The organism is Mesorhizobium sp. M0296 (genome assembly GCF_040321675.1).
GTDB lineage: Bacteria > Pseudomonadota > Alphaproteobacteria > Rhizobiales > Rhizobiaceae > Mesorhizobium.
Genome location: NZ_JAMYRZ010000008.1, coordinates 1 through 113839, shown reverse-complemented (window position 1 = coordinate 113839; position 113839 = coordinate 1). Strand labels below are relative to the sequence as shown.

At 63.1% G+C, this 113839-nt stretch carries 104 protein-coding genes, 2 tRNA genes and 1 pseudogene (1 of these 107 cut by a window edge); 44 read left to right on the top strand and 63 right to left on the bottom strand.

The window, feature by feature from the left end; all coding sequences use genetic code 11:
- On the bottom strand, positions 1 to 955 hold the 5' portion of the coding sequence (locus NKI97_RS10615) for a COX15/CtaA family protein (RefSeq protein ID WP_352745893.1). The gene continues 140 nt to the left of window position 1, outside the view; only the first 955 of its 1095 coding nucleotides appear in the window; it begins with the start codon at positions 953 to 955; its stop codon lies off the left edge, out of view.
- Between the two features lie 151 nt (positions 956 to 1106).
- On the opposite strand from NKI97_RS10615, the gene NKI97_RS10610 reads away from it, so the two are divergent.
- Positions 1107 to 1334, top strand: a complete 228-nt coding sequence (locus NKI97_RS10610) for a DUF2842 domain-containing protein (RefSeq protein WP_023674629.1) — start codon at positions 1107 to 1109, stop codon at positions 1332 to 1334.
- Here the strand turns inward: NKI97_RS10610 and NKI97_RS10605 are convergent.
- Positions 1331 to 2389 carry a polysaccharide deacetylase family protein gene (locus NKI97_RS10605; protein WP_352833933.1) on the bottom strand — a complete coding sequence of 353 codons (1059 nt, stop codon included), beginning with the start codon at positions 2387 to 2389 and terminating at the stop codon, positions 1331 to 1333. The genes NKI97_RS10610 and NKI97_RS10605 overlap by 4 nt on opposite strands.
- Before the next feature lie 90 nt (positions 2390 to 2479).
- Here NKI97_RS10605 and NKI97_RS10600 point away from each other — a divergent pair, with 90 nt between their 5' ends.
- The gene (locus NKI97_RS10600) at positions 2480 to 3709 is read left to right on the top strand and encodes a GNAT family N-acetyltransferase (protein ID WP_352833930.1); all 1230 of its coding nucleotides are present in this window, start codon (positions 2480 to 2482) and stop codon (positions 3707 to 3709) included.
- Positions 3710 to 3732: 23 nt separating this feature from the next.
- On the opposite strand, the gene NKI97_RS10595 is transcribed toward NKI97_RS10600, so the two are convergent.
- Complete coding sequence (locus NKI97_RS10595) at positions 3733 to 5982, bottom strand: GumC family protein (protein WP_352833927.1); 2250 nt, start codon at positions 5980 to 5982, stop codon at positions 3733 to 3735.
- A gap of 255 nt (positions 5983 to 6237) precedes the next feature.
- Between NKI97_RS10595 and NKI97_RS10590 the strand changes: the two genes are divergently transcribed.
- The 7 genes from NKI97_RS10590 to NKI97_RS10560 all read left to right on the top strand — a co-directional run bounded on the left by NKI97_RS10590 (position 6238) and on the right by NKI97_RS10560 (position 12350).
- A complete protein-coding gene (locus tag NKI97_RS10590) occupies positions 6238 to 6801 on the top strand; it encodes a polysaccharide biosynthesis/export family protein (protein ID WP_023674625.1) in 564 nt (187 codons plus the stop codon).
- A 12-nt stretch (positions 6802 to 6813) separates the two neighbouring features.
- Positions 6814 to 7938 (top strand): glycosyltransferase family 4 protein, encoded by a 1125-nt coding sequence (locus NKI97_RS10585; RefSeq protein WP_352745899.1) that lies wholly within the window; start codon positions 6814 to 6816, stop codon positions 7936 to 7938.
- A gap of 116 nt (positions 7939 to 8054) precedes the next feature.
- On the top strand, positions 8055 to 9590 hold the full coding sequence (locus NKI97_RS10580; RefSeq protein ID WP_352702579.1) for an undecaprenyl-phosphate glucose phosphotransferase: 1536 nt from the start codon (positions 8055 to 8057) through the stop codon (positions 9588 to 9590).
- Complete coding sequence (locus NKI97_RS10575) at positions 9587 to 10876, top strand: O-antigen ligase family protein (RefSeq protein WP_352833924.1); 1290 nt, start codon at positions 9587 to 9589, stop codon at positions 10874 to 10876. Before NKI97_RS10580 ends, NKI97_RS10575 begins: the two co-directional genes overlap by 4 nt.
- Positions 10877 to 10912: 36 nt before the next feature.
- Positions 10913 to 10989 (top strand) — tRNA-Pro (locus tag NKI97_RS10570).
- 785 nt (positions 10990 to 11774) lie between these two features.
- Positions 11775 to 12008, top strand: a complete 234-nt coding sequence (locus NKI97_RS10565) for a hypothetical protein (RefSeq protein ID WP_352456595.1) — start codon at positions 11775 to 11777, stop codon at positions 12006 to 12008.
- A gap of 147 nt (positions 12009 to 12155) precedes the next feature.
- On the top strand, positions 12156 to 12350 hold the full coding sequence (locus tag NKI97_RS10560) for a hypothetical protein (RefSeq protein ID WP_023674517.1): 195 nt from the start codon (positions 12156 to 12158) through the stop codon (positions 12348 to 12350).
- A 38-nt stretch (positions 12351 to 12388) separates the two neighbouring features.
- On the opposite strand, the gene NKI97_RS10555 is transcribed toward NKI97_RS10560, so the two are convergent.
- Positions 12389 to 12847, bottom strand: a complete 459-nt coding sequence (locus NKI97_RS10555) for a YbaK/EbsC family protein (protein ID WP_352449319.1) — start codon at positions 12845 to 12847, stop codon at positions 12389 to 12391.
- Positions 12848 to 12966: 119 nt separating this feature from the next.
- Positions 12967 to 13245 carry a helix-turn-helix domain-containing protein gene (locus NKI97_RS10550; RefSeq protein ID WP_352449318.1) on the bottom strand — a complete coding sequence of 93 codons (279 nt, stop codon included), beginning with the start codon at positions 13243 to 13245 and terminating at the stop codon, positions 12967 to 12969.
- Positions 13246 to 13562: 317 nt separating this feature from the next.
- Between NKI97_RS10550 and NKI97_RS10545 the strand changes: the two genes are divergently transcribed.
- On the top strand, positions 13563 to 13754 hold the full coding sequence (locus NKI97_RS10545) for a hypothetical protein (RefSeq protein ID WP_023674514.1): 192 nt from the start codon (positions 13563 to 13565) through the stop codon (positions 13752 to 13754).
- A 126-nt stretch (positions 13755 to 13880) separates the two neighbouring features.
- Here the strand turns inward: NKI97_RS10545 and NKI97_RS10540 are convergent, their stop codons facing one another.
- The 7 genes from NKI97_RS10540 to NKI97_RS10510 all read right to left on the bottom strand — a co-directional run bounded on the left by NKI97_RS10540 (position 13881) and on the right by NKI97_RS10510 (position 18817).
- Positions 13881 to 14222 (bottom strand): hypothetical protein, encoded by a 342-nt coding sequence (locus NKI97_RS10540; protein ID WP_023674512.1) that lies wholly within the window; start codon positions 14220 to 14222, stop codon positions 13881 to 13883.
- 74 nt (positions 14223 to 14296) lie between these two features.
- Complete coding sequence (locus NKI97_RS10535) at positions 14297 to 14839, bottom strand: MerR family transcriptional regulator (protein WP_023674511.1); 543 nt, start codon at positions 14837 to 14839, stop codon at positions 14297 to 14299.
- A 245-nt stretch (positions 14840 to 15084) separates the two neighbouring features.
- Positions 15085 to 15408, bottom strand: a complete 324-nt coding sequence (locus tag NKI97_RS10530; RefSeq protein ID WP_023717292.1) for an integration host factor subunit alpha — start codon at positions 15406 to 15408, stop codon at positions 15085 to 15087.
- A gap of 105 nt (positions 15409 to 15513) precedes the next feature.
- A complete protein-coding gene (locus NKI97_RS10525; RefSeq protein WP_023674509.1) occupies positions 15514 to 16485 on the bottom strand; it encodes a beta-ketoacyl-ACP synthase III in 972 nt (323 codons plus the stop codon).
- Positions 16486 to 16494: 9 nt separating this feature from the next.
- Entirely contained in the window at positions 16495 to 17565 is a 1071-nt protein-coding gene (plsX, locus tag NKI97_RS10520) for a phosphate acyltransferase PlsX (RefSeq protein ID WP_352449317.1), read from the bottom strand.
- A 123-nt stretch (positions 17566 to 17688) separates the two neighbouring features.
- Positions 17689 to 18237: a YceD family protein gene (locus NKI97_RS10515; protein WP_352449316.1), complete on the bottom strand. Its 549-nt coding sequence runs from the start codon at positions 18235 to 18237 to the stop codon at positions 17689 to 17691.
- Between the two features lie 40 nt (positions 18238 to 18277).
- Entirely contained in the window at positions 18278 to 18817 is a 540-nt protein-coding gene (locus tag NKI97_RS10510; RefSeq protein ID WP_023674506.1) for a ubiquinol-cytochrome C chaperone family protein, read from the bottom strand.
- Positions 18818 to 18931: 114 nt separating this feature from the next.
- Here NKI97_RS10510 and NKI97_RS10505 point away from each other — a divergent pair, with 114 nt between their 5' ends.
- The gene (locus tag NKI97_RS10505) at positions 18932 to 19465 is read left to right on the top strand and encodes an outer membrane protein assembly factor BamE (protein WP_352449315.1); all 534 of its coding nucleotides are present in this window, start codon (positions 18932 to 18934) and stop codon (positions 19463 to 19465) included.
- 124 nt (positions 19466 to 19589) lie between these two features.
- On the opposite strand, the gene NKI97_RS10500 is transcribed toward NKI97_RS10505, so the two are convergent.
- Positions 19590 to 21731 carry a sodium-translocating pyrophosphatase gene (locus tag NKI97_RS10500; protein ID WP_352449314.1) on the bottom strand — a complete coding sequence of 714 codons (2142 nt, stop codon included), beginning with the start codon at positions 21729 to 21731 and terminating at the stop codon, positions 19590 to 19592.
- A 251-nt stretch (positions 21732 to 21982) separates the two neighbouring features.
- On the bottom strand, positions 21983 to 22483 hold the full coding sequence (locus tag NKI97_RS10495; protein WP_352449313.1) for a DUF2165 family protein: 501 nt from the start codon (positions 22481 to 22483) through the stop codon (positions 21983 to 21985).
- Between the two features lie 79 nt (positions 22484 to 22562).
- Here NKI97_RS10495 and NKI97_RS10490 point away from each other — a divergent pair, with 79 nt between their 5' ends.
- Positions 22563 to 22796, top strand: a complete 234-nt coding sequence (locus tag NKI97_RS10490) for a hypothetical protein (RefSeq protein WP_352449312.1) — start codon at positions 22563 to 22565, stop codon at positions 22794 to 22796.
- A gap of 25 nt (positions 22797 to 22821) precedes the next feature.
- Here NKI97_RS10490 and NKI97_RS10485 read toward each other — a convergent pair whose 3' ends face one another.
- The 13 genes from NKI97_RS10485 to NKI97_RS10425 all read right to left on the bottom strand — a co-directional run bounded on the left by NKI97_RS10485 (position 22822) and on the right by NKI97_RS10425 (position 35303).
- Complete coding sequence (locus tag NKI97_RS10485) at positions 22822 to 23571, bottom strand: ABC transporter permease (protein WP_352449311.1); 750 nt, start codon at positions 23569 to 23571, stop codon at positions 22822 to 22824.
- Entirely contained in the window at positions 23568 to 24506 is a 939-nt protein-coding gene (locus NKI97_RS10480; protein ID WP_352449310.1) for an ABC transporter ATP-binding protein, read from the bottom strand. Before NKI97_RS10480 ends, NKI97_RS10485 begins: the two co-directional genes overlap by 4 nt.
- Positions 24503 to 25678, bottom strand: a complete 1176-nt coding sequence (locus NKI97_RS10475; protein WP_352745919.1) for an ABC transporter permease — start codon at positions 25676 to 25678, stop codon at positions 24503 to 24505. The genes NKI97_RS10480 and NKI97_RS10475 overlap by 4 nt, the downstream gene beginning before the upstream one ends.
- 43 nt (positions 25679 to 25721) lie before the next feature.
- Complete coding sequence (gene osmF / locus NKI97_RS10470) at positions 25722 to 26633, bottom strand: glycine betaine ABC transporter substrate-binding protein OsmF (RefSeq protein ID WP_352449308.1); 912 nt, start codon at positions 26631 to 26633, stop codon at positions 25722 to 25724.
- Between the two features lie 159 nt (positions 26634 to 26792).
- Complete coding sequence (locus tag NKI97_RS10465) at positions 26793 to 28010, bottom strand: MFS transporter (RefSeq protein WP_352833920.1); 1218 nt, start codon at positions 28008 to 28010, stop codon at positions 26793 to 26795.
- Entirely contained in the window at positions 28007 to 28507 is a 501-nt protein-coding gene (nusB, locus tag NKI97_RS10460) for a transcription antitermination factor NusB (RefSeq protein WP_352449306.1), read from the bottom strand. Before nusB ends, NKI97_RS10465 begins: the two co-directional genes overlap by 4 nt.
- Positions 28504 to 28998 (bottom strand): 6,7-dimethyl-8-ribityllumazine synthase, encoded by a 495-nt coding sequence (ribH, locus tag NKI97_RS10455; RefSeq protein ID WP_352449305.1) that lies wholly within the window; start codon positions 28996 to 28998, stop codon positions 28504 to 28506. Before ribH ends, nusB begins: the two co-directional genes overlap by 4 nt.
- A gap of 130 nt (positions 28999 to 29128) precedes the next feature.
- Positions 29129 to 29746, bottom strand: a complete 618-nt coding sequence (locus NKI97_RS10450; protein WP_352449304.1) for a riboflavin synthase — start codon at positions 29744 to 29746, stop codon at positions 29129 to 29131.
- Positions 29747 to 29776: 30 nt separating this feature from the next.
- Positions 29777 to 30907 carry a bifunctional diaminohydroxyphosphoribosylaminopyrimidine deaminase/5-amino-6-(5-phosphoribosylamino)uracil reductase RibD gene (gene ribD / locus NKI97_RS10445; protein WP_352449303.1) on the bottom strand — a complete coding sequence of 377 codons (1131 nt, stop codon included), beginning with the start codon at positions 30905 to 30907 and terminating at the stop codon, positions 29777 to 29779.
- 2 nt (positions 30908 to 30909) lie between these two features.
- Positions 30910 to 31419 (bottom strand): transcriptional regulator NrdR, encoded by a 510-nt coding sequence (nrdR, locus tag NKI97_RS10440; RefSeq protein ID WP_023674492.1) that lies wholly within the window; start codon positions 31417 to 31419, stop codon positions 30910 to 30912.
- Positions 31420 to 31571: 152 nt separating this feature from the next.
- A complete protein-coding gene (locus tag NKI97_RS10435; RefSeq protein WP_502898579.1) occupies positions 31572 to 32150 on the bottom strand; it encodes an invasion associated locus B family protein in 579 nt (192 codons plus the stop codon).
- A 76-nt stretch (positions 32151 to 32226) separates the two neighbouring features.
- On the bottom strand, positions 32227 to 33540 hold the full coding sequence (gene glyA / locus NKI97_RS10430; RefSeq protein WP_352833916.1) for a serine hydroxymethyltransferase: 1314 nt from the start codon (positions 33538 to 33540) through the stop codon (positions 32227 to 32229).
- Positions 33541 to 33656: 116 nt separating this feature from the next.
- A complete protein-coding gene (locus tag NKI97_RS10425; protein ID WP_352449300.1) occupies positions 33657 to 35303 on the bottom strand; it encodes a Na+/H+ antiporter in 1647 nt (548 codons plus the stop codon).
- Here NKI97_RS10425 and NKI97_RS10420 point away from each other — a divergent pair.
- On the top strand, positions 35298 to 35435 hold the full coding sequence (locus NKI97_RS10420; protein WP_352449299.1) for a hypothetical protein: 138 nt from the start codon (positions 35298 to 35300) through the stop codon (positions 35433 to 35435). The genes NKI97_RS10425 and NKI97_RS10420 overlap by 6 nt on opposite strands.
- Here NKI97_RS10420 and NKI97_RS10415 read toward each other — a convergent pair.
- From NKI97_RS10415 to NKI97_RS10400, 4 genes are all read right to left on the bottom strand, one after another.
- Complete coding sequence (locus NKI97_RS10415; RefSeq protein WP_352449298.1) at positions 35432 to 36685, bottom strand: L,D-transpeptidase family protein; 1254 nt, start codon at positions 36683 to 36685, stop codon at positions 35432 to 35434. The two genes, NKI97_RS10420 and NKI97_RS10415, sit on opposite strands and share 4 nt — an antisense overlap.
- A gap of 337 nt (positions 36686 to 37022) precedes the next feature.
- Entirely contained in the window at positions 37023 to 37538 is a 516-nt protein-coding gene (gene ldtR, locus NKI97_RS10410) for a transcriptional regulator LdtR (protein ID WP_023674486.1), read from the bottom strand.
- 202 nt (positions 37539 to 37740) lie between these two features.
- Entirely contained in the window at positions 37741 to 38163 is a 423-nt protein-coding gene (locus NKI97_RS10405; protein ID WP_023674485.1) for a DUF6163 family protein, read from the bottom strand.
- A complete protein-coding gene (locus NKI97_RS10400; RefSeq protein WP_352833913.1) occupies positions 38160 to 39203 on the bottom strand; it encodes an enoyl-CoA hydratase/isomerase family protein in 1044 nt (347 codons plus the stop codon). Before NKI97_RS10400 ends, NKI97_RS10405 begins: the two co-directional genes overlap by 4 nt.
- A gap of 146 nt (positions 39204 to 39349) precedes the next feature.
- On the opposite strand from NKI97_RS10400, the gene NKI97_RS10395 reads away from it, so the two are divergent.
- The 3 genes from NKI97_RS10395 to NKI97_RS10385 all read left to right on the top strand — a co-directional run bounded on the left by NKI97_RS10395 (position 39350) and on the right by NKI97_RS10385 (position 42333).
- The gene (locus NKI97_RS10395) at positions 39350 to 40174 is read left to right on the top strand and encodes a DUF8605 domain-containing protein (RefSeq protein ID WP_352681650.1); all 825 of its coding nucleotides are present in this window, start codon (positions 39350 to 39352) and stop codon (positions 40172 to 40174) included.
- Between the two features lie 87 nt (positions 40175 to 40261).
- Positions 40262 to 41293 (top strand): porphobilinogen synthase, encoded by a 1032-nt coding sequence (gene hemB / locus NKI97_RS10390; RefSeq protein ID WP_352449294.1) that lies wholly within the window; start codon positions 40262 to 40264, stop codon positions 41291 to 41293.
- Positions 41294 to 41685: 392 nt separating this feature from the next.
- The gene (locus NKI97_RS10385) at positions 41686 to 42333 is read left to right on the top strand and encodes a dihydrofolate reductase family protein (protein WP_352449293.1); all 648 of its coding nucleotides are present in this window, start codon (positions 41686 to 41688) and stop codon (positions 42331 to 42333) included.
- 49 nt (positions 42334 to 42382) lie between these two features.
- Here the strand turns inward: NKI97_RS10385 and ppk2 are convergent.
- Positions 42383 to 43302: pseudogene (gene ppk2 / locus NKI97_RS10380) on the bottom strand (polyphosphate kinase 2).
- 280 nt (positions 43303 to 43582) lie between these two features.
- Here ppk2 and NKI97_RS10375 point away from each other — a divergent pair.
- Together NKI97_RS10375 and NKI97_RS10370 are read left to right on the top strand one after the other, a co-directional pair.
- On the top strand, positions 43583 to 44626 hold the full coding sequence (locus tag NKI97_RS10375) for an aldo/keto reductase (protein WP_352449292.1): 1044 nt from the start codon (positions 43583 to 43585) through the stop codon (positions 44624 to 44626).
- Positions 44627 to 44739: 113 nt separating this feature from the next.
- Positions 44740 to 44898, top strand: coding sequence for a hypothetical protein (locus tag NKI97_RS10370; protein WP_352449291.1), 159 nt, complete (start codon positions 44740 to 44742; stop codon positions 44896 to 44898).
- 51 nt (positions 44899 to 44949) lie between these two features.
- Here the strand turns inward: NKI97_RS10370 and NKI97_RS10365 are convergent, their stop codons facing one another.
- Positions 44950 to 45207, bottom strand: a complete 258-nt coding sequence (locus tag NKI97_RS10365; RefSeq protein ID WP_023674477.1) for a DUF982 domain-containing protein — start codon at positions 45205 to 45207, stop codon at positions 44950 to 44952.
- 96 nt (positions 45208 to 45303) lie between these two features.
- On the bottom strand, positions 45304 to 45966 hold the full coding sequence (locus NKI97_RS10360; RefSeq protein WP_352702620.1) for a GntR family transcriptional regulator: 663 nt from the start codon (positions 45964 to 45966) through the stop codon (positions 45304 to 45306).
- 197 nt (positions 45967 to 46163) lie between these two features.
- On the opposite strand from NKI97_RS10360, the gene NKI97_RS10355 reads away from it, so the two are divergent.
- Entirely contained in the window at positions 46164 to 47423 is a 1260-nt protein-coding gene (locus tag NKI97_RS10355; RefSeq protein WP_352833910.1) for a multidrug efflux MFS transporter, read from the top strand.
- 53 nt (positions 47424 to 47476) lie between these two features.
- On the top strand, positions 47477 to 47845 hold the full coding sequence (locus NKI97_RS10350) for a DUF423 domain-containing protein (protein ID WP_352472028.1): 369 nt from the start codon (positions 47477 to 47479) through the stop codon (positions 47843 to 47845).
- Between the two features lie 26 nt (positions 47846 to 47871).
- Here the strand turns inward: NKI97_RS10350 and NKI97_RS10345 are convergent, their stop codons facing one another.
- The gene (locus NKI97_RS10345; protein ID WP_352472029.1) at positions 47872 to 48015 is read right to left on the bottom strand and encodes a hypothetical protein; all 144 of its coding nucleotides are present in this window, start codon (positions 48013 to 48015) and stop codon (positions 47872 to 47874) included.
- 57 nt (positions 48016 to 48072) lie between these two features.
- Positions 48073 to 48216 (bottom strand): hypothetical protein, encoded by a 144-nt coding sequence (locus tag NKI97_RS10340; RefSeq protein WP_352472030.1) that lies wholly within the window; start codon positions 48214 to 48216, stop codon positions 48073 to 48075.
- Positions 48217 to 48380: 164 nt separating this feature from the next.
- Here NKI97_RS10340 and NKI97_RS10335 point away from each other — a divergent pair, with 164 nt between their 5' ends.
- Positions 48381 to 49460, top strand: a complete 1080-nt coding sequence (locus tag NKI97_RS10335; RefSeq protein ID WP_352833907.1) for a LacI family DNA-binding transcriptional regulator — start codon at positions 48381 to 48383, stop codon at positions 49458 to 49460.
- A gap of 22 nt (positions 49461 to 49482) precedes the next feature.
- On the opposite strand, the gene NKI97_RS10330 is transcribed toward NKI97_RS10335, so the two are convergent.
- Complete coding sequence (locus NKI97_RS10330) at positions 49483 to 50658, bottom strand: OpgC family protein (protein ID WP_352702630.1); 1176 nt, start codon at positions 50656 to 50658, stop codon at positions 49483 to 49485.
- 216 nt (positions 50659 to 50874) lie between these two features.
- Here NKI97_RS10330 and NKI97_RS10325 point away from each other — a divergent pair, with 216 nt between their 5' ends.
- On the top strand, positions 50875 to 51531 hold the full coding sequence (locus NKI97_RS10325) for an alpha/beta hydrolase (protein ID WP_352833904.1): 657 nt from the start codon (positions 50875 to 50877) through the stop codon (positions 51529 to 51531).
- A 46-nt stretch (positions 51532 to 51577) separates the two neighbouring features.
- Here the strand turns inward: NKI97_RS10325 and NKI97_RS10320 are convergent, their stop codons facing one another.
- The 3 genes from NKI97_RS10320 to sthA form a co-directional block, all read right to left on the bottom strand.
- Positions 51578 to 51955 (bottom strand): VOC family protein, encoded by a 378-nt coding sequence (locus tag NKI97_RS10320; RefSeq protein ID WP_352833902.1) that lies wholly within the window; start codon positions 51953 to 51955, stop codon positions 51578 to 51580.
- Between the two features lie 72 nt (positions 51956 to 52027).
- Positions 52028 to 53236: an MFS transporter gene (locus NKI97_RS10315; RefSeq protein ID WP_352833899.1), complete on the bottom strand. Its 1209-nt coding sequence runs from the start codon at positions 53234 to 53236 to the stop codon at positions 52028 to 52030.
- Between the two features lie 149 nt (positions 53237 to 53385).
- The gene (gene sthA / locus NKI97_RS10310) at positions 53386 to 54774 is read right to left on the bottom strand and encodes a Si-specific NAD(P)(+) transhydrogenase (protein WP_352833896.1); all 1389 of its coding nucleotides are present in this window, start codon (positions 54772 to 54774) and stop codon (positions 53386 to 53388) included.
- A gap of 211 nt (positions 54775 to 54985) precedes the next feature.
- On the opposite strand from sthA, the gene NKI97_RS10305 reads away from it, so the two are divergent.
- From NKI97_RS10305 to NKI97_RS10295, 3 genes are all read left to right on the top strand, one after another.
- The gene (locus tag NKI97_RS10305; protein WP_352833893.1) at positions 54986 to 55456 is read left to right on the top strand and encodes an RDD family protein; all 471 of its coding nucleotides are present in this window, start codon (positions 54986 to 54988) and stop codon (positions 55454 to 55456) included.
- Positions 55457 to 55594: 138 nt separating this feature from the next.
- Positions 55595 to 56359, top strand: a complete 765-nt coding sequence (locus tag NKI97_RS10300) for an arginyltransferase (protein WP_023717252.1) — start codon at positions 55595 to 55597, stop codon at positions 56357 to 56359.
- Positions 56360 to 56480: 121 nt separating this feature from the next.
- Positions 56481 to 57377 carry a DMT family transporter gene (locus NKI97_RS10295; protein WP_023674463.1) on the top strand — a complete coding sequence of 299 codons (897 nt, stop codon included), beginning with the start codon at positions 56481 to 56483 and terminating at the stop codon, positions 57375 to 57377.
- Here the strand turns inward: NKI97_RS10295 and NKI97_RS10290 are convergent.
- Together NKI97_RS10290 and parC are read right to left on the bottom strand one after the other, a co-directional pair.
- On the bottom strand, positions 57365 to 58585 hold the full coding sequence (locus NKI97_RS10290) for an AI-2E family transporter (protein WP_352621043.1): 1221 nt from the start codon (positions 58583 to 58585) through the stop codon (positions 57365 to 57367). The genes NKI97_RS10295 and NKI97_RS10290 overlap by 13 nt on opposite strands.
- Positions 58586 to 58835: 250 nt before the next feature.
- Positions 58836 to 61088: a DNA topoisomerase IV subunit A gene (parC, locus tag NKI97_RS10285; protein WP_352833891.1), complete on the bottom strand. Its 2253-nt coding sequence runs from the start codon at positions 61086 to 61088 to the stop codon at positions 58836 to 58838.
- Between the two features lie 371 nt (positions 61089 to 61459).
- Here parC and NKI97_RS10280 point away from each other — a divergent pair, with 371 nt between their 5' ends.
- Positions 61460 to 62674 (top strand): aq_1923 C-terminal domain, encoded by a 1215-nt coding sequence (locus NKI97_RS10280; protein ID WP_352449278.1) that lies wholly within the window; start codon positions 61460 to 61462, stop codon positions 62672 to 62674.
- Positions 62675 to 62754: 80 nt separating this feature from the next.
- Here the strand turns inward: NKI97_RS10280 and aspS are convergent, their stop codons facing one another.
- The 4 genes from aspS to NKI97_RS10260 form a co-directional block, all read right to left on the bottom strand.
- Positions 62755 to 64545, bottom strand: a complete 1791-nt coding sequence (gene aspS, locus NKI97_RS10275) for an aspartate--tRNA ligase (RefSeq protein ID WP_352449434.1) — start codon at positions 64543 to 64545, stop codon at positions 62755 to 62757.
- Between the two features lie 193 nt (positions 64546 to 64738).
- The gene (locus tag NKI97_RS10270) at positions 64739 to 65563 is read right to left on the bottom strand and encodes a carbohydrate ABC transporter permease (protein WP_352834026.1); all 825 of its coding nucleotides are present in this window, start codon (positions 65561 to 65563) and stop codon (positions 64739 to 64741) included.
- Between the two features lie 19 nt (positions 65564 to 65582).
- On the bottom strand, positions 65583 to 66455 hold the full coding sequence (locus NKI97_RS10265; protein WP_352449432.1) for a carbohydrate ABC transporter permease: 873 nt from the start codon (positions 66453 to 66455) through the stop codon (positions 65583 to 65585).
- 68 nt (positions 66456 to 66523) lie between these two features.
- Positions 66524 to 67792 carry an ABC transporter substrate-binding protein gene (locus NKI97_RS10260; RefSeq protein ID WP_352833890.1) on the bottom strand — a complete coding sequence of 423 codons (1269 nt, stop codon included), beginning with the start codon at positions 67790 to 67792 and terminating at the stop codon, positions 66524 to 66526.
- A gap of 257 nt (positions 67793 to 68049) precedes the next feature.
- On the opposite strand from NKI97_RS10260, the gene NKI97_RS10255 reads away from it, so the two are divergent.
- Positions 68050 to 69297, top strand: coding sequence for an MFS transporter (locus NKI97_RS10255; RefSeq protein WP_023674455.1), 1248 nt, complete (start codon positions 68050 to 68052; stop codon positions 69295 to 69297).
- Between the two features lie 73 nt (positions 69298 to 69370).
- Positions 69371 to 70522 carry a ribonuclease D gene (rnd, locus tag NKI97_RS10250; RefSeq protein ID WP_023674454.1) on the top strand — a complete coding sequence of 384 codons (1152 nt, stop codon included), beginning with the start codon at positions 69371 to 69373 and terminating at the stop codon, positions 70520 to 70522.
- An 11-nt stretch (positions 70523 to 70533) separates the two neighbouring features.
- Here the strand turns inward: rnd and NKI97_RS10245 are convergent, their stop codons facing one another.
- The 3 genes from NKI97_RS10245 to guaB are packed head-to-tail and all read right to left on the bottom strand — an operon-like array spanning position 70534 to position 73055.
- On the bottom strand, positions 70534 to 70953 hold the full coding sequence (locus tag NKI97_RS10245; protein ID WP_352833887.1) for an MAPEG family protein: 420 nt from the start codon (positions 70951 to 70953) through the stop codon (positions 70534 to 70536).
- 28 nt (positions 70954 to 70981) lie between these two features.
- Positions 70982 to 71521 carry a hypothetical protein gene (locus NKI97_RS10240; protein ID WP_352692526.1) on the bottom strand — a complete coding sequence of 180 codons (540 nt, stop codon included), beginning with the start codon at positions 71519 to 71521 and terminating at the stop codon, positions 70982 to 70984.
- A gap of 31 nt (positions 71522 to 71552) precedes the next feature.
- Positions 71553 to 73055, bottom strand: coding sequence for an IMP dehydrogenase (gene guaB / locus NKI97_RS10235; RefSeq protein WP_352458563.1), 1503 nt, complete (start codon positions 73053 to 73055; stop codon positions 71553 to 71555).
- 295 nt (positions 73056 to 73350) lie between these two features.
- Between guaB and NKI97_RS10230 the strand changes: the two genes are divergently transcribed.
- The gene (locus tag NKI97_RS10230; RefSeq protein ID WP_352746288.1) at positions 73351 to 74772 is read left to right on the top strand and encodes an MFS transporter; all 1422 of its coding nucleotides are present in this window, start codon (positions 73351 to 73353) and stop codon (positions 74770 to 74772) included.
- A gap of 181 nt (positions 74773 to 74953) precedes the next feature.
- Here NKI97_RS10230 and NKI97_RS10225 read toward each other — a convergent pair whose 3' ends face one another.
- Complete coding sequence (locus NKI97_RS10225) at positions 74954 to 75649, bottom strand: RlmE family RNA methyltransferase (RefSeq protein ID WP_352746285.1); 696 nt, start codon at positions 75647 to 75649, stop codon at positions 74954 to 74956.
- Positions 75646 to 77046 carry a Ppx/GppA phosphatase family protein gene (locus NKI97_RS10220; RefSeq protein ID WP_352833884.1) on the bottom strand — a complete coding sequence of 467 codons (1401 nt, stop codon included), beginning with the start codon at positions 77044 to 77046 and terminating at the stop codon, positions 75646 to 75648. Before NKI97_RS10220 ends, NKI97_RS10225 begins: the two co-directional genes overlap by 4 nt.
- A gap of 321 nt (positions 77047 to 77367) precedes the next feature.
- On the opposite strand from NKI97_RS10220, the gene NKI97_RS10215 reads away from it, so the two are divergent.
- Together NKI97_RS10215 and NKI97_RS10210 are read left to right on the top strand one after the other, a co-directional pair.
- Complete coding sequence (locus NKI97_RS10215; protein ID WP_352833881.1) at positions 77368 to 78300, top strand: lysylphosphatidylglycerol synthase domain-containing protein; 933 nt, start codon at positions 77368 to 77370, stop codon at positions 78298 to 78300.
- Between the two features lie 537 nt (positions 78301 to 78837).
- A tRNA-Gln gene (locus NKI97_RS10210) sits at positions 78838 to 78911 on the top strand.
- Between the two features lie 338 nt (positions 78912 to 79249).
- Here the strand turns inward: NKI97_RS10210 and NKI97_RS10205 are convergent.
- Positions 79250 to 79681 carry a YybH family protein gene (locus NKI97_RS10205; protein WP_352745968.1) on the bottom strand — a complete coding sequence of 144 codons (432 nt, stop codon included), beginning with the start codon at positions 79679 to 79681 and terminating at the stop codon, positions 79250 to 79252.
- Between the two features lie 241 nt (positions 79682 to 79922).
- Between NKI97_RS10205 and NKI97_RS10200 the strand changes: the two genes are divergently transcribed.
- The 3 genes from NKI97_RS10200 to NKI97_RS10190 are packed head-to-tail and all read left to right on the top strand — an operon-like array spanning position 79923 to position 82662.
- A complete protein-coding gene (locus NKI97_RS10200) occupies positions 79923 to 80570 on the top strand; it encodes a cysteine hydrolase family protein (protein ID WP_352745971.1) in 648 nt (215 codons plus the stop codon).
- The gene (locus NKI97_RS10195) at positions 80567 to 81886 is read left to right on the top strand and encodes a type I glutamate--ammonia ligase (protein ID WP_352833878.1); all 1320 of its coding nucleotides are present in this window, start codon (positions 80567 to 80569) and stop codon (positions 81884 to 81886) included. Before NKI97_RS10200 ends, NKI97_RS10195 begins: the two co-directional genes overlap by 4 nt.
- Positions 81886 to 82662, top strand: a complete 777-nt coding sequence (locus NKI97_RS10190) for an N-formylglutamate amidohydrolase (RefSeq protein WP_352449250.1) — start codon at positions 81886 to 81888, stop codon at positions 82660 to 82662. The genes NKI97_RS10195 and NKI97_RS10190 overlap by 1 nt, the downstream gene beginning before the upstream one ends.
- Before the next feature lie 63 nt (positions 82663 to 82725).
- On the opposite strand, the gene NKI97_RS10185 is transcribed toward NKI97_RS10190, so the two are convergent.
- Together NKI97_RS10185 and NKI97_RS10180 are read right to left on the bottom strand one after the other, a co-directional pair.
- Positions 82726 to 83355 carry a hypothetical protein gene (locus NKI97_RS10185; RefSeq protein WP_352833875.1) on the bottom strand — a complete coding sequence of 210 codons (630 nt, stop codon included), beginning with the start codon at positions 83353 to 83355 and terminating at the stop codon, positions 82726 to 82728.
- A gap of 195 nt (positions 83356 to 83550) precedes the next feature.
- On the bottom strand, positions 83551 to 84306 hold the full coding sequence (locus NKI97_RS10180) for a hypothetical protein (protein WP_352833873.1): 756 nt from the start codon (positions 84304 to 84306) through the stop codon (positions 83551 to 83553).
- A gap of 160 nt (positions 84307 to 84466) precedes the next feature.
- On the opposite strand from NKI97_RS10180, the gene NKI97_RS10175 reads away from it, so the two are divergent.
- Genes NKI97_RS10175 through NKI97_RS10145 form a run of 7 tightly spaced genes read left to right on the top strand, consistent with a single transcriptional unit; the run spans position 84467 to position 90713 of the window.
- On the top strand, positions 84467 to 85093 hold the full coding sequence (locus NKI97_RS10175) for a DUF4129 domain-containing protein (RefSeq protein WP_352458749.1): 627 nt from the start codon (positions 84467 to 84469) through the stop codon (positions 85091 to 85093).
- On the top strand, positions 85090 to 86289 hold the full coding sequence (locus tag NKI97_RS10170; RefSeq protein ID WP_352833871.1) for a DUF4350 domain-containing protein: 1200 nt from the start codon (positions 85090 to 85092) through the stop codon (positions 86287 to 86289). Before NKI97_RS10175 ends, NKI97_RS10170 begins: the two co-directional genes overlap by 4 nt.
- Positions 86276 to 87232 carry an AAA family ATPase gene (locus tag NKI97_RS10165; RefSeq protein ID WP_352449246.1) on the top strand — a complete coding sequence of 319 codons (957 nt, stop codon included), beginning with the start codon at positions 86276 to 86278 and terminating at the stop codon, positions 87230 to 87232. Before NKI97_RS10170 ends, NKI97_RS10165 begins: the two co-directional genes overlap by 14 nt.
- Positions 87229 to 88536, top strand: a complete 1308-nt coding sequence (locus tag NKI97_RS10160) for a DUF58 domain-containing protein (protein WP_352833868.1) — start codon at positions 87229 to 87231, stop codon at positions 88534 to 88536. Before NKI97_RS10165 ends, NKI97_RS10160 begins: the two co-directional genes overlap by 4 nt.
- Positions 88533 to 89564 carry a stage II sporulation protein M gene (locus tag NKI97_RS10155; protein ID WP_352833867.1) on the top strand — a complete coding sequence of 344 codons (1032 nt, stop codon included), beginning with the start codon at positions 88533 to 88535 and terminating at the stop codon, positions 89562 to 89564. Before NKI97_RS10160 ends, NKI97_RS10155 begins: the two co-directional genes overlap by 4 nt.
- Positions 89551 to 90417, top strand: coding sequence for an RDD family protein (locus tag NKI97_RS10150; RefSeq protein ID WP_352833865.1), 867 nt, complete (start codon positions 89551 to 89553; stop codon positions 90415 to 90417). The genes NKI97_RS10155 and NKI97_RS10150 overlap by 14 nt, the downstream gene beginning before the upstream one ends.
- 20 nt (positions 90418 to 90437) lie before the next feature.
- On the top strand, positions 90438 to 90713 hold the full coding sequence (locus tag NKI97_RS10145; protein ID WP_352449242.1) for a hypothetical protein: 276 nt from the start codon (positions 90438 to 90440) through the stop codon (positions 90711 to 90713).
- 41 nt (positions 90714 to 90754) lie between these two features.
- Here NKI97_RS10145 and NKI97_RS10140 read toward each other — a convergent pair whose 3' ends face one another.
- A complete protein-coding gene (locus NKI97_RS10140; protein ID WP_352750459.1) occupies positions 90755 to 91441 on the bottom strand; it encodes a D-lyxose/D-mannose family sugar isomerase in 687 nt (228 codons plus the stop codon).
- A gap of 246 nt (positions 91442 to 91687) precedes the next feature.
- Between NKI97_RS10140 and NKI97_RS10135 the strand changes: the two genes are divergently transcribed.
- The gene (locus NKI97_RS10135; protein ID WP_352750466.1) at positions 91688 to 92746 is read left to right on the top strand and encodes a D-TA family PLP-dependent enzyme; all 1059 of its coding nucleotides are present in this window, start codon (positions 91688 to 91690) and stop codon (positions 92744 to 92746) included.
- Positions 92747 to 92980: 234 nt separating this feature from the next.
- Here the strand turns inward: NKI97_RS10135 and NKI97_RS10130 are convergent, their stop codons facing one another.
- The 8 genes from NKI97_RS10130 to hutI form a co-directional block, all read right to left on the bottom strand.
- Entirely contained in the window at positions 92981 to 93733 is a 753-nt protein-coding gene (locus tag NKI97_RS10130; protein WP_352833863.1) for a heme ABC transporter permease, read from the bottom strand.
- A gap of 263 nt (positions 93734 to 93996) precedes the next feature.
- Positions 93997 to 95766: a glucan ABC transporter ATP-binding protein/ permease gene (locus NKI97_RS10125; protein ID WP_023674425.1), complete on the bottom strand. Its 1770-nt coding sequence runs from the start codon at positions 95764 to 95766 to the stop codon at positions 93997 to 93999.
- A 362-nt stretch (positions 95767 to 96128) separates the two neighbouring features.
- Entirely contained in the window at positions 96129 to 104699 is an 8571-nt protein-coding gene (locus tag NKI97_RS10120) for a glycoside hydrolase family 94 protein (RefSeq protein WP_352833861.1), read from the bottom strand.
- A gap of 267 nt (positions 104700 to 104966) precedes the next feature.
- Positions 104967 to 105554 (bottom strand): HutD/Ves family protein, encoded by a 588-nt coding sequence (locus tag NKI97_RS10115; protein ID WP_352833858.1) that lies wholly within the window; start codon positions 105552 to 105554, stop codon positions 104967 to 104969.
- 8 nt (positions 105555 to 105562) lie between these two features.
- The gene (gene hutU, locus NKI97_RS10110) at positions 105563 to 107233 is read right to left on the bottom strand and encodes a urocanate hydratase (RefSeq protein WP_352457143.1); all 1671 of its coding nucleotides are present in this window, start codon (positions 107231 to 107233) and stop codon (positions 105563 to 105565) included.
- Between the two features lie 32 nt (positions 107234 to 107265).
- Complete coding sequence (gene hutG, locus NKI97_RS10105; RefSeq protein WP_352449234.1) at positions 107266 to 108084, bottom strand: N-formylglutamate deformylase; 819 nt, start codon at positions 108082 to 108084, stop codon at positions 107266 to 107268.
- A gap of 568 nt (positions 108085 to 108652) precedes the next feature.
- Positions 108653 to 110188: a histidine ammonia-lyase gene (hutH, locus tag NKI97_RS10100; protein WP_352449233.1), complete on the bottom strand. Its 1536-nt coding sequence runs from the start codon at positions 110186 to 110188 to the stop codon at positions 108653 to 108655.
- Positions 110185 to 111420, bottom strand: coding sequence for an imidazolonepropionase (gene hutI, locus NKI97_RS10095; RefSeq protein WP_352449232.1), 1236 nt, complete (start codon positions 111418 to 111420; stop codon positions 110185 to 110187). The genes hutH and hutI overlap by 4 nt, the downstream gene beginning before the upstream one ends.
- Before the next feature lie 98 nt (positions 111421 to 111518).
- On the opposite strand from hutI, the gene NKI97_RS10090 reads away from it, so the two are divergent.
- Entirely contained in the window at positions 111519 to 112871 is a 1353-nt protein-coding gene (locus tag NKI97_RS10090; protein ID WP_352833855.1) for a formimidoylglutamate deiminase, read from the top strand.
- Complete coding sequence (gene hutC, locus NKI97_RS10085; protein ID WP_352449230.1) at positions 112868 to 113629, top strand: histidine utilization transcriptional repressor HutC; 762 nt, start codon at positions 112868 to 112870, stop codon at positions 113627 to 113629. The genes NKI97_RS10090 and hutC overlap by 4 nt, the downstream gene beginning before the upstream one ends.
- Positions 113630 to 113839: the final 210 nt, after the last annotated feature.

Here is a 113839-nt window from a genome sequence, read left to right as displayed (position 1 = left end):
TGCCGATGCCGATCGACGCCTGCACCACGACAATCAGGAACAGCAGCGTCGCGCGTCGGGCATGCGTCGTGCCCGGCAGGCGCTGGCGTGTCGCAATCATGTGCCAGAGCGCGACCGCGAAGATCGTGTAGGCGCCGACCCGGTGGACGAATTGCACCGTCTTCGGGTTTTCGAAGAAATTGCGCCATGCCGGCTCCAGCAGCAGCAGGTCGCCGGGAACCAGCTTGCCGTCCATCAGCGGCCAGGTGTTGTAGCTCAAGCCGGCGTCTAGCCCTGCGACCAGCCCGCCGAGATAGATCTGGACCAGCGCCAGCAGCACCAGGAAGCCGGCCAGACGTTGCGTCGAGCGGTCGGCAGCAGGTTCCGAGTGCGGCGCCAGCCCACGCGCGACCACCATGGTCGCCGTGAAGATCAGCGCCGCCAGCGTCAGATGCGTCGCCAGCCGGTATTGGCTGACCGAAACCCGGTCAACCAACCCGGACGCCACCATCCACCAGCCTATCGCGCCCTGCAAGGCGCCGAGAAGGAGGATGCCCGACAACTTCGTGCCGAGGCCCCGCTCGATGCGGCGCGTCGCCCAGAAGAGCAGCAGCGGCAGGGCGAAGACCACGCCGACACTACGCGCCAGGATGCGGTGCACCCATTCCCACCAGAAGATCGACTTGAACGCCTCGATGCTCATGCCGTTGTTGAGTTCGGCATATTGCGGGGTCTGCTGGTAGCGCAGGAACTCCTCCTGCCACTCGGCATCATTGAGCGGCGGTATGACGCCGTGTATCGGCTGCCATTCGGTGATCGACAGGCCGGAATTGGTGAGCCTTGTAGCGCCGCCGACCAGTACCAGCGCAAACAGCACCAGGAGCACGACATAGAGCCAACCGCGTACCAGCGCGCGGTTGCGAAGGTCGCGATCGCGGGCGGCGAAAGGCGCGGCATCGGATATGGCAGCAGCCATGGATTTGTCCCGGCGGTTGAAGTCGCGGATTGGTGAACCATCGCAACCCGGCTTGCAAGACCGGACAGCGCGGCACGCCGTCGCGCCGTTTCTGGCGGGTTGCGCGTATTGGCTGTTCGGCCTAAGCGATAGCGATCAACGAGGTCGCGCCATGCCCATTCGCCTGAAAAAGCTGATCGGAAGCTTCCTGCTGGTAGTGCTGGTCATAGTCTATGCGCTGGTCGCCTCGATTGTGGCGGTCGCCCAATTGTCGCAGTCCGGGCCGCTGGCGCACTTCATCTTCTTCCTGCTCAGCGGGCTTTTGTGGGTGCTGCCGGCGATGGGCATCATCAAATGGCTGATCCTGGAGCCGCGGCCGAAGGGGCGAGGCAACAGTTAGATCGTCACCACCGTCTTGCCGGCATTGGCCAGCGGCGTCGTCACGCCCGACAACATTGTTCGGATGTGGGCGACGCTCTGGTAGCGGCCATTGACCGAAATGCGCGGCAGGGCGTGCAGGAAGCCGGCATGCTCGGCGCGGAGTATGCCGTGGCGGGTCGTCACCGCCGAGGCGTAGCCGGCATCGCGGACTAGGCCTACTTCGCGGCGGCCGACGGCACTGGCATAACCGTAGGGATAGGCGAAATGGCGCGGCTCCTCGCCGAGTTTGGCCTGCAATATGCGCTTGACATCGCCGATCTCATGTCGCGCATCGCTCTCGGAAAGCCGCTTCAGATTGCAGTGATTGACGCTATGTGCGCCGATCGTCACCAGCGGGTGCCCGGCCATGGTGCGGATCTCGTCCCAGTTCATCAGCGTGCTCGGGCGCGGACCACCCAACTCGATGCCGTTCGAGCGCGCCAGATCCCGCAACACCGCACGCTGGTCCTGCTCGCGCACCTTCAGCGTCAGATGAGCGTGCAGGCGCGCATTGGCCTGGACCTTTTCTCCCGGACTCGAGCAGTCGATTGTCACCGGGCCATCCGGCGTCGTCAGCGTCAGGCGATCGCGCGCATTGACGATGTCCTCGACCACGTCCCACCACAAATCGGCAGCGCCGTCGATCAGCCCCGGCGCGACGTAGATGGTGATCGGCGCGCCGTGTTTCTCCAGCACCGGCAGCGCCTCGGTCATGTTGTCTCGATAGGCGTCGTCGGCGGTGATTGTCGCAAACTGGCCGTCCTTGTCGCCAGCCTTGATGCGCTCGATCGCCTCGTCAAGCGTGACGAAACTGTAGCCGTTCGCCTTCATGTCGGCGATCACGGTGTCGAGGAACCCGGGCGCGATGTTCAAGTGGCGGTTGACGCCGTTCGGCTTTTCCGGCGTCGCGGTAACCCGATGCAGCATCAGGATGGCGCCAAGGCCGCCGATAAACGGCTTGGCCAGCGGCGCGAGACCGGAATAGCGGGCGATATTGAGCGCCAGTTTGCGGATTGCCTCGCCCCCGTCGATCATTCATTCACCTTTTGCGCCTAAGCTCATCAAGCATGGAATGCGCCTGCGCGGGACCCCCAATCGCGACGAATACGCCCTAAGGATTGAGGTATGGTTGACGCCACCGCGTCATTTGACGGCAATCGGCTGGCAAGCAGCGAGGCGTCGCCGTGTGCCTTGCCGGCCGGCAAAGCCGGCCTGTCAACCTCGGTCGCCGATAGTGCGGCGTTGGCGGCGTACGCAGAATTCTGCCATTCGGCGCTTTTTGCCCCTGCGCAAAGCGCAGGCTGGATCCTGAACTGGGCCGCACATACCGACGCCGACGTTGTCGTTGCGACGCTGCGCGCCGAGGACAGGCCGGTTTTCTCACTGGCGCTGGAGGTCACTCGCAGTGGAGCGTTCCGCGTCGCCCGGTTCATGGGCGGCCGCCATGCAAACGGCAATTTTGCCGCCGCCGACCCGCAATGGCTGGCGAATGCCGATAGCGCGGCGATCCGCTCGATGCTGGCTGCGATTGCCAAGGCGCGGCGCGACATCGATCTTGTTGCGCTGGAGCGGTTGCTGCCCGATCTCGACGGCGTTGCCAACCCGCTCTCCGCCTTGCCGCATTTTTCGAGCCCCAATCTGTCGCTGGCCGCCGGTCTTGTGGGAGGATTTGACGCACTGCTCACCCGCGTGAGCGGCAAGCGCAGGCGCAAGAAGCATCGCTCGCAGGCGCGCAAGTTCGAGGCCGTTGGCAGCTATCGTCGCATCGAGGCGAGAACTGCGGACGAGGTGCACATGCTGCTCGATGCCTTTTTCGAGATGAAGGAATTCCGCTTCCGCAAGATGGGCATCGCCAATGTTTTCGGTGAGGCGGAGGTGCGCGCTTTTTTCCGCTCGCTGTTTGCCGACGCGCTTCAAGAGGAAGATCCGTCCTTCGTCCTGCATGGGCTGGAAGTCGCCGGCAAACTTCGTGCAGTCACCGGGTCGAGCCGCTCGGGCAAGCGGCTGATCTGCGAATTCGGGGCGATTGCCGAGGACGACCTCGCACACACCAGCCCGGGCGACTTCCTGTTCTTCGAGAACATCCAGGAAGCCTGCGAGGCGGGTTTCGAAATCTATGATTTCTCGGTCGGCGACGAACCCTACAAGCGATTGTGGTGCGATGTCGAAACGCAGCATTTCGAGGTGCTGGTTCCGCTGACGCCGAAAGGTCGTGCGCTGGCGCTTGCGCTCAGGCACGGCGCAAGCCTGAAGGCATTCATCAAGCACAGCCCAATGGTCTGGAAGCTGACCAAGCTGCTGCGCCGTAAAGCCGTGGGGCGGACAGCACCGGCCGCAGGCGAAGACGACAGCTGATTTCGATTTGAGAGAAAACTGCCTCAGGCGGCCGAGCGCCGTCCCGGCATTGGGCCCGGCGCCACATGGCCGATGGGCGTGACCAGCGTCAGGTCGGGATAGCCACTCTCGATGAGCGCGACCGCGGCCTGCGTCACCTCGTCGTCCGGCTCAAGCATGGAGAGCAAGACCTCGGTCCCCTCGCCCACCAGGCGGCTGATGCCTTGCGCGTCGGCCGGTCCGCATTCGACCACGACCAAATCATAGGCGGTGGTCAGCGACTGCATGATGATCGGCAGCCGGTCGGCGGCGCGCATGGCGCGGACCGGATCGGCTGTGCCGACGGGAATAACGTGGCAGTCCGAATAGAGATCGGGGTGGATCACATCGCTGAACTGCGCTTGCGAGGCGAGCAGATCGGTGATGCCCGGAAACAGCCCGCTGTCCAGCATCGGCCGCGAGGCGGCACCCGAAGCGGTGAGATCAAGCAGCAGCACGCGAAGCCCGGCGTCGGAGACTGCGCGCGCCACCAGCACTGCCGAGGCAGCCGCCTCGTCGCCTTCTGGCGACACGAATATGGCGCGGGCGGCACCGGTGGCGATCAGTTTTTCCGCGGCCTTGTCGATGTCGACCTCGCCGAGGATAGAACGTGCCGGTTCAATGTCTCCAGCGGCCATTTCAGAGTACTCCGGTTCGATTTTCTCGGCAGCCGCTTCCGCCACCGCGACGGGTTCCGGCTCCACTTTGCTTTCAATGATATTGTCGTCGTCGGCCTCATCGATCTCGACGACTGCCGGTTCGGACCGGCCAACCGACGGGTCGGGCTCGGCCATCACGCGTTCGGCCTGGACAGCCGGCATCGCAACCTGCTCGATGCGCTCGAAATGGGCACCGGCGGCCGGACGCATGGCGCGGCCGGAAAACAGTTCCTGCAGCAGCGTGACGATCGCCATGATGAGCAACGAGCCGACAAAGGCCGCACTGACAATCGGACCAATCTTGGGGAAATAAGGTTCGGCCGGCACCTGGGCGTCCGAAAATACGCGAGCGTCGACGGGCAGATAGTTGCGATCCTTGCGTGCGGCCGCCTGGAGATAGCTGGATGAATAGAGATCGAGCTGCTGACGCTTGGTCGCGGCATCACGCTGCAGCGCATCGAGTTCCACCTGCTCTTCGCCGGCGCGGGCGGACGCCGCCTTCAGCGTGTTGACGTCTGCCACGAGTTGAGCCACTCGCGCCTTCGCCGTCTCGGCCTGCGCCATCAGACCTTTCATGATCTTTTCCGCTTCGTTGCGGATCTGGCGGTCGAGATCCGCGAGCTGCGACTTCAGCGCGCGGATGCGCGGATGGTTGTCGAGCAAGGTGGTGGAAAGGTCGGCGATGTTGTTCTTGAGTTCGACTTGCCGCTCGCGCAGGCGCTGGATCAGTTCGGAAGACAACACCTCCGGAACGGCATCCAGCGAGCCGCCATTGCGCAACGCCCTGCGCACGCTGTCAGCGGTCGCTTCCGCCGAAGCGCGATTGGCGCGCACGCGTGACAGTTCGCTCGACAACTCGGACAGCTGCTGGGTGGCAAGCACCGAATTGTTGCCGCCCATCAAAAGATCGGACTGCGCACGGAATGCGGCAACCTTGGCTTCCGCCTCCTTCACCCGGTTCTGCAGATCCGCGATTTCCGGCGCCAGAAAGTCGGTGGCGGCGGAATTCGATTCGAGCTTGGCATTGCCCTTGGAGGCGATATAGGCGTTTGCAATGGCGTTCGGGATCGCGGCGGCAAGCTTTGGATCCTCTGACGAGAACTCGATTGCGATCGCGCGGGTTTTTTCAACGCCATAGACGTTGAGCTTCTCATGCATTGCGTCCAGCACGCGCTCTTCCAGCGGAATCTCGAACGGATCGCTTTTCAAGCCAACAAGGACAAGGGCGCGGCTCAGCGCCGACATCTTCAGCGCCTCGTCGAATTCGGGCAATTTCGCCAGGTTGAGCTTCGCCGCCACCTGCTTGAGGATGTCGGGGGACGAGATGATCTGGACCTCGGTGGCCACAGCCTCTTCGTCGGGAATCGACCGCTCGTTGCTGTTGGCCCCGGCTGGCCGCGTGAACTCCGATTCTCGAGGCCCGATCTCCAGCTTGGCTGCCGCCTTGTATTCGGGCGTTGCAAGCCAGGCGAGCGCAAAGGCCAGGCCGGTTACAACCAGTGCGACGACAAGGATGCGCAGCCAGTTTCGCGCCAGGCTGGCGAAAAGCTGCCTGAGATCGACGTCGACATCTGCGGCCGCGGATTGAACGGACATGCATCCCTGCTCCGGTACTGAGTCAGCATGCACCGTAAACAACTATGGTAACTCAGCCGTTAATATCGCGGTAAGAACCTGTCAGGCTCTATTAATAAGCCGCAAACAAGAGGCTGAAAACCATCTGCATTCGTCGATCCGGCCCGCATCGGCCGCGCGCCTTTACCGGCCATTAACCCTAACAGGATGATAACCGAGCTCGATCGTTAAGGTTTGCCGCAGAGTCGCCGGCTATTCAAAGGTACGTGTCCGCTCATGAAAAGCACTGCTCCCCTTTTCCGCGCGCTGCTTGCCGTATCGATGCTTTCGGGCTGCTCCAGCTACCGGCCGACGCCGGCCGCATTCCATGAAGTTCTCGACCAGCCCTATCGCCTCGGCGCCGGCGACCGCGTCCGCGTAACCGTGTTCGAGCAGGAAGGACTGACCAATACCTACAGCGTCGACCAGTCCGGCTATCTCTCGCTGCCGCTCGTCGGCAACGTGCCGGCGCGCGGCCACACCGCCCAACAGCTTGAAAGCGAGATCGCCGAGAAACTGCGCCAGGGTTATTTGCGGGATCCCGATGTTTCGGTCGAAATCGATCGCTACCGGCCGATCTTCGTCATGGGTGAAGTGGGTGCGGCGGGGCAGTATTCCTACGTTCCAGGCCTGACCGTGCAGAAAGCCGTCGCCATCGCCGGCGGGTTCACGCCACGCGCCAACCAGGAAAGCGTCGACATTACCCGCGACATCAACGGCAAGGTGATAACCGGACGCGTGGTGACCTCCGACCCGCTACTGCCCGGCGATACAGTCTATGTTCGCGAACGCCTGTTTTGATGTGCTGACAAAGTGGCGGACACACTCAGGATCGTCCACTGCTTTCGCTCACCGGTCGGAGGCATCTTCCGGCATGTGCGCGACCTGACCGAGGCTCAGGTCGAGGCCGGCCATGCCGTCGGCATCGTCTGCGATTCGACGACGGGCGGCGATTTCGAGGAACGGCTGTTCGAACAGATGAAAGGCAGCCTGGCGCTCGGCATTCACCGCACCCCGATGCAGCGGCATGTCGGGCCAGGCGATCTCGCCTCGGCCCGGCGCACCTATAGGATCATAAAAGAATTGCGGCCGGACGTGCTGCACGGGCATGGCGCCAAAGGTGGCGCCTATGCCCGTCTGTTCGGCTCATTGTTGCGGGTATCCAGGTCTCGCGTAGCCCGCCTTTATTCGCCGCATGGCGGCTCGCTTCACTATGACGAGACCACCGCCATGGGGAAGCTGTTCTTCGCGCTCGAGCGCTTCATGGCTCGCTTCACCGATTGCCTGCTGTTTGTTTCCGATTATGAGCGGCGGACCTATCGCAGGAAGGTCGGCGAGCCGCCCATTCCGAACGCTCTCGTCCACAACGGCCTGCGCGCCGCCGAGTTCGAGCCGGTGCGGACCGAGCACAATGCGGTTGACCTCCTCTATATCGGCATGATGCGCGATCTCAAGGGCCCGGACATCTTCATCGATGCGCTGGGGCTAGCCGCGACACGGCTCGGCCGCCCATTGAAAGCGCTGATGGTCGGCGACGGCGACGACCTGGCGCGCTATCGCGCCCAGGTGAATCAGCTCGGCCTCGAGGTCAGCTTCCTGGCGCCGATGCCGGCCAGGCTCGCCTTCAGGCTGGCCGAACTGGTCGTCGTTCCCTCGCGCGCGGAAGCCATGCCCTATATAGTTCTGGAAGCGCTCGCCGCCGGCAAGCCGATCATCGCGACGGCGGTCGGCGGCATACCGGAAATCTTCGACACCGGCTCACCTGTCCTGATCCGGCCCGACCCGCGCGAACTTGGCGACAAGATAAGCGCCGCATTGGCCGATCTCGACACCTACAAAGGCCTGATGCCCGGCCTCGCCGACCTCAAGGCACGCTTCGGCGCCGATGTAATGGCCGCCGAAATCGAAAAGGCCTATTTCGCCGCGCTCAAAAAATAGAGCAACGGGTTTCCACCGGGCTGCTCCTGGTGAAAGCGTCTCCAAAGCCATCTGTTGTTTCAAGGGTTTCTTAGCTCTCTTTTGCTATTCACCTGAGGGAAACCTGCGGACGCCCCATGAACGAAATCGACCCAGCGCGCCGTTTTTCGCTAGACGCGGTGCGCAAATTCGACGCCCCTGCCGAGAACAATACGGCCGGCGGCATGAACGATGTTGCCCGCCAGGTCGCCTCGCAATACCGGCGCGATACGATGTCGCCGATCATGGTGAGCGGCGTCCTGCGCATGGTGGAATTCGCGCTGCTGTTGGTCTCAGGTCTTGCCGTCTATTTCTATTATGTCGGCTTTTTCAACTATCTTGCCTGGCAATACTCACTGACGATCGCCGCCACCTCGTTCCTCGCGGTCGTTCTGTTCGACGTCACCGACCGCTACCAGATCGTCGCGCTGATGCGGCCGATCGCCAATTTCGGCCGTCTCCTGCTGGTCTGGGCCGGAACATTCGCCTTGATGGCGCTCACCGCCTTCACCATGAAAATGTCGGAAGACTATTCGCGCCTGCTCTTCGGCACGTGGTTCGTCGTCGGTTTCGTGTTGATCCTGGGTCTCCGCCTGGTGATCTCGAAGCTGATCCGGCGCTGGGCGCGCGACGGGCGGATGGAGCGCCGCGCCGTCATCGTGGGCGGCGGCAAGGCCGCGGAGGTATTGATCCGCTCGGTCGAAAGGCAGCCCTACAACGACATCCGCATCTGCGGCATCTTCGACGACCGTGGTGACAAGCGTTCACCGCCGGTTGTCGCCGGCTATCCCAAGCTCGGCACGATTTCCGAGCTCATCGAATTTGCCCGCATCGCGCGCATCGACATGCTGATCGTTTCGCTGCCGCTGACCGCCGAATCGCGCGTGCTGCAATTATTGAAGAAGCTGTGGGTGCTGCCGGTCGACATCCGGCTGTCGGCGCATTCGAATGCGCTGCAGTTCAGGCCGCGCGCCTATTCCTACATCGGCTCGGTGCCGATGCTCGATATCTTCGACAAGCCTATCAACGACTGGGATTCGGTCGCGAAACGCGCCTTCGACATCGTCTTTTCGATCATCGGCATCATCGTGTTCTCGCCGGTGATGCTGGCGACCGCAATCGCGATCAAACTCGACAGCAAGGGGCCGGTGCTGTTCCATCAGAAGCGGCACGGCTTCAACAACGAGATCATCGACGTCTACAAGTTCCGTTCGATGTATACCGACAAGGCGGACCCGACGGCCAAACAGACCGTGACCAAGAACGATCCGCGCGTCACCCGCGTCGGCCGCTTCATCCGCAAGACCTCGGTCGACGAACTGCCGCAGTTCTTCAATTCGCTGTTCGGTTCGCTGTCGCTGGTCGGGCCGCGCCCGCACGCCATTGCCGCGCAGTCGCACAACCTCCTCTACAATGAAGTGGTCGACGGCTATTTCGCTCGCCACAAGGTCAAACCCGGTGTGACCGGCTGGGCGCAGATCAATGGCTGGCGCGGCGAGATGGACACCAACGAGAAGATTCGCATGCGGACGGAATACGACCTCTATTATATCGAGAACTGGTCGCTCTTGTTCGACCTCAAAATCCTGTTCCTGACGCCGATCCGACTGCTCAACACGGAAAACGCATATTGAGCGCGACGGCCTATGAATTGCCGGCGGCGGCGGTCAACGCCAAGCTGATTGCACTGATTGCGTCGGGGGCGGTTTTCCTCGGCGTTTTCCTGTCCGGTTTCGTCATTGCCGAGCCCGCGCCGTACGATCTCTACATGATCGGGCTGATCGTGGTGTGGCCCTTGTTCGGCATGCGTATACAGCGCGCGGCGGTGCCACTTCTGGTGCTGCTGGTTATCATGAACATCGGCGGTATGATCTCGATGACGCAGATGTCGGACCTCGCCGGCACGCCGCTCTATCTCGCCGTCTCGCTGTTCCTGGCCCTAACCGCGGTTTTTTTCGCTTCGGTAACGGCCGTCCGGCCCAGTCTCTACCGGGTGATCTTCGTCGCCTATGTGGTGTCGGCAGTGCTGACTTCGCTGGTCGGCATAGCCGGCTATTTCCATGCCTTTCCAGGAGCGGAGATCTTCACCAAATACGACCGTGCCGCCGGCGCCTTCCAGGACCCGAACGTGTTCGGTCCGTTCCTGGTGCTGCCCGGCATCTACCTGCTCTACCTGCTGCTTACCGGCTCGGTCGCACGCATGCCGCGATTGGCGGTGCCGTTGCTGATAATCACCGCCGGCATCTTCTTTTCCTTTTCGCGCGGCGCCTGGGGCATGTTCGCCGTTTCGGCGATCCTGCTGACCGGTGCCTTGTTCCTGCAGAGCGCCAGCGGCAAGTTCAGGCTGCGCGTCGTCGTCATGACCATCGCCGCCGTCGGACTGCTGGTCATCGCAATGATCGTCATCCTGCAACTGCCAGGCGTCGCCGAGATGTTCTCGAACCGCGCACAGCTCGAACAAAGCTACGACACCGCCCGGCTCGGCCGCTTCGCCCGCTATACGATCGGCTTTCAGATGGCACTGGAGCATCCGTTCGGCATCGGCCCGCTCGTCTTCGGCAAGATGTTCGGCGAGGACACGCACGACATCTGGCTGAAGATGCTGATGGATTACGGCTGGCTCGGCTTCGTGTCGTTCCTGACGCTGACGTGCTGGACGATCGCCGCCGGCTTCCGCATTCTGCTGCGCGACCGGCCGTGGCAGCCTTATCTTCTATGCGCCTACGTCGCCTTCATCGGCAATATCGGGCTCGGCACCTTCATCGACATCGACCACTGGCGCCATGTCTACCTGCTGCTTGGCTTGATCTGGGGTGCCATCGCGCTCGAATACCGCCACCAGTGGCAGCTGCGGGCGGCGCAGCGACCGGCAATCCCCGTCGCGGTTGCTTCAGGCAGGACAGCAACCGAATTCGGTTGACCGGACCCGGTCTATCACGATACATCGCGACCGGTCCGGAGTGTAGCGCAGCCCGGTAGCGCACTTGACTGGGGGTCAAGGGGTCGTCGGTTCGAATCCGGCCACTCCGACCATTAAAATCCAAAGGCTTAGCCAGTTTTCCCCCAAACTGGCTGTACAGACATAGCCGCACTGCAGCCAGCGCAACATACGCAGGCGCGTGATCTCATCGAGGAAACCGATCACGCATCACTCGTGCGCGAGGCACGGAGGCTGGCGTCTAGCCAGAAGCCCACCGAGAAACCGCGCGGTAATGGCTAGGTAAGCTTTGCTGCGTACGCCAACCTTTATCGTGAGCCCGTATTCCAGCTTCAATAAGAAAAGGTCCCGCCGCACATGCCAGAACGGCGGGACTCGATCAGGCGCCTTGCATCAGGCAGGGGTGACTCGGGGGTTGGGCATGCCCGGTGCGCGCGGATCGAAGTGAACCCTAGGCGCATCAGCTGCAATGCGTCCACCAACCGTCGGTTGGAAAGAACTAATCCCGACGGCTGGCCTGGCCTGAACAGGCGCGCGCTCAAGGCTCAGTTTCTTCCCGGGGAGGAGCTTTTTGGTCAGGACAATCAGGATAGGGCAATTCTTCACACGGAGAAGGCCTGTCGCCAACGCTGCGATAATGTTCCGCGAGTTTTGCGAAACCGTAGGCGAAGGCGAAAAGAAGCGCGAGGACAACCGCTATTCGGACGGCCATACCGTATTGTAGCAGGATCCTCCCATTGGAGCGCGCGGCGTTTTGGTACGTTTGAATGTTGAGTTCGAAAAAGGTTGGCTGTAGTTGAATTGCCGTCGTCCGCAGTTGTAAGGGCGAGCGGACGCTTCGAAGATGCCACGCGCTTTCGCCCTTTCCGGGAGAGATGCAATGTCGCTTCAAGGGGTTGCCTGTCCTGCCGATCTGACCATGTTGACCAAGGCACTTGATGCCCGATGCCGTGAACTAGGCCTCGCTGATGGAGATCCAGGCAGAGAAGTGCTCGGCCGCAGGGTGATGGATTTATTTGAAAGTGGTCAGCTCAGTGCCGAAGATTTGAGACTGGCTCTGAGCGGCGAGATCTTTAACGCCAAAAATCCTCCGGCCGGAGCCAGTGGGCTTTGATACGGCAAGCGGCTATCCGCGCAACCATTTGAATTGCTGGCCCAGCGTCGGCTTCCGCGTGCGCAGGAGCGCGTGTGAACAAATGTGATTTTGCGGTCGGTGCCAGACGGGCTAACTTTACCCATCGAACGAAAGAGGAGAATGATCATGAAGACATTCCTCGCAATAGCCGCGGCACTGACCATGTCCATATCAGCTGCCTCTGCGGATTGCCCCGCGCATTCCAAGGTCCAGGCATCGGTCGACACGCAGACGAAGACAGCAAGCGTCGAGAAGGCCGATATGTCGACTGTCACGGACGCTCAGACGATCAAAAAAGAAGAGCCACAGAAGACCGAGTAGCGGTAACGCTCAGCGGATCCCACGACCCGGATAAATGGCTACTGGCACACATCCACCCACTCGGCGTCGACGAGTTCGGCCAGTCGTTGCGGGCTGAGCCGTACGGCGGCATTCGTCGCGCCTGCCGCCGGGACGACCTCGTCAAAGGCGCGCAGCGAGATGTCGCAGTAGACCGGGAGCGGCGCCGGTAGGCCGAACGGGCACACCCCACCGACGGGATGATCGGTCGCGGCGAGCACCTGCTCGGCGTCCAGCATTCGCGCCTTGCCACCAAACCGATCCTTGAATTTGCGATTGTCCAGCCTGGAGATCCCGCTGGCCACGATCAGCATCGTCTGGTCGCCGGCGCGCAAGCAGATCGTCTTGGCAATCTGCGCCGGCGCTACGCCATGCGCTTCGGCGGCCAAAGGCACCGTCGCCGAGCTTGCCTCCGTGACGATGACATCAATGTCGGGCGCGTGTGCGGCGAAGAAGGCGCGAACGGATTCGAGGCTCATCTCCAGCAATTTCCGTCTGGCGTCGCCGTGACGGCCGGCAAGTCCACTACGTGGCCGAAAAAACGAAGCCCGCCAGGGCGACCCATGGCGAGCTCGTGGAATAAAAGCATGGCACGCCGCTACGACACGGATCGCCTTTTGGCAGACAACACGACTTCGTCAAACAGAGCGCTTTCCGGAAGTTGAAGCGCGGAGGCAATACGCCGACGTTTCGAGGGATCGGCATCCTTGCCGCTTTCAATGTCGGCAATCTCATAGGCTGCCAGCCCGCACGCCAGGGACAGCTCTTCGATGCTGTATCCACGGGCTTCCCGGGCGGTTCGGACGGCACTGCGTTCAGGCGTAACCGCGCTCGCCGCGAGTTCGGAGTAAGGTTCGCGTTTTGCTATTTGGGGCATTGGCAACTCCGTGGGATGAAAGAGTTAGATCAAATCATGTTGTTGCCTGAGACGATCGGGAGAATGCCCGCTCGCCGGTGATTTGCCAAGCATCAAAGATAGCGTCACGGCATCGTGAACCGACGCCGGAATGAATGGCGGATGCCGGCGCGCCGACATCTGGCCGGATCGTCAGCAGACACAGTTCGGAAACAAAATTCTACAGGCCGGAAAAACTGCCGAAAAACTCCAAGGCGATAGTCCCAACCGCAGCGCTCGAGTCACCGACCTGAATCAGTGACGCTCAAATTCCGGCTGCGCAAAAAGGAAACGATGTCATGAAGAAGCCTCTTCTCTCCGCCCTTGGACTTGCAATCGCACTTGCCCTCTCGATGCCGATCATCGGCGCAAGCAGCGCGAATGCAACGACGATGCACACCACCGTCAAGAAGCATCACCGCCATCACTACCATCACCGCGTCCACCACTACCGCCACCATCACAAGAAGGTTGTCGCGAAGAAGTACTGAAAACACCCTCGGGCGAACAACCCGCAATCAGGCGTTCTGGTGCTTGATCAAGGGCGGCGCGCTTGCCGGGCTTTCCGTGTCGGCGAAAAATGGCGGCGGTCCGCTGACCACCGCCATTTGCTTATCTCAACGTGCCGATCTTGAACGCGCTCGCGGTGCTTGTTGCTGCCGGCCGCCGAGGAACAGACTGGCGACGAGCCCGACCAGAACCAGCCCGACAGCGGCCGCCGTCGCCGGGTGATCTCGGGCGGTCTTCTCGATCGCCCGGCCTTGCCTTCTGATTGCCGGCAAGGCGTCGCCGAGGCGCTCAGTGATATCCGAATAATAATCCGACGCGGTATCGCGCCCGTCTTCGTAAAAGGCGCCGCCCCGCTTTAACACGGCTTTCTTCAAGGTGGCCAGTTCCCTGGTCAGGGCCGCGACCTGTTTGTCCAGATCGGTGTCGGAGATGCTCGAAAGCGATGCCATGACGTGCTTCCTTCATCTGTAGAAGGAAGCCTAACGCATGACCCTGAAGACCGTTCCGGTCAGCCCGGCGGGCTCTAGCGAACCTGATCGAGCAGGCGCTTGCATTCCAGGAGGTCGAACAGCGCCTCCTGCAGCAATGCGCGATTGTCACGGGAAAGTTTTGACGTGTCCGGCGGAACCGGACCTTCCTCGTCGGTCTTGCCTATACCGAAAAAACGACGGCTGGGTTTCACCCTCGGCTGGCCAACCAGCATTTCGTCGTCCGGGCCGCGCGGCTGCGCCGCTTGCGTCAGCGGTACCGTGTCGGCCTGTCGGCGCTGCGAGATCGCCTCGACCGCCGCCATGTCGCCACTGCCGACGGCGATCAGAAACTGGTTGCCGTTCTCGCGCAACAGCTTCTGCACGCCCTTGATCGTATAGCCCTGGTCGTAGAGCATATGACGAATACCCTTGATCAGTTCTACGTCCTGCGGACGGTAGTAGCGGCGGCCGCCGCCGCGCTTCATCGGCTTGATCTGGTTGAAACGCGTCTCCCAGAAGCGCAGCACGTGCTGCGGCAAATCCAGATCCTCCGCGACCTCGCTGATGGTGCGGAAAGCATCAGGGCTCTTGTCCATGGGCGAATCCTCACGCTAGAGCATGATCGCGAAAGGCGGGAACCGGGTTCGGGCGACATCACGCTTAACAAGGAGAGCAGCTTTCCGTCCCGCCGGAACGGATCACACCCAAATACCGATCCGGCGTACCGAATCGCATCTTATTTCAGCGGTTTATGAAACAATATTCAAGCCCGGCGCAAAAGCAGGGTTCGCTTTTCAACCGAAGCCTGGAGCATGATTCTTGGCAAAGGGGGATTGGGCGGCTACTTGCTGCCCTTGGCTTTGCTGTTTTGATGGGAGCGCAGGATACGATTCTTCAGCACGTTCGACGACTTGAAGGTCATCACCCGGCGCGGCAGGATCGGCACTTCCTCACCGGTCTTGGGATTGCGCCCGATGCGCTCGTTTTTGGAGCGCACGTGGAAGGTCGCGAAGGACGACAGCTTCACCGTCTCGCCGCGAACGATCGCCTCGCAGATCTCATTCAGCACCGCCTCGACAAGCTCGGCCGATTCAGTACGCGACAGCCCAACCTTGCGGTAAACGGCTTCGGCGAGGTCGGCGCGCGTAAGTGTCTTTCCCCCCATACGAACCGTCCCATCAGCTCAAAAACATAAATCGATACAAGCAACGGCAGAACCTAAGTAATTGATCCGTCAAGGTCAAGGGACCCGAACCGGATAGTTCGGCACTTACCAGCGGAGCAGGACGGCACCCCAGGTGAAGCCGCCGCCCATCGCCTCGAGCAGTACCAGGTCACCCTTTTTGATGCGACCGTCGGCGACGGCTGCGGACAGTGCCAGCGGCACGGAAGCCGCCGAGGTATTACCGTGCAAATCGACGGTCACCACCACCTTCCGCTCCTCTATCCCGAGCTTTTTGGCCGAAGCGTCAATAATTCGTTTATTGGCTTGATGCGGCACGAACCAGTCGAGATCGGCGGCGCCGATGCCGGCCTGTGCGAACGTCGCCTCGATGACGTCGGTGATCATGCCGACCGCATGCTTGAACACTTCGCGGCCTTCCATCCTGAGGTGCCCGACCGTTCCGGTGGTCGACGGCCCACCGTCGACAAAAAGCTTGTCCTTGTGGATGCCGTCGGAGCGCAGGCTGGCCGCCAGAACGCCTCGGTCGGCGATGCCGCCTGCCCCCGTGCCTGCTTCCAGCACCATCGCGCCGGCGCCGTCGCCGAACAAAACGCAGGTCGAGCGGTCGTTCCAGTCGAGAATACGCGAAAATGTTTCCGAGCCGATCACCAGTACCCGTCTGGCCAAGCCGCCGCGGATATAGAGGTCGGCGGTCGTCACTGCATAGACGAAGCCGGAGCAGACCGCCTGCAGGTCGAAGGCAAAACCGTGGTGCATGCCGAGCCGGTTCTGGATCTCGACCGCGGTCGCGGGAAAGGTGTTGTTGGGCGTCGAGGTCGCCAGCACGATCAGGTCGATGTCGTCAGCCGTCAGGCCGGCGCTGTCGAGGGCTGCGCGCGCTGCCGCCTCGCCCAGCGAGGCCGTCGTCTCGTCGTCGGCCGCAATGTGGCGCTGGCGAATGCCGGTGCGCTGGACGATCCACTCGTCCGACGTCTCGACCATGCCTTCGAAATCGGCATTCTTCATAATGCGGCGGGGCAGCGCGGCGCCCGTGCCGCGCACGACTGATCTGATCAATGCTCTTTCCTATTCCTTTGCGTCGATGACGACGTCGGATTTCCGGATTGTCTGGGCATTCGGATTGCGGGCATGGAACAGGTCGAGATCGGCTTCGATGCGGTCAAGCAGATTGTTGCGCACCATGTCGTAGCCAAGCTCGATCGCCGCCGCGAAGCCATCCGAATCAGCCCCGCCATGGCTTTTCACCACGATGCCGTTCAATCCGAGGAAGACGCCGCCATTGGAGCGGCCGACATCCATCTTCTCGCGCAGGCGATCGAAGGCGGTCTTGGCGAAGATATAGCCGATCCTGGCCATCAGCGTCCGGTTCATCGCCGCGCGCAGATAGCCGGCGATCTGCCTGACGGTGCCTTCCGCCGTCTTCAGCGCGATGTTGCCGGCAAATCCTTCGGTAACGACGACGTCGACACTGCCCTTGCCGATGTCGTCACCCTCGACAAAGCCGTGGTAGTTCATCGAGGCCATGTTGGCCTCGCGCAACATACGACCCGCCTCCTTGACCTCTTCCTGGCCCTTGATCTCCTCGACGCCGACATTGAGCAGGCCGACGCTCGGCCGTTCGATGCCGAAAACCGAGCGCGCCATGCCGGTGCCCAGAATGGCAAAATCAACCAGTTGATGCGCATCCGCGCCAATGGTGGCGCCGACGTCCAGCACCACGCTCTCGCCGCGCAATGTCGGCCAGAGCGCCGCGATTGCCGGGCGATCGATGGTCGCCATGGTGCGAAGGCAGAATCTGGACATTGCCATCAGCGCGCCGGTATTGCCGGCCGAGATGCAGGCGTCGGCAGTGCCTGCCTTGACCGCCTCGACGGCCTTCCACATCGATGACTTCCAGCGGCCATGGCGCAGCGCCTGGCTCGGCTTGTCGTCCATCCGCACTGCGATCTCGCAGTGGATGAACTCGCTCACTTCCGCTAGCTTGGGGAATTTCGCGAGTTCGGGCCGTACCACTTCTTCGCGCCCATAAATGACGAAGCGTATATCCGGACGGCGGGTGGCGACAGTCATGAGCGCCGGGATGACCACGCTTGGCCCGTGATCGCCGCCCATGGCATCGATGGAAATCCTGATCACGCGGTGTTCATCTCACGGTTGCTTGGCCAGCGGGCTTGCCAAGGTGCGGGGCTCGCGAAGGTTCGGCGAAAATAACGGTTTTGGGCTGCCGCACAACCAACTTTTCTCAAATTGGGTCAGCTATCAGGATTTTCCCAACAGTGATCTGAGCTTTTGCTGGAATTCATTCTCCACAGGCTCGGCATCGCCGGCGGCCTCCAGCGATACACCCGGCTTGCGCGGATATGGATCGATCGCCAAGCCAAAGAACTGCTCGGCAAGCGCCCCGACGTCGATCGCATCGCCGGAAAAGGTTTCCGGGCTGTCCGGGCCTTCGACGTCGAGCAGGATCTCACCGCCGCCGTCGAAACCTTGCCGCCCGAGCTTGGATTGCTCCGGCAGGAACAGCGCTTCGACCGCCTCATCGATATGCGCCTCGACCGGGTCGAGGGTGACGATACAGGCCTGCGTTATATCGGCCTCGACATGGCCGCTGACTTTCACCCCGTTGCGCTTCCAGGGCTCGACCAGGAGTTCGGCGCGATAGTTCTCGACCGAAAGCAGCTCGTGCTCGACGGCCAGCAGGGCGCGCTGCCCAGCGTCGGCATCGATGACCACCGGCAGCCCCTTTTGCGGCAGCCGGGCGACATTTGCCAGGAATGACACTGGGCTGTGGGTATCAGGGTGTTTCATCTTCGCCTCCACTTCGCCACCTTCATCGGCCTGCCGTCGCTCAAGCGTTGGCCACGGGAAATGCCACCGTTCCGGAAACGATCGATTCGGTCGGCTGTTCCGCGAGTTGCCTTGATGCATCGGCGGCATAGAGTGCCAGTTGCGACGCTTGCGGCCAGGCGCCGGCATCCGGCCTGACATTGCGGGCAAGGGCGGCGGCGAGTGCATCATGGTCATTTCGTTGCAGCGCATCATCATAGGCGGCGGTACGGCCATAGAACATCTTCGCCAGTTTCCGCATTCGCTTCGGCACGCCGACGTCGCCAATGCCCAATTCACGCAACGAATGTTCGACATCCATGAAGAACTCGTCGATCAGCACCTGCGCAACCTCTGCCGCAGCACCGCCCTCGCCGCGCAACCGGTGCTGGAACAGGAACATGTGCAACGACAGCATCTCGAAGCGGCCGAGCGGCGTGTCCGGCACGTTCCAGGCGGAATAAAACACCGTTTGCCGCGCCGCCGCCACGATTTGTGCGTAAAGCGCCTCGGTGATGGCGCGGTTGGCATGTCTTTCGCGGCCAAAGAGGCGCTGGAACATTTGAGGGTGGTCTCCCGGGACCGTTTGTTGAAGTGGCCTTGTTGCATCGGCAAGCAAGCTGGTTTACCGGTTTTGCGGCCCAGCGCAAGTTGCGGCCAGCTTATGGAGTTGTAGTTGCGCGCGCTGAAATTCAAGTCGACTTTCCTGCCCAGGCCCGGCGGTGCGGTTTCGCTGCTGGTGATCGCTGCGGCGCTTTCCGCCTGCAATTCGTCTAAGATGATCGGCGATCTCAATCCGAGCGAGACGCTGACGCAAGGCTACGTCATCGACCAGCAGGCGATCGACCTGGTGCCGGTCGGCTCAAGCCGCGAACAGGTGCTGCTGGCGCTCGGCACTCCCTCGACGAAGGCGACCTTCGATAACGAGGCCTTTTATTACATTTCTCAGACGCGCAAGCGCTATGTCGCCTTCGACAAGCCGCGGCTGGTCGACCAGCATGTGCTGGCGGTCTATTTTGGCGATGACGGGCGCGTCACCCAGATCGCCAATTACGGCTTGAAGGACGGCAAGGTGTTCGACTTCATCTCGCGCACCACGCCGACCGGCGGCAAGGACCAGAACTTCCTCAGCCAGATCATCAGTGGCGCCAGCAAGCTGGCGCCTGGTGTTCCCGGCGCCAGCGGCGGCAGCACGCTCGGCGGCTCCTGATCCACCCGAGGGTGTCGGCTTCCTTCCGTTCCTTTCGCTTCCCTGTAAGCGGCATATCTCAGGCAATGAAAAACCCGCGGGAGCGATCCCGCGGGTTTTTGTCTTAAGGCCATAGCGACCGAGCTTAGCCGTGCGCGAGAACGGCCAGCAACAGCAGCGCGACGATGTTGGTGATCTTGATCGCCGGGTTGACCGCTGGGCCGGCAGTATCCTTGTAGGGATCGCCGACCGTGTCGCCGGTCACCGAAGCCTTGTGCGCTTCGGAGCCCTTGAGGTGCTTGAGGCCGTCCTTGTCGACGAAACCATCTTCGAACGACTTCTTGGCGTTGTCCCAGGCGCCGCCGCCGGAGGTCATCGAGATGGCGACGAACAGGCCGTTGACGATGACGCCGAGCAGCGAGGCGCCAAGCGCGGCAAAGGCGGATGCCTTCGAACCGGAGATCAGGAGGACGCCGAAATAGACCACCAGCGGCGCCAGCACCGGCAGCAATGACGGAACGATCATCTCCCGGATCGCTGCCTTGGTCAGAAGGTCGACGGCGCGCGCATAGTTCGGCTTCGAGGTGCCGGCCATGATGCCCGGATCCTCCCGGAACTGCTTGCGCACCTCCTGGACGATAGCACCCGCGGCGCGGCCGACGGCGGTCATGGCGATGCCGCCGAACAGATACGGGATCAGGCCACCGAAGATCAGGCCGGCGACGACGTAAGGATTGGAGAGATCGAAGGAGACGTCGCCCATACCCTGGAAGTAGGGGTATTTGTCGCCATTGGCGGCAAAGAACTTCAGGTCGTTAGAGTAGGCCGCGAACAGCACCAGCGCGCCGAGGCCAGCCGAACCGATGGCGTAGCCCTTGGTTACCGCCTTGGTGGTGTTGCCGACAGCGTCGAGCGCGTCGGTTGACTGGCGCACTTCCTTGGGTAGGCCGGCCATTTCGGCAATGCCGCCGGCATTGTCGGTGACCGGGCCGAAGGCATCGAGCGCGACGATCATGCCGGCGAGGCCAAGCATCGTCGTCACCGCGATCGCCGTGCCGTAGAGGCCGGCGAGCTGGTATGTCGAGATGATGCCGCCGACGATGACGATCGCCGGCAACGCCGTCGCTTCCAGCGAGACCGCGAGGCCCTGGATGACATTGGTGCCGTGACCGGTGACCGAGGCCTGGGCGATGGAGTTCACCGGACGCTTGTTGGTGCCGGTATAATATTCGGTGATCACCACGATGAGTCCGGTCACCGCAAGGCCGACAAGGCCGCAGATGAACAGGTTCGTGCCGGTGATGGTCATGCCGGCGACGGTGCCGATCTCACCCCAGCCGATGCATGCCGAGGTGGCCACGGCAAGGCCGACAATTGACAGCAGGCCGGTGACGATCAGGCCCTTATAGAGCGCACCCATGATTGAGCCGCTGGAACCGAGCTTGACGAAGAAAGTGCCGACGATCGAGGTGAGAATGCAGGCGCCGCAGATGGCCAGCGGATAGAGCATGGCCGCGCCGAGAACGTCGGTGCCACCGAAGAAGATGGCGGCGAGGACCATGGTGGCGACCACGGTCACCGCATAGGTCTCGAACAGGTCGGCGGCCATGCCGGCGCAATCGCCGACATTGTCGCCGACGTTGTCGGCAATGGTGGCCGGATTGCGTGGATCGTCCTCGGGAATGCCGGCTTCAACCTTGCCGACAAGATCGCCGCCGACGTCGGCGCCTTTTGTGAAGATGCCGCCGCCGAGACGGGCGAAGATCGAGATCAGCGAGGCGCCGAAGCCGAGCGAAACAAGCGAGTCGATGACGACGCGATCGTTTGGCTGCAGACCCATGAACTGGGTCAGGATCAGGTAGTAGATCGAGACGCCGAGCAGGGCCAGGCCAGCAACCAGCATGCCAGTGATGGCGCCCGACTTGAAGGCGATCTCGAGACCGGCAGCGAGGCTGTTGGAAGCCGCCTGCGCGGTGCGCACATTGGCGCGCACCGAGACGTGCATGCCGATGAAGCCAGCGGCACCCGATAGAACGGCGCCGATCAGGAAGCCGATGGCCGCGGTGATCGAAAGCAGCCACCAGGCAAGCAGCAGGACCACGACGCCGACGATGGCGATGGTGGTGTACTGGCGCGCCAGATAAGCCTGAGCGCCTTCGCGGATGGCCGCGGAAATTTCCTGCATGCGTGCATTGCCCTGATCGGCCGCGAGGACCGAACGTGTCGCCCAGATGGCGTAAAGGACTGAAAGCAGACCGCAGGCGATGACAGCTGAAATTATGGTCATTGCCGAATTTTCCTCGATTGGTGGCCCAAAAGAACCCCTCCCCGGGCCGTTGAGACAGGGGACGAATTTTCCGCAACCGGAATCCGTCCCTTCGCAGCGGCTTATGCGAAACAGGGCTCGGAACGTCAAGATATTGTTCCGTTCCTGTCCGGCTTTCGCCCAAAAGATCCCGGGTTTCGCCCAAAAGGCTGGACGGCAGCGCCTGTCGACACTGCCATCCGGTTAGATCGGTTGAAATCGGCGAACAGTGGTCAGGCTTTACGCGGGTCGCCGTCCGGCTGGACGACGAAGACCAGCACCAGCAGCATGGTGATGTAGAATTTGAACGCCGCCTCCTGACCATTCCAAGTCGAAGACTGCCACATGGCGAACCACTCGCCGCCAACGACCATGAAGCCGAAATACCAAACGAAGAAGCCCATTGTGGCGGCAATGATGGCGAACTTCTTGGCATCGTTGAAAGCCTGTCCGCTGGCGTTGCGCGCCTGCCAGAGTTGCCAGGCGGCGATTAGGTAAAGCAGGCAGGTCAGCGCCTCGCCAATGATGATCAGCCAGTAGCCAGCCGTCCACAGCGACGGGTTGGTGATCGAGCGGTACATCAGTGCATTGCCGGGAAAGGTCGTGTCCATGCTCAGCACATGCTGGACAAAGGCGAAGTTTGAGCCGTAATCGGTGATGTTGCCGAAGGCGACGAGGAAGGCGAAAGCCGCCAGACACAAACACATGACGATCTTGGAGAAACGCGCGGTCATGGCAAGAACTCCTGCTGAAAGATCGGGGCATCGCACTCATCAATCACCGAGTCCCGAAGATCGCGCAACGGGTGGGCCAGTGATCATCGTGCTCACAGCCATTGCGAGACATTATGCCGGCAAGCAAGACATTGCCGAGACTGTCGAAGCCCTCGATCTCGACAGTGATTGCGCGGTGGGCGACTTGGTCTCTGTGGTTAGAGCCGACACACAGCACGACTTCGCCATCATCCGCCGCCGCTGGATCACCGGCGAGACGAGCACAACGCTGGAACTGACGCTCGATCATCCAGCGCGTTCAACGGGCCACTGAAAGAAACGAACTTCGCCCCGAGAGGTTACTCGGCCTCGCGTCCCATGCGCCGAGCCGTGTAGCGCTCGACCGCTGACAGCCCGTCATAGATCAGCACGGCAAGGGCGGCGACGATCAGGCCACCCTGCAGGATGAAGGCGAGGTTGTTGGACAGCAGGCCTGCGATGATCACCTCGCCCAGTGTCCTCGCCGCTACCGTCGAGCCGATGGTCGCGGTGGCGAGGCTGATCACCACCGACAGCCGGATACCACCGAGAATGATCGGCGCGGTGAGCGGCAGCTCGACCTTGACCAGTCTTTGCCAACCGGTCATGCCGGCGCCACGCGCCGCCTCGACTACGTTGGCCGGCAGCGTCGTCAGGCCGGTCAGCGCATTCTCGAAGATCGGCAGCAGTCCGTAGAGAAACAGCGCAATCAGCGTCGGCTTTTCGCCAAAGCCGACGGCCGGCACGGCAAGCGCCAGCACCGCAACCGGCGGAAAGGTCTGGCCGATATTGACCAGGCTGCGCGACAGCGGCAGGAATTCGGCGCCGGCTGGCCTGGTGACCAGAATGGCGAGCGCGACCGCAACGACCGTCGCGGCAACGGTCGCGATCAGCACGGTCCGCAGATGCAGCAGCGTCAACGTCAAAAGGCTGCCCTGATTGTAGATTACCGGCGCGTTGTTCTCTGTCAGCGGCTTCAGCAGCGGTTCGAACCAGCCGGGATTGGTGACGAAGGCAATAAGCACCACCACCAGGGCAAGCCTGAGCAGCGAGGGAAGCCAGGCTTTCATGCCGGCCTCGCCGCGCGCTTAACCAGCCCGTCCACAGTGACGCGGCCAAGCGGCTTGCCGTCGGTATCCTTCACCGGAAGTGCCGGGCGGCCCGACCACAGGAGTTCGGCGAGCGCGTCGCGTTGGCTGGCGTCACCGGGGATCGCCTCGCCTTCGGCCGTGCCTTTTTCCACCGCGTCGCGCACCCGGCCAAGCGACAACAGCCGGAACGGTTTTTCACTGGCGCCAACCAGGGTCTCGACAAACGCGCTGGCCGGTTTCGCCAGTATCTCGGCCGGCGCGGCATATTGCACTACTTTGCCGCCATCCATCACCGCGATCTTGTCGCCCATGTGAACGGCCTCTTCCATGTCATGGGTGACGAGGATGATGGTGGTGCCGAAGCGTTTCTGGATCGCCAGCAGATCCTCCTGCGCCTTGTTGCGGATGATCGGATCGAGCGCGCCGAACGGCTCATCCATCAACAGCACGTTGGGTTCCGCGGCAAGCGCCCGGGCGACGCCGACGCGCTGCTGCTGACCGCCGGAAAGCTCATGCGGATAGCGTGGCCCGTAGGCTTGCGGGTCGAGCTGGTATAGCGTCATCAGCTCGTCGACGCGGGCCTTGATGCGGTTGGCGTCCCAGCCGAGCAATACCGGCACAGTGGCGATGTTCTGCGCCACCGTGCGATGCGGAAACAGCCCGTGGCCCTGGATGGCATAGCCGATGCTGCGACGCAGCTCATAATCCGGGACCGAGCGGTTGTCGACGCCATCGAGCTTGATCATGCCCGATGTCGGCTCGACCAGCCGGTTTATCATGCGAAGCAGCGTCGTCTTGCCGGAGCCGGAGGTGCCGACGATGACGGCGATGCTGCGCGGCTCGATTACTATCGACACGTCGTCGACGACTGTCGTCTCGCCGTAGCGCTTGGTGATGCCTTCGATCTCGATCATGCCGTTTCAACCCTGCGCTTGCTGGCGCTCATTTCGATCACTGCATCGAGGATGATGGCAGCGGCGAAGGCCAGCACCACCGTCGGAACAGCACCGAGCAGCACCAGGTCCATCGCCGTCTGGCCGACCCCCTGGAATACGAACACGCCAAAGCCGCCGCCGCCGATCAACGCGGCAATTGTGGCGAGGCCGATATTCTGCACCAGCACGATGCGGATGCCGGTGAGGATCACCGGGAAAGCCAGCGGAAACTCGACGCCGAACAGCCGCTGGCGGTCGGTCATGCCCATGCCGCGCGCTGCGTCGTTGGCGGCACGCGTCACACCGGCAAGGCCGACCACGGTGTTGGCCACTACCGGCAGCAGTGAATAGAGGAACAGGGCGACGAAAGCCGGCGCTGTGCCGATGCCGCGGATGCCGAGCGCGGCAGCACCCGGCACATGCGAAGCTACCCAGCCGAGCGGTGCGATTAAGAGGCCGAACAGCGCGATCGAAGGAATGGTCTGGATGATGTTCAGCACGTTGAGCACGCCGGCCCGCAATTTCTCGACGCGATGGCAGAGGATGCCGAGCGGCAGGCCGATAATCACCGCTGCCGCCAGCGAACCCAGCGCCAGCGTCACATGCTTGGAGCCTTCCGCCCAAAAACTATCGGAGCGATTGAAATATTCCTTGAGGATCGACAGGCTGTTCCAGCTTCCCGAGACGAGCAGCAGCCCGATCGCCGCGGCGGCGACAACAAGCACGCCGATCCGTGCCTGCGGCGACAGGTTCAGCCGCGTAAGCACGTCGGCGAGCAGAAGCGTGAAGGCGAAGATAAGCAGCCAAAAGCCCGAAGCCGGCGAGATACGGGCGAAGGTGTTGCCGGCAGGTGTCAGGAAACTGCCGGCGACGCCGATCAGCAGCGCCAGCGCCGCAAGCGCAACCACACTGGCGGCGAGGCGCAGAACAAGCGGCGTTTTCAGCAGCGCAATGAGCGCCGCTGCGACGACAATCGCCATCAACAGCGGACCGACCGTCGCAGGCAAAGATTCGAGGATCGAGCGCGCCTCGCCGGGTACGATGCGATTGGCGCGGAACGTGGCGAATGGTGCCGCAAAAGCCGCATAGGCTGATATCGCCGCGATGACCACGCCGAGCTTGTCGAACCGGATGCGCACGCCCTCCCCCATCGGCCGATCCGGCGCACCTCGAAAGCGGAGCGCCGGAATCGCCTTACTTCAGGAAGCCGTTCTTTTTCAAAAAGTCCTCGGCGACGCCCTTGACCGGCTCGCCGCCGACCTGCACGCGGCCGTTCAACTCCTGCAACGTGACGAGATCGAGCTTGGCGAACACCGGCTTCAGCAGCGTCTCGATTTCGGGATGCTCCTTCAGCACCGCCTCGCGGATGATCGGCGCCGGCTGGTAGACCGGCTGCACACCCTTGTCGTCCCCAAGCACGACGAGGCCGGAGGGCGCGATGCCGCCGTCGGTGCCGTAGACCATGGCGGCGTTGGCGCCGTTGGTCTGGTTGGCCGCAGCGGCAATGGTGGCCGCCGTGTCGCCGCCCGACAGCGTGATCAACTGGTCCGGCTTCAGCGTGAAGCCATAGGTCTTCTGGAAAGCGGGCAGCGCGGCCGCCGAATTGACGAACTCGGCGGAGGCCGCCAGCACCACCTTGCCGCCGCCCGAGACATATTTGCCGAAGTCGGAAAGGGTGACGAGCTTATTGGTATCGGCGACCTCCTTGCGCAGGGCGATCGCCCAGGTGTTGTTGGCCGGTGACGGTGACAGCCAGACGATCTTGTTGGCGTCGTAGTCGAGCTTCTTGGCAGTCTCGTAGGCCTTGGCGGCGTCTTTCCACACCGGATCGTCGGCCTTCTCGAAGAAGAAGGCGGCGTTGCCGGTGTATTCCGGATAGATGTCTATCTCGCCGGCTGTAATCGCCTTGCGTACCACGGGCGTGCCGCCGAGTTGGATGCGGTCGGTGGTCTGGATATTATTGGCGTTCAGCACCAGCTGGATGATATTGCCGAGCACACCGCCCTCGGTGTCGATCTTCGACGACACCACCACCTGGGCACTCGCCGAGGCCAACGCAATTCCGAGCGCTAGTACAGCGCCGGCCAGAATCTTGATTGAAAACATCTCACAAATCCCTTGCTGTGAACCGGAATACGGCTGCCGCATATGAGCATGGCTTCGATGCCCCGTCGGGGTACACGGTTTCATAAGAGGGGGGATGGGCGCAATAATTTTGTTCGGATGTGAGTGAATCCGCTGCCGCGACGTCCCGACAGGGTGACGTCAGTTGGCCGCGCGCAGGCCCGTCATCTTCAACACGCCCAGTGCCACGAAGCACAGCGCGACGACCGGGAAAATCATCCAGTTCAGCATCTCCCAGCCCCAGGCATTGTAGACCGCCCCCGACATCAGTGAGGCGAAGGCGACGGAGCCGAACAGGACGAAATCGTGGAACCCCTGGACCTTGCCTTTTTCGGATGACTGGTAGCTGTCGGCCACCATGGCGGTGGCACCGATGAAGCTGAAGTTCCAGCCAAGGCCGAGCAGGATCAGCGCCGTCCAGAACTGCCACAGTGCCAACCCTGACAGCGCCACTATGGCGCAGCCAATCAGCAGCACCAGGCCGATGGCCACGATCCGCTCAGCGCCGAAGCGATAGATCAGCGACCCCGTGAAGAAGCTCGGCGCGAACATCGCCATGACGTGCCAGGAAATGCCGAGCGTGGCGTCGTCGGTCGAAAGGCCGCAGCCGACCATGGCCAGCGGCGCGCCGGTCATCACGAAGCTCATCAGTGCGTAGCTGCCGATGGCGCAAAACAACGCCGCGACGAAGCGTGGCCTGGTGACAATTTCCGAGAGCGGCCGGGCGTCGCTGTCGGAAATTTCCACCTTGTCGGTTGCCTTGGCCGGGATGCGCAACAAAGAGAGAATGGCGGCGCCGACCGCCGCCAGCACCAGGATGGACGCAAACGAGCCGGCAAACTTCACCGGCGAGAACAGATCGCCGGTGAAGATGACGATCTGCGGTCCAAGGATGGCGGTGACGATGCCGCCGGCCAGCACGAAGGAGATGGCGCGCGCCTTGAATTCAGGCGGCGCATTGTCGGCGGCGGCAAAGCGGAACTGCTGGACGAAAGCGCCCCCGATGCCGATCACGGCCAAGCCGAAAGCGAATAGCCAGAAGCTGGGATGAAACAGCGCCAGCGTGGCGACCAGCCCGCCAAGCGCCGTGACCGCTGTGCCGGTCATGAAGCCGTCGCGCTGGCCGAGCCGGCGGATGATCGCCGCGGCCGGCAGGGAACCGAGCGCCACGCCGACATTGAAACCGGTGATCGGCGCGGTTGCCAGCGACTTGTCAGCATCGAGCAGGTACTGCCCGGCCAATCCGCCCATGGAAATGGCGATGGGTGCGGCCGAGCCGATGATCGCCTGCGAGGCTGCGAGGATGAAGGCGGTGCGACGCGCTTCCTTGCCCGCCCCAACGGCGACGATAGTAGTCATGAGGCGTCCTTGCCGCGGCCCTCGCCACGCACCCGGCGCGACACGCGATCAAGCACCGCATTGACCAGTTTCGGCTCGTCTTCCTCGTAAAATGCCTTGGCGATGTCGACATATTCGGAGACGATGACCGCCACCGGCACGTCCTCGCGCTGCATCAACTCGTAGACGCCGGCGCGCAATATGGCGCGCAACGTGGAATCGAGCCTCGACAGAGGCCAGTCCTCGGTCAGCGCCTGTCGAATGACTGGATCGATGGTCTTCTGGTGCTCGACAACGCCGGCAAGAATGGCACGAAACCATTGCGCATCGGCTTCGCGATAGAGCGCGCCGTCGACTTCCTTGCCGAGCCTGAACGCCTCGTATTCGGCGGTGATCTCAAACACACCGCTGCCGGCGACGTCCATCTGGTAGAGCGCCTGCACGGCGGCCAGACGGGCAGCACCGCGCTTGTTGGCATGGCGAACCGCAGGCTGGCCGGGCGAAGCGGGTTCGCTCACGTTCGCTCTCCCAGCTGTTCCTTTAGAGCGATCATGGTCAGCGCCGCACGCGCCGCAAAGCCGCCCTTGTCGCCTTCCGAACGCCTGGCCCGTGTCCAGGCCTGTTCGTCGTTTTCGGTGGTCAGGATGCCGTTGCCGATGCAGACCGCATCCTGCACGGACAGGTCCATCAGGGCACGGCTGGATTCATTGGCGACGATATCGAAATGATAGGTGTCGCCGCGGACCACCGTGCCGAGGGCGACGAAGCCGTCATAGTTCGTCCCGCCTTCGGAGGCACCGTCGAGCGCGAAGGAAATCACCGCCGGGATTTCGAGCGAGCCCGGAACAGTGACGACGTCGTATGTCGCGCCCGCTTCCTCGAGGGCCTTTGTCGCGCCTTCGAGCAACGCGTCGGCAAGGTCGTCGTGAAAGCGCGCCTCGATGACAAGAAGGTGGGCCTTCTTCTTCGGACGGATGAACGCTTTGCCGTGTTGGGATGTGCCTGCCATAGATGTCTCCGGGGATCGCCGGTGACTTAGGCCGAAGCCGGTTTGATCGCAAGCGGAAGATTGCCGAAGGAACTTTCAAGGCCAACTCGGCGGCGGTCGCATCAGGGAATGGGCTTTATGGACGAGCGCCTCAAAGCCCCTCCTTCGCCGCCTCCACCAGTCGCGCCGCGTAGCGGGCCATGGTGTCGATCTCAAGGTTGACGCGATCGCCGACCTGGCGTTCGCCCCAGGTGGTGACGGTCAGCGAATGGTGGATCAACAGCACGTCGAAGCGGGTGCCCTCGACCTTGTTGACGGTGAGCGAAGTGCCGTCGAGCGCGACGGAACCCTTGGGGGCGATGAATTTGGCAAGCTCGCGCGGTGCTTCCAGGGTGAAGCGAACGGCGTCGCCCTCTTCCTTACGCGCCACGATCTCGGCCATGCCGTCGACGTGGCCGGACACTATATGGCCGCCAAGCTCGTCGCCGATCTTCAGAGCCCGCTCCAGGTTGATGCGCGTGCCTGATTTCCAGCCCATCGCGGTCGTCAGCCTGAGGGCCTCTTCCCAGGCCTCGACCTCGAACCAACGTGCGTTGGCGCCATCTTCCGGCAATCCCGTTACCGTCAGGCAGACGCCGCCGCAGGAAATCGAGGCGCCGATGGCAATGGTCTGCGGATCGTAAGCGGTGTCGATACGCAAACCGACGCCTTCCCTGAGCGGCTTCACGGCAGCGACAGTGCCGACATCGGTGACGATTCCAGTGAACATTAGTTTGGCCCCGTGAACATCAGTTCGGTCCTAGATGTCTCTTATCCATTCCGCATATGTATCTTCGCCGAAACGCATGTTGCGCAATTTGCGAAATCCCGGCGGGATATTGTTGGCATCGATCGGCGATACAATGCCGCCCTCGCCGATCGCGCCCGGCCCCTGAAACAGCACGATACGATCGACCAGTTGTTCGTCGAGGAACGCCTTGGCCACCCTCGCGCCGCCCTCGACCAGGACGCTTGCCATGCCGAGCGCCGCCAGGTCCTCGAGCAGTTCCGGCAGCGCAATATCGCCTTCATAGGTCTCAGTACCGATGAAGCGAACGCCGGCGCGTTCGAGCGCGGCGCGCCGGTGCGGATCGGCCTCGGCGCAGGCAGCGACATAGAGCGGCACACGGTCGACGCCGGCGACCAGTTTCGAAGTCTCGGGTAGCCTGATCTGACGGTCGAGTACGATGCGCGCCGGCGAACGGCTCTCCAGTCCCGGAAGCCGAACCGTCAGCGCCGGATCGTCCTCCAATGCGGTGCCGATGCCGATCAATATGCCATCGGCTTCGGCGCGCATCAGATAGACTTCGCGCCGCGCAATATCGCCGGTGATGGAGACCTGTCCCTCGCCTTTCACGCCGATCTTGTTGTCGCTCGAAAGCGCAAGTTTCAGGATCACTTCCGGGCGTTTTTTCAGAGATCGAATTAAATAGCCGGCCATCTGCTCCGCGGCCTCGGCCGCCAACACTTTTTCCACCACTTCGACGCCGGCGGCACGCAAGATTGCATAGCCCTTGCCGGAAACACGCGGGTCCGGATCGCTGGCAGCGCCGACCACACGCGCCACGCCGGCACTGACCAGCGCATTGGCGCAAGGCGGCGTGCGGCCGTGATGGGCGCAGGGCTCCAGCGTTACATAGGCGGTGGCGCCGCGCGCCAGTTCGCCGGCCTCTGCCAAAGCCTCGGTCTCGGCATGCGGCCGGCCGCCGACGGCGGTGACGCCGCTGCCGACGATCCTCGGCCCGTCGCCGTCATCGCGCACGATCAGCGTGCCGACGGAAGGGTTGGTCGAGGTCCGCCCGGCATTCTTGCGCGACAGCCTGAGGGCTGCCGCCATATAGCGGCGATCGACGACCTCTTGCTCAGCCGTGCTGCGTTCGGACCCTGCCATGCTCAGCTGGCGTCCTCTTCGCTCTTCAGCTCTTCGCCCCTGGGCTCGTCGGTTTTGAGCTCGTCGCCTTTGAGTTCGCCCAACACGTCGTGGAAATCCTTGGCCTCGCGGAAATTGCGGTAGACGGAGGCAAAGCGCACATAGGCGACATCATCGAGCGACTTAAGCGCCTCCATGACCAGCCGGCCGACTTCCCCCGAGGCCACCTCGGTCTCGCCCGAGCTTTCGAGCTGGCGCACGATGCCGGTCACCGCGCGGTCGATGCGCTCCGGGTCGACGTTGCGCTTGCGTACCGCAATCTCGACCGAGCGCAGCAGCTTGTCGCGGTCGAACGGCACCTTGCGTCCCGACTTCTTCACCACGACGAGGTCGCGCAGTTGTACCCGCTCGAAAGTGGTGAAGCGGCCGCCGCAATCCGGGCAGACGCGCCGCCTGCGGATCGCTGCACCGTCTTCGGCAGGGCGCGAATCCTTCACCTGCGTATCTTCGGACTGACAGTAGGGACAGCGCATGGAGAGCCTTCGGTTCGCGATTCTCGTAGTGCGAACGGCTTAGAGGTTTTTGCCACGATGGCAAAGTATGGCCGATGACCGATCGCGCCTCAGAGATAGCGAGGCGCGAGGAAAATTGCGAGAGCGGCAATCAGTTGACAGCGGTCCGCCAATCAGGGCGCGACGTCGCCGGTCGGGAAGCCGCAAGACGTGCCGAGATAGCGATAGGCCTTGGTGAAGCCGTCCATCGATATGGTCGCGACCGGCTTGTCGGCGAAGCTGACATCGAGGGCGCTGGTGCGGCGCATGGCGCGCAGTACCGCGAGCGTGGTCTCGGACTTGTTGTCTATCATCCACTGTCCGTCGGCGATGAGACGAAAACCGGCCTTGATCTTGTCGTTGACGTCCCGGAACACCACCGGGATGTTATCGCCCTTGGGCAAGTCACTGTTTCTCACGGCGATGATAAGGCTCGGATAACCATCGGGTGGCAATACGTCGCCATTCGAGATGGCCAGCGTGAGGGTGCCACTGGTGCCGTTAGCGTCGAAAAAGACCGTCGAGGCGGCGCAGGTCTTGCGCACATCCTCGCCGGTGTTGACCTCGTCCACCGTGGTGGACCAACTGCCGAAGGTCTCTGTCTTGGGTGCTGCCGGGGTCGGCTCGGTCTGCGCAAAGGCCGCGCCGAGTAGCGGCGAGGTGGCTAAGGTGAGCAAGGCAGCGCCAACACTGGCGAAACGGAAAATTCGCATCATCATCAAGCGTCTCCGAGATGCAGCCGTGCCCAGTTGATCGGCGCCGTCACAGTTGGGGGAACGACGCCCTGCGTCAACCAAGATACGGGTAAAGCGGAAAACGATCCGTCAATGCCGCCACCTTGGCCTTCACGGTTGCCTCGACGGCCGCATTGCCTTCGTCGGAATTGGCGACCTTCAGTCCATCCAGCACTTCGGCGATCAGCTTGCCGATCTCGCGGAACTCGGCCTGACCGAAGCCGCGCGTGGTGCCGGCCGGCGTGCCGAGCCGAACGCCCGATGCCACGAAAGGCTTTTCCGGATCGAAGGGGATGCCGTTCTTGTTGCAGGTGATGTTGGCGCGGCCAAGGGCAGCCTCGGCGCGCTTGCCGGTGGCGTTCTTGGGACGCAGATCGACCAACATCAGATGGTTGTCGGTGCCGCCGGAGACGATGTCGAGACCGGTTTCCTGCAGACTGGAGGCCAGCGCCTTGGCATTGGCGACGACGCTCTCCGCATAGATCTTGAAGCTCGGCTTCAGCGCCTCGCCCAGAGCCACCGCCTTGGCGGCGATGACATGCATCAGCGGTCCGCCCTGCAGGCCGGGGAAGACGGCCGAATTCATCTTTTTGGCAATATCCTCGTCATTGCAAAGGATCATGCCGCCGCGCGGCCCGCGCAGCGATTTGTGCGTCGTGGTGGTGACCACATGGGCATGCGGCAGCGGCGACGGATGCATGCCGCCGGCGACTAGGCCGGCGATGTGGGCCATGTCGACCATCAGATAGGCACCGATCGAATCGGCGATCTCGCGAAAACGCTTCCAGTCCCAGACACGTGAATAGGCTGTGCCGCCGGCCAGGATCAATTTCGGCCTGGTCTCATGGGCGGTCTTCTCGATCGCATCCATGTCGAGCAGATGATCGTCCCGGCGCACGCCATAGGAGACGACCTTGAACCATTTGCCGCTCATATTGACCGGCGAGCCATGTGTCAGGTGTCCGCCGGAATTGAGGTCGAGGCCCATGAAGGTGTCGCCGGGCTGCAGCAACGCTAGGAACACCGCCTGGTTCATCTGGCTGCCGGAATTCGGCTGGACGTTGGCGAAGTTGCAGCCGAACAGCTTTTTCGCGCGTTCGATGGCCAGTTCCTCGGCGACATCGACGAATTGGCAGCCGCCGTAGTAGCGCTTGCCCGGATAGCCCTCGGCATATTTGTTGGTCATGATCGACCCCTGTGCCTCGAGCACGGCACGCGAGACGATATTTTCCGAGGCAATCAGCTCGATCTCGTGGCGCTGGCGGCCGAGTTCGTTGCGGATTGCGCCGAAAATCTCGGGGTCGGCATCGGCAAGCGTGGTTTCGAAAAAGGATTCGAATTTGTTCGACACTGCCGCTGCTGTTGCCATGGGCTGAAATCCTCAAGGTTCGGGGTCTGTCGCGCCATTAACACAGTTGCTTTCGGCCCGCCACGTTTGCAGCGCGAAATTTGCTAGCCGGATTGCGCCAGAGAGACTGGCAGCCTCTATTTCCTTGCCTGCCGGCCCTTCAGCAGGGCCTCGGTGAGCGTGATCTCGGTGAACAGCGCCTGCATCGTATGGTCGTTAATCTGGCCGCTGCGAAACATTGCGCGAACCGCTGCGCGTTCGGCCTCAATGCCCGCCAGCCTCAATTCGAGCTCCAGCCGTCCGGCCTCGCGGGCCTCGGCGCGCGCCTCGTCGGCCTCGTCGGAGGCAGCGATGCGGCGACGGTAGCCGGCGACGATGCTGTCGGCGGCGGCAAGCCGGGCGCCGGGTGTTTCCCCTTCATCGCTGTCGGTCGCGCCGGCCATGCTCTCGATGCGGGCGATGGCGGCCTTGGCCGCGCCCACGCGCGCAAAACGCTCCTCGGCAGCGCCAGGATCCTCGCCCGGCTCGACCAGCCCGCGTGCCACCTTGGGCAAGGCAAGGCTGGCAATGAGCAATGAGCAGATGATGACGCCTGCGGCGAGGAAGATCACCACGTCGCGCGCCGGAAAGGGCGAACCATTCGGCGTGGTGAGCGGCAGCGACAGGATGCCGGCCAGCGTGATGGCGCCGCGCACGCCGGCAACAGAGCCGGCGATCCGGACCCGCAGCCCGAACGGCTCGGCCTTCTGCTCGCGTAATCGCGCCGAGACGCGCGTCGCGATGTCGCCGACCCAGATCCACAGGAAGCGCAGCCCGATCAGGCATAGTGTCAGCGCGACCACCGTGGCGATTGGCTGGATGACCGGATAGCGGCTGCCGAGCTCAGGCGGCACGTTGCCGATGATTTCGGGAAGCTGCAACCCGAGCAGGATGAACAGCGCGCCGTTGAAGACGAAGGATAGCGTCGTCCACAGCGATACGGTCTGTATGCGCGCCGAGACGCCGAGAAAGCGGAAAATCCCGGAGCCGCCGGTGAGCACTCCGGCCGTGACCGCCGCCAGAATGCCCGAGGCGCCGACATTCTCGGCGCCGAGATAGGCGATGAACGGCAGCAGGACCATGACCAGCACCTGCGCCTCGGCCGGCACGCCGCCGATACGGTTCAGCAATTGCAGCACCTTGGCGGCGACGAACAAGGCAGCCACGCCGGCCAGGATGCCGGCAGCGACGGCATAGAGGAAAGTCACGGACGCCGCGACGAAGGAGAAGCTGCCGGTCAAGGCAGCTGCCACCGCAAAGCGGAACATCGCGAGGCCCGACGCATCGTTGAGCAGCGCCTCGCCCTCCAGGATGTGCATCAGCCGGGCCGGGACCAGGCTCTTGTCGACGATCGAGGAGACGGCCACCGCATCCGTTGGGGACAGCACCGCAGCAAGTGCGAAAGCGACGACGAGCGGGATGCTCGGGACAAGCCAGTGCAAAGCGTAGCCGAAGCCGACAATGGTGAAGAAGACCAGCCCGATGGCGAGGTCGAGGATCGGCCCGCGCAGCGCGATCAGTTCGCGCTTGGGCGCACCATAGGCGTCGCTGAACAACAGCGGTGGGATGAACACCAGCAGAAACAGCTCGGGATCGATCTCGACATGCATTCCGCGCACCGGCCAAGCCAGTGCCGCGCCGATGGCGATCTGCAGCACAGGTAGCGGAACCCGCACCGGCCGGACCAGCGCGCCCGAAACGGCGACGAAGATGAGCACGACCAGAATGAACATTGCGACATGCATGATGCGATTTCCGAATACGGCACCGCGCGTTCTTTTGCCGGCGATCAGTCCAGCAAAGCTTGCCGCGAAAGACTCGGCAACGAAAAAGGCCGCCCTTCCGGCGGCCTTTTGCAAATGAGCTCAACTGCTTAGAGCGCGGATGTGATCTGCAGCTCGTTGGCTCCGTCGAGGCCGTAAATGTCGTCACGGAACTGGACCACGCCCGGCCCTGTCGACCAGGCCGAGACGTAGAGAAAATAAACCGGCACCGGATTGGTGACCTGCACCGGCGTGTTCTCCCCGGTCTTGATCGCCGCCTCGAAATGCTGGCGATCCCAGCCCGGCGTGTCGCGCAGAATCCAGGTGACGAGGTCGCGCACGTTCTGAACCCGCACGCAGCCAGAGGAATCGAAGCGCATCAGCTTGCCGAACAGGCTCTGCTGCGGCGTGTCGTGCATGTAGACGCCGTCCGGGCTGGGGAAATTGATCTTGACCGAGGCCATCGCGTTGCCGGAACCGGGATCCTGGCGGAAGCGGTATTTGGCGGCATCGTCGGTCGACCAGTCGACCGTCATTGGGTCGACCTCGCTGCCGTCCGGCGCAAACAGGCGGATATGGCTATCCTTGAGATAGTTGGGGTCCTTCCGCATCAGCGGAATGATGTCCTTGCGCACGATCGAGACCGGCGCGTTCCAGTACGGATTGACGATGATTTCGTTGATCTTGGAATTGACGATCGGCGTCTGGCGATCGATCTTGCCGACGATTGCGGTGTGGCGCAGCACAACGCGGTCGTTCTCGACAGCCTCGATCTGCGCCGCCGGGATGTCGACCAGAACATAGCGGTTGCCAAGCGTGCCGGCCCGCTCACGCAGCCGTTGCAGATTGGTCTGCAGCTGACCAAGCCGAACCGGCGCCGACACGTTCATTGCCGCGAAAGTATATTTGCCCGTGGTTCCGTCGGCCGGCAAGCCGTGACGCAACTGGAAGCGCTTGAGCGCCGAGTCGACGTAAGAATCGAATGCTTCCGAGAGCCCGGCGCTCTGCGCCAGGTCGCCCGATATCATCAAGCGCCTGCGCAGCGGCACCACATCGGGATCCTCGACGCCAAGCTGCAGCTTCTTGGTGTCTGGAACCTGCTCCCAGCCGCCTTGCGCGACGATATTCTGATACTGCATGATCACCTGCTCGGTGAAGGATACCGTCTGCAGGCTGAAGATCGGCAGCGTCGAGGCAACCTTGCCGCCTTCGCTGGCACGCGCATCGAATTGGTCGTCCCAATTGCCGCGCGCCGAGGATTTCAGGATATCCCCGATCACATCCTGCGCACTGGCGCGGCCGGCGACCATTGCGGCTGCGAGCACGGAGGCTCCTGAAAGGAAGAAACGGCGGCTGGTTCTCATGGACGTTCCAGACATTCTTGCTACAATTCAACTCACCGGGCGGTCTCGCCCGCACTCTAGAGTTGGCTTCTTAACAATTAGCCAACCAGGCCCGCATCACTTCGGTGTAAAACCACAGGGGAAGTGACTTGAGCACAGGACAAATGCACGGCTTTGGCCCCAGCATCACCCGCATCTTCGGTTCCATTGGAATATGGCGGCAACGTGGCTGTTGCTCGAATTTGGATCGGCCGGCCTGACGAAACGGGAAGACCGGTGCTTTTCGGCACCGGCCTTTGGTCCACTCCGCGGCAGCACTTCCGTAGTCCAGCGTCAGATCTAGATGCGGCGGATGCGATTACATCCGGTAGGCGATGGTATCGTTCCAGAACCGATCCAGGCGCTGCAGGGCGCGGTTCATCTGCTTGAACTCTTCCGTGTTGATGCCGCCAACCTGCTCGATCGAACCGACATGGCGCTCGTAGAGGCCGGCGACGACTTCCGCCACCTCATTGCCCTTCGGCGTGAGCGAAACCCGCACCGAACGGCGGTCGATGCGCGAGCGCTGGTGGTTGATGAAGCCGAGATCGACCAGCTTCTTCAGATTGTAGGAGACATTCGAGCCGAGATAATAGCCGCGCGAGCGCAGTTCGCCGGCGGTCAGCTCCGAATTGCCGATGTTGAACAGGAGCAGCGCCTGGATGGCGTTGATGTCGGAGCGACCGTTACGGTCGAATTCGTCCTTGATCACATCAAGCAGACGGCGATGCAGCCGCTCGACCAGCTGCAGCGATTCCATGTACAGCGAACGGATCGCCTCGCGGCGGTCATCGGATACGTTGGCGGTCTTCGCCGCCGGACGCGAATTGATCATTGTCTTTGCCTCTCGTTTGTCGCCCGGTGATTTTTTGTTCTTCACCTTGATCGCGACACTATCGAATACTCATAAAATTCGACTTAAACGCCAAGGCTAACAAGAGCTTACCGGTAAGGGGTTTCGAAAGAGGCTTAACGGACGGTCACCCAAGCAAGGATAATTAACCTAAAGATTTAGCCAACGATCCTGGCCGGAATTGCTATCGCCGGGGTTGCCGCTTCTGGATCCAGATCACCACGCGGAACACTATGTAGAGCAGCGCCACGGCAAGGTGCGAGGCGACGATCAGCGGCCGGTGGCCGAACAGCTCGGGGAAGCCAGCATACATGACGCACTCGGTCACCGCGCAGATGAACCAGATCACGGGACCCCAGGACGCCAGCATCCACAGGCCGGCGGCAGCGAACGGAAAAAACACCGCCAGCACCACCGCCGCCACCTGCCAGTGCACCGGCATCAGGTCGAAGCGCCACAACGGGCCGGGGTAAAAGCCGATCAGCCGGATCCAGTACAAGATGCCGAACAGCAGACAGTAGCCAGCGATGACGCGCTGGAACCAGGCGAAGATGACCTCGATCGTCGAGGGCTGTAGCACCACGCGCCTCGAGGCGACCTCGCTCACAGCTTCAGTTCCCGTTCGCCGAGCGGTGCGAAATAGGCGTCGACGTTGGCGGCGCTGACGTCGTCGATGCCTGCCGGCCGCCATTGCGGCGTCGAGCCTTTATCGATGATGGCGGCGCGGATACCTTCATAGAAGTCGTGCCCGGCAAGCATGCGGTTGAGGATACGGAACTCCATTTTCATGCACTCGTCCATCGACAACGTCTGCCCGGCGCTAATCTGGCGCCATGCAACATGCAGGCTGGTCGGTGAACGTATGCGGATAGTGGCCAGCGTCTTTGCCGCGAACTCGTCGGCAGCGGCTGCCCGCTCCAGACTGGCGACGATATCGGCCAGCGACGGCTGCGCGAAATGCCGGGCGATGGCTTCCAGCGTCGGCCTGTCGGTCTCGCGCCTGGCCGGGACGAAGCAGCCGCGCAGCACCGATTCCGGGTCGCCGCTTTCCGCCAGACGGTCGAGGAAGCCGGCCTGGTCCTCCGCCTTGATCGTATGGGTGGCGAGGCCCGACCACAAAGCATCGCCATAGCGGATGCGGTTGCCGGTCAGCGCCAGATACATGCCGAAGCTGCCGCTGAGATCCGGCAACAGATGGCTGGCGCCGACATCCGGGAAAAAGCCGATGCCGACCTCGGGCATGGCAAACTGGGCGTTCTCGGTCAGCACTCGCTGCGAACCATGGAAGGAGATACCTACGCCGCCGCCCATGACGATGCCGTCGATCACCGCGACATAGGGTTTCTTGAAGCGGGCGATGCGGGCGTTCAGCCGGTATTCATCGGCGAAGAAATCGACCGGAGGCCTTCCTGCGCGGCCGGCTTCGTAGATGTGGAGGATGTCGCCGCCCGCCGAAAATGCCCTGCCCTCGGCCTTGACGACGACAACGTCGACGCCGTCGTCGCGCTCCCAACTGCGCAGCGCCTTGTCCAGCGCCTTGACCATGCGGTGGGTTACGGCATTGAGCGCCTGCGGCCGCGTCAGCGTGACGACGCCGGCCCTGCCCAATCTTTCGAAGCGAATCTCGTCGCCTCCGCCAAAATCCATCGCCAGAGAATCCCTCCCCGCGCCCGCCGGGAGTGAAGTGCTAAAGCGTGGCGCATGGCCGCGTCAATGGCGGCGGCCAATCCGCTGCATGGTCGTCGGCGTCACCCAGTGCTAATGCTGGCGCTTTGAACCGGAAGGGTTGAACCATGCCTTGGTTGCCGCGCCTTGCTGTTGTGGTGGTCGGCCTGATCGCTGCGAACACTCCTCCCGTATCGGCCGAAACCGTCGACGAGCTCTATCAATCGCAGACCATCGTCACCGGCCAGGGCGAGGTCAACAGGCAGATCGGCTTCAAGGCCTGCCTCGATGCGGTGCTGGTTCGTGTGTCCGGGGATCAGCGGCTTCCGAAGAGAACTGAGATGGCGGCGCTGCGCGACAAGGCCGGCAGCTTCGTTGCCGAATTCCGCTATCGCGACCGTCTCGAAGGCATTCCAATCCATGACGAACAAGGCACCCATGACCGGCCGCATGATCTCACTTGTCTGTACAGGCCTGACGTTATCGATCCGGTGCTTGCCGCGCTTGGCAGCAAACCATGGCTTGGCGAGCGGCCACACCTGGCAATTTTCCTGGCGGCGGAGCAAGGCACAAGGCAGTTCGCGCTGACCGCCGACGATGAGCGCGGGGCGGCGATGCGCGAATCCTTCGTCAATGCCACCGGTCCGCTGGTCATGCGGATTGTGTTTCCCGAAGCGTCGCTGCTGTCGGCCTCGAAGCTTGACGACCAGGCCCTGCGCCATGCCGATATCACGACGCTGGACCAGCTTGCCAGGAAGGCCGGAGCCGACCAGGCGCTCGCCGGCAGTATCGTCTGGAGCGACAAGGAACTGGGCTGGATAGCCGACTGGCGGCTTGCCTTGAATGGCAAGAGCTACAATTGGCAAGTGCGCGGCGTCAGCTTCGACGAGGCATTCCGCGTCGCCATGCGGGGTGCTGCGCAGATCCTGTCGGGCAATGGCCAACCAGAATAGCGCCCGACAGGACCGCTGGCACAATCGTGTCGCATTGGTCAGCAGCGGAGGCTCGTGATAAAAGTCGCCTGATCCGGAGTTTTTGCGATGAACAAATTCACCCCTGCAAAGCCTGCCGGCGCGCGCAGCGTCGACGAGATCACCGGCAGCCGGCGGCTGCGGCGCATGCGCAAGGCCGACTGGTCGCGCCGCCTTGTCCAGGAGAACCGGCTCTCGGTCGACGATCTGATTTGGCCGATCTTTGTCGTCGACGGCAGACGAGTGCGCGAACCGATCGCCGCCATGCCCGGCGTGTTCCGCCTGTCGCTCGACCTCGCCGTCAAGGAGGCTGAGCGCGCGGCCAAGCTTGGCATTCCGGCGATCGCCACTTTCCCCAATGTCGAGCTCGGCCTGCGCGATCAGACCGGTTCGCACATCCTCGATCCGGAAAACGTCATCAACCGTGCCACCCGCGCCATCAAGCACGCAGTGCCGGAGATCGGCATCATCACCGACGCCGCGCTTGACCCGTTCACCTCGCATGGCCATGACGGCATCTTGCGCGAAGGCATTATCGTCAATGATGAAACGGTGGAGCAAGTGACGGCGGCGGCCGTCATCCAGGCGGCGGCGGGGGCCGACATCATTGCCCCCTCGGACATGATGGACGGCCGTATCGGTGCCATCCGCGATGCGCTCGACGCCAATGGGTTTCAGGATGTTGCGATCATGTCCTATGCGACCAAGTTCGCATCCGCTTTTTACGGCCCCTATCGTGAGGCGGTCGGCACCGCCGGCCTGCTCAAGGGCGACAAGAAGACCTATTATATCGATCACGCCAATTCCGACGAAGCGGTGCGCGAGGCCGAGCAGGATCTCGCCGAGGGCGCCGACATGCTGATGGTCAAGCCCGGCCTGCCCTATCTCGACATCATCCGGCGGCTGAAGGACGAGTTGCAGATGCCGACCTTCGCCTATCAGGTCTCGGGCGAATATTCGATGATCAAGGCCGCCGCCGCCAATGGCTGGATCGATGGCGAAAAGGCGATGCTGGAATCGCTGCTCGCCTTCAAGCGCGCCGGCTGCGACGGGATTCTCACCTACTTTGCGCCCGAAGTGGCGGCGATGCTCAAGGGGTGATGCGCCTTTGTAGCGTCTACATCGAGCAGTGTTCGTTCGTCCAAAGCGCGACGTGGAACGCCGCAGGACATCGCTTCAAGTTTACGCTGCCCTGCCGGGCATTTTCTCCCCGTAAAGTGGCAGGGAGAAAAGACGCGTTCGTAAAAGATTTCACCAATCTCCAGCGTTGCAAAAACATCGACGTTGCGGCCAGCCCCTTCTCCCCGTCACTATACAGGAAGAAGCTGCCGGCAGGCGGATGACGGGCGGCGCCGACATTGAGATTGGTTATTCCAACATTATTTGGAAGCGATTACCCCGCCGGCGATTCAAGATACCGCTTGCAAAATGCAATCAGTTAAGCTACCCCGATAACTGCTTGCATCTCACAATCGGTTATCGAGGAGGCTCTCATGTCCAAACTTCGCGTCAGCGCTTTCACCTTGTCGATCGACGGCTTCGGCGCCGGTCCCGACCAAGACCTGAAGAACCCGCTGGGTGTTGGAGGGGAAGCCCTGCACGAATGGATGTTCGGCACCCGCACCTTCCGCAAGATGGTCCTCGGCAAGGATGGCGGGACCACGGACACTGACGAGGCGTTCGCGGCACGCAGCTTCGAAAATGTCGGCGCATGGATCCTCGGCCGCAACATGTTTGGGCCGATCCGCGGCGAATGGCCGGATGACAGCTGGAAAGGCTGGTGGGGTGACAACCCGCCCTACCATGTGCCGGTCTTCGTGCTCACGCACCATGCGCGTGATCCCATTGTCATGGAGGGCGGCACGACCTTCTATTTCGTGACCGGCGGCATCCACTCAGCGCTGGAGAAGGCGAAGGCAGTGGCTGACGGTAAGGATGTACGGCTGGGCGGCGGCGTTTCCACGATCCGGCAATATCTCAAGGAAAAGCTCATCGACGAAATGCATCTGGCGATCTCACCGGTCCTGCTAGGCGCCGGCGAGAGCCTTTTTGCCGGCATCGACATGCCCAAGCTCGGCTATCGCTGCAGCGAGCAGGTCGCGACGCCGAAGGCCACGCATGTCATCATCGAGCGCACCTAGCTTGTTGCAGGGCGCCGCCATGGAGGCGCCGCCCTCCTCGCCGCTTTAGTCAGTACTTCTCCGGCACATACAGTTCGCGCGGCAGTACCTGGCGCTCGTATTCGGGATTGAAGACGCGCTCCGGCAGTGTGATCTCTTCGTGCGGCACCTCCTCATAGGGCATCTGCTTGAGGAGATGGTCGATGCAGTTCAGCCGTGCCCGCTTCTTGTCGTTGCCCTCGACGATGAACCACGGGCTTCCGGGATATTCGTGCGGGCGAACGTTTCTTCCTTGGCCTTGGTGTACTGCTCCCAGCGCACGCGCGACTGGAGGTCCATCGGCGACAGTTTCCATTGCTTCATCGGGTCATGGATGCGCATCAAAAAGCGCATCTGCTGCTCCTCGTCGGTGATCGAAAACCAGTATTTGACAAGCGTAATGCCTGAGCGGACCAGCATGCGTTCGAAATCCGGAACGTCGCGGAAGAACTCCTCGACCTGATCCGGCTGGGCAAAGCCCATTACCCGCTCGACGCCGGAGCGGTTGTACCAAGAGCGGTCGAACAGCACGATCTCGCCGCCGGCCGGCAGATGCGGAACGTAGCGCCGGAAATACCATTGCGACTTCTCGCGCTCGGTCGGCGCCGGAAGTGCTGCAACGCGGCAGATGCGCGGATTAAGCCTCTGGGTGATGCGCTTGATAACACCACCCTTGCCCGCCGAGTCGCGGCCCTCGAAGACCACGACGAGCTTCTTCTTGTGATAGGCGACCCAGGATTGTAGCTTGATCAATTCGGATTGCAGCGTGATGAGATTGCGAAAATACTGCAGGCGGTCGATCGATGGCGGATGCGCATTCTTGTAGATCTTGGCGATCTCCATCGACAGCGCCGGCTCCGAGATTTCCAGCTCATAATCTTCGTCGAGCGTGTCGGCGAGTTCCGCTTCCAGCCAGTCCCTGGCCGGGGAATTCTGTTTTATCTCGGTCATTTGCGCTGCTCCGCTTACAGGCCTTGCCGGCCGCTGTCAGGCGCTCTGCCGCCCGGCCCGGCGGCCGGAAATCGAAGCGCTGGACCGATTTTAGTATAGGCCGGCAATGACGGTTTTATTGCACCCACTACTGCGCTGGCTGTGCGTTCAATCCGCAAGATGTGATCGAGCTTGCCCTGCGGGGCGGGCGACAAGCGGAACGAATTATCCTACAAATGCCCGGTTCACTGAGGGGCTGTCGTTTGCAACGCCCTTTCCCGATAAATCGTGAGGATACGACATGGAATACCGCACTCTCGGCCGTTCCGGGCTGAAGGTTTCGACCCTGACCATGGGCACCATGACATTCGGCGGCGGCGGCGCGTTTTCGGCGGTTGGCAAGACCGACCTCGACGAGGCGCGTCGGATGATCGACCTTTGCATCGATGCCGGCGTCAATGTCATCGACACCGCCAACGTCTATTCGAACGGGGTGTCGGAAGAGATCATCGGCGAGGCGCTCGGCGGCAAGCGCAAGGGCGACGTGCTGATCGCCTCCAAGGCGCGCATGCGGATCGGCAAGGGCCCCAACGATGAAGGCTTGTCGCGCTACCATCTGATCCGCGAATGCGAGAGGAGCCTGAAGCGCCTCAGGACCGATGTCATCGACATCTATTTCCTGCACGAGTGGGATGGCCTGACACCGCTTGAGGAAACCATCGCCGCGCTCGACACGCTGGTCGCGCAGGGTAAGGTCCGTTATGTCGGCTGCTCCAATTATTCCGGCTGGCAAGTTATGAAGGGGCTGGGGATCAGCGACCGTCATCACCAGCCACGCTTCGTCACCCAGCAGATCCATTACACGCTGGAAGCGCGCGAGGCCGAGTACGAATTGTTGCCGATCTCGGTCGACCAGGGGCTCGGCGTGCTGGTCTGGAGCCCGCTTGCCGGCGGGTTGTTGTCCGGCAAATACCACCGTGACCAGCCGACCGCCCGCCAGCTCAGCGGCTGGTCGGAACCGCCGATCCGCGACGAGGACCGGCTGTGGCGGATCGTCGACGTGCTGATCGATATCGGCAAGAACCACGGTGTGTCGGCAGCGCAGGTGGCGCTTGCCTGGCTACTCGGCCGGCCCGCTGTCAGTTCACTGGTGATCGGCGGACGAACCGAAGCGCATTTCAAAGACAATATCGCCGCTGCAAGCCTTGTGCTTGCCGATGAGGAGCGCACACGGCTCGACGTGGTCAGCAGGCCGCCCGTGCTCTATCCCTACTGGCACCAGCAATTCACGGCAAAGGACCGGTTCGGGCCGGCCGATCTCGTCCTCGACCGCGACGGCGCCTGAAAAGCCGGGCTCTCCGGACTGCGCCGAGATATGGAGCCCGATCGTGCCTTGCGGTGTTGTGTTTGCGGTCCAATGCTCCTAGGCAAAGGCCATGCACAATGAAAGGAAACGATATGGCACGAGCACCGAACTACGGTCAGGAACGCAAGGAACGCGACCGGCAGAAGGCTGCCAAGAAGGCGGAAAAGCAGGCTGCCAAGGTCGCAGCCAAGGAGCGATCGAAGCCCGAGGGCGAGAGCGAGTCCCAAACCAAAACCGAAACGACCGAGTGATGACGCCCGGCCTGTCAGGCGGTCCGGGCCTCGGTCAAATCCCGCTATGCCTCAGGCGGGCGCCTTGTCGCTAACGAAGACGTTCACTTCACGAGCGGCGGCAATGAAGGCCCGTCTTGCGTTCATGGCCGGCTTGTCGCCGGCCAGCGCATCATGACAGGCTTGCAACGCTTCGCGGTGCTTGGGGCTGCGCTTGCCGGGCCAATTGTTGAGGAGGTAGTCGGAAGCCTCGCGGGCCGTACGCAAGAGCTGATTGCTTCCCGCCGCGCCCTTGACGGTCACGGGTGTGTCAAATCGGTTGTTTTCCATCGCCGCTCTTACGCCATCGGCATTTCCGAAGCGAGACCGAAAGTAGCATTCTTCGCTCATCTGCTCTTTTCGTGATCAATGGCAGCCGATCCTCACTCAAGCGACGACGGCAAATCCCCGGGCGCGCAGGCCGCGCCGGTCGTTGCGCAGCGAGGTCACCAGCCGGTCGCGGCTGCCGATGATATGGGCCGAAAGCAGGCGGGCGGCGCTATCGGCATCGCCGGCCCGCACCGCCGACAGAATGGCATGGTGTTCGGCCCAGGCACGGCCAAGCGCTGCCTCGTCGCGAACCTCGAGCCAGCGGGCGCGCGACAGGCGCGTCATCGCATCGCGAACCGCTCTGAACAGGAACTCGTTGCCTGACAGGCGTGCCAGCTCGATATGAAAATCCATGCCGACACGATGCCATTCCTCGCGCGGGGTTTGGTCGTCGCAGGAATCGAGCATAGCCTCGATAATTTCGACGGCACCCCTGTCCTGCAAGGCACAAGTCAGCCTGACTGCCGCGACCTCGACCGCCTCGCGATAGACGGCGATCTGCTCCAGCTCGGCAAGATTGATGGGCGAGACCGTCCAGCCGCGGCCGTCGCGGCAGATCAGGCCTTCAGTCTCGAGCCGCAGCAATGCCGCCCTGACCGGCGTGCGCGATGCGCCGAAGCGGCTTTCGACCCAGCGCTCCGTCAGCCGCTCGCCGGGACCGATCTCGAGCCCGAGGATCATCTCGCGAAGCTGCTTTTCGACGTTCTGCATCTGCGACATTGGCGTTCCGTTCAGGTCATTTGTTCCGGCAATCGGGTCACTGGCCGGCGTTGGCCAATCACGCCGGCCTTTGTCGATCATGTTTGAGAGACCCGCATTGACAGCGACGGGGCTTGCGTTCATGACAGATACCAGCTTGGTATCCCAAATTGGTATCCGTAGCAAGTTTCATGCAAGCTGGCCGGACAGGACATGACATGCCGCAAGACGCCGCCCTCGCCATGCAAGGCACGCACAACGTCCACTGGCGCCGCAATCTCGCCGTGTGTTTTGCCGGCTCGTTCAGCACGCTTGTAGCGATGACGCTGCTGTTGCCCTTCCTGCCGCTTTACGTCGAGCAGCTGGGCGCCGAGGGCCATGCGGCGATCGTGCAGTGGTCGGGTATCGCCTACGGCGCCACCTTCCTTGCTGCCGCGCTGGTCGCGCCCCTGTGGGGGCGGCTAGGCGACCGCTACGGCCGCAAACTGATGCTGGTGCGAGCCAGTTTCGGCATGGCGCTGTGTATGTCGCTGACCGGCATGGTGCAGACCGTCTGGCAATTGGTGCTCTTGCGCCTGCTGATCGGCTTTGCCGGCGGCTATTCTTCGGGCTCGACCATCCTGGTTGCCATGCAGACGCCGAAGGATCGCTCCGGCTGGGCGCTGGGCGTGCTGTCGGCCGGCATCACGGCCGGTGCCCTGGTCGGTCCGCTGCTTGGCGGCGCGCTGCCGCCGCTGATTGGCATCCGCGCCACATTCCTGCTCGCCGGCGGCGTCATTTTCCTGGCTTTTCTGGCAACCACCTTGCTGATCAAGGAGGCCCCTCGCCCGGTTGCCGCCAAGGCCGCGTCGGAAGAAAAAGTGAAAGACGGCTGGTCGCAGATTCCCGACAAGCGCCCCGTCGTCACCATGCTCGCGACCGGCATGCTGTTGAGTTTCGCCACCATGTCGATCGAGCCGATCATCACCGTCTATGTCCAGCAGCTCATCGAAGATCAGAGCCAGGTCACGCTGGTCTCCGGCATCGTCATGTCCGCGGCAGCGCTCGGCGCCATCCTGTCGGCGTCGCGGCTCGGCAAGCTCGCCGACCGTATCGGCCACTGGAACGTCATCGCTGCCGCACTCGCCGTCTCGGCGCTGCTGCTGATCCCGCAGGCCTTTGTTACCCAGGGCTGGCAACTCGTCGGCCTGCGTTTCCTGATGGGCCTGGCGCTTGGCGGTCTTTTGCCCTGCATCACCAGCGTCATCCGCCACAATGTGCCCGACGGGGTCGGCGGCAATGTGCTGGGTTTGTCGATCTCGGCGCAATATGTCGGGCAGGTCGCCGGACCGTTGCTCGGCGGCTTCGCCGGCGGCCATTTCGGTATGCGCTCGGTGTTTCTCGGCACATCCATTCTGATGGCGGGCGGAGCGGCCTGTAACTGGCTGATCCAGTCACGCCGCGAACGCGACATGCTGGCGGAAGCCGGCAAATCCTGACACGGTTCGCAGCACTATCTCAGGCGGTCGCCAGGAATCACGGAGGGGTGGACATGAGCACGGATGAACACGCGGCAGGCGGCCGCATTCTGGTTTTTGCCGGCGGCCTATGCGGCGCGGCTGGCGTGGCGCTTTCGGCGGCGGCGGCGCATCTCGGCGGCGCTTTCGTCGGTACGGCCGCATCCTTCCTGCTCTTGCATGCGCCGGTCTTCCTTGCCGTCGGGCTGCTCGGTGGCAATAGCATCCTGCGAACCGGAAGCCTCATCCTTCTCGTCGGGCTTCTGCTGTTCTCGGGAGATCTTTTGGCCCGCGACTTCCTTGGCTCGCGGCTGTTCCCGATGTCGGCGCCGATCGGCGGCACGTTGCTCATCGGCGGCTGGCTGATGATGGCCGCCTCGGCGCTGGTGCGGCCGCGCCCTTGACGCGGCAGCCACGTTCGCCGGTTCTGTCAGTCTTGGCGACGTTCGGGCCGGACTTGGCCGTCGCGTTTGGCTGTCTTGACCACACGCCGCCGCTCCGGCCGTTCGGTGGCCGGCGATATGCCCCAATAATTGCGATAGATATCTTCGAACAGATGCTTGATCGGGTGCATGGCTTGATCTCCTTTTTGAATCGATCCAATCAGCGGGAACAAAAAAAAGGCCGCCGATCAGCTCCGCTTGCGTCCTACGAGGAAACGCAGGTCGCGAATCCACGGACCGGTTCTGTCGCGCCCCTTACGGGCCTCCGCGCTCGAGCGGATGCTCCAGTCGTTCCGGTAAATGTCCTCGAACAGATAATTGACGGGGTGCATGGCACTCTCCTCTTGTATCGATCCAATCTGCGGACGAAAACCCTCTTGGATCGATTCAAAGAATACGCGTCGCACCATAAATGTCAAGCAAAAATTTGAATCGATCCAACGAAAGTGTTAGGTAATCGGCGATACTGTTGGACCGGAGTCCCGGAGACAAACAAATGGCATCACTCACCGAAGGCAGGAGGCCCATCCGGCTGGCGGACATCGCCAAAGCCGCGGGCGTATCACACGGCACTGCCTCCAATGTCTTCAGCCGTCCCGAAATCGTACGCGAGGAAGTCCGCGAGCGGGTCAAGGCGGCGGCCGACGCGCTGGGCTACGCCGGCCCCGATCCAAAGGGCCGCCTGCTGCGCGCCGGCAAGGTCAATGCGATCGGCGTCGCCACAACCGAGCCGCTGTCCTATTTCTTCGACGACCCCTTTGCGCGCGTGATGATGGCCGGCATCTCGGAGGCATGCGACGCCACCGGCGCGGGAATAGCCCTCGTGTCGGCCGGCAACGAGGAAAAACTTGCCTGGAATATCCAGAGCGCCCTGGTCGACGGCTTCATCCTGTTCTGCATCGAGGGCGGTCCGCGCCTCGTCGAACTGACGCGCGAACGCAAGCTCCCCTTCGTCGCGCTCGAGCTCGGCTCGCAGGACGCCACGGTCTCCGCGATCGGCGTCGACAATGTTGCCGGCGGCCGGCTCGCGGCGCGCCATCTGGCGGAACTTGGACATCGCCGCTTCGCCGTGCTGTCGCTGGCCTTCGCCGACGACAGCACCGGACTTGTCTCGCCCGAGCAGGTCCGGACCGCAGTCTATACAGGAACCCGTGACCGCCTCCTCGGCTATTTCGAAGAGCTTTCCCGGTTTGGTGTCGACACCGCCAAAGTGCCGGTCTACGAGACCGAAAACGACAAGGCGAGCACAAGGGCTGGTCTCGAAACCATCTTCGCCTCGGCGGAACCGCCGACCGCCATCCTGGCGATGTCGGACCGGATCGCGATGGTCGCATTGGAATGGCTCAACGCACGGGGCATCGCGGTTCCCCGCGATGTTTCCGTCGTCGGCTTCGACGGCGTGCCTGAAGCCGCAATTTGCGAGCCTCCGCTCACCACCATCGCCCAGCCGATCGCCGAGATCGGCCGCCGGGCAGCGCGAAGAATCCTCGACTTCGACGGCACGGTGCGGCGAGAAACGCTCGATGTCGAACTTGTCGTCAGGGCATCTTCCGGACCGCCGCCAGGTACAGGCTGACTGGGCAGATCGGCTCCAAATCTTATCTATTGGCCGCCATGGGACCGATGCCAAAGGATGGACGGACAGGCGGCGCCTCGTTGCGGACCGGCTTGCCCTTGCCGGACCAGCCGATGGCGGACAGCCATTCCAGATAGAAGGCGAGCGCGAACTGCATGGCGATGCCGGCGGCGAGCAGCAGACTGTCATAGGCAAAGCCGCCCGGGTTGATCAGCTTCATCACCTGCGCCGCCATGGCAATCACCGTGCCGGCAATGAAAACCGGCAGCGAGCGTTTGCCCAATATGGCGAGCGGATTGTCGCGGCCGGTGCGGAACAGGTTCGAGACGAAGGGCAAGGCGACGACCAGATAGCTCATCGCCAGGATGTGCAGCAGCCGCGGCAACGACAGGAACGTCTTGTCGAAACCGGTCAGCACCACCGGCAGATCGAGCCACGACGCATGCCCCCACAGCGGGCTGTGCACCCAGACGAGCGCCGTCAGCACATAGGCGGCGGCTGCGCCGACCAGCCAGCGATTGACAGGGATGGTGCCGCCGCGCCGCACATGCAACACGCTGGCCATGCCGATATTGAACAGCAATTGCCATGACAGCGGATTGAGGAACCAGAAGCCGGGCTCCGGGTAGTTCGGCGGCGCGATCTGGTAGATTCCGGCAATCAGCCAAAGGGCTGCGGATACTGCGAGCGCCGCCAGTGGCCGGTAGCTGATGAACAGCAGGAAGACCGGCGCCATCAACAGCAGCGCCGCATAGACCGGCAGTATGTTGTTGTAACCGAGCTGATGGCCGAGCGTGACGATGCCGACCAGGACTTGTGGCGGGTTCCTGACGAGCGGCTCGATGTTGATCAGCGTCAGAAGATCCGGCCGTTTCGCAAACACCGCCGCGGCGCAGAAGATGGCCATCACCACCATCGTCGTGACGATGTGGGTGACATAGAGCACGCCGGCGCGGCGCCACATTTTCAGCGTTGCAATCAGCCGGTTTCCCGGCTGGAACTTAGTGCCGTAGGCGAGAGCGACGGACATGCCGGAGATCAGCACGAAGGCCTCGGCCGCATCTGAAAACCCGAAATTCTTGTAGGTCAGGGTTTCGAACACGGTGCCCGGCACGTGGTCGACGAATATGGTCAGGAGGGCGAGAGCCCGGAACACATCAATACGCGTATCGCGTTCCGGCGAAACTGGCATGGTCATCGATAAAAGGCCTTAAAGCTGGTTGTTCATGCCTGGCATGCGATCCCTCGGGCGACCACCCGGCGCACACTGCTTCGATCTCCCCCGCGGGGATTATATCGGCAAAGAAACGGACTGAAATGCGCCCGGTTCAATCAACTTTCGCGGAGCTTGAAAATATTCCGTTTTGAAGCCGGCAAATTAACGAAAGTAACGCGGAATCAAAAGGATGTGACTATGGCCGAGCAAAGCCTCGAAGACGGTATTTTGCAGGAGAATTCAGGCTTTTTCTACCGGCTCCATCGATCCGCCAATTTAGCCGGTGACTGGCTGTTCCTGTTGCATGGATCGGGTGTCGACGAGACGACCTTGCTGCCGCTTGGTCGGCAAATCGCGCCGCATGCGGCGCTGGTTGCGGTCCGTGGCCGCATCCCTCAGGAGGACGGGTTCCGTTGGTTCACGCGAATCACCCCGACGCGATTCGAGCAGGCAAGCATCCGCGCGGAGGCAGATGCGTTTGCGGCCTTCGTCGCCGGCGTTGCGAAGCGCCACAGCCTCGATCTCCGCCACGCGACCTTTCTCGGCTATTCGAACGGCGCCAATCTGGTTTCGAGCGTCATGTTGCTGCATCCGGGCGTGATCGAGCGCGCTGCATTGCTGCGTCCTATGCCGGTGCTCGACGAGGTGCCGCCGGCCGACCTGTCGAAGGCACGGGCGCTGATCGTCGCCGGCGCCGCCGACCTGACCTACGCGCCTTTCGCCCCCGTGTTGGCCGCTGTACTGAGCTCGCATGGCGCCAAAGTCGAGGTCCACACCGTCGCCTCCGGCCATGAAATCGGCGATCCGGACGCCGAGATCGTCAAGCAGTGGCTGGCGGGGTCAGGCAACCGCTGAACGAGCGGATTGAGCGCACGCACGACGCGGACCCGACCATCGAATGTCAGTGTGCGGCGGGCTGGAATAGCTCGATCACATTGCCGGACGGGTCTTCGAGCAGGGTCTGCGAGCCGCCGACGCCGTTGATGATATCGTTGCGGAAGGCGAGCCCGGCGCCCTTCAGGCGCGCAATCTCTTGCTTCAGATCCGGCACCACCAGCAGGATGCGGTTCCACCCTCCCGGCACCGGCCGGCGGCCATCCGGCATCGCCCGTGCGCCCGAGCTCTCCGGCCCGCTCAGCAGAAGCCGCAGATCGCCGCGCGTGACCGAGCAGAAAGCCGGCCGCGCATCCCGTTCAATGGCAAAGCCCAGACGCTTCACGTAGAAATCGATGGAAGCGGCGACATCGTCGACAATATAGCGAACACTGACGGGCGTCATAACCGGGGACCTTTCAGTTTGAGTAGAACGTTTTATTAAAGGCTGCTCATCATCGGCAACGCCCCGGCAGCACTACGACGCCGCCGACACACTATGACCGTCGGTTCGCCAGGGAATCAGGGCAAGCAGACCAGCACTGCCGACCACGGCGAAGACAGCGCCGTAGATGAACACCGCCTCATGGCTTACACGATCCCAGAGCTGTCCGGCGACAACGCTTGCCGCGAGTTCCAGCAGGCCGACCGTGGTGCTGTACCAGCCGATGCCGCTGGCACGCAGCTCTTGCGGCACGAAGTCCGAGGCGAATGCCTTGCCGACTGAGCGGAAGATGCCTTGATAGAACCCGTAGAAGGCAAAAAGCAGCCCGATCAGATAGATGTTCCGGGTCAAGACGAAGCCGAGATAGGCGATCAGGAAGATGACGAAGGACGACAGTAACACGCCCTTGCGGCCGAAGCGGTCCGATAGAAAGCCGCCCGGGTAGGAAATCAGCGCCGCAACGAGATTGAAGCCTGCGTAGATAAGAATGGTTGCCTCCAAAGAGGCACCGATATCCTGTGTTTGCAGAATCAGAAATGCATTGCTCGAATTGCCGATGCCGAAGAGAGCTGTCACCAAGAGATAGGTCCAATAGGCTTTGGGAAACTGCCGCAGATTGACGTCGATCTTGGCCTTTGCGGCTACGGCCAGTGGCTGCTCGTGCACCAACACCACCATGAGGAAGGCGAGGAGACCGGGAATGAGCGCGAGATAGAAGATCCAGCGGATATCGACTTTGAGCGCGATGAGAAGCAGCACCGCGAGCAGTGGCCCCAGAAACGCTCCCAGATTGTCGCCAATGCCTTCTAGGCCGAATGCTTTGCCTCGGTGCTCGTCGGCCACGGACGAAGCAAGGAGCGCGTCGCGCGGAGCGGACCGGAAACCTGCACCGAGCCGATCCACAAACCGCGCGCCCAGGACCATCGGCCACACTGTGGCCACGCCGATCAGCGGTTTGGCGATAGAGGCCAGAAAATAGCCAATGAGGGCTATCGGTTTCCGCTTCTGAAGCCTGTCCGAGAGCCAGCCCGAAAAACCTTGAACGATGTTCTGCGTCGCCTGGGCGATTCCGTCGACCAGACCGACGACGCTCCCGCTTGCGTGCAGAGTCTGGGTTAGGAAGATCGGCAGGATCGGATAAAGCATCTCGGTCGAAATGTCGGCAAACAGGCTCGCCAGCGCCAGAAGCACCGTGTTTCGGGAAATCCAGGCGAAGGTTTCCCTTGGCGCTGCCCCAGTCATTGCTTTGCCCTGTTCGGCAATCCGTTTGGCTGAAACGCAACGGCTACCATGTCGGTTGCAATGCGCCACTGCTGAGTGTCCTGCCCCCATCCCGAAGGTCCGCGCAGCAAAACCGATGCCCACGCGGTCCTTCGATTCGGGATCATGGTCTACGCCCGCCCCATGCGGTTCCAAGCGTCCAGCCCAGCGATCTTGTAGGCTTCGGCCAGCGTCGGATAGTTGAAGGTGTTGTTGACGAAGAAGTCGACGGTGCCGCCGAGATTGATGACCGCCTGGCCAATGTGGATGAGTTCGGTCGCGCCCTCGCCGACGATATGGGCGCCGAGCAGACGGCGTGTTTCGATCGAGAACAGAAGCTTCAGGAAGCCGGTGTTGACGCCCATGATGTGGCCGCGCGATGTCTCGCGGAACCGCGCCACGCCGACCTCGTAGGCGGCACCACTCTCACGCACCTGCTCCTCGGATTGCCCGACCGTGGAGATTTCCGGCACGGCGTAGATGCCGTAGGGAAAGGTTTCGGGCGGCGGCGGCAAGGGCACGCCGAAGGCATGGCAGGCGGCCACCCTGCCCTGCTCCATCGAGGTCGATGCCAGGCTCGGAAAACCGATGACGTCGCCGGCGGCATAGATGTTGGACGCGCTGGTCTGGAAGGTCTGCGGATCGACCTTGATGCGGCCTCTGGAATCGGACTCGATGCCGACCGTTTCCAAGCCCAGGCTGCCGACATTGCCGGTACGCCCTGCAGCATAAAGCACGATCTCGGAACGTATGGTGCGGCCGTCGGCCAGCGTCACCTCAGCATAGTCGGGTTTCGAGGCGATCTCCTTGACGGCACTGCCCAATCGGATGGTCATGCCGCGGTCGCGCATCTGATGGATGAAGTCGTCGACGATCTCGCGGTCGACGAAATCCAACATCGTGTTGCGCGGCTCGACCAGTGTCACCGGAACGTCGAGTGCCGAAAAGATTGTCGCATATTCGACGCCGATGACGCCGGCGCCGATCACCGTCAGCGTGCGCGGTAGCCGGTCGAGCTCCAGCATCTCGTCGCTGTCGAAGATCCGTGTCTTGTCGAACGGCACGTCACGCGGCCGGTGCGGCCGGGTGCCGACCGCGATCAGCGCATGGGCGAAGCCAACCTCGCTGTAGTCGCCGGTGTCGGTGGTCAGGCTGACCTTGTTGGGGCCGAGGAATTTTACCGCGGCGCGCGCACTCTTGACCGTGTTGCGCATGAACTGGTGCTGCAGCACCTCGACCTCATGGTCGAGCGTCTTGTGCAGGCGCTCGACCAGATCGCCGACCGAAATGTCCTGCTTGACGCGGTAGCCGCGTCCATAAAAGCCGCGCTCGCGCCAGCCGGAGAGGTTGAGCACCGTCTCGCGCAACGTCTTCGACGGTATAGTGCCGGTATGCACCGAAACGCCGCCGAGACGCCGGCCCCTGTCGACCACCAGCACCGACTTGCCGAGCTTGGCCGACTGCACCGCGGCGCGGCGCCCGGATGGGCCGCTGCCGATGACCAGCATGTCGTAGTCCATGTCGCCCCGTCCCCTCGGCTCGGCGCGCTTTGTTGCGCCGCAGCAAACTAACGCTATCCGCGCCATGAATTCAACAAGTCAGACGGCCCCAGGCACTCCGTCACCATCTACACGGCGGCGAAAGGCTCGATCTTGATTCCGCCGCGAACCTTCACCATTTCACCAAGAAGCGGCCCGTGCATTAATCCGGGTTCGATTACGAGGAAATGACATGAACGCTCGCGTTCTCGACGGCGAAATCATCACCAGCAGGCTCGAAGATGTCCGCGCCTATGAGGGCGTGCGCACGCGGCGCATTCTCGCCTTTGTCATCGATTATTTCATCGTCGCGCTGCTCACCATTCCATTCGCGATCCTGGTGTTCCTGTTCGGGCTGTTGACGCTCGGCCTCGGCTGGATGCTGTTTTCCATTCTCGTGCCGGCCGTCGCCATCCTCTACATCTGGAACACGCTCGGCAGTAAAGACCAGGCCACCACCGGCATGAAGATGATGGGCATCCGGCTCGACCGACTCGACGGCAGCCCCGTCGACGGGCTGACCGCCGTCGTGCATTCGGTGCTGTTTTGGGCCGGCAATGTCATCCTTTCGCCGCTGGTCCTGCTGGTGAGCCTGTTTTCCGACCGCAAGCGCACGCTGCACGACCTGCTGCTCGGCACCGTCGTCAGCCGCAGCGGCCGCTGAGCAGACTTTTGAAGCGCGGCCGCAGCCTTTGCGCACAAATGTGAAGACGTCCAATCAACCAGGCTTTCACAATCCTGTTGAATTTTTCGGCGTCCGCGCCAAAGGTAGAGCGATTCGCAGGAGTGTTTCCAAGGCTCGATGACGCAGCACCCGACCCAGTCGCCGCAGTTCTTTCTGACCGCGCCCTCGCCATGTCCCTATCTCGAGGGCCAGTTCGAGCGCAAGGTGTTCACACACCTGGTCGGCGACAAGGCCCCCGAGATGAACGATCTGTTGACGCAGGGCGGTTTCAGGCGGTCGCAGAACATCGCCTACAGGCCGGCCTGCGAGACCTGCCGCGCCTGTGTGTCGGTGCGCATCCTGGCGCAGGAATTCACCGCCAGCCGCAACATGAAACGGGTCATACAGCATAATTCGGATCTGGTCGGCGCCATGCACGACGCCGAGCCCTCCACCGAGCAGTATTCGCTGTTCCGCAGCTATCTCGACGCCCGCCACCGCCGTGGCGGCATGTCAGACATGACCGTGCTCGACTACGCCATGATGGTCGAGGATACCCACGTCGACACCAAGGTCATCGAATACCGTCGCCGCGGACCTGACAGCTTCATCACCGGCAAGGGCCAGGGCGAGCTGATCGCCGTGGCGCTTACCGACAAGATGGCCGATGGCCTGTCGATGGTCTATTCCTATTTCAACCCGGACTTCGAGGACCGTTCGCTCGGCACCTTCATGATCCTCGACCACATCGCCCGCGCCAGGGCGATGGGCCTGCCCCATGTCTACCTGGGTTACTGGGTCAACGGCTCGCGCAAGATGAATTATAAGATGCGCTTCCAGCCGCAGGAGCATCTCGGCCCGAAAGGCTGGGAACGCTACAATCACGAAGCGGTTTCGCGCTGATCTTCGCTTTCGGTATTCACTCTTAAATTGTTTCGAGGAGGATGCCGCTGGGCTTCCGGCCGATCGGCTGGAAAACCGGGCGGTCAATTTTGCGCCTCCAAGCCTACGCGAGAATTGCCGCATGTCTTCCCACAACGACCACCAGAGAGGCCTTCTGATCACCGCCATCGGCGGGCTGACGCTGACCGTCGACATTCCGCTGATCCGGCTCGCCGACGGCGAGGCGTGGACGATCCTGCTGTTGCGCACCGGCACGACCTTCGTCGCCACGCTTATCATCTGGGCCGCCTGGCGCTCGCTGAGCGCAAAGGCACCGCAGCTTGTGCCGGGCTGGTCAGGGCTCATCGTTGCCGGCCTCTACGGGCTCGGCTCGATCGCCTTCATCACCGGTGTCTACAATACCTCGACAGCCAACCTCGTTTTCATCCTGGCGTTCACAACCATGTTCGCGGCCCTTTTGTCATGGCTGTTCCTGAAGGAGAGGCCACGGCCCCTGACGCTTGCAGCGCTGGCACTGATGATCGTCGGCGTGACGATCATTGTCGGCGATTCCGTTGGAACCGGACATCTCTTCGGCGACCTGATGGCGCTATGCTCGGCTTTCATGATCGCCGCGGCCATCACCATCTCGCGCGCCAGCGGCAAGGATATGGGTTTCACGGCGCTGATCGGAGTGGTCCTGCCGCTGGCCGTCGCCACCCTGATGGTTTCCAAGGTGGGTTTTCACGTCAACGCGCCATGGTGGATCGTCTTCAACGGTGCCGTCATCATGCCGATCTCGTTCTTCTGCCTCGCCAACGGCCCGAAATACATCTCCGGGCCGGAGGTGGCGATGTTCTACCTGCTTGAAACCGTGCTGGCGCCGGTCTGGGTGTGGATGATCTTCGCCGAAACACCGTCGCGCAACAGCCTGATCGGCGGCGCGATCCTCATCATGACCTTGATCGGCCATTCGCTCTGGCAGTTGCACGAGGGGCGCAAGCGCCGCGCCACGTTCGCCGTCAGTCACCCGGCCTGATTCTTTTTCGCGGCGGCGCGTCCGGCGACAATTTCGATCTGCGGCGGTGCGTCATCGTGCTCCGCCGGTTCGGCGGCAGCGAGCTCATCGGTCAGTTCCACTTCGCGCAGCCATTCGCGCCAGATTGCGACCAGCAGGGCCATCAGCACCGGGCCGATGAACAGGCCGAGAAAGCCCATTGTCTTGACGCCGCCAATCAGGCCGAAAAAGGTTGGCAGGAAGGGCAGCTTTATCGGCCCGCCGACCAGCTTCGGGCGCAATGTCTTGTCGACGATGAAGAGTTCGACCGCGCCCCAGATGAACAGCGCCAGCCCCGCCATCGGCGAGCCGCTGGCGGCGAGATAGATCGACACCAGCGTGAAGGACAGCGGTGCGCCGCCGGGAATCAGCGCCATGATGCCGGTCAGCGCGCCGAGCGTCACCGGCGACGGCACGCCGGCCAACCAGTAAGCGATACCCAGCACCAGCCCTTCGCCGATGGCGATAACGGTCATGCCGGTCACCGTCGAGGAGATTGTCGCAGGCACCACGCGTGAGATCCGTTCCCATCTGGCCGGCAGGATGCGTTCGCCGAGGCGATCGACCTGTCCGGCGAAATGCTCGCCGTCGCGATAGGCGAAGAACAGCGCGATCATCATGAATAGCAGCGTCAGCAAAAGGCCGAAGGCGCTGCCGCCGGCGGCAAGCACGCCGCGATAGATGCTGCCGATATTGGCGCCACTGATCAGCTGGATCAGTTCGCCGATTCCGCCGGGGTGGCCAACGTTGACCGTCCATTGTTCATTGAGCCATTCGCCCACCACGGGCATGGTGGCGATCCAGTGCGGCGTCGGCGCACCGTAGCGGTTGGTCTCTATCGCCCAGTTGACCCACTCGCGCACCTCATTGATGGCGTAGGTGCCGGCAAGCGCGATCGGCACCACCAGGAAGGTCAGGATGAACAAGATCGCAAGCGTCGCAGCGATGGTGCGGTTGCCGCCGACGCCGGCGAGCAGCCGCCGATAGAGCGGCCAGCTGGCGAAGGCGATAACCAGGGCGGCAAGAACCGGGAACAGGAAGCCGTGGAAGAAATAAACGCCGGCGGCAACGATCAGCACCAGGAGCCAGCGCGCCGCCGACAGCGGCGGAATGACAGCGGCCCTGAGCGGCGTCGACAGGCCAAACAGACGCTGCTGCCGCTCCGGCTTCTGGATCCTGACTTCCTTCAAGCGGCTACCTCTCCCTGGCCCATCGTATCGCTTATGCCCTGATATAGTGCAGCAATCGTGACGACATTCCAAATGTTTGGGTGGAGCTGCTAATCTCCCCCCTTGAGGGGGAGATGGCCGGCAGGCCAGAGGGGGTCGCCGCGCGTGAGACGCCAGTCTCCTCTGTCTGCGATAAGGGTCGCGTCTGGACGTTCCGACCCCCTCTGTCGCCTTCGGCGACATCTCCCCCTCAAGGGGGGAGATTACCGCTTCACCCGAACTTGCCAGTCCTCGGGAAACCCTTCGGCACCATGCGGCCGGCCGAGGCGCGGGCGCCGATCCATTCGGCAAGCTCGTCACGCGATTTGGTGAAGGTGCGGTCTGCCGAATCCTGCCAGGACAGGCCGCTTGCGAGCGTGAAGGTCTTGAGGTCGAGGACGCCGCCATCCTTGTATTTCTGCAGGCGCACGCCCTTGCCGCGCCCCATCTCCGGGATCTCGGCCAGCGGGAATACCAGCATCTTGCGGTTCTCGCCGACAATGGCGAGATGGTCGCCGGCGACGCTCACGCAGCGCTGGGCTTCGTCGGGCGCCTTGACGTTCATCACCTGCTTGCCCTTGCGGGTGTTGGCGACGACTTCTTCTTCCGGCACGATGAAACCGTTGCCGTCATGCGACACCAGCAGCAGCTTGCGCTTGGGATCATGGACGAAGGCGGTGACGATATCCTGGTCGTTGTCCATGTCGACGATGATGCGGATCGGCTCGCCATGGCCACGCCCACCCGGCAGCCGGTCGGCGCCGATCGTGTAGAACTTGCCGCCGGTGGTGAAGACCAGCACCTTGTCGGTCGTCTGGGCGTGGAAGGCGAGCTTGAGGCTGTCGCCTTCCTTGAAGGTCAGGGCCGATTGGTCGGTCAGATGACCTTTCATGGCCCTCAGCCAGCCCTTTTCCGAAACGACCACGGTGACCGGCTCGCGCTCGATCATGGCGTGGGCGATATCGGTCAGGTCATGCTCGGGTGCGTCGGCGAACTCGGTGCGGCGCTTGCCGATCTCGGTGTCGGGCCCGTATTTCTGGCGAACGTTGGCGACTTCCCACTTGATCGTCGCCCACTGCTTGGCGTCGGACGCAAGCAGTGCCTCGATCTGCTTCTTCTCGCCGGTCAGGCCATTGAATTCCTCGCGGATTTCGAATTCCTCGAGCTTGCGCAGCGCCCTCAGCCGCATGTTGAGGATGGCTTCAGCCTGGGTGTCGGTCAGCGACCAGCGCGCCATCATCACCTGCTTGGGCTCGTCCTCCTCGCGGATGATCCTGATCACCTCGTCGATGTTGAGATAGGCGATCAGATAGCCGGCGAGGATCTCCAGCCGCCTTTCGATCTCGCCGAGGCGGTGCTTGGAGCGGCGGATCAGGACGTCGCGGCGGTGCTCCAGCCATTCCTTGAGCACACCTTTCAGCGACAGCACGTTCGGCACCTTGCCGCGCGACAACACGTTCATGTTGAGCGGAAAGCGGCTTTCGAGCTCGGTCAGCTTGAACAGCGATTCCATCATGATGCCGGGATCGACCGAGCGGCTCTTCGGCACCAGCACGACGCGGATGTCCTCGGCGCTCTCGTCGCGGATATCCTCGAGCAGCGGCAGCTTGCGCGCCATCAAGAGCTCGGCGATCTTTTCGATCAGCCTGGCCTTCTGGACGCCATAGGGGATTTCGGTGACGACTATGTTCCAGGTGCCCCTGCCCTGGTCCTCCTGGCTCCATTTCGCCCTGACGCGAAAGCCGCCGCGACCCGTTTCGTAGGCTTCGAGGATCGAGGCTCGGCTGTCGACGATGATGCCGCCGGTCGGGAAATCCGGACCTTGCACGAAATCCATCAGCTTGGTGACGGGCGCATCCGGATGATCGATCAGGTGAAGCGCGGCGTCGCAAAGCTCGGCCGCATTGTGCGGCGGGATCGAGGTCGCCATGCCGACGGCGATACCGGACGAGCCGTTGGCGAGCAGGTTCGGGAAGGCGCCGGGCAGCACGGCCGGCTCCTCGTCTTCCTCGTTGTAGGTCGGGCGGAAATCGACGGCGTCCTCGGTGATGCCTTCCAGCAGCAGCGTCGACACTTCGGTCATGCGCGCTTCGGTGTAGCGCATGGCGGCGGCGTTATCGCCGTCGATATTGCCGAAATTGCCCTGCCCGTCGACCAGCGGGTAGCGCATCGAAAAATCCTGCGCCAACCGCACCAACGCGTCGTAGATCGACTGGTCGCCATGCGGATGGAATTTGCCCATCACCTCGCCGACAATGCGGGCGCATTTGGCAAAGCCCTGGTCGGGGTTAAGCCGCAACAGGCGCATGGCATGCATGATGCGACGATGCACCGGCTTCAGCCCGTCGCGCACGTCTGGCAGTGCCCGGTGCATGATGGTCGACAGCGCGTAGGCGAGATAGCGCTCTTCCAGCGCCTTCTTCAGATCGACCGGCTCAATATTATCGCCGCCGCCAGTTTCAGGCGGCAAAAGCCTTTTTCCCATGGGCTGGCACTAGCCGAGCGGGTGATTCGCGGCAAGAGGCACACAGGTATGCGTGCTCCTAAAGCGCATCGCGTTCGACCGGCCCATGCGACGCTTTAGGCCCTTGTTTTGATGCATGTCGTTATCGCAAAACCGTTGCACATTTTTGCGCGACATCCATTATGCAACAGGAATTGGAAGCGTCGCGACGCCGGCCAACATCAATCGGTTACATCCTGCTTCTATCGCAAGGCTGATGGATCGGGTTTGCCTTTGGCCGCGATTTTCGACCATTGTGCCGAGGCCCGCCTTTTTCCGGTCCAGTTCGTCACCGAATGGTGACGACGCGACGATTTGAAAAGAATTTCAGGACACTCTCAGGGGAGCTCTCGATGACGATCAGACACTCGACACTTATTAACAGACACTCGACATTTATTAAGAGACTGGCTTTTTCGACCTTTTTGCTGACGCTGCCGCTGAATGCGGCGTTCGCGCAGGATACCGCGGTCGCCGACCGGCTGAAGGCTGCCCTCGCCGCCCAGGGTGTCGACCTCTCCTGGACCGGAGTAACCGGCGACACCTCCAGCATGGTTCTGCAAGGCGTAGCGGTCAAACCGGCGGCCGAAAAGGAGGCGCTCAAGATCGGCGACGTCAAGCTCGAAGGTGTGACCGAAGCCAATGGCGGCTATCAAATCGCGACCGTATCGACGTCGCCGTTCGAACACAGCGAAGATGGCGTCACGCTCAATCTCAGCCCCTTCGTCATCCACGACATGACGGTTCCGGCCGAAGGCGCAACCGGTCCGCTGGGCTCGCTGATGATGTACAAATCGGCCGAGCTCGACAACATGACAGTCAAAGTGGCTGACAAAACTGCTTTCTCGATGGACGGGCTTGCCATCGCAATCACGCCGCCGGCCGACGGCAAGGCCATGGCGTTTTCCGGCACTACGGAAAAATTCGCTGCCGACCTGACCCTGGTCGAAGATCCGAAGTCCAAGGAAGTCATCAACGCGCTCGGCTACCAGAACATATCAGGCAATCTTGAGATGGAAGGCACCTGGCAGCCTACCGACGGCAGGATGGACTTGTCGAAATACGAAATATCGGTCGACAATGCTGGCACGCTCGGCATGACCTTCGATCTCGGCGGCTACACGCTGGACGTCATCAAATCACTGCAGGAGATGCAGAAGAAGATGGCAGCGCAGCCCGAAGGCGCGGACAATTCGGCGCAAGGCATGGCCATGCTCGGGCTGCTGCAGCAGCTTTCGTTCAACAGCGCCTCGATCCGCTTCGACGACGATTCGCTGACCAAAAAGGTGCTCGATTATGCCGGCAAGCAGCAAGGCATGTCCGGCAAGGACATCGCCAACCAGGCCAAGGCGATCGTGCCCTTCGGCATGGCGCAGCTCAACAATCCGGAACTGACCGCGCAGGTTTCGGCCGCGGTCAACAAATTCCTCGACGACCCGCAAAGCATCGAGGTCTCGGCCGAGCCGCCGGCAGCGGTGCCGTTCGCGCTGATCATGGCGGGCGCCATGTCCAACCCGCTCGACCTGCCGAAAACGCTTGGCGTGACGGTTACAGCAAACGAAGACTGATCGAGACAGGCTTCAAGCAAAAAGCCCGGCAGCGATGCCGGGCTTCTTTATGAATCAACAGCACCGGTTCGGAGCGTTTTCTAATCCTCTTTCTTCGTCGCCACCACGCGCAGCGACAATTCGCGAAGCTGCTGCGGGCTGGCTTCCGACGGCGCGTTCATCAACAGGTCGTAGGCCTGCTGGTTCATCGGAAACATGGTCACTTCGCGCAGGTTCCTCGCGCCGACCAGAAGCATGACGACGCGGTCGATGCCGGCTGCCATGCCGCCATGCGGCGGCGCGCCATACTGGAAGGCGCGATAAAGGCCGCCGAAGCGCTCTTCGATGGTCGCGCGGTCCAGCCCGACGGTTTCGAAGGCCTTGACCATGGTTTCGGGCAGATGGTTGCGGATGCCGCCGGAGGCGATCTCGAAACCGTTACAGACCATGTCGTACTGGAACGCCTTGATGCCGAGCAGATCCTCGCCGTTAAGCGCATCGATGCCGCCTTGCGGCATCGAGAAAGGATTGTGCGCGAAATCGATCTTCTTCTCCTCCTCGTTCCATTCGAAGAACGGGAAGTCGACGATCCAGCACAATTCGAAGCGGTCGCGGTCGACAAGATTGAGCTCCTCGCCGGCGCGGGTGCGCGCCGCTCCCGCGAAGGAGACGAATTTCTTCGGATCGCCGGCGACGAAGAAGGCGGCATCGCCATCGGCAAGGCCGAGTTGTTGTCGGATCGCGTCGGTGCGCTCCTCGCCGATGTTCTTGGCCAGCGGCCCGGCGCCTTCAAGCTTCTCGCCCTCCTTGCGCCAGAAGATGTAGCCGAGGCCGGGCTGGCCCTCGCCTTGCGCCCATGAGTTCATGCGGTCGCAGAAGGCGCGAGACCCGCCGGTCTTGGCCGGAATGGCCCAGACCTCGGCCTTCGGATCGTTGGCAAGGATGTTGGCAAATACCTTGAAGCCAGAGTCGCGAAAATGATCCGAGACGGCCTGCATCTCGATCGGGTTGCGCAGGTCCGGCTTGTCGGTGCCGTATTTGCGCATGGCGACATCATAGGCGATGCGCGGAAACTTCTCCGTCACCGGCTTGCCGGCGGCAAAGGTCTCGAACACCCCCCGCATCACCGGCTCCATGGTGCTGAACACATCCTCCTGCTCGACGAAGCTCATCTCCACGTCGAGCTGGTAGAATTCACCCGGCAGACGGTCGGCGCGCGGGTCCTCGTCGCGGAAGCAGGGCGCAATCTGGAAGTAGCGGTCGAAGCCGGACACCATGATCAGCTGCTTATATATCTGCGGTGCCTGCGGCAGCGCATAGAAAGTGCCGGGGTGGATGCGCGACGGCACCAGAAAGTCGCGCGCCCCTTCCGGCGACGAGGCGGTCAGGATCGGCGTCGAGAATTCCGTGAAGCCGACCTCGCCCATCAGCTTGCGCATCTCGGCGATGATTTTCGTCCGCGCGACGATATTCTTGTGCAGCGTGTCGCGGCGCAGGTCGAGGAAGCGGTATTTGAGGCGGATGTCCTCTGGATAATCCGGCTCGCCGAAGACCGGCAGCGGCAATTCCTTGGCCGCCGACAGCACCTCGATCTCGCGGGCGAAAATCTCGATCTCGCCGGTCGGCAAATTAGGGTTCACGGTGTCGGCGAGGCGCGCCTTGACCTCGCCGTCGACGCGGACGACCCATTCGCCGCGCAAGGTCTCGGCAATCTTGAAGGCCGGCGAATCCGGATCGGCGACGATCTGCGTCAGGCCGTAATGGTCGCGCAAATCGATGAACAGCAGGCCGCCATGGTCGCGCACGCGATGCACCCAGCCCGACAGGCGTACGGTCGAGCCGACGTCGGCCTTCCTCAATTGGGCACAGGTATGGCTGCGGTAACGATGCATTGTCATTCTTAAAGTCCGGATGTTGGGTTGCGGCCAAGGCATGATGGCCCAGCCTGAAAATTTGCGCGAAAAGCACATGAGAGGGTGCATTTGTCAAGGCAAGCGGCAGCCGGGTCGAGTCCCACCGGCATCAATTTATGCTCGAGGCGTCAATCTGGGTTCGCTGCTCTGTGCCGGCAGTTCAACTATGCACTCATCCCTTGACCCCGCCCGCGGTGAGGCCGGAGATGATCTTGCGTTGGAAGATCAGGACAAGGATGACGAGCGGCACGGTGACGATCACCGATGCGGCCATGATGTTGCCCCACGGGATCTCGAACTGCGAGCTGCCGGAGAGCAGCGCGATCGCCACCGGCACGGTTCGCTGCTCGTTGCTGGAAGTAAACGTCAGGGCGAACAGGAACTCGTTCCAAGCACCGATGAAGGCGAGAAGCCCGGTGGTCGCCAGCGCCGGCCACATCAGCGGCAGGAAGACGCGGCTGATGATGATCCAGGGCGTGGCGCCATCGAGGATCGCCGCTTCCTCCAGCTCGATCGGCAGGTGGCGAACGAAGGCGGTGAGCACCCAGACGGTGAACGGCAAGGAGAAGATCATGTAGGACAAGATCAGCGCGAACGGCGAATTGTAGAGGCCGAAGGTGCGGATCAGCTCGAAAAGACCGGCAAGCACCGCCAATTGCGGGAACATCGAAACGGACAGGATAGTGAGGAGCAGAGCCGAGCGGCCGCGAAAGCGGATGCGCGCCAGCGCATAGGCGGCGGTGACGCCGAGGAACAGCGAAATGACGACAACGGCGCTCGAGATGAACAGCGAGTTCACGAGGTTGCGCAGGAAGGTCCCCTCGGTGAACACGGTCCTGTAGTTGCTGAAGGTAATCGTCTTCGGCCAATAGTCGATCTGGAAGAGCGCCGTCCCCGATTTCAGGCTGGTGATGATGGCGTAGTAGAACGGGAACACCGCGACGACGACGATAACGGCGACGAGGAGGTAGAAAGCCGTGCGCTTGACGATCCACATTGTCAGCAGTCCCACATGATCAATAGTCCTTGTCCAGTCTTATCCGGCCGAGCCAAAGAACGAGCATGGTCAGCAGAGCGAGGATAAGGAAGAGAAGCGTCGAGGCGGCGGAACCGGAAGCGAACTTGTCGAACTCAAACAGGCTCTCGCGGGCAAACACCGACATCGATTTGGTGTGTATGTTGTTTGGCGTAAGCACGTAGATCAGATCGAAGATGCGCAGGGCATCGAGACCGCGAAAGATCATGGCTACCATCAACGCCGGTCGGATGAGCGGCAAGGTGATCTTCCAGAAAATTCTCCACGCGCCGACGCCGTCGAGCTTGGCGACCTCGTAGATTTCTTGTGGAAGCATCTGGAGGCCGGCGAGAATGAGAAGCGCCATGAAGGGGGTCGCCTTCCAGATGTCGACAACAAGGACGGCGACCATCGCCGTGTCGGCGCTGGCCGTCCAGGCGATCTTGGTGCTGATCAGGCCGAGCTTGAGCAGGACGTCGTTGATGATGCCGAACTGGTCGTTGAGCATCCACTGCCACATTTTCGCCGAGACGATCGTCGGGATCGCCCAAGGGATGAGGATCGCGGCGCGCACGATGCCGCGGCCGCGAAACTTGGCGTTGAGCACCAGCGCGACGATCATGCCGAGCACCGTCTCGCAGGTCACCGAAATCACCGCGAAGCGCACCGTGTTCCAGACGGCGCGCCACCAGACCGGATCGGCGAGCAGCCCGTCATAGACGACGCGGCCGCTCGGCATTTGCAGGACGGAGAAATAGTTGGCGAAGCCCACCCAGCGGCGGGCTTCGAGGTCGGCGAGCGAGGCATCGGTGAAGCCGAAATAGATCGTGCGCATCAACGGCCAGCCGGCAACGGCGGCGAGGACGATGAGCATCGGAGCAAGCAGCAGCCATGCCGAGCGCACACGCTGACGCGCCAGCAGCGAGACTGAGCGCGGCGAGGTCACCAGGCGGTGCCCTTGAGCCTGGTCAAGGAGAACTCCAGATCGGCAAGGTTGTCGGCGGCTGTGCCCTCGCCGGAAATGGTGTTGTGGACGGCCGTCCAGAACTCGCTCGATGCCTCATTGTACCTTGTCTTGGCCTGGGCCGAGGGACGCGGCACCGCGTTGAGGACGACTTCCTTCCAGCGCGGAATCACCGGCTGGGCGCTGGCGATGTCGGCATCGTCATAGAGTGCCTGGATGGTCGGCAGATATGCCCCCTTCAAGGCGCGGTACTTCTGCATCTGAGGCGAGGCGATCCATTTGACCAGCTCGATCGCTGCATCCGGGTCCTTCGAATATTTGGAAACCGCGAGATTCCAGCCGCCAAGCGTTGCTGCCGGGCGCGCGCCCTCACCCGACCCCGGCGGCAGCGTGGTCACCTTGAACTTGCCTTTGATGGGGGAGCTTTCGCTGTTGCCAAGCGCGTAGGCGTAGGGCCAGTTGCGCATGAAGACGGCGTTGCCGGTCTGCCAGACTCCGCGCGACTCTTCTTCCTGGTAGGCCAGAACGCCGGGCGGCGAGATGGTTCCCACCCAGCTCCTCGCCATTTCCAGCGCCGCAGCTGCTTGCGGATTGTTGATGGAGATCGTGCCGTCCGGCTCGATAATCTGGCCGCCGCCGTTCGACTTCACCCATTCGAGTGCATCGCAGGTCAGCCCCTCATAGGCGTTGCCCTGGAAAACGAAACCCCACATGTCCTTGTTGCCGGCCGCGCGCTCCTTGTCCATGACAAGCTTGGCGGTATCGGCAAGTTCAGCCCAGCTGGCCGGGACCCTGGCGCCGTATTTGTCGAGGAGATCCTTGCGGTAGTAGAGCGCCGGAGCGTCGGTGAATATCGGCAAGGCGACGAGCTTGCCGTCCACGGTCTGCGATTTGATGATCGATGGGAAATGGGCGCCAACGACATCCTTGGTCGCTTCGGTCAGGTCGATGAACTGCCTTGCAAGCTGGGGGGCCCAGATGATGTCCGTTTGATAGACGTCGACGTCGCTGCTTCCGGCGGCAAGCCAGAGCCGGTATTGGCCAAACTGGTCCGTCGCCGAGGGAGGCAGCGGAACGACGCTAACCTTGTTGCCGGTCTTCTTCTCGTATTGATCGAGGATCTCGCGAAGGATTCTCTGGCCGTTGCCGGTATCTCCGGACACCATGGCGAGGTCGACAGCCCGCGCCGGCCCGGCCGCCAGAACTGCGGCCACGGCAAATGCCGCAAATGCGGAATAAAATTTCATGATGGCGGACCTCCCTTTGGAGCTTCAGGCCGGGCAGCAGAAACGACGTCGATGCCTGACACCGTCTCCGCACACCGGCAGCTCACAAGACGCGTATTCGCCCACCAGCACTGAACTACAAAGATACGCCTTGGTTCCCAACACGGAGGGTCCGGCGCCACGCGGTAGCCCCCGGCTGGCCCCAACGCCGCCGGGAATTGCCGCTGGCATTGGCGAAGGCGATGGTTCAAGAAGGGATCAACGACAGGCTTTCCTTCATGTCTTCCATCCGCCCGCTGATCCCCCTCCTGATCGCCGCCGGCATCCTGCTCGGCGGCAACGGCCTGCAGAGCACGTTGATTGCGCTGCGTGGTGCGCAGGAAGGTTTTCCCGCTTCCTCGATCGGCCTGATGGGCACGTTCTATTTCGCCGGCTTCCTGCTCGGCTGCCTTGCCGTGACCCGCATCATGAAGTCCGTCGGCCATGTGCGCGCCTTTTCGGCACTCGCGGCGATCGCCTCGGCGGGAACGCTGCTTCTGGTGCTGGTCATCGATCCGGTGATGTGGTGCGCCGTGCGCTTTGCCGGCGGGTTCTGCTTTGCCGGCCTGTTCACCATCATGGAAGCCTGGCTGAATTCCGGCGTCACCAACACTGACCGGGCGCGGGTGCTTGCCATCTACCGGATGGTCGACATCGGCTCGGTGACGGGCGCCCAGTTCCTGATCCCGATCTTTGGCGCCGGCGGCTTTGCCATCTTCGCCATCATGTCGATGATGATCACCGTTTCGCTGGTGCCGGTTTCGCTCGGCGACCGCTCCAATCCGACGCCACCGGAAGACGTCAAGCTCGATTTGGCGCGCGTCTGGCGGATCTCGCCGCTCGGCTGCTTCGGCTGTATCGCCGTCGGCGTCACAAACAGCGCCTTCCGCACCCTGTCGCCGGTCTATGCCGAGCAGATCGGCATGTCGGTCGCCGACGTCGTCACCTTCGTCAGCGTCGGCATTTTCGGCGGCGCCATCATCCAATACCCGCTTGGCTATCTCTCCGACCGCTGGGACCGGCGCTCGGTGCTGCTGATGACGACGTGCTGTGCGATGGTGGCGGCACTGGCGCTGGCATTCGTGGCAGGCGGCAGCCCGTTTCTCAACTTCCTGCTCGTCTTCATCTTCGGCTGCTTCGCCATGCCGCTCTATTCGTTGTCAGCGGCGCATTCCAACGACCGCGCCGACAAGGGCGAGTTCGTGCTGATCAACGCTGCCTTGATGCTGTTTTATTCCTTCGGCGCCATCGGCGGGCCGTTCGCAGCCTCGACGGTGATGCAATTTTTCGGGCCGAGCGCGCTGTTCGTGTTCAGCGCCACCGTCTATGCGATCTTCGTGGCCGTCATCCTTTACCGGATGCAGGCGCGCTCCGCCGTGCCGGCGACCCATCGCAGCCGTTTTACGGCGCTGTTGCGCACCTCGACGGTTTTTGCCCGGTTGGCGAAGCGGAATGCCGATCCCGATGAACCCGCAAAGCCTGGATAGAGGTGCTTGCGCTTGACGAAAGCGCGCGCGGCTGAAATTGAAAGAGACCCTATCCCTTGCCAAAAGCGATTTGATGCACGTCATCACCACCCAGAAAGAACTCGAGACCGCTATTGCCGCTTTCGAAAAGGCGGAATTCGTCACCGTCGATACCGAATTCATTCGCGAAACGACCTTCTGGCCGATCCTGTGCCTGATCCAGATGGCAGCGCCCGGGGTGACCGCGCTGATCGATCCGCTGTCGCCCGACATCGACCTGAAACCGTTCTTCAGGCTGATGGCCAACGAGGCGATCGTCAAAGTCTTCCATGCGGCGCGCCAGGACATCGAAATCATCGTGCATCTCGGCGATCTGGTGCCGCATCCGGTGTTCGACACCCAGGTCGCGGCAATGGTCTGCGGCTTCGGCGACAGCGTCTCCTACGACCAGCTGGTGCAGCGCATCACCGGAGCGCGGCTCGACAAGTCCTCGCGCTTCACCGACTGGCGCCACCGTCCGCTGTCCGAAAAGCAGCTCGACTACGCGCTCGCCGACGTCACCCACCTGATCGAGGTCTACAAGCATCTCAGCGCCGAGCTGGTGCGGGAAAACCGCGCCCACTGGCTGAACGAGGAGATGGACGTGCTGACCTCGCGCGAGACCTACGATCCGCATCCCGAGGATGCCTGGAAGCGGCTCAAGATGCGGCTGCGCAAGCCGCAGGAACTGGCGATCGTGCAGGCGGTGGCCGCCTGGCGCGAACGCGAAGCGCGCGAGCGCGACGTGCCGCGCGGCCGGGTGCTCAAGGACGATGCGATCTACGAAGTGGCGCAGCAGGCGCCGCGCGACGCTGCGGCGCTGAGCAAGCTGCGTACCACGCCGAAGGGCTGGGAGCGCTCGTCGACGGCGACGGCACTGCTTGGCGCGGTAAACGCTGCCCTTGCCCTGCCCAGGGAAGAGATGCCGAAGCTGCCGAAGAGCTTCCAGCCGCCGGAGGGGTCGAGCGCTGCGGCGGAGTTGCTGAAGGTGCTGCTGCGGATCGTTGCCGAAAAGGAGGGCGTCGCATCCAAGGTACTCGCCTCCAGTGACGACATCGACCGCATCGCTGCCGAGGGCGAGGAAGCCGACGTGCCGGCATTGCAAGGCTGGCGGCGCGCCGTCTTCGGCGAGGCCGCGCTCAAGCTGGTGCGCGGTGAACTCGCCATCAGGTTCGACAAGCGCAAGATCGCTGTGTTCGATTTGTAGCCTTGATCTGCTCAGACCAAGCCGAGCAGATGCAGCGCCACCCATATCCAGCCAAGTGCGAGAACTACCGCGCCCAGGTAGAATGCCCTGCTGCGCAGGATTAGCCGATTGCTGGTCAAGTGGACCGATGCGTGAAAATAGCGGGAGACGACAAAGATCCACATCAGTGCCAAGGTCAGGTAATTGACGCCATTGGTCACGTCCAGCGTCAAGCATAAGACGTAGAAAAGCACCGGCAGTTCGAACTGGTTGCTCAGATTGTCGGCGACGGTGACGCTGGAACCAGGCTCCGTCGAGCGCGTCTTGAACTGACCGGTCTTGGCTTCGCCCGATCTGACCGCACCATAGCGGCGCCGGCCCATTACGATATAGACGATATAGACCAGCAGCACCTGCGCCAGCATCGGCCAGAAGATCGCGGTCTGGTTCAAGACGCCCCCTGTCGTTGTCACCCAGCCTTCAAGGCCGTTTCTGAGCCATCAGAGTGAAAGCCGCAATGACAGTCACTGGTATCGCCAGTAGGGCGAATTTGGTGACGATCAGCGCCGAGGCGAAGGATAGCGAATCCGGATTGGCCGACAGAAAATCGGACAAAAGACGAGCCACGGCGATATTCTGGGCATAGTCGGTAAGCAGGTAGGGCAGCACCAGCACAACCGCGAATATCGACTGGGTTTGCGCAGGCAGTGCACGGAAATTCTTCAGCCGTCGGCCCGTGGCCAGGATCAGGCTGACCATCGTCAGCGATAGCAGCGCCGGAAAAAGCAGGTCGAAGGTCAGGTAATGCCAGACGAGAATAATTTCGCTGCCGCGCCGGCCGAGGGCTGTTAGCCAGGCCATGCCCTCATCCGGGGTGAAACCGGTATAGCGCATGTCGAGCGACGGCAGACCGCCGCTCAATTGGCGAAAATAGAGGAACTCCATCGCCGTCATGATGATGAAAACCGCCACGGTGGCGACACAGAGTGCGGCCGCGTGGCGCGACAGCCGCAGGATCATTGCCGCCAGATTGCGCCAAAGCGCATGGCGATCAGGCTCCGCCAGGATAATTCGGGCTTTCGCGGGTAATCGTGACGTCATGGGCGTGGCTTTCACGAAGTCCGGCATTGGATATCCGCACAAAAGTGGCGCGCTCGCGGAAATCGGCAAGGTCGCGGCCACCGACATAACCCATAGCGGCTTTCAGGCCGCCCGCAAGCTGGTGCAGCACGCCAGACACAGGTCCTTTGTACGGCACCTGCCCTTCGATGCCCTCGGGGACCAGTTTCAGCGTGTCGCGCACCTCGGCCTGGAAATAACGATCGGCGGAGCCGCGCGCCATCGCGCCGACCGAGCCCATGCCGCGATAGGCTTTGAAGGAGCGGCCCTGGTGCAGATAGACCTCGCCCGGGCTCTCGTCGGTGCCGGCCAGCAGCGAGCCGATCATCGCCGCGCTGGCGCCGGCGGCCAGTGCCTTGGCGAGATCGCCCGAATATTTGATGCCGCCATCGGCAATGACCGAAACGCCGGATTTCTGCGCCGTCTCGACCGCCGACATGATCGCCGAGAGCTGCGGCACGCCGACGCCGGCGACGATGCGGGTGGTGCAGATGGAGCCTGGTCCGATGCCGACCTTGACCGCGTCGGCGCCGGCATCGATCAGCGCCAAGGTGCCTTCCGCGGTGGCGACGTTGCCGGCCAGGATGCGAACCGAGTTGGACAGCTTCTTGGCCCGCGTCACCGCATCCAGAACGCGCTGCGAATGACCGTGCGCGGTGTCGATCACGAGAAGGTCGACGCCGGCGTCGATGAGGCGCTCGGCGCGTTCGAAACCGTCATCGCCGACGCTGGTGGCGGCGGCGGCGCGCAAGCGCCCCTGCGCATCCTTGGTGGCGTGCGGGTTGAGCTGCGACTTCTCGATGTCCTTGACCGTGATCAGCCCGACGCAATTGCCGTCCCGATCGACCACAACAAGCTTCTCGATGCGGTGCTGATGGAGCAGCCGCTTGGCCTCGTCCTGATCGACGTTCTCCTTGACCGTGATCAGGTTCTCGCGGGTCATCAGCTCATAGACCTTTTGCGCCGGATCGGACGCGAAGCGGACGTCGCGGTTGGTCAGGATGCCGACGAGCCGGCCGACTGTGTGGCCGCCGGTGCCGCCGTTCTCGACCACCGGAATGCCCGAAATGCTGTAGGTGCGCATCAGACCCAGCGCATCGGCAAGCGTCGCCTCGGGACCGATGGTGACCGGGTTGACCACCATGCCGGATTCGAATTTCTTCACCTGCCGCACCTGCTCGGCCTGTTCGGCCGGCGAGAAATTGCGGTGGATGACGCCAATGCCGCCGGCCTGGGCCATGGCGATGGCGAGCCGCGCCTCTGTGACCGTGTCCATGGCGGCCGACAGGATCGGCACGTTGAGGTCGATGTCGCCGGCGATGCGGGTGCGGATGTCGGTCTCGCCGGGCATGACCTCGGAATGACCCGGCTGCAGCAGCACGTCGTCAAAGGTCAGCGCCAATGCGCCGGTGGACGTCTCGATGATTTTTGCCATGGCCAGCCCTCGGAATGCAGGAAAGGCGCTCGCCCTGGATGGACAGCGCCGACTCGTCTTCTTCCCTTTCAGGATTGGCGCTGGCTCGTAACACGTCCCGTGGCCGTTGAAAAGCCGATGGTTGTGTAGTGGCGAAGCTGCATTTTGCCCCAGGGGCTGCGAGACTTGCGGTCGCACAAACGTGACAGCAAATTAATGCGACATCCGGGCCAAGCCATGATAACCGCCCTACCTGTCGGTTTGGCCCCCAAGGCCGGCAAGCAATCGCGACGCACATTTCAAGGCCGGATCCATCGTGAACCGCACCATTCCGCTTATCCTGGCGGTCGCTCTATTCATGGAAAACATGGATTCGACCGTCATTGCGACATCGTTGCCGGCGATCGCCATCGACATCCACACCAGCCCGATCGCGCTCAAGCTGGCGCTGACCGCCTATCTGGTATCGCTGGCGATCTTCATTCCGATAAGCGGCTGGATGGCCGACCGCTTCGGCGCCAAGAATGTCTTCCGTGCCGCGATCGCCGTGTTCATCGTCGGTTCGGTCGCGTGCGCCATTTCCAATTCGCTGCCGGCTTTCGTGGTGTCACGTTTCCTGCAAGGCATTGGCGGCGCCATGATGACGCCGGTCGGACGCCTGGTGCTGGTACGCGCGACGCCGAAAAGCGAGCTCGTCGCCGCCATGTCGTGGCTGACTGTCCCGGCTCTGGTCGGCCCCCTGGTCGGCCCGCCGGTCGGCGGCTTCATCACGACCTATTTCTCCTGGCACTGGATTTTTCTGATCAATGTGCCGATCGGGCTGATCGGCATCTGGCTGGCCACGCGTTTCCTGCCGAAGACCGACGCCGCGCAGACGCCGCCGCTCGATCTCATCGGTTTCGTGCTAAGCGGGCTGGCGGCATCGGGCATTGTGTTCGGCCTGTCGGTGGTCAGCCTGCCGGCTCTGCCGCCAGTTGCCGGCTTTATCACCGTTGCCGTCGGGCTGGCATCGGCGGTGCTTTACCTGCTGCACGCGCGCCGCGCCAAGAATCCGCCGCTGGCGCTCGAGCTGTTTCGCAATCGGGTGTTCCGCTCGTCGGTGCTCGGCGGCGGACTGTTCCGCATCGGCATTGGTGCCGTACCTTTCCTGTTGCCGCTGATGTTCCAGATCGGTTTCGGGCTGACTCCATTTCAGTCCGGCATGATCACCTTCGTCTCGGCAATCGGCGCCATAGGCATGAAATTCGTTACCGCCCTGATCTTCAGGGTCGCCGGCTTCCGCCGGGTGCTGATTTCAGGCTCGCTTATCGCTGCCGCGTCCATCGCGATCAACGGCCTGTTCACACCCGACACGCCCTACGGGCTGATCCTCGCCATGCTGCTCGCCGGGGGCTTCATCCGTTCGATGTTCTTCACCGGCATCAATGCGCTAGCCTACGCCGAGATTTCGGCGGCCGACACCAGCAAGGCGACGCCGATCACGGCGGTGTTCCAGCAGTTGGCGATCGCACTCGGTGTGGCGCTGGCCGGCGGCATCCTGGAAGTGTCGACCAATATCCATGGCGGCCCGCTGACGCTGAGCGACTTCCACACCGCCTTCTTCATCGTAGCGGCGGTATCGGCGGCAGCCTCGCTGTCGTTCATGCGGCTGGCGCCGGACGCCGGCAATGCCGTGTCGGGGCATGGCAGGTTGACGCCGCCGAAGACGCTGGAGCCGGTGAGCCCGCCGGGGAATTGAGGACCCCTTCCCTTCTCCCCTTGTGGGAGAAGGTGGATCGGCGCGCAGCGCCGAGACGGTTGAGGGGTGTTGGAAGAAATGAGGCGATGATAACTGCAAGCGTGTTGCCAAGCTGGAACACCCCTCATCCGACCTCGCTTCGCGAGGCCACCTTCTCCCACAAGGGGAGAAGGAAAGGGCGCTACCCCTTAAAATCCTTTGCCAGCAAATACAGCTCCACCGATTCGTCGCGCGAGGCTGGCGGCTTGACGTGATGGACCGAGCGGAAATTCCGTTTCAGCCTGGCCAGCAATTCGTTTTCGGCGCCGCCCTGAAACGTCTTGGCGAGGAAATGTCCGCCAGGCTTCAATACCGACAGCGCGAAATCGGCCGCCACCTCGCAAAGATGCATGGTGCGGATGTGGTCGGTCCGTTTGTGGCCGGTGGTCGGTGCGGCCATGTCGGAGAGCACGATGTCGGGCTGGCCGCCCAGCGTCTCGGCCAGCTTTTCGGGTGCCTGCGGATCGAGGAAATCCATCAGCAGCACCGGCGCGCCCGGCACGGCGTCCATCTCGAGATAGTCGATGCCGACGACGTTAGGGTGTTCCGCGGTCGACTTGGTACGCGCGGCGGCGACCTGGCACCAGCCGCCGGGCGCCGCACCAAGGTCGATCACCTTCATGCCTGGCTTGAGCAGATGGTGCTTGTCGTCGATCTCGATCAGCTTGTAGGCGGCGCGCGAACGATAGCCGTCGGCCTTCGAGCGCTGGACATAGGGATCGTTGATGTGGCGCTGCAACCAGCGGCGCGACGATTCCTTCAAGCCGCTTTTCTTCTTGATCTTCGTCTTCAGCACGCGAAGGCCGGCGGAGCTCGGTCTTTCCGGTTTCTTGGTCATTGCCCTCGCCGCCAGACGCCGTCATCGGCCATCAATTCGCTCAATATGCCCTCGCGCAGGCCGCGGTCGGCGACACGCAGCCGCTCCGACGGCCAGACGGCGCGGATCGCCTCCAATATGGCGCAGCCGGCCAGAACCAGGTCGGCGCGGTCGGCGCCGATGCAAGGGTTGGCGACGCGTTGCTGGAAATCCCAGCCGACCAGTTTTTCGACCATGCGGTCGACGCTGTCGCGATCCATCCACAGCCCGTCGACGCGGCGGCGGTCATAGCGTTCGAGATCGAGATGGACGCCGGCCAGCGTCGTCACCGTGCCCGAGGTGCCGAGCAAATGGAATTTCGGGCTGGACAGGAGGTGGCTCAGCCGGTCGCGCCCGTCGAAGGCGCGCAGCCGCACTGCGACATCGTCGACCATGGCGCCAAAGATCTCGCGCGTCACCGTGCGGCCGCCAAAACGCTCGGCCAGCGAAACGACGCCGACCGGCAGCGAGGTCCACGAGACGATGTGGTTGGCGAGCCTTGGCGAGCGGTGGCCGGTGAGGTCGATCAGCGCGATTTCGGACGAGCCGCCGCCGATGTCGAACAGCACGACGCCTTGCGTGTCGCGCTCGACCAGCGAGCCGCAGCCCGACACCGCCAGCCGCGCCTCGGTCTGGCGGTCGATGATCTCGAGCCGCAGGCCGGCCTCGCGCTCGACGCGCTCGAGGAACTCGACGCCGTTGGCGGCGGTCCGGCAGGCCTCGGTGGCGATCAGCCTTGCCTTCCTGACCTTGCGGTTGCGCAATTTGTCACCGCAGATCTTCAGAGCCTCGACCGCGCGGTCCATTGGGGCGTCGCCGAGCCGGCCATTGGCGGTAAGGCCCTCGCCCAGCCTGACGATGCGCGAGAAGGCATCGATAACGCGGAACTGGCCATGGCGCGTCGGCACCGCGACCAGCAGGCGGCAATTGTTGGTGCCGAGATCGAGCGCGGCAAACACCGGCAATTCCTGCAGCGGCGGCGATGTGCGGGCACCTTGCTCCGGCCTTGGCGAGGCTGGAGGCAATTGCGCGAGCGAAGACGGGGAAGCGATCGAAGCCGCTGGCTGGGGTAGGCGCGCGGCCGGGGCCTCGTTGGCGACGGGCACCGAAGTGCCTGATATCACCGGACGAGCCTCGTCGCGTGCGAAAACCTTGCGCCCGCGCCGGCGCTTGCGCCGTTTCTTGGGTTTGCCGTTCTGATGCGGGCCGTTCTGACCCTTGTAATCGTGGGACGTGTCGCCAGCCTGTCCATTGCCGGACCAGGGTTGCACCTGACGGCCGTAGCGTCCGGTGGATGGGCTTGCCTGGCCGGACGGCGTCGGCGAACCCCTGGACACGCCCACTTCCGGCGCGCCAGCGCCGGCGTCGTGGTCTTCCACTGTCGTTCCTTCCGGCGCCGCGCGAACCGAGATCGGACGCAGCAGGCGCTTTTACATGCCAAGTTGTCGCCAGACTATCAGCGCCGGGCCGGATCACCAAGAGCGCTCGCGGCGAATTTTGCCGGCGGCGTGAAGGCGGCGACGTCGGTGACCCCTTGTCCCCTTGAGAGAAGGGAAGGCGCGAGCGCCACAACGCGCCTTCCCGGTTGAATAGCCGGCTTCAATGAGGCATTTCTGAAATGGAGGGTAAATCATTCGGCAACGCGGGCGGTTTGCCTGCTGCGAAAACGGGTACGGGCTGCAACGCATGATCGTCAGGCCATGAACTGGAGGCGTTATTTCTGGCCCGTGATCGGCATCGCCGCGGTGGTGTTCTCGCTGTGGCTGCTGCTGCACGAATTGCGCGGCATCTCGCTCGACGATGTCTGGGCCGGCATAATCGCCATCCCGGCGCGCGGCTGGGTGCTGGCGGCGCTGAGCTCGGTCGTCGCCTATGCCTCGCTCGCCGGCTACGACCACATCGCGCTGCTGCACATCGGCAAGAAAGTATCGTGGCTGTTCGTCACCTTCTGCTCGTTCACCACCTACGCGCTGTCGCACAACATCGGCGGCTCGGTGTTTTCCGGTGCGGTGATCCGCTACCGCGCCTACGGCACCAAGGGCCTGACCGGGCAGGATGTCGGCATTCTGGTGGCGATCTGCTGGATCACCTTCGTGCTGTCGACGCTGTTCGTCTCAAGCATCGTCCTGCTGCTCGAGCCCGAGGTGATCGACCGGTTTTCCGGCACGCCGCATCACCGGCTGGCGCAAGCAGGTGGGTTCGCCATGCTGCTCGTGGTGGCGACCTACATATTCGGCAGTTGGCTGCATCTGAGACCACTCAGGATCGGCAGCTTTCAGCTGCACTATCCGGCGTTGCCGATCGTCGCGCGGCAATTGCTGGTCGGCCCGATCGAGCTCCTGGCGGCAGCGGCGATCATCTTCTTCGCCCTGCCCGCCGCGGGCAATCCCGGCTATTTCGTCGTGCTCGGCGTGTTCCTGGTGTCGTTCTCGATCGCGCAGATCTCGCATGCGCCGGGCGGGCTCGGCGTCTTCGAGGTGGTGTTCCTTGCCGGCTTGTCGCATATGGACCAGGTCGGCGTGCTGGCGGCGCTGCTGGTGTTCCGGCTGTTCTACCTGATCATCCCGCTGCTGATCGCGCTCGGCGTGGTGCTGTTCTTCGAGCACTCGCAATACAGCCGCAGCGAGAGTTGAGACATCAGGGGGCAAGCGCTGCAGACTGCGCGTGAAGAATGGGCAGAGGGTCGCAAGGCCAGGCGCGGCCTGCTGTTTCAACGCTGCGAAGCTCGAAGGTCACGGCATGGATCCTAGGGTCTCCGCTACGTCGCTTCGCTCCTGCTCCGCCCTAGGATGACGAGGGCGTGTTGGCTTTTGGCTAATCGCAGCTGTTGGAAATTGGCACTGGGACAGTCGCAAATGTCTGGAAACTGGCGCAAGTCACAATCCTGGAGATTGGCCGAAATAACACTCCGTTCGTCATCCTAGGGCGGAGCAGGAGCGAAGCGACGTCGCGGAGACCCTAGGATCCATGCCGTTACAGTAGCCGAAGCGCGCAGCGATCCAATGATTTCACTGTCTCGCCCCGAAATGTGTACGGATGGGAGGCGAATTAAAAACCTGCAGCAATCGTGTGCCGATTGAAATGCCTACGGCAGGGTTGACTATTTTCCGGCGGCGGCTACAAGGGCCGCGCGGCTGCCTGGCGGCCCACCCTGCGCGACAAGCGCCTGCTGGGGAATAGGTTAACGGTAGACCCACGGACTCTGACTCCGTTAGTCCTGGTTCGAATCCAGGTTCCCCAGCCAGTTGATTCTCTTTCAATAACGTAGACACGATTTTGCCCGACACTTGTGTAGGGCGATGCTTGCGTCTGCGGTGATCTTGCGCGATGCTTCCCTTGAATTACGGTGACAGTGCAATTTTTATCATTTCGTCCCCGCCGCATGGTGCACCTTGTCCGCGGAATTACGGTGACAGTGCACTTTTTCCCGTGTCGCCCTCTCCAGTATCGCCGCGTCGCCGATGTTACGATTTTGATGCACCCCTTGGGACCGAGATCGGGCAATCGGCAAAGCCGTGAGAACCCGGAAAACGAGGCAGGCGAAAAGAAATCAGTGCACCTAAAACCTCTCCGGCAACCCTTCTACTCCCCGACAATGGACGTCGACGGGCGTGCCGAGGTTATCGGATCGGCATGACGAAGGACGATCCTCCACGCGCCTTCCTCGCGCCGGAATATGGTGGTGACTCGAAGCGCAATCGGCACCAGTTTGTTGCCACCACCGACCTTGGACTGGAACCGCTCGACCTCGATGATGTATCCCAAGTCGGCTGTCGCATACTCCGAGATGCGCTCAAAGCCGATGGCCTTGCCGTGCCGGTAATTGGTGGCGGCCCGTTCCATCGTCTCAGCGGCCTTTCTCCATCCCTTCGCCGGCGGGCCAAAGGGATTGGCAATAATGACGTCGTCCTGTCGCGAGTAGAGGTTTTTCAGGGGCTCAGGATCGCCCTTTACGAAGGCATCCAGAGCCAGATGATCCTGCTCGATAAATTTCGTCAGGTCGGAGGCTAACATCTTAACATCGCCCCATGACTAAAAAGAGAACTCTATCAAGCACTTCATCCGCCCTTCACTTCGCCGTAGGCGTTCGGCTCAATCGATCATGACAGAGACCCCCGTCTCCACGCCCGAAAACAAAGCTTACCTTAAATTAGCGACTTCGAATACTCCCAGTAAGTGTGTTCGCGACGCAGGACGCGTGGACCAAAATCAGCTAAATCAGCCAGACGTGATCAGCGAAGCAGGACCCCCAAGCATGACGCCATCACTGCCAAAACGAAACGAGCCGTTCCGGGCTGGCGAAACCGCGCTGCTGCTGGTCGACATGCAGCGCGTCTGGCTGGAGCCCGGGGCCGATCCGGCGCATCCGGAGCGCGGTCCCGATCACTATTTCTACCGGCAGACGGCGTCGCAAACGATCCCCAACCAGGAGCGCCTTCTGGCGGCGGCGCGGGCCAACGGCGTCGAGGTGATCCATACCATCATCCAGAGCCTGACCGAAGACGGCCGCGACCGCTCGCTCGACCACAAGCTGACGCCGATCCATATCGCGCCGAGCCAGCCGGAGGGACTGCCGGTGCCGTCGCTGGCGCCGGTCGGCGACGAGATCATGCTGCCGAAGACGTCGTCGGGCGTCTTCAACTCCACCAACATCGATTATGTCCTGAAAAACCTCGGCGTGCGTTACCTGGTCGTCGCCGGCATCATGACCGACCAGTGCGTCGACATGGCGGTACGCGATGCCGCCGATCGCGGCTACCTCGTCACCTGTGTATCCGACGCCTGCGCCGCCGCCTCGCAAGAGCGTCATGACGGCGCGCTAAAAGCCTTCGGTGGCTATTGCTGGGTCGCTGATACCGCCACCGTTACGGGCCGTTTCGAAGCCTTGGGAAAAGCTGCATGACATCGACCGTCGAACCGCTGGTTGCCGTCGTCACCACCGACCTTTCGGCGATCACGCGCGGCCGCTCCGTCGTCGAAAGCAAGCTGCAGAAGATCGCGGCGACCGGGGTCGGCTGGCTGCAGGCCAATCTGTCGCTGACGCCGTTCAACTCGATCGTCGACCCCAATCCGTGGGGCTCGTCGGGCGATGTGCGGCTCATTCCCGATCTCAACGGGCGGTTTCGCACGGCGCTGACCGGATCGGCGACGCCTTTCGACATGGTCGCCGGCAACATCGTCGAACTCGACGGCAGCCCGTGGGTCGGCTGTACGCGGACCATGCTCAAGGATGCGCTGGCGGAGTTGAAGGCAGCGGCCGGGCTTTCCGTCATCGCCGCCTTCGAGCATGAATTCCATATCGAGGGCGACTTTGGGCCGGCTCATTCGATGTCGTTGGCAGCACTGCGCCGCGCCGACCCGTTTGCCGCCAATCTGATGGCGGCGCTGGCGGAAGCCGGCGTCGCGCCGGAAGTGGTGATCGCCGAATTCGGCACCGACCAGTTCGAGGTGACGTGCGAGCCGGCCGATGCGCTTGCCGCGGCCGATCGCGCCGTCGCCATCCGCGAGATCACGCGCGAAGTCGCGCGATGTGCCGGCTGGCGGGCGAGCTTCGCGCCCAAGATCGCGCCGGATGCCGTCGGCAACGGCGTCCACATCCATTTCAGTTTCGTCGATGAGGCCGGCAAGCCGGCGACCTATGACCCGGCCCAGCCTGGCGGCCTTTCCAGCCGTGCCGCTTCGTTCTGCGCCGGCGTGCTGCGCCACCTGCCCGCGATCACCGCCATGACGGCGGCGAGTGTGTCGTCCTACTACCGGCTGAGGCCGCATAGCTGGAGCTCGTCCTACACCTGGCTTGCCGATCGCGACCGCGAGGCGAGCCTGCGCATCTGCCCGACGGTGACCATCGGCGGGCGCGATCCGGCGCGGCAGTACAACATCGAATACCGGGCAGCCGACGCCACCGGCAATCCCTATTTGTCGCTGGCGGCGATCGTGCGCGCCGGGCTGGAGGGGCTGAAGGCCAAGCTGCCGGCGCCGCCGCTTGTCTCGGGCGACCCGACGCTGATGAGCGTTGCCGAGCGCAAGAAGCTTGGCCTCGTGCGGCTGCCGGAAACGCTGCCGGCGGCACTCGACGCGCTCGTCGCCGACAAGACCGTCACCGGATGGTTCGCGCCGGTGTTCGTCGAGACTTTTGTCGGCCTCAAGCGGCATGAGACCGAGCGCCTCGCCGGTCTCGACCCAGTGGCTGTCTGCGATCTCTACCGGACGCTGTATTGATGGCTGAGCCGCTTGCTAACGCCATCCTACCGGAAGGTTGGCTTCCAACGGTCGAAGCGATCAACGAAACGGGGCGTTCCGATATCGTTCTGATATGCGAGCACGCGTCCAATCACATCCCGGCAGAGTATGCGCGGCTCGGTCTCGACAGCCGCCATTTGCAGCGCCATATCGCCTGGGACATCGGCGCCGCCGAAGTGACCCGCGCTCTGTCGAAGCTGCTCGATGCTCCGGCTTTCCTCAGCTCCTATTCGCGGCTTTTGATCGATCTCAACCGGCCGCTTGGTTCCGGCGGCAGCATTCCGGCGCTATCGGAGGACACGGACATCCCCGGCAATGTCGGCCTCGATCCGGAGGAACGAAGTCGGCGTGCCGAAGTCATGTTCGCGCCGTTTCATGACCGCGTGGCCGCCCATCTCGACGACCGGGCGAAGCAGGGCAGACCGACGCGGATCGCGACGATCCACTCCTTCACGCCGGTCTTCCTCGGCATTGCGCGGCCCTGGCACGCCGGCGTGCTTTACGATCGGGCAGTCGATTTCGGCCAGGCAGTGCTTGCCGGCCTGCGCGCCGACAGCGGGCTCAACGCCGCGGCAAACGAGCCCTACGTGATCAGCCGCGACGGCGACTATGCCATACCCGTCCACGGCGACGATCGCGGCATTCCCGCGGTCCTCATCGAGATCAGGCAGGACCTGCTCGCGAGCCGCTCCGGCATCGAGGAATGGGCGAAGCGGCTGGCGGCGGCATTGCCGGTGCAGACACAGGCTTTGTGAACAAGCTCGGCTCAGTAGCGCAACGCGAGAGCCGAGCCGTCGGTGAAAAGCCTCCACCCGTCCTCAGGAGAAGATTTCCGCCAAGTCTTCGACGCTGGTGCCTTCCTTGACTTGCCGCAATTCGACATAGCTGACCGCTGCGGCGATCGACAATACGACTTGCTCGGCTGCGCCCCGCAAGGCGTCCAGGAAGAACCCGAGCGTAATGCCTAAGGAAGATAGGACGCGGTCCGACGCAAAATTGATTGCGACCGAAGCCACGAATAGGGGAAACCAGAGACCGAGCAGACGCCAGCGGCTCCCCTTGGAAAGGTCGCGGCTGCGGCCCAAACTCGCGAATATTCCCAAACGTTCCTGTATCAGAACCGGTATCGCTACAACCCAGAGAACCAACCACAACAATCCCGGAACGATGAGCAGCACGAGGCCGACTGTGAAGCCGATGTTGACAATCAGCGAAATGCCGATTGCCGGCAGCAGGAGCGCCAAGGCTGTCCCCATACAATCTCGCATCGACGGCCGCTTGCCGCTCAAATCCTCGATCGCAGCGCGCGTCAGCACCGCCTCCAGGAAAGCCATAAGGACCACATAGCCGATCGCGCCAACGACCGTGAGCACGAGCCGTTGAACCGAGAATTCCGCAACGCCATGCTCGATATTCGTAACGGATTTCCAGAACCAGAGCGCAAACACGAATCTGGGCAAGGTGTAGAAAATCAGGGCAAGCCCGAGGCAGAGCGCGAGATTGCGGCCGATGACCGCAAAGCTGGCGCCGAAAACCCTGCCGATACGAAATGTGTTGGGCTGGTCCAGGGTTATTGACGCCACGATATTACCTATCCAGTCCAGACCGATCCTGACGCGATGAAGGCAGCAAATCCCTTGCCGCTACGAGAAGATTTCCGCCAAGTCTTCGACGCTGGTGCCTTCCTTGACTTGCCGCAGCTCGACATAGCTGACTGCCGGGGCGATCGACGTCACAATGGATACGATCGCTGTCACCAGGGCGCCAAGAAATATGCCGGTGGTTATGCCAAAGACCATGATCGCACGGCTGAGCACGGCCTGGATCAGCACCACAGCTATGAACAGGACAATCCAGAATCCGAACAGAGCCCAGCGGCTTCCTTTGGTAAGTTCCCGGCTGCGTTTCATGCTGCCGAAGACCCCCAGTCTTTCCTGAACCAAAACAGGCACAGCGACAGACCAACGAAGCCACAATATGATACCGGGAACGAGCAGAAGCATCGCGCCGGCGGCGGCGCCGAGGCTCACCAGCACCGCGATGCCTATTACCGGCAGCAGGAGGGAGATTGCCGTCTTGAGGCAATCGCCAATCAATGGTCGCTTGCCGTTCAGATCCTCGATCGCAGCACGCACCAGCGCCGCCTGCAGGATTGCCGACAGTGTCATGGAAACCAACACGCCAACGATCGTGGCAATGATTCGTTGGGCTGAGAACTCCGGAACGCCAGCCTCGACGTTGGTCGCCCATTTCCAAATCCAAAGCTGGTAAAGAAGCGTAGGCAAGCCTGAGAACAGCATGGCCAATCCGAGGCAAAGCACCGGATTGCGGCTGATGACAGCGAAGCTGTCGTTGAAAACCCTGCCGATGCGAAATTTGTTCGGCCGTTCCAGTGTCACTGATGTCACGATACGTCCCCCTGCCTCGCCGCCGCATGTGGCTGGCGGCCCCGCTGGTAAATCTGCCAAGCTTGGCGGTCGCCGTCCAGCCCACTTGCAATTGTTCCGCTGCATTGTCAGTGTCGGCTGGGAACCACAGGTTGCAGGGGAGCGGGTGGCGGTGGCACAGCCAGGCACAGCGGAAGCCGAACGGCTGACCAATCTGCACAAGCAGCTGATCGCCGATGAGTCGATCCAGTTCGACCTGCCGGCCTATGTGCCGCCGAAGCCGCCCGAGTGGCTGAAACCGCTGCAGGATTTTTTGTCGTGGCTCGGTCCCTACATGATCTATCTGTTCTGGGGGGCGGTGATATCGGGCGTCGCAATCATCCTGCTTTTGGTCTTCCTTGAGGTGAAAGGCATCGCCTGGCGGCTGCCGTGGCAGCGCGCCCGACCCGAAGTCGAAGACGAAGAAGCCTGGCGCCCCGACGCCGGCGCCGCGCAGATCCTGTTGTCGCAAGCGGATGCGCTGGCCGCACGCGGCGACTACGACGAGGCGGTTCACCTTTTGCTTCGGCGCAGCGTCGCCGATATTGCCGGCCGGCTGCCGGACTTCCTGCGCCCGTCGCTCACCGCGCGCGACATCGCCAATGCCCCTTCCCTGCCGGGAAGGGCGCGCCATGCGTTTACCGAGATCGCCCGCATTGTCGAGGCGGCGCTGTTCGCGCGCCGGCCGGTCGGCGCGGAAGGCTGGCGGCAGGCGCGCGGCGCCTATGAACGTTTCGCCTTCCGGGATGCCTGGACGTGAGTGCACCGGCGGTCGAGGCACAGGAGCCGTTCAATCGAAAGACACTGTTTTGGGGGATTTTCGCCAGCCTCCTTGCGGCGGCCGGTTTCTTCCTGCTGTCCACCTATGCTCCCGATTTCCGGCAACCCGGCAATGGCGGCGCCACGCCGCTGTCGAAAAGCGGCGTCGGCTACGCCGGCCTGGCGGAATGGCTGCGGCTCACCGGCGAAGCGCCCTTGATGGCGCGGACCGAAGACGACCTTGCCAGAGATATACTGCTGATCGTCACCATCTCGCCCGACAGCGATCCGGAGGCGCTCGACCACATTCTTGCGCTTCGCGATGACCGCGAGACTCTCTTCGTGCTGCCCAAATGGCAGACCTTGCCCCTCCAGCAGCATGAGGGATGGAAGATGAAAATCGAGCGTTTGCCCGACACCGTAGTCAACGATTGGCTCGGCCGGATCGCCAAGGCCAAGCTCGGTGTCGGCAGGAGCACCGTCGAGCAACTCGAGATCCGGGGCCATCTCGTCGCCGCGCCGCAAGACATGCAATGGGTTGCCGACGATCACCCGATCATTGCGGCAGGCAGCGGCAAGGCCGTCCTCATCGAATTCCAAGACAAACCCTTTTTCATCCTGACTGACCCCGACCTGATCAACAACGCCGCCCTCAAGGATCCCGAAAAGGCAGCAGCCGCGCTCGGGCTGATTGCCTTGCTCCAGCCTGACGACGGCCCGGTGATGTTCGATCTGACGCTGCACGGCGCGGGGCGGAAGTATGATCTGGCCAAGCTTCTGGTCGAGCCGCCGTTCCTGGCGCTGACACTGACCATCCTGATCGCTGCGGCGCTGGCGTTCCTGCATGGCCTTGGCCGGTTCGGCCCGCCGCGTATCGGCCCGGGCGCGATCGCCTTCGGCAAGCGGGCGCTGGTCGATACGACGGCGACGCTCATGCGGCGTGCCGGCCGGCTGGACGAGCTGGGAGGCCGCTATGCGGCCTTGATGCGGGTGCGCGCCGGCGCGCTGCTCGGCGCACCGCAAGGGTTGCAAGGCAAAGCGCTCGACCACTGGCTCGACTCTCGCGATAAGGAGCAAGCCGGCGGCTTCACGACGCGCTCGCAAGCGGCCGGCGAGGCGAAGAATCTGACGCAGATGCAACAGGCAGCAGAACGGCTGCATAACTGGACGGCAAGGAGGCTCGGTGAACGTCGATGATGTGAAGGCCCTGGCGACACGGATCAGGGAAGAAGTGGCCAAGGCGATCACCGGGCAGCACGATACGGTCGACCTGATGCTGACCGCCTTGTTTGCGGGCGGGCATATCCTGCTGGAAGGTCCTCCGGGCACGGCCAAGACAATGACGGCGCGCTGCTTCGCCCAGGCGCTTGGGATCGCCTACGGGCGGATCCAGTTCACGCCGGACCTGATGCCCGGCGATATCGTCGGGTCGAACATCTACAACTTCCAGACCGGGCAGTTCACGCTGACGCGCGGCCCGATCTTCTGCGATCTCCTGCTTGCCGACGAAATCAACCGCACGCCGCCCAAGACGCAGGCCGCATTGCTCGAGGCGATGCAGGAACATGCGGTCACCTTCGACGGCACCACGCATTCGCTCGGCCGCAATTTCATGGTCGTCGCGACCCAGAATCCGATCGAGCACCAGGGCGTCTATCCGCTGCCGGAGGCGCAGCTCGACCGCTTCCTGTTCAAGCACCGCGTCAGCTATCCCGGCCCCGAGGAAGAACGAGCCATCATCGTCCATCACGGCGGCGGCTCCGCCTCGCACGACATCGCGCAATATGGCATCGAGGCGCAGACGGATCGCGAAACGCTGCAGGAGGCCCTTGAAGTCGTCGGCTCCGTCACCCTTGTCGACGATGTCGTCGGCTACATAGCGGCGCTGGTTCGGGCTACGCGCGAAAATGCCGATCTGGAGGTCGGGGCCAGTCCGCGCGCCGGCGCCATGCTGGCGCGGGCGGCGCGTGCCCGGGCGGCGCTGGACGGACGCGCCTATGTGATCCCCGACGACGTCAAGGCGCTGGCGGTGCCGGCGCTGCGTCATCGCGTCATCCTTTCGCCCGCCGCCCAGATCGATGGCCGGCTGGTCGAGCAGATCGTCTCCGACCTGGTCGACCAGACGGAAGCACCACGTTGATCTATCCCAGCGGCCGAGCGGTATGGGCAGCTGCGGCCGGCGCGGTGCCGGCCTTCCTGGCCGCGCTGGCACTGCCGTCGTTCTGGTATCTGGGGTTGCTGTGGAGTTGCCTGCTGCTTGCCTTCCTGGCGGTGGATGCCGCGGCCGGATGCGGACGGGCATCGCTGAATGCCAGCATCGATGCGCCGCAGCAGGTTGGTGTCGGCGGCGAGTTCAGCGTGCACGTCGCCGCCCGTAACTCGGGGCCGCGCGCCGCGGAGGCCCGCGTCGGCCACGATGCGCGTCTGGCGCCGGTGAGCGGCAGCGGCGGCGCCTTGCAGCCGACCGCCGGAGGCGGGTCGCTCTTCCTCCGCTTCCAGGCGCTGCGGCGCGGCGTCGCCAGCTTCGACCGTCTCTGGGTGCGCTGGCGCGGGCCATTCGGGCTGGTCTGGAACCAGGTCGTGCTGCCGGTGGAAAGCAAGGTTGCGGTGCTGCCCGACGTCAGCAGCGCTCGCGGCGAGGCGATCACGCTGCTGCAACATGCGGCGCTTGCCGAAGGCCATGCGCAGCGCCGCGCCGGCCAAGGCCGCGAGTTCGACGCGCTCAAGGATTACCAGCCGGGCATGGGCCGGCGCATGATCGACTGGAAGCGCAGCGCCCGCCACGGCAAGCTTTTGGCGCGCGAGTTCCGCATCGAGGAGAACAACAATATCGTGCTGGCCATCGATAGCGGACGCCTGATGTGCGAACCGGTCGACGGTGTGCCGAAGGTGGACCGGGCCGTGACGGCCGCCTTGCTGTCGGCATTCATCGCGCTGAAGGGCGGTGACATGGTCAGCTTGTTCGGCTTCGATGCAAGGCCGCGCGTTTCGAGCGGCGCGGTGCGCGGCCCCGCCAGCTTTGCGATGATCCAGAAACGGGCCGCCGAGATCGACTACTCCAGCGAGGAGACCAATTTCACGCTGGCATTGACGACGCTGGCGGCGCGGCTCGACCGCCGCTCGCTGGTCATCATCTTCACCGATTTCGTCGATCCGATCAGCGCGGAATTGATGCTGCGCACCGTGGGCCGGCTCACCGAACGGCATCTCGTGCTGTTCATGATGATGAAGGACACCGAACTGGAGGGCCTGGCCGACATGCCGCCACGCTCCGGCGAGGATGTTGCCCGCGCGGTCGTCGCCGGAGGGCTTTTGCGCGAAAGGCAGGTCGTCATCGGCCGGCTGCGCCTGCTTGGGGCGCATGTGATCGAAGCCGACCACAGCCGGCTCGGTCCGGCGCTGGTCGAGCGCTATCTGCAGTTCAAGCAGGAGGATTTGCTGTGACGGCGCCGGTACGCGGCAATGCGGTGCGCGGCGACGCGGTACGCCAGTCGCTGGCCAGCTTCCGCCGCGAGCGCGAGGCCGACTGGAAGGCATTCGAGGCGTTGCTGGCGCGTGTCGAGAAGCGTGCGCCGCGGACGCTTTCCGAAGAGGAGCTGCTGTCGCTGCCGCTGCTCTATCGATCGGCGCTGTCTTCCCTGTCGGTGGCGCGCGCGACATCGCTCGATAATGCGCTGGTCGGCTATCTCGAAGCGCTGTCGCTGCGCGGTTATTTCTATCTCTACGGCGCGCGCCGCGGGCTGCGGCAGCGCCTCGCCGATTTCTTCCTGCATGACTGGCCCGAAGCCATTCGCGACCTGTGGCGCGAGACATTGGCGTCGGTCGCGCTGATGGTGATCGGCATTGGTGCAGGCGCCTGGCTGGTGGCATCCGACAAGAGCTGGTTCGACGCGATCATCCCGCCCGGCCTGGCAGGAAGCCGCGGCCCCGACACCTCGGCCGAACTGCTGCGAGGCATGCTTTATGATGGCGACAATGGCTTTCTCTCAGGCTTTGCCGCCTATCTGTTCACGCACAACGTCCAGGTCGCGATCCTGGCCTTCGCCCTTGGCTTTGCCTTCGCGGTGCCGACGGTGCTGCTGATGCTGTTCAACGGCTGCATGATCGGGGCGTTGTTCCAAGTCTATTGGTCCAAGGGGCTTGGCATGGAGCTCGGCGGCTGGCTGGCCATCCACGGCACCACCGAATTGTTCGCAATCTCTTTGGCCGGCGCGGCGGGCATGCGCATCGGCACCAGCATCGCCTTTCCCGGCGAATTGACACGCATGGCGGCAGCGGCTCGCGCCGGACGCATCGCCGCGAACGCCATGGTCGGGGTCTCAGTCATGCTGCTGTTTGCCGGGCTGCTCGAGGGCATTGGCAGGCAGACCATCACCAGCGACGTCACGCGCTACGGCGTTGGCGGTGGCATGCTGGTGCTGTGGATCGGTTATTTCTACCTGTTCCGGGCGGTGCGGCATGGCGATCGCTAAACGCGCCGCCTTCGCGGCTATACGGCCGCTGATCACGCCCGAAGGCGTCGATCTCCGGATAAAGTTGGCCGACGCCGGCACGCGGGCCTCCGCCTTCCTGCTCGACATCGTGTTCATCGCCGTGGCTGCAATCGTGATCACGATCGTCGCGCTATTCGGGGTGGGAGGCCTTGGCAGCGAGGGATTTCAGCCGCTCTTCGTCGTCTGGATCATCCTGATCTTCTTTCTGCGCAACGCCTACTTCATCGTCTTCGAAGCGGGCCGGCGCGCGTCTACGCCGGGCAAGCGGATCGTCGGCATCCGGGTCGCGTCGCGCAGCGGAGACGGCCTGTCGATCGACCAGGTCATTGCCCGCAACCTGATGCGCGAGATCGAGGTGTTCCTGCCGCTGTCGATCATCGTTGGACGCAGCGGGACCGACCTTGCCGACACGCTGACGACGGTGTTCGGACTGGTGTGGACGCTGCTGTTTGCCTTGTTCCCGCTGTTCAATCGAGACCGCATGCGGATCGGCGACCTGTTGGCGGGGACCTGGGTGGTCGAGGCGCCGAAGCGCGCCTTGCTTGAAGACCTGTCGGCACGGCAGGATCCGGCGGCCGGCGCCTTCCGGTTCAGCCACGCCCAACTCGATGCCTACGGGATTGCCGAACTCCACAAGCTGGAGGAGGTGCTGCGCCGCGACGACTATTTCGCCCTGCGGACGGTGGCCGAAACGATCGGACGCAAGATCGGCGCGGCACCCCAAGCCCATGACGCACGCGCGTTCCTGACGGCGTATTACGGGGAATTGCGGGCGCATCTCGAGCGCAAGCTGCTGCTGGGCAACCGCAGGGCCGACAAGCACGCACGGTAACAACGCTCCGCGAGGCTGTCATGAACACATCTCTATCCGAGCTTGAACTTCAAGAGATGGAAGCCCGAGTTGCCGCGGCCCAGACCGGCCCGTGGAAATCGTGGGTCGAGGGCCGGGATTTTTCTGGAGGATCGAATTTCATCCAAACCGGCCAAGGACCGGATAGAGGTGAAGACATCGAAATGACTGGCGCGACGATTGCCGACCAGGATTTCATTGCCGCCGCTCGCCAGGACATCCCTCGCCTGATCGCCGAAGTCCGCAGGCTACGTGGAATTGCTAATCGCACGAATTGAATTCGTGGTCGTTTTTCGACAATCCTGCCGACTCTTCTGCCCTACCCCACCCACTTCTCATAATCGGACACCAGCAGGTGCAGCGGTGCTGTGTCCTCGTCGATGTCCGCGAAGCGGCCGATCGGCTCGCGGAAGACGTTGTCGGTGAGATCGTCGTTGACGGTCGAAACCTCGCCGATCAGCACGTCCTTGCCCTCGGCCCAGAAGGCGTGCCAGACGCCCGGCAGCAAAGTGACGCTCTGGCCTGGGTCGAGCTTCAGCAGTCCACCCGCAGGCAGCCTGTGAATGGTTCCGTCGACAGGCACGGTCACTTCGGCCTTCGGATCGATGCCGCCATCGCGATCATGCATGAACAGCTCCAGCACCAGCTTGCCGCCGCCGCGGTTGATGATGTCCTCGGCCTTGATGTTGTGGCGATGCATCGGCGACAGCTGATCCTTGCGCGAGATCATGATCTTTTCGGCATAGAGCATGCCCATGCCCTTCTTCATGTCCTCGTAGCGGCCGTTGCGAACGGTGAACAGGAACAGGCCGAGCTCGTCGAATTTCTCCTGGCCGTAGTCGGTGATGTCCCAGCCAAGCCGCGACGAGAAGATTGCCGACGAATCCTGCCGGCGCGCCTTCATCTCTTCCGGCGACCAGTAGGCGAAGGGCGGCATGATGTAGCCGAACGAGCGGATGAAGGCGTCGGCGTCGCGGATGATGTCGTTGATGGCGGAGCGTTTCATGATCGTGGTTCCTTCCCGTCGCTTTGCGAGCGCTAGAACGGTTCATCGTTTCACGGAAACGCCGAACCGCTCTATCTTTTTTTGGACGCAATTCCGGACGGAAAACCGTTTCACACTTTTCCTGGAATTGCTCAAACCGCAATAGCCGAACGTCCATCCGGTGTCGATGCAAACTGCTGTCGCTGGCCCCATGACATGCGGTCCGATCAGGGCCATAAGGTCAACCAACTTTCCGATGGTGAGACCATGCGCAGCATAGACGACCTCGATACGCCGGCGATCCTGATCGATGCCGGCCGCGCCGAAGCCAATATCGCGCGGGCGCAGGCCCATGCCGACCGGCACGGGCTGAAGCTCAGGCCGCACATCAAGACCCACAAACTGCCCTACTGGGCAAAGAAGCAGATCGCGGCCGGCGCCGTCGGCATCACCTGCCAGAAGATCGGCGAGGCCGAGGTCATGGCCGACGCCGGACTGACCGACATCTTTCTGCCCTACAATATCCTCGGGCGGGCCAAGCTGGAGCGCCTCAAGGCGCTGCACGGCCGCGTAACCCTGTCGGTGACAACGGACAGCATGGACACGCTCACGGGACTTGCCGCCACCTTTACCGATCCCGGCCACCGCCTGCCGGTGCTGGTCGAATGCGACACCGGCATGGGCCGCTGCGGTGTGCAGTCGGCCGGCGAGGCAGTCGCGCTGGCGAGCGAGATCGACAAGGTCCGGGGGCTCGTCTTCGGCGGCTTGATGACCTACCCGGGGGCTGGCCGCGCCGCCGAGACCGAGGCGTGGCTCGCCGATGCGCAGCAAGCACTTGCCGCAGCCGGCCTTGCTTGCGAGCGCATCTCCAGCGGCGGCACACCCGATATGTGGCGTTCCGGCGAGCACAGCGTCGTTACCGAATACCGGCCCGGCACCTACATCTATCTCGACCGCTACCAGGTCGCCAAAGGCGTCGGCAGCCTCGACGATTGCGCACTGACGGTGCTGTCGACGGTGGTCAGCCACCCAACGCCGACACGCGCCATCCTCGACGCCGGCAGCAAGGCCCTGTCCAGCGACACACTGGGGCTCGCCGATTTCGGCGAGCTGCTGGGCATTTCAGGCGCAAGGGTGACCAGCCTCAGCGAAGAGCACGGCAACGTCACGCTGTCAGGCGGCGCCGAGCTTCGCATCGGCGAGCGCGTGCGCGTCGTGCCCGACCATTGCTGCGTCGTCACCAACCTGTTCGACGAGGTGCATCTGATCGAAGGCGACAAGGTGCTGGAAACGCTGCCGGTGGCAGCACGCGGGCGGATGGGGTGAGTCCAGCTGGAGCGCGTGCGCTTCAGGTACAAAATCCTTCAAACGCTAGAGGGACAGCGCCCCCCTCTGGCCTGCCGGCCATCTCCCCCTCAAGGGGGGAGATCGGTAGCTTCGCCGGTAGCGCCTCTCTTTCAACATTCGCGATTGGCGAAACGATACGTGACATTCAATCTCCCCCCTTGAGGGGGAGATGTCCGGCAGGACAGAGGGGGGCGCGAAGGAACTCGACGAAGATCAGCTAGCCTGTCTCGCGGCAACCCGGCGCATCGAAATGACGCGGCGGCGGAGGATTTCCGTGCGCATCGCCGTTAGGTGCAGCGCGAAGAACAGCACGGTGAAGCCGAGTGCCATCACCAGCAATGGCCACAACAGGCTTGGATCGATGGTCGGGCCGCCGAGCCGGAACACCGACGCCGGCTGATGCAGCGTGTTCCACCAGTCGACCGAAAATTTGATGATCGGAATGTTGATGAAGCCGACCAGGGTGATGATGGCGGCGGCCCAGGCGGCACGCCCGGCATCGTCGAGCGCGCGGGTCAGCGCGATGATGCCGAGATACATCAGGAACAGGATGAAGACCGAGGTCAGCCGCGCGTCCCACACCCACCAGGTGCCCCACATCGGCTTGCCCCAGATCGAACCGGTGATCAGTGCAAGGGCGGTGAAGACGGCGCCGATAGGTGCCGCCGATTTCAGCGCCACGTCGGCCAGCGGATGGCGCCAGACCAGCGTGCCCAGTGCCGCGACCGCCATCAGCGTGTAGCACATCATGGCAAGCCAGGCGAAAGGCACGTGGATATACATGATGCGCACGGTGATGCCTTGCTGGAAGTCCTCGGGCGCCGTGAAGCTCATGTAGAGGCCGACAGCGAGGATGATGGCGGCAACGCTCACCAGCCACGGCACGACCTTGTCGGCCAGCCCGACGAACCGCGTCGGGTTGGCAAGGTCCATCCAGCCGGAGAGGCGTGAAGTCGTGTCGCTCATGCCGCCTTACATAGACCGCCGGCGCAGTTGCGGCAACCGCAGCGGCGGTACGTCTTCCCTTCTCCCCTTGCTGCGGGAGAAGGTGGATCGGCGCGTAGCGACGAGCCGGATGAGGGATGCTGGACGGAGTGAGGCGCCAATGATCGCCGTGCGCCGACGTCTGGATTTTGGATGAAGATTTGCGCCAAGCCGGAGCATCCCTCATCCGACCTCGCTTCGCGAGGCCACCTTCTCCCACGAGGGGAGAAGGCAAGCCGCGCTGCTCAAGCGGCTTCGTTCACCGGACGGCTGAGGCGGCGGACCTCCTCGTCGTTGAGCAGGCCGCCGGCGCGCAGCAGGCTGGCGAAGCGACCGTTGCGCAGCGACAGTTCGGTGAACCCGCCCATCTCGACCACCCGGCCCTTGTCCATGAACACGACCAGATCGGCGTCGCGAACGGTGGTCAGGCGGTGGGCGATGATGAAGGTGGTGCGGCCGCGCCGCAATTCGTCGATGGCGTCCTTGACGCGGTCTTCCGTCTCGACGTCGAGCGCGCTGGTCGCCTCGTCGAGAACCAGGATGGGCGCGTCCTTCAGCACGGCGCGGGCGATCGCGATGCGCTGGCGCTCGCCACCGGACAGCTGTCCGCCGCGTTCGCCGACGACCGTGTCGTAGCCCTCGCACTTTGACAGGATGAAATCCTGCGCGGCGGCGGCATTGGCCGCGGCATGGACCTCGTCATAGGTCGCCTCCGCGCGGCCGACGCGGATGTTGTCCTCGATCGAGCGGTTGAGCAGGCCGGCATCCTGGAAGACGGTGGCGATCGAATGGCGCAGCGACTTGCGGGTCACCGTGCGGGTGTCGATGCCGTCGATCAGGATACGGCCGCTGGACGGGGTGAAGACGCGCTGCAGAAGGTTGATGAGCGTCGTCTTGCCGGCGCCCGTCGGGCCGACGATGGCGACGGTCTGGCCGGCCTGGACCTCGAACGACGCGTCGTCGACGCCCTGCCCGGAATTACCGAACTCGAAGCAGACATTCTCGAAACGCACATGACCCGTGACGTTGACGAGGTCGCGCAGCCCGTCGGGCTCGGCGGCATCAGAAGCGGAGTCTTCGAGATGATAGAATTCCTCGAGCTTGGCGCGCGCTTCGGAAATCTGGTTGGCAAAAGCCGACATCTGGTCGAGCCGGGCAATCAGCAGCGTGGCAAAGCCGGTAAAGGCTATGACGTCGCCGATGCGCAACTGGCCGTGCGTCACCAGGTAGGCGCCAATCAGAAGCACCACCATCATCGAAATCGTCGACGACAGGCGATGCAGCGCGTTGGCCATTGCCCACCAGTCGAGCACGGGGTTCTGCACATCGAGCAGATTCTTGACGTAGCGCTTCAGCGCCTCGGTCTCGTGGCCGATGCGGTTGTAGCTCTGCAGGACGGCGACGTTGCTGACCGAGTCGGTCACATGCGCAAACACCTTGTGGTAGTGACGCTCCACGGCCGCTTGGCCTTCCTTGGTGCGCCGCATCACCAGCCGTCCGATGCCGACATAGAGCGCGCCAAGCGCCAGCAGCACCATCGACATGCGGATATCCATGCTGAGCGCCGTGGGCACCAGCAGAACCAACGCGACCGCTGTCGACAGGTGCTGCCGCATGAATTCGAGCCAGAGGCTGAACAGGGTCTCGACTGCCCGCAGAAGCGTGTGCAGGGAATTGGAGGTGCCGCGCTGATGATGCCAGGCAAGCGGCATGGTGATGACGCGCTCGAACGACTGGCAAAGAACCTCGCTGCGCCGCTGGTGGGCAAAGCGATCAGCGCCGCGCGCCACCAGAACGAAGGCGACGATATTGAAAGCGCCGATGCCGGCCCACATTGCGAGCGTCGAGAACACCGAGCCGCGGTCCGAAATGGCATCGATCACCCGGCCGAACATGATCGGCTCGAGAATGGCGATAATGGCAAGCGCGACATTCGCCCCGCAGATAAACGCAACGCGTTTCCTGTCGGCAGCGAGATAACCGAGCGCTCGCCAGTAGATTTGCAGAAGTGACACTTCAGCTACTCCGCCAATTATTTATGGTGCAGTGCGTCATTTTTGACTCGTACCGGTTGACGCGTCGCAAAACAATGCTCGTCTAGCTCTTCCGTTCCCATTCCGCGAACAAAAGATGACGACGCTTCGAAATTTGCCGTGATCGTCTAACAGTTTGAGATAAAAGGTGAAATGTCAGCGTTGCGGCAAAATCATGGCAGCTGGAAAGCACTGCCACAATTTTAATCAGCAAGACCCTGGGCACGACGTCTAAAGTCGTGTGCAGGCATTCAGCAAGGTCAAACGCAAATATAACCGGTAGAGGCACTTGGAGCGCCCGTGCGTGCCCTGGGAACGCTAAGTGACGCTCCAAGCCCTTGAATCTAGGCCGGTATTCTGACGACCACCTCGGCACTATCTCCGGCTTTTGGCTCGAAGGACGAAGATTTGGTCTTCGTGCCATTCACTTCAAGTGAGATGGCCCGGGCCTTTTTGTCGCGGACGACGCGTACCTTGATCTCGGCGCCCAGCATCTTCAGAGTTGCCGAATAGCCGTCCCAATGGCTAGGAAGTCTCGGCGTGAACTGGAGGCGCTGTCCGCGGCGCTCTATGCCGAGAATGCTCTCGACCGCGGCGCGATAAAGCCAGCCCGCCGACCCGGTATACCAGGTCCAGCCGCCGCGGCCGCCCTTGTCTTGCCCGGAATAAACGTCGGCCGCGACGACGTAAGGTTCCACCCGGTAGCGCTCTGCCGCGGCTTCATCGAGCGCATGGTAGACCGGATTGAGCATCGAAAGGCAGCGGTAGGCATCGTCGGTGCGACCCATCTCGGCGAGCGCAATGACGAACCATGTTGCGGCGTGCGTGTATTGGCCGCCGTTTTCACGGACCCCCGGCGGATAGCTCTTGATGTAGCCCGGGTCCTTTTCCGTCTTCGAGAAGGGCGGGGTGAACAGTTTGGCGATCTTGAGGTCGTCGTCGACGAGCGCTTTCATCGCCTGCGCCATTGCCGTGGTCGACCGCGCCGGGTCGCCCTCGCCCGAAAGCACGCTCCAGGACTGGGCGATCGAGTCGATCTTGCACTCGTCCGACTTGCGCGAGCCGAGCGGCGTGCCGTCGTCGAAGCTGCCGCGCCGATACCACTCGCCATCCCAGGCGGTGCTTTCCAGCGCCCGCTTCAGCACCTCGGCGTGCTTCGTCCAGGCCTGCACGCGCTTGGCATCGCGCTCCGCCTTGGCGACAGCGGCAAAGTCGCCCAGCGTCTTCAGCAGGAACCAGCCCAGCCATACGCTCTCGCCCTTGCCGTGCTCGCCGACGCGGTTCATGCCGTCGTTCCAGTCGCCACCGAGGATCAGCGGCAGCCCGGCTGGGCTGCTGCGCTTGACGGCAAGATCGAGCGCCCGCGCGCAATGGTCATAGAGCGAGGCTGTCTTCTTCGAGATTTCCGGGATGAAGAAAGCATCGTGCTCGCCTTCGCCCAGCGCCTGCCCTTCGATGAACGGCAGTTGCTCCTTCAGGATCGCGGTGTCGCCGGTCACCAGCAGGTAACGGGCCGTGGCGTGGGCCAGCCAGACCACGTCGTCCGAGATCATGGTGCGGACGCCGGCCTCGGTGCGCGGCAGCCACCAATGCTGCACGTCGCCTTCGGGAAATTGCCGCCGCGCCGCGTTGAGGATCTGATCGCGCGCCAGCTTGGGGTCATGGGCCAGCAAGGCCAAGGTGTCCTGCAACTGATCCCGGAAGCCGAAGGCACCGCTCGCCTGATAGAACGCAGAGCGGGCACGGATGCGGCAGGCCAGGCTCTGATAGGGCAGCCAGTGATTGACCATGGCGTCGAGGGCCTTGTCCGGCGTCTCGACCTGGATGGTGTCGAGAAAGCCGCGCCATGTGCGCTCGTTGTCGGCCAGCCGCTGATCGAAATCCCTGGAGCGATGGGTCTGCACCAGCGCGCTGGCCGCCTCGGGCGAGGCCGCGTCGCCGAGCAGCCAGAGCAGCGTGACGTCGCCGCCGGCAGCGATGTCGATGTCGCGTGCAATGGCCGCGCAGGGATCGTCGCCGGCCTCGACACGGCCGGACAGGCCGGCGCCGCTCAGCACGGCATGCGGAAACTCGCTCGTGCCTTGCCTGCCGATGAACTCGCCGCGATCGGCGGTGACCGAATGCACAGCACCGTCGGCGGCCAGAAAGGCGATCCGCTCGCCGAAATCGAGCCCATAGGGATTTTTCGCCAGCAATGCGCCGGTTGCGGCATCCCTCGACGGAACGATGCTTGCAGCGGTGCGCGAGCGATGGCCGCCAAGAACCCATTCCGCATAGGCGTAGACGCGCAGCCGCATCGGCACCGAACCCGAATTCTGGATGCGCAGCCGCGATATCTTCACCGGATCGACGGGATCGACGACATGGGTCAGGTCCATCGACAGCGGCCCGCGTTTTGAGCGGAGCGTCGAAAAACCCTGCCCGTGCCAGGTTTCGTAGGTCATTGTCGGATCACGCACCACGGCAGCCATTGGCGAGAACGCCCTGCCACTGGCGTGATCGTAGATGTAGATGCCCTCGCCCGGCCGGTTGGTGACCGGATCGTTCGACCATGGCGTCAACTGATAGTCGCGGCTGTTGCGGCTCCAGGTGAAGGCAGCGCCTTCAGCCGAAATGTGGAACCCGAACGATGGGTTGGAGATGACGTTGATCCACGGCTGCGGCGTCGTGCGCCGGCCGGCAAGACGCACGACGTAGTGGCGTCCGTCGCCGTCGAAGCCGCCGAAACCGTTCCATTGGTCGAGCCCGCTGCCGTCGACGCGGCCCTCGATCAGTGCCTGGGCGGCAGATGCTTGCGACGTCGGCACCGGCAAGGACGGCTCGCGAAGCGCTGCAAGGTCTGCCGGCTGGAGGGCGGCGTCCCGCGCCTGCAGTGCCGCGGCCTCGGCGCGCTCGATCTGGTCGAAGATGGTGCCGTTGCGCGTATGCAGCACCACCCGAGCGACGGCGAGCAAGGTCCTGTAGGTCGTTTCCTCCATCAGATCGCGGCGCACCGCGAAGATGTGCTGGCGGGGTCCGAGCTCCTTGCCGCGCAATCGGCTGTTTTCGCACAGCGTCTCCACCGCGCGCTGCAGGTCCTGCACGTAGGATGACGCCTGCTCGTTGACGACGACAAAATCGATCATCATGCCGCGGGCGCGCATGTATTCCTGGAAGCGAAGCGCCTGGGCGACAATCTCCAGATCGGCGACATCGGCGATCCTGACCAGGAAAATCGGAAAATCGCCGGATATGCTGGTCGGCCACAGGCTGGACTGCCTGCCGAGCCCGGAGACGATGGATTCGCCCGGAAGGCGCAGGAACGGATCGGGATAGATCAGATAGCGCGCCAGCTTCTGCACATTGGCGGCGTCGGACAGGCTGAGGCCAAGGTGCCGGGTCTGCACCTGCGAGCGCGTCCAGGCGAGCATCGCCTGGCGGGCGAAGCTTTCGGGATGGTCGAGCCGTGCGATGGCGGCATCCAATTCGGCGCGATGGGTACCGACGACGGTCCAGAACGTCAGCGAAATCTTCTTGTTGGCCGGCACGCGCACCTGCCGGCGAAGCGATGCGATCGGATCCAGGGTGAAGCCGGAATGGCCGCCAAGCTTGGCGCCGGGATCAAAGGCAGCCGCTTCGGTGATGGTGCGGCCGCGGCCGATGAAGGCGCGCCTGTCGGTTTCCGCCTCGGCGTCTCGCGCCGATCCAGACGGGTCGGTGACGAAATGCACGATGGTGACGTCGGGTTCGTCCTTTTCGCGCTTGCGCCTGGTGGCGAAGATCGCGCCGTTGTTCGGCGCGATCTCGGTTTCCACGAACATCTTCGAAAAAGCCGGATGGGCATTATCCGAGGGCTCGGAGCCCAGCACCAGTTCGGCAAACGAGGTTACCTCGATATGCCGGTCGGCCGGGCCATCATTGTGGAGCGTCACCCGTCGGCCCTCACCATTGCCTTCCGAGATGACGATGCACTCGACTTCCGAACGCAGCGATCCAATCGATTTGACGAAGCTCGCCTTGTCGTCGGAGAACAGTGTCTGCGCACGCTCGCCGGCGGCGCGCTTCGGCTCGGCGGTGGCCGACCACCAGTCGCCGTTGCTGGCGTCGCGCAGGAAAATATAGGAACCAAGGCGGTCCTCGGTCGGATCCGGCTGCCAGCGCGTGACGGCAAGTTCGCCCCAGCGGCTGTACCCGGAGCCGGTGGCGGTCACCATGACCGAATAGCGGCCATTGGACATGACACTGGTCGAGCGGAGCGCCCTGAGCGGATCGAGCACGATGCGGGTATCCGGGCTTTCCAGCTCGGTCTCGTCCTTCGAGCGCTCGTCGGCCTCGGTCCTGACGGTCGCAGTCGGGATGTCGCGCGGCGCCCTTTCCTGCAGCAGCAATTCGGCCGACTCGATCACCGGATCGCTGTGGAAGCGGTCGCGCAGGCGCCCTTCGAAGATCGCATCGGCAACTGCCGCAATCGACATGCCGGAGTGGTGGGCCATGTAGTTGAGCACGACGGCATGGTCGGTGCCCTCGGGGACGCGTTGCGGCGTGAAATCCACCGCGTCATAAAAACCGTGCCGGCCCAGTGCGCCCAGCCGCCTCAGCCTGGCCAGGTTCTGGACGGATTCATGCGGCGTGAACTGCGCTGCGAGCACGGTCGCGTAAGGCGCGATCACCGTGTTTTGGCCAAGGCCGCGCTTCAGGCCGAGCCCGGGCACGCCGAAATTGGTGTACTGATAGGTCAGTTCACGGTCGCGGGCGTTGTAGGCCGCTTCCGAAATCCCCCAGGGAACGTTCTTCGAACGGCCATACTGGATCTGGCGCTTGATGATGAGCTTGCTGGTCTGGTTGAGAATGCTGCCTTGCGGCTCCTTCATCACCAGTGGCGGCATCAGATATTCGAACATCGAGCCGGACCAGGACATCAGTGCGCCCTGGAAGCCGATCTCGACGATCGGCCGGCCGAGCCGAAACCAGTGCTCGGTCGGCAAATCGCCCTTGGCGATGGCGAACAGGCTGGTCAGCCGCGCCTCGGAGGCCAAAAGGTCGTAGCAGCTTTCGTCGAGCTGATGCTCCTCGACCCGGTAACCGATCGACAGGAGCTTGCGTTCGGGCCGCATCAGGAACGAGAAATCCATCTCGAAGGCGAAACGGCGCGTGCGCTCGCGCAAGGTCAGAAGCTTGGCCCGCAACGCCGCGACTGCGTTTTCATCGCTGTGCGCGTCGTGCACATGCGCCTCGCAGGTGGCTTCGAGCCTGGCCGCCCAATCGGCGATGGTGTCGCTCTGGGTCGACGCGGCCTCGGTGTGGATGGCTGTCGCGAGCTTGCGTATCTCGCCGGCCAGGACGGCCAGGTTGATGGTACGGATCGACGCCATCTCCGGCTGTGCCTTGATCAATTCGACCGCCCGCCGCATGCCGTCGAGACGGTCGGCGAGCCGCTGGCGCAAGGGCCGCAATTGACGCCGGTCGTCGGGCAGTTCCTCAAGGCTTTCGTCGAGGATGGTGACGGTGTCGAGGATGCCTTCGAAGTCGCCCTGCACATGCACCGACGGCGCTTCGGCCCATTCGGCGCAGGCAGCGGCCACGGCCACCAGATGGCCGGCGAGATTGCCGCTGTCGACCGCCGAAATGTACAGCGGGTAGAGCGGCTTCAGGGTCGTCGTGTCATACCAGTTGAAGAGATGGCCGCGGTCGCGCGGCATGCTCTCGATGGTCGACATGGTCGCGTCGATGCGGTTGACGGCGTCGGAGAGGCTGATCCAGCCGAAATCGCGTGCCGAAATCACCGACAGCAGGTAGACGCCGATATTGGTCGGCGAGGTGCGGGGCGCCACCACGGGGGCCGGGCTTTCCTGGAAATTATCCGGCGGCAGATTGTGATGCTCGGCCGTCACGAAGGTCTCGAAATAGTGCCATGTACGCCGCGCCACGGTGCGCAGCGCGTGGATGTCGGCGGCCGATATGCGCAGGCGGTCCTCGGTTTCGGCCGAACGGCTGATCCAGCAGGCGATGGCGGGCGAGCCGATCCAGAACAAGGCAAAGAAGAAGGCGACGAAGGCGCCGGTGGAATCGGCCAGCACCGGGACAGCGAGGCCGACGACGCCGATGATCACCGCGCCGTACATGATGCTGTAGTAGGAGCCGAGATCGTTGTCGCCGCCCTTGTGTGCCTGCGAGGCGGTGCGCCATTCGAGCAGGTTCTGGCGGCTGACGAACAGGCGGTAGAGCGTGCGGATGATCGCGTCGCCCATCATCCAGGCAAGATGCGCCATCAGCACGATCTTCAGCGCCACCAGGGCAGTGCCGAAGGCAACGTCGCGTGCCAGTGCCGAGAAATGGCCGCGCGGCGTCTGGTCGCCGCTCTTCGGCAGGATGGCGTCGACGATGTCGAAAGTGGGCGCCATGAACAGCGTGAGGATCAGCAGCGCCTGCCATTGGGCGGCCTGCGTGAAGGGCAGCAGCGTCCAGCCGGCGATCGCGGCCATCACCCAGAAGATCGGCGTCACCGAGCGGCGCAGATTGTCCACCATCTTCCAGCGCGACAGCGCCGGCACGTTTGAGCGCGGGCCAAGAATGAAGCCCAGAAGCTGCCAGTCGCCGCGTGCCCAGCGATGGTGGCGCGACGCGTCGACCGAATAGCGGGTCGGATAGTCCTCGACCAGTTCGACGTCGGTGACCAAGGCCGAGCGCGCCAGGGCGCCTTCGAGCAGATCATGGCTGAGGATGGTGTTTTCCTCGATGCGGCCCTTCAACGCCGCCTCGAAGGCGTCGACATGGTAAAGACCCTTGCCGGTGAAGGAACCGTCGCCGAAGATGTCCTGGTAGAGGTCCGACACGGCAAAGACGTACGGATCGAGCCCGCGATTGGCGGAAAAGACACGCTGAAAGAACGATGCCTCGTCGCCACTGGTCAGCGACGCGGTGATACGCGGCTGCAGGATGGAATAACCTGCCGTAACCTGGCGCCGTGCGACATCGAAATGCGGACGGTTGAGCGGGTGGCAAAGCTTGCCGGCCAGCGCAGCGACGGCGTCGCGGGTGGTGCGGGTGTCGGCGTCCAGCGTCATCACGTGGACGACGCTCTCCGGCAATGGCACTTCCAGCGGCAGGAAGGTGGTGTCGCTGTCGCCGCGCAGCAGAAGGTTCAATTCGTGCAGCTTGCCGCGCTTGCGCTCCCAGCCCATCCAGACGCCTTGCGATGCGTTGTAGAGCCGGCGCCGATGCAGCAGATAAAAGCGCGGCGCCCCTTCCGAGGGATAGCGGGCGTTCAGCCTGGCGATTTCGGCGCGGGCGAATTCGAGGATTTCGACATCCGCCGTATCGATCTCGGTCTTCGAGTCCGGCCAGTCGGAAAGCAGCGCGAAATAGACTTCGCCCGCCGTGTTGGCGAGGTGATGCACCTCGATGTTGCGGATGTTCTCCTCGACATCGTCGCGCGAGCCGATCAGCGACGGCACCACCACCAGCGTGCGCGCCTCGGGCGGCACACCGTGCCTGAAATCATAGCCGATGAGACGCGTCGGCTTCAAAAACAGCGAGACGACGGTGTTGAAGAATGCGAGCGCGCCTTCGCTGGCCGGCACCGCGAACAGGGCCAGCATCAGGACGATCGACGGCACCGACAGGCCGAGATTGGCAAGCGCATTGCCGGAAACGACCAGAAGCAGGACCGTCAGCGCAAACACCGGCACGACGATGCCCAGCCATCCGGTCTTGCGGAAGGTCCGGTTGAGCGTCTTGCCGATGGTCGGCCGGTAGCCGATCGACCGCTCGAGCTCCTGCCGGCGCGGGCCGACCAGAAAGAAGCCGACGTCGGTGTGAGCGATCGGACCGCTTTCGGAGCCCGGCGCATCGGCAGCATGGCCGGCGAGCTCGATCGCCCTTTCGGCAACGCGAAATTCGGAGAGATCGGAACGGCGCGCCAGCTCCTCGATCGCAGTCCGGTATTGGTCGCGCGAAAAGAAATCGAGCGCGGCGAAATCGGTGCGTTCGCGCAGCAAGGTGTCGATGCGGCTGACGCCCTCGAACCACACCGTCCAGTCGATGTCGTTGATCAGGCGCAGGCCGCGGATGATGTTGCCGGTGGTCACGTTGCCGCTTGACAGCGTGTGGTGCTCGCTGAGGATGATCTCCTCGGCGTCGGAGCCGGTCCTTTCCAGCTCGCCCTCCAACCATTCCAGCGCCCTGCCGGCATTTTGCGAGCCGTCACGCAGCCGGTAGAGCAACTGGGTGGCGAAGGTGGTGTCCTGCGCATGGGCGCTGTAGTGGGAAAGTATCGCCTGCCGGTCGGCGCTGTCGTCCGTCGCCAGCACACGGTCGGCGACCTCGTTGGCGATCTGGCGCAGTTCCCGCGTGCGATTGACGCGGACCGCGATCCGGCGAAGGTTCTCGATCAGGACGAAGCGCAGCAGCGATGGCAGCGCCCATAATTCGCCAATCTTCAGCGGCTCGATGGACTGGAAGCCTTCGACGATCGCCTTGAACATGGCCGACGAGACGGAACTGTCGGAATGGGCGACATAGGTCCACGCGACCGCCAGTGCGCGCGGCACGCTGGATCCATCCGACAGTTTCAGCGTCGGCAACTGGCGGTAGAAGCGGCGCGGCAGGTCGCGCTTGACCTGAAAAATGGTCTCCTCGACCAGGTAGTTGTTGTCGAGCAGCCACTGCGCCGCGGGCGTGATCGTTTCGCCCCTCGCCTGGGCAGCGTTGGTGGAACGGTAGACATCGAGAATTTTCCTGGCGCTGTCGCGGATGCGCGCCTGAAAATCGAAAGGCGTCAGACCGAACAAGTCCTTGGCGTCGCCATTGGCAAGGGCTGCGCCCAAAGCGCGCAGCCGATCTTCCGGCAGGAAATTGGAGCGTATCGGCACGTCGGTGACAGCCGGGAAGCTGGCGCTCGTCTTTTCGATCTGTGCGAGATTGGTCTGGATATTCATCTAAGGTTCCGTGTTGGGGACGCAGTGCGGCGTCACCGCCACGGCAATGTCCCTAAAACCGGTCCAAATGCAATTGGTTGCATCGCAACACTTGGCCGAAAGTTTGTTTCCGCACCACGACAAGATGCCGTCTTTCGACAACTTCCAGGCGGGCACTATGAGCATCGTTTCGGCTTCTGATCGGCGGAAGATTCAGGCTTTTTCGTGATGCAGCGACCAGCTTACGCGATATTTGGCCGGCGTCACGATCATGTTTGGAAACAGACGTTAATCGTTGCCGGCAATGCGGTCGATGCGGATCACGAACAGCATGGCCGGCCGGACCGGATCCAGGCGCAGTTCCGGCGCTTGCGCCCCGAGCAACAGCGCGTCGAGCGGCCCAAGTTGCATGGGCGCCGCGCCGGCCACGCTGAGTTCGCCGTCGACGCACAGGATGAGTGTTTCATCGGCTTCGGCCTGGATCTCCGTCGGAGCCGAAATCAGCAGGCGCTCGACCGTGTGGATCGCCCGGGCGCGGCGGGTCATGACGTTGAGGTCGGTGATCGGACCGGCGATCAGCGTGGCTTGCGTCGGCACGTCGGCCGGAAAGGCAAGCGGTGCGGAAGCCTTGATGATTTCGACCGGTAGCCGGCCGGCGATGTCGAGGATCATGCCCTCGCCTTCCAGCAACGCCAAGGTCCGGTCGACGCCGGCAAATCCGGAAAATGGGCCGCCGCCCTCGACCAGCGCCATCGAGACGCGCCAGTCGAAATCGTCGAGCCCGGCACCTGGCGGCGAGACGGCAATCTCCGTCGTCACCCCGCCGCCGTTCTTCCACGGCATCGAGCGGTATTCGGTTGCCCGAAGGATGCGCAAGGCGCGGCTCAGCCCAAAATGCCGGGCAGGTTGAGCTGGTTCTCCCGGGCGCACTCGATCGCGATGTCATAGCCGGCATCGGCGTGGCGCATGACGCCGGTCGCCGGATCGTTCCACAGAACCCGCTCCAGGCGCTTGGCCGCCTCGGGCGTGCCGTCGGCGACGATGACCATGCCGGCATGCTGCGAAAAGCCCATGCCGACGCCGCCGCCATGGTGCAGCGACACCCAGGTGGCGCCGGACGCCGTGTTGAGCAAGGCATTGAGCAACGGCCAGTCGGAGACGGCATCGGAGCCGTCCTTCATCGCCTCCGTCTCGCGGTTCGGCGAGGCGACCGAGCCGGAATCGAGGTGATCGCGGCCGATGACCACCGGCGCCTTCAGTTCGCCCCTGGCGACCATCTCGTTAAAGGCGAGGCCGAGCCGATGGCGGTCGCCAAGGCCGACCCAGCAGATGCGCGCCGGCAGGCCCTGGAAGGCGATGCGCTCACGCGCCATGTCGAGCCAGTTGTGCAGATGGGTGTTGCCGGGGGTCAGCTCGCGCACCTTGGCGTCGGTCTTGTAGATATCCTCGGGATCGCCGGAAAGCGCTGCCCAGCGGAACGGGCCGATGCCGCGGCAAAACAGCGGACGGATATAGGCCGGCACGAAACCCGGAAAGGCAAAAGCATTCTCGAACCCCTCCTCCTTCGCCACCTGGCGGATGTTGTTGCCGTAGTCGAGCGTCGGCACGCCGGCATTCCAGAACGCCACCATCGCCTCGACATGCTCGCGCATCGACGCGCGGGCAGCTCTTTCAACGGCCTTCGGGTCGGAGGTGCGTTTCTCGCGCCACTCGGCCAGCGACCAGCCCTTGGGCAGATAGCCATTGAGCGGGTCATGCGCCGAGGTCTGGTCGGTGACGATGTCGGGGCGCACGCCGCGCCGCACCAGTTCCGGCAGGATGTCGGCGGCGTTGCCGACCAGGCCAACCGATTTCGCCTCACCGGCTTTGGTCCAGCGCTCGATCTTTTCCAGAGCCTCGTCGAGCGTGTCGGCGCGCTCATCGACATAGCGGGTGCGCAGCCGGAAATCGATGCGGTCGGGATCGCATTCGACGGCCAGGCAGCAGGCGCCGGCCATCACCGCGGCGAGCGGCTGGGCACCGCCCATGCCGCCGAGACCGCCGGTCAGGATCCACTTGCCCCTGAGATTGCCGCCATAGTGCTGGCGGCCGGCCTCGACGAAGGTCTCGTAGGTGCCCTGCACGATGCCTTGCGTGCCGATGTAGATCCACGAGCCGGCCGTCATCTGGCCGTACATCATCAGGCCCTTTCTATCGAGCTCGTTGAATTTCTCCCATGTCGCCCAGTGCGGCACCAGGTTCGAATTGGCGATCAGCACGCGCGGGGCGTCAGGATGAGTGCGGAACACGCCGACCGGCTTGCCCGATTGCACCAACAACGTCTCGTCGTCGCCAAGCGTCTTCAGCGAGGCAACGATGCGGTCGAAATCGTTCCAGGTGCGCGCCGCCCGGCCGATGCCGCCATAGACCACCAACTCGTTGGGGTTTTCGGCGACGTCTGGGTCGAGATTGTTCATCAGCATGCGCAACGGCGCTTCCGTCAGCCAGGTGCGGGCGTTGAGCTCGCTGCCGCGCGGGCTGCGCACTTCACGGATGTTGTGGCGAGGATCGGTCATGATTGTCCCTTTCGAGTGAGGTGCACCGCGCGTCAGCGTTCGGCCCAGGCGATCGCGGTTTCCAGGATCTTCTTCAGCGTGACGCAGATCGGCGCCGCGAATTCGGCCTCGTAAGGCACCGGCCAGTTATCCGGTTCGCCCTTGCCTTCGGGCTCGCGCATGTAGCCGCGGTTGGAGAGTTCCATCTGCAGCGCGTGGACGCCGGCTTGCGGCTGGCCGAAATGGCGCGTGATCCAGCCGCCCTTGAAGCGCCCGTTGACGACGAAGCTCTCGCCGGTTTCGGCGAGGATCTGGCCAACCGTCGCTTGCAGCGTCGGATCGGCGCTCTTGCCGTCATTGGTGCCGAGATTGAAGACCGGCAATTTGCCTTCGAAAAGGCGCGGCAGCACGGAGCGGATCGAATGGCAGTCATAGACGACGACCTTCTCATGCAAAGCGCGCAGCCTGTCGATCTCGGCCTGCAGAGCGGCATGATAGGGTACGAAGAACTTCTCGCGGCGTTCGTCGATCTCCGACTGTCCCGGCTCTTCACCCTTGCGGTAGAGCTGATCGCCGTCAAAGGTCTCTGTCGGGCAGAGCCCAGTCGTCGTCTGGCCGGGATAGAGCGAAACGCCGGACGGATCGCGGTTGACGTCGATAACGGTGCGCGAAATCGCCGTATGCACAACCGTCGCGCCGAGGCTCTCGGCGAAGTCATAAAGCTTGTCGATCCACCAGTCGGCGTCACGGCGGCCGAGCCAGGGCGAGACCAGCCGGCTATCGAGGCCGGCGAGATCGATGCCGGTATGCGGGATCGAAACCAGCAGGGGTGCTGTGCCTTGGGTGACGGTGAGCCAGGAGGGCGAGGTCATAGAAGATTCTCCCGCGTTGGAGCTCTACGGCGCCCCCCTCTGTCCTGCCGGACATCTCCCCCACGAGGGGGGAGATTGGCCGTCAGACCGGCTTTCGCCATTCTCCAACGTTGCAGGACAGAGCGAGGCGCCGCAGCTGCCGATCTCCCCCCTCGTGGGGGAGATGCCCGGCAGGGCAGAGGGGGGCGCGAAGGAACGCGACCTTGCAATCGTCCGGGAACACCGACCTCGCTTTTTGCCGGTCGGAATGCATTTTGTTCTTGCTTTGTGCCGGCAGCTATGCTACTAATTTCAATACAGTGCTGATTCGGCCCGACGACCCGCCTTTGAGGCGGGTTTTTTGTTTCTGGATTTGAAAGTTTCGGTGTTGCCGGGGTGAGGTCGGCGGGACAGCGCCCCCCTCTGTCCTGCCGGACATCTCCCCCTCTAGTGGGGAGATTGGCAGCTTCGGCGCCTCGCTCAGTCCTGCAACGCTGGAGATTGGCGAAAGCCGAGACGACAGCCAATCTCCCCCCTGGAGGGGGAGATGTCCGGCAGGACAGAACGCGACCTGTCACGGTACACCGCCTCATGACGCAACGCCCGGCAGTTTCACCGCACCCGCGGCCTTCACCGCCGCGCCGCTGCGTATCATGGCGATGGCCTTCTCCATGTCGGGGTGGAAGTGCCGGTCGTTGTCGAGATGGGGCACCTCTGCCCTGACCAGCCGGCGCACCGCCTCCAGTGCCGCGCTCGAGGCCAGCGGTGCGTGGAAATCGCAGCCTTGCGCGGCGGCCAGCAATTCGATGCCGATGACGGCCGTCGCATTCTCGACCATGCCGATGAGGCGGCGCGCGCCATGCGCCGCCATCGAGACGTGGTCTTCCTGGTTGGCCGAGGTCGGGATCGAATCGACGCTGGCCGGATAGGCCTTTTGCTTGTTTTCAGAAACCAGTGCTGCCGCCGTGACCTGAGGGATCATGAAACCGGAATTCAGACCCGGCTTGGGCGTGAGAAAGGCCGGCATGCCCGACAGCGCCGGGTCGACCAGCATGGCGATGCGCCGCTCCGACAGCGAGCCGATCTCGCAGACGGCGAGTGCGATCATGTCGGCGGCGAAGGCGACCGGCTCGGCATGGAAATTGCCGCCCGAAAGTGCGGAGTCGTCCTCGGCAAAGATCAGCGGATTGTCGGTGACGCCGTTGGCCTCGGTGCCGAGCGTCTCGGCGGCCTTGCGGAGCACGTCGAGTGCTGCGCCCATCACCTGCGGCTGGCAGCGCAGGCAATACGGATCCTGCACGCGCTCGTCGCCGACGCGGTGCGATTCACGGATGGCGCTGCCGGCCATCAAATTGCGCAACGCCTCGGCCGTCTCGATCTGGCCACGATGTTTCCTGAGCAGATGGATGCGTGGATCGAACGGAGCGTCGGAGCCCTTGGCGGCATCGGTCGACAGCGCGCCGGCGACCAGTGCCGACTGGTAGAGCACTTCCGCCTCGAACAAAGCGGCAAGCGCATAGGCGGTCGAAAACTGGGTACCGTTGAGCAGCGCCAGGCCTTCCTTGGCGCCCAGTGTCACCGGCTCCAGGCCGTGCGAAACGAAGGCGACCTTGGCAGGAAAGCGGCCATGCGGGGTAAAGCACTCGCCGACGCCGATCATCACGGCGGTCATGTGCGACAGCGGCGCAAGGTCGCCGGAAGCGCCGACCGAGCCTTGCGCCGGCACCACGGGGATAACGTCGTTGGCCAGCATCGCCTCGATCAGCTCGATCGTCCGCGGCCGCACGCCGGAGGCGCCCTGTGCCAGGCTGGCCAGCTTCAGCGCCATCATCAGCCGGCAGATTGCGACGGGCATCGGCTCGCCGACGCCGGCGGCATGAGACAGCACGATATTTCGCTGCAACGTTTCCAGATCGGCGGCGGGGATGCGGACGCTGGCCAGCTTGCCGAAGCCGGTATTGATGCCATAGACCGGCTCGCCCTTGGCAACGATCCTGGCGACGGCCTCGGCGCTGGCCTTGATCTTCGGCCGACAGGCATGGTCGAGCCTCAGTGCGGCGCCGCGATAGATGGCGCGCCAATCGGCCAGCGTGGCATTGCCCGGCCTTAGCTTGAGTTCGGTCATTGTCCCCTCCAGATGCGGGCATGCAGCGGGTTGAAGCCCATGCGGTAGACGAGTTCGGCCGGGCGCTCGACGTTCCAGATCGCCAGATCGGCGGATTTTCCGGCCTCCAGCGTGCCGGTCTGTCCAAGCAGCCCGAGCGCGCGGGCAGCCTCGCGGGTAACGCCGGCAAGGCATTCATCGACGGTCAGGCCAAACAATGTCGCGGCCATGTTCATGGTCAGCAGCAGCGAGGTCAGCGGCGACGTGCCGGGATTGTTGTCGGTGGCAACGGCCATCCTGACGCCATGCTGGCGAAACAAGGCGATCGGCGGCTTTTTGGTCTCGCGGATGAAGTAGTAGGCGCCGGGCAGGATGGTCGCCAAGGTTCCGGCCTTCGCCATCGCCGCCGCACCCGCCTCGTCGGTGTATTCGAGGTGGTCGGCCGATAGCGCACCATAGCGCGCCGCAAGTTCGGCGCCATGCAGATTGGACAGCTGGTCCGCATGGAGCTTGACCGGCAGGCCCGCCGCCTTCGCGGCATCGAACACGCGGGCGATCTGCTCCGGCCAAAAGGCAATGCCTTCGCAAAAACCGTCGACGGCATCGGCCAGGCCCTCGGCAGCGACGGCCGGCAAAATCTCGTTGGCGACAAGATCGATAAAGGCGTCCTTGTCGCCTTTTGCTTCGGGCGGCAGTGCATGAGCGCCGAGGAAAGTGGTCCTGACCGTCACCGGCCGCTCACCGCCCAGCCGTCGTGCGGCGCGCAGTGACTTCTGCTCGTTTTCGAGGTCGAGACCGTAGCCGGATTTGATCTCGACGGTGGTGACGCCTTCGGCGATCAGCGCATCGAGGCGCGGCAGCGACTGGGCGACCAGCTCGTCCTCGCTGGCGGCGCGCAGTGCCTTGACCGAGGAAACGATGCCGCCGCCGGCCTTGGCAACCTCTTCATAGCTAGCGCCGGCCAGCCGCATCTCGAATTCATTGGCACGGTTACCGGCGTGGACCAGATGAGTGTGGCAGTCGATCAGGCCGGGCGTGATCCAGCGGCCTTCGCAGTCGATCGCCTCGGCGCCTTTGCTAAGTGCTGCCGGCATGTCGGCTTCCGGCCCAGCATAGACGATCCGGCCGTTGCGCACGGCGATTGCACCGTGCTCGACAACGCCTGACCCGGGGCTGCTTTCGGCCATGGTCGCGAGGCGCGCATTGCGCCAGAGGCGAACCTCCCCTGCCCGGCTTTTGCTCTCTGCAGCCATCATCTTTTCCGTTTCAATAGGTGACGATTATGTATATACATATGAAAAGGCACTGCAAGCGCTATCATCGCACGGCAGACCGGGATTTGGAGAAAAACGTGACAGCAATCTTTGCGGAACAGGCGCTTCTGCCCGACGGCTGGCACAGCAATGTGCGGATCGTCATCTCCGACGGCAGGATCGCCACGGTCGAGGCGAATACCTCGCTCCTGCCTGGCGACGAGCGCCGTGCCATCCTTTTGTCCGGCATGCCGAACCTGCACAGCCATGCCTTCCAGCGCGGCATGGCCGGCCTTGCTGAATTGCGCGGCCCTTCCGCCGACAGTTTCTGGAGCTGGCGCGAGGTGATGTACCGTTTCGCGCTGTCGATGACGCCGGACCAGGTCGAGGCGGTCGCGGCCCAGCTCTATGTCGAGATGCTGGAGGCCGGGTTCTCGCGCGTCGGCGAGTTTCACTATCTCCACCACGACCGTGACGGCCGGCCCTATACTGACATCGCCGAGATGGCGCAGCGCATCGTTGCCGCAGCGTCCGAGACAGGCATCGGGCTGACTTTGCTGCCCGTCTTCTACGCGCATTCCTCTTTCGGCGGCGCTGCGCCAAATGAAGGCCAGCGCCGGTTCATCAACGATGTGAACCAGTTCTCGCGGCTTGTTGAGAAATGCCGCGAATCCATTCGCGCGCTGAATCAAGGCGTCGTGGGCGTCGCCCCGCACAGCCTGCGTGCGGTGACACCGGAGGAACTGGAAAACATCACGGTGATGGCGCCGGAGGGGCCTATCCACATCCACATCGCCGAGCAGATGAAGGAGGTCGAGGACTGCCTTGCCTGGTCCGGGGCGCGGCCGGTCGAATGGCTGCTTGCCAACGCCAAGGTCGACCGGCGCTGGTGTCTCATCCACGCCACCCACATGACTGACACCGAGACGACCGATTTGGCGAAAAGCGGCGCCGTTGCCGGTCTCTGCCCGATCACCGAGGCCAATCTCGGCGACGGCACCTTTGCCGCGTCCTTGTTCATGCAGCATGGCGGCCGCTTCGGCATCGGCTCGGATTCAAACGTACTGATCGGCCTGCCGGACGAGTTGCGGCAGCTCGAATATTCGCAGCGCCTCGCCCACCGCGCCCGCAACGTGCTGGCGGTGGCCGGCGGCTCGACCGGCCGTGCTTTGTTCGATGCCGCGCTCGATGGCGGCAGTGCCGCGCTGGGCGCCGGCCTCTCGCAGATCGCAGCAGGTGCCTCGGCCGATTTCGTCTCGCTCGACGGCAAGCATCCATCGCTGGCCGGCAAGACGGGCGATGCAATCCTTGATGCCTGGATTTTTGCCAACGGCACCAAGGTCGATTGCGTCTGGGTGCATGGCAGGAAACTGGTCAGCGGCGGCATGCACGCCAGGCGCGATGCCATCGCCGAGCGCTTCCGCAAGGTGATAATGGCGCTTTCGGCATGAGCATGATCGGGACAATAAGCGCGGATTCTGGAAGCGCGGACGGCGGCGAGGTTCTTTCGCTGCACCAGCGCATCCTGTCGGACATCAGCGACCGGATCCTGTCGGGTGCCTGGGCGCCCGGCCACCGCATTCCGTTCGAGCATGAACTGACGGCCGAATACAATTGTTCGCGCATGACAGTGAACAAGGCGCTGTCGCAACTGGCCAAGGCCGGGCTGATCGAGCGCCGGCGTCGTTCGGGCAGTTTTGTCCGCCGGCCGCAGTCGCAGGCAGCCGTTCTCGAAATCCACGACATCCGGATCGAGGTCGAGGCACTTGGCCTGCCCTACCGCTATGAGCGCATGGCGCGAGACAGAAGGCGCAGCAGCGCCGACGACCGCGCCCTGCTGGAACTCGACGTCGCCGGGCCGGTGCTGGTGCTGGAATGCCGGCATTTCGCCGGCAAGAGGCCGTTCGCCCACGAGCAGCGGCTGATCAACCTGGCTGCCGTGCCGGAGGCCGCCGAAGAGGCGTTTTTCGACACCGCGCCCGGTCCGTGGCTGATCGGGCGCGTGCCGTGGAGTGCCGCCGAGCATCGCATTCGCGCCGTTGCCGCCGAAAAGCACATCGCGGCGGCGCTCGACATCGAGACCGGTGCGCCGTGCCTGGTGATCGAGCGGCGGACATGGAGCGCCGAGCACCCCGTCACCCACGTCCGGTTCACCTATGCGGCAGAGAACCACACGCTGGTGGCGCGGTTCACGCCGTCAACGGGGTAAACCCTCCCCCTTGAGGGGAGGGTCGCGGAGCAAATTGCCGCATGGCGGCATTTTGTGACGCGGGGTGGGGTCGGTGCGACCTCGCCGCGGGGCCCCCCCCCGGCGGGGGGGGGGGGGGGGGGGGGGGGGGGCGGCGCCGCCGCCCCCGCGCGGGGGGGGGGGGGGGCGGTCGGGCAGGTCGACGGGGGGGGTATAGGAGAGATTGTAGAT

Excerpts from the sequence above, each read along its gene's own strand:
- NKI97_RS10610 (WP_023674629.1), top strand. The coding sequence starts at position 1,107 with ATGCCCATTCGCCTGAAAAAGCTGATCGGAAGCTTCCTGCTGGTAGTG.
- NKI97_RS10605 (WP_352833933.1), bottom strand. The coding sequence starts at position 2,389 with ATGATCGACGGGGGCGAGGCAATCCGCAAACTGGCGCTCAATATCGCC.
- NKI97_RS10600 (WP_352833930.1), top strand. The coding sequence starts at position 2,480 with ATGGTTGACGCCACCGCGTCATTTGACGGCAATCGGCTGGCAAGCAGC.
- NKI97_RS10595 (WP_352833927.1), bottom strand. The coding sequence starts at position 5,982 with ATGTCCGTTCAATCCGCGGCCGCAGATGTCGACGTCGATCTCAGGCAG.
- NKI97_RS10590 (WP_023674625.1), top strand. The coding sequence starts at position 6,238 with ATGAAAAGCACTGCTCCCCTTTTCCGCGCGCTGCTTGCCGTATCGATG.
- NKI97_RS10580 (WP_352702579.1), top strand. The coding sequence starts at position 8,055 with ATGAACGAAATCGACCCAGCGCGCCGTTTTTCGCTAGACGCGGTGCGC.
- NKI97_RS10565 (WP_352456595.1), top strand. The coding sequence starts at position 11,775 with ATGTCGCTTCAAGGGGTTGCCTGTCCTGCCGATCTGACCATGTTGACC.
- NKI97_RS10560 (WP_023674517.1), top strand. The coding sequence starts at position 12,156 with ATGAAGACATTCCTCGCAATAGCCGCGGCACTGACCATGTCCATATCA.
- NKI97_RS10555 (WP_352449319.1), bottom strand. The coding sequence starts at position 12,847 with ATGAGCCTCGAATCCGTTCGCGCCTTCTTCGCCGCACACGCGCCCGAC.
- NKI97_RS10550 (WP_352449318.1), bottom strand. The coding sequence starts at position 13,245 with ATGCCCCAAATAGCAAAACGCGAACCTTACTCCGAACTCGCGGCGAGC.
- NKI97_RS10545 (WP_023674514.1), top strand. The coding sequence starts at position 13,563 with ATGAAGAAGCCTCTTCTCTCCGCCCTTGGACTTGCAATCGCACTTGCC.
- NKI97_RS10540 (WP_023674512.1), bottom strand. The coding sequence starts at position 14,222 with ATGGCATCGCTTTCGAGCATCTCCGACACCGATCTGGACAAACAGGTC.
- NKI97_RS10535 (WP_023674511.1), bottom strand. The coding sequence starts at position 14,839 with ATGGACAAGAGCCCTGATGCTTTCCGCACCATCAGCGAGGTCGCGGAG.
- NKI97_RS10530 (WP_023717292.1), bottom strand. The coding sequence starts at position 15,408 with ATGGGGGGAAAGACACTTACGCGCGCCGACCTCGCCGAAGCCGTTTAC.
- NKI97_RS10515 (WP_352449316.1), bottom strand. The coding sequence starts at position 18,237 with ATGAAACACCCTGATACCCACAGCCCAGTGTCATTCCTGGCAAATGTC.
- NKI97_RS10510 (WP_023674506.1), bottom strand. The coding sequence starts at position 18,817 with ATGTTCCAGCGCCTCTTTGGCCGCGAAAGACATGCCAACCGCGCCATC.
- NKI97_RS10500 (WP_352449314.1), bottom strand. The coding sequence starts at position 21,731 with ATGACCATAATTTCAGCTGTCATCGCCTGCGGTCTGCTTTCAGTCCTT.
- NKI97_RS10495 (WP_352449313.1), bottom strand. The coding sequence starts at position 22,483 with ATGACCGCGCGTTTCTCCAAGATCGTCATGTGTTTGTGTCTGGCGGCT.
- NKI97_RS10485 (WP_352449311.1), bottom strand. The coding sequence starts at position 23,571 with ATGAAAGCCTGGCTTCCCTCGCTGCTCAGGCTTGCCCTGGTGGTGGTG.
- NKI97_RS10480 (WP_352449310.1), bottom strand. The coding sequence starts at position 24,506 with ATGATCGAGATCGAAGGCATCACCAAGCGCTACGGCGAGACGACAGTC.
- NKI97_RS10475 (WP_352745919.1), bottom strand. The coding sequence starts at position 25,678 with ATGGGGGAGGGCGTGCGCATCCGGTTCGACAAGCTCGGCGTGGTCATC.
- osmF (WP_352449308.1), bottom strand. The coding sequence starts at position 26,633 with ATGTTTTCAATCAAGATTCTGGCCGGCGCTGTACTAGCGCTCGGAATT.
- NKI97_RS10465 (WP_352833920.1), bottom strand. The coding sequence starts at position 28,010 with ATGACTACTATCGTCGCCGTTGGGGCGGGCAAGGAAGCGCGTCGCACC.
- ribH (WP_352449305.1), bottom strand. The coding sequence starts at position 28,998 with ATGGCAGGCACATCCCAACACGGCAAAGCGTTCATCCGTCCGAAGAAG.
- NKI97_RS10450 (WP_352449304.1), bottom strand. The coding sequence starts at position 29,746 with ATGTTCACTGGAATCGTCACCGATGTCGGCACTGTCGCTGCCGTGAAG.
- ribD (WP_352449303.1), bottom strand. The coding sequence starts at position 30,907 with ATGGCAGGGTCCGAACGCAGCACGGCTGAGCAAGAGGTCGTCGATCGC.
- nrdR (WP_023674492.1), bottom strand. The coding sequence starts at position 31,419 with ATGCGCTGTCCCTACTGTCAGTCCGAAGATACGCAGGTGAAGGATTCG.
- NKI97_RS10435 (WP_502898579.1), bottom strand. The coding sequence starts at position 32,150 with ATGCGAATTTTCCGTTTCGCCAGTGTTGGCGCTGCCTTGCTCACCTTA.
- glyA (WP_352833916.1), bottom strand. The coding sequence starts at position 33,540 with ATGGCAACAGCAGCGGCAGTGTCGAACAAATTCGAATCCTTTTTCGAA.
- NKI97_RS10420 (WP_352449299.1), top strand. The coding sequence starts at position 35,298 with ATGCATGATGCGATTTCCGAATACGGCACCGCGCGTTCTTTTGCCGGC.
- NKI97_RS10425 (WP_352449300.1), bottom strand. The coding sequence starts at position 35,303 with ATGCATGTCGCAATGTTCATTCTGGTCGTGCTCATCTTCGTCGCCGTT.
- NKI97_RS10415 (WP_352449298.1), bottom strand. The coding sequence starts at position 36,685 with ATGAGAACCAGCCGCCGTTTCTTCCTTTCAGGAGCCTCCGTGCTCGCA.
- ldtR (WP_023674486.1), bottom strand. The coding sequence starts at position 37,538 with ATGATCAATTCGCGTCCGGCGGCGAAGACCGCCAACGTATCCGATGAC.
- NKI97_RS10400 (WP_352833913.1), bottom strand. The coding sequence starts at position 39,203 with ATGGATTTTGGCGGAGGCGACGAGATTCGCTTCGAAAGATTGGGCAGG.
- NKI97_RS10395 (WP_352681650.1), top strand. The coding sequence starts at position 39,350 with ATGCCTTGGTTGCCGCGCCTTGCTGTTGTGGTGGTCGGCCTGATCGCT.
- hemB (WP_352449294.1), top strand. The coding sequence starts at position 40,262 with ATGAACAAATTCACCCCTGCAAAGCCTGCCGGCGCGCGCAGCGTCGAC.
- NKI97_RS10385 (WP_352449293.1), top strand. The coding sequence starts at position 41,686 with ATGTCCAAACTTCGCGTCAGCGCTTTCACCTTGTCGATCGACGGCTTC.
- NKI97_RS10375 (WP_352449292.1), top strand. The coding sequence starts at position 43,583 with ATGGAATACCGCACTCTCGGCCGTTCCGGGCTGAAGGTTTCGACCCTG.
- NKI97_RS10370 (WP_352449291.1), top strand. The coding sequence starts at position 44,740 with ATGGCACGAGCACCGAACTACGGTCAGGAACGCAAGGAACGCGACCGG.
- NKI97_RS10365 (WP_023674477.1), bottom strand. The coding sequence starts at position 45,207 with ATGGAAAACAACCGATTTGACACACCCGTGACCGTCAAGGGCGCGGCG.
- NKI97_RS10360 (WP_352702620.1), bottom strand. The coding sequence starts at position 45,966 with ATGTCGCAGATGCAGAACGTCGAAAAGCAGCTTCGCGAGATGATCCTC.
- NKI97_RS10355 (WP_352833910.1), top strand. The coding sequence starts at position 46,164 with ATGCCGCAAGACGCCGCCCTCGCCATGCAAGGCACGCACAACGTCCAC.
- NKI97_RS10350 (WP_352472028.1), top strand. The coding sequence starts at position 47,477 with ATGAGCACGGATGAACACGCGGCAGGCGGCCGCATTCTGGTTTTTGCC.
- NKI97_RS10345 (WP_352472029.1), bottom strand. The coding sequence starts at position 48,015 with ATGCACCCGATCAAGCATCTGTTCGAAGATATCTATCGCAATTATTGG.
- NKI97_RS10340 (WP_352472030.1), bottom strand. The coding sequence starts at position 48,216 with ATGCACCCCGTCAATTATCTGTTCGAGGACATTTACCGGAACGACTGG.
- NKI97_RS10335 (WP_352833907.1), top strand. The coding sequence starts at position 48,381 with ATGGCATCACTCACCGAAGGCAGGAGGCCCATCCGGCTGGCGGACATC.
- NKI97_RS10330 (WP_352702630.1), bottom strand. The coding sequence starts at position 50,658 with ATGACCATGCCAGTTTCGCCGGAACGCGATACGCGTATTGATGTGTTC.
- NKI97_RS10325 (WP_352833904.1), top strand. The coding sequence starts at position 50,875 with ATGGCCGAGCAAAGCCTCGAAGACGGTATTTTGCAGGAGAATTCAGGC.
- NKI97_RS10320 (WP_352833902.1), bottom strand. The coding sequence starts at position 51,955 with ATGACGCCCGTCAGTGTTCGCTATATTGTCGACGATGTCGCCGCTTCC.
- NKI97_RS10315 (WP_352833899.1), bottom strand. The coding sequence starts at position 53,236 with ATGACTGGGGCAGCGCCAAGGGAAACCTTCGCCTGGATTTCCCGAAAC.
- sthA (WP_352833896.1), bottom strand. The coding sequence starts at position 54,774 with ATGGACTACGACATGCTGGTCATCGGCAGCGGCCCATCCGGGCGCCGC.
- NKI97_RS10305 (WP_352833893.1), top strand. The coding sequence starts at position 54,986 with ATGAACGCTCGCGTTCTCGACGGCGAAATCATCACCAGCAGGCTCGAA.
- NKI97_RS10300 (WP_023717252.1), top strand. The coding sequence starts at position 55,595 with ATGACGCAGCACCCGACCCAGTCGCCGCAGTTCTTTCTGACCGCGCCC.
- NKI97_RS10295 (WP_023674463.1), top strand. The coding sequence starts at position 56,481 with ATGTCTTCCCACAACGACCACCAGAGAGGCCTTCTGATCACCGCCATC.
- parC (WP_352833891.1), bottom strand. The coding sequence starts at position 61,088 with ATGGGAAAAAGGCTTTTGCCGCCTGAAACTGGCGGCGGCGATAATATT.
- NKI97_RS10280 (WP_352449278.1), top strand. The coding sequence starts at position 61,460 with ATGACGATCAGACACTCGACACTTATTAACAGACACTCGACATTTATT.
- aspS (WP_352449434.1), bottom strand. The coding sequence starts at position 64,545 with ATGCATCGTTACCGCAGCCATACCTGTGCCCAATTGAGGAAGGCCGAC.
- NKI97_RS10270 (WP_352834026.1), bottom strand. The coding sequence starts at position 65,563 with ATGTGGATCGTCAAGCGCACGGCTTTCTACCTCCTCGTCGCCGTTATC.
- NKI97_RS10265 (WP_352449432.1), bottom strand. The coding sequence starts at position 66,455 with ATGCTCATCGTCCTCGCCGCCGTTGCCGGCTGGCCGTTGATGCGCACG.
- NKI97_RS10260 (WP_352833890.1), bottom strand. The coding sequence starts at position 67,792 with ATGAAATTTTATTCCGCATTTGCGGCATTTGCCGTGGCCGCAGTTCTG.
- NKI97_RS10255 (WP_023674455.1), top strand. The coding sequence starts at position 68,050 with ATGTCTTCCATCCGCCCGCTGATCCCCCTCCTGATCGCCGCCGGCATC.
- rnd (WP_023674454.1), top strand. The coding sequence starts at position 69,371 with ATGCACGTCATCACCACCCAGAAAGAACTCGAGACCGCTATTGCCGCT.
- NKI97_RS10240 (WP_352692526.1), bottom strand. The coding sequence starts at position 71,521 with ATGATCCTGCGGCTGTCGCGCCACGCGGCCGCACTCTGTGTCGCCACC.
- guaB (WP_352458563.1), bottom strand. The coding sequence starts at position 73,055 with ATGGCAAAAATCATCGAGACGTCCACCGGCGCATTGGCGCTGACCTTT.
- NKI97_RS10225 (WP_352746285.1), bottom strand. The coding sequence starts at position 75,649 with ATGACCAAGAAACCGGAAAGACCGAGCTCCGCCGGCCTTCGCGTGCTG.
- NKI97_RS10215 (WP_352833881.1), top strand. The coding sequence starts at position 77,368 with ATGAACTGGAGGCGTTATTTCTGGCCCGTGATCGGCATCGCCGCGGTG.
- NKI97_RS10205 (WP_352745968.1), bottom strand. The coding sequence starts at position 79,681 with ATGTTAGCCTCCGACCTGACGAAATTTATCGAGCAGGATCATCTGGCT.
- NKI97_RS10200 (WP_352745971.1), top strand. The coding sequence starts at position 79,923 with ATGACGCCATCACTGCCAAAACGAAACGAGCCGTTCCGGGCTGGCGAA.
- NKI97_RS10195 (WP_352833878.1), top strand. The coding sequence starts at position 80,567 with ATGACATCGACCGTCGAACCGCTGGTTGCCGTCGTCACCACCGACCTT.
- NKI97_RS10190 (WP_352449250.1), top strand. The coding sequence starts at position 81,886 with ATGGCTGAGCCGCTTGCTAACGCCATCCTACCGGAAGGTTGGCTTCCA.
- NKI97_RS10150 (WP_352833865.1), top strand. The coding sequence starts at position 89,551 with ATGGCGATCGCTAAACGCGCCGCCTTCGCGGCTATACGGCCGCTGATC.
- NKI97_RS10145 (WP_352449242.1), top strand. The coding sequence starts at position 90,438 with ATGAACACATCTCTATCCGAGCTTGAACTTCAAGAGATGGAAGCCCGA.
- NKI97_RS10140 (WP_352750459.1), bottom strand. The coding sequence starts at position 91,441 with ATGAAACGCTCCGCCATCAACGACATCATCCGCGACGCCGACGCCTTC.
- NKI97_RS10135 (WP_352750466.1), top strand. The coding sequence starts at position 91,688 with ATGCGCAGCATAGACGACCTCGATACGCCGGCGATCCTGATCGATGCC.
- NKI97_RS10130 (WP_352833863.1), bottom strand. The coding sequence starts at position 93,733 with ATGAGCGACACGACTTCACGCCTCTCCGGCTGGATGGACCTTGCCAAC.
- NKI97_RS10120 (WP_352833861.1), bottom strand. The coding sequence starts at position 104,699 with ATGAATATCCAGACCAATCTCGCACAGATCGAAAAGACGAGCGCCAGC.
- hutU (WP_352457143.1), bottom strand. The coding sequence starts at position 107,233 with ATGACCGATCCTCGCCACAACATCCGTGAAGTGCGCAGCCCGCGCGGC.
- hutG (WP_352449234.1), bottom strand. The coding sequence starts at position 108,084 with ATGACCTCGCCCTCCTGGCTCACCGTCACCCAAGGCACAGCACCCCTG.
- hutH (WP_352449233.1), bottom strand. The coding sequence starts at position 110,188 with ATGACCGAACTCAAGCTAAGGCCGGGCAATGCCACGCTGGCCGATTGG.
- hutI (WP_352449232.1), bottom strand. The coding sequence starts at position 111,420 with ATGGCTGCAGAGAGCAAAAGCCGGGCAGGGGAGGTTCGCCTCTGGCGC.
- hutC (WP_352449230.1), top strand. The coding sequence starts at position 112,868 with ATGAGCATGATCGGGACAATAAGCGCGGATTCTGGAAGCGCGGACGGC.